The organism is Terriglobales bacterium, from assembly GCA_035764005.1.
Taxonomy (GTDB): Bacteria; Acidobacteriota; Terriglobia; order Terriglobales; family Acidobacteriaceae; genus Gp1-AA112.
On record DASTZZ010000069.1, the window covers coordinates 115,343 to 230,685 of the forward strand.

At 52.9% G+C, this 115,343-nt stretch carries 84 protein-coding genes, 1 tRNA gene and 1 pseudogene (1 of these 86 cut by a window edge); 42 read left to right on the forward strand and 44 right to left on the reverse strand.

Annotation, left to right across the window (positions count from 1 at the left end):
• Positions 1-383 precede the first annotated feature (383 nt).
• A tRNA-Gln gene (locus tag VFU50_11430) sits at positions 384-457 on the forward strand.
• Positions 458-641: 184 nt separating this feature from the next.
• On the opposite strand, the gene VFU50_11435 is transcribed toward VFU50_11430, so the two are convergent.
• Entirely contained in the window at positions 642-1,265 is a 624-nt protein-coding gene (locus tag VFU50_11435; protein ID HEU5233466.1) for a hypothetical protein, read from the reverse strand.
• On the reverse strand, positions 1,180-2,736 hold the full coding sequence (locus tag VFU50_11440; GenBank protein ID HEU5233467.1) for a DUF5916 domain-containing protein: 1,557 nt from the start codon (positions 2,734-2,736) through the stop codon (positions 1,180-1,182). The genes VFU50_11435 and VFU50_11440 overlap by 86 nt, the downstream gene beginning before the upstream one ends.
• 293 nt (positions 2,737-3,029) lie before the next feature.
• Here VFU50_11440 and VFU50_11445 point away from each other — a divergent pair, with 293 nt between their 5' ends.
• The 4 genes from VFU50_11445 (at position 3,030) to VFU50_11460 (ending at position 6,991) form a co-directional block, all read left to right on the forward strand.
• Positions 3,030-3,977 (forward strand): chromate resistance protein ChrB domain-containing protein, encoded by a 948-nt coding sequence (locus VFU50_11445; GenBank protein HEU5233468.1) that lies wholly within the window; start codon positions 3,030-3,032, stop codon positions 3,975-3,977.
• A gap of 62 nt (positions 3,978-4,039) precedes the next feature.
• Positions 4,040-4,936, forward strand: a complete 897-nt coding sequence (locus tag VFU50_11450; protein ID HEU5233469.1) for a DUF1259 domain-containing protein — start codon at positions 4,040-4,042, stop codon at positions 4,934-4,936.
• A 67-nt stretch (positions 4,937-5,003) separates the two neighbouring features.
• The gene (locus tag VFU50_11455; protein ID HEU5233470.1) at positions 5,004-6,002 is read left to right on the forward strand and encodes a YncE family protein; all 999 of its coding nucleotides are present in this window, start codon (positions 5,004-5,006) and stop codon (positions 6,000-6,002) included.
• A 134-nt stretch (positions 6,003-6,136) separates the two neighbouring features.
• Positions 6,137-6,991 carry a hypothetical protein gene (locus tag VFU50_11460; protein ID HEU5233471.1) on the forward strand — a complete coding sequence of 285 codons (855 nt, stop codon included), beginning with the start codon at positions 6,137-6,139 and terminating at the stop codon, positions 6,989-6,991.
• Positions 6,992-7,210: 219 nt separating this feature from the next.
• On the opposite strand, the gene VFU50_11465 is transcribed toward VFU50_11460, so the two are convergent.
• Complete coding sequence (locus VFU50_11465; protein HEU5233472.1) at positions 7,211-8,548, reverse strand: sensor histidine kinase; 1,338 nt, start codon at positions 8,546-8,548, stop codon at positions 7,211-7,213.
• A 551-nt stretch (positions 8,549-9,099) separates the two neighbouring features.
• The gene (locus VFU50_11470; GenBank protein ID HEU5233473.1) at positions 9,100-10,560 is read right to left on the reverse strand and encodes a M48 family metallopeptidase; all 1,461 of its coding nucleotides are present in this window, start codon (positions 10,558-10,560) and stop codon (positions 9,100-9,102) included.
• Positions 10,561-10,919: 359 nt separating this feature from the next.
• Here VFU50_11470 and aqpZ point away from each other — a divergent pair, with 359 nt between their 5' ends.
• The 3 genes from aqpZ to VFU50_11485 all read left to right on the forward strand — a co-directional run bounded on the left by aqpZ (position 10,920) and on the right by VFU50_11485 (position 14,384).
• Positions 10,920-11,651: an aquaporin Z gene (gene aqpZ / locus VFU50_11475; protein ID HEU5233474.1), complete on the forward strand. Its 732-nt coding sequence runs from the start codon at positions 10,920-10,922 to the stop codon at positions 11,649-11,651.
• Between the two features lie 193 nt (positions 11,652-11,844).
• Positions 11,845-13,701: a PAS domain S-box protein gene (locus VFU50_11480; GenBank protein HEU5233475.1), complete on the forward strand. Its 1,857-nt coding sequence runs from the start codon at positions 11,845-11,847 to the stop codon at positions 13,699-13,701.
• A 392-nt stretch (positions 13,702-14,093) separates the two neighbouring features.
• Complete coding sequence (locus tag VFU50_11485; protein ID HEU5233476.1) at positions 14,094-14,384, forward strand: hypothetical protein; 291 nt, start codon at positions 14,094-14,096, stop codon at positions 14,382-14,384.
• Between the two features lie 239 nt (positions 14,385-14,623).
• Here VFU50_11485 and VFU50_11490 read toward each other — a convergent pair whose 3' ends face one another.
• From VFU50_11490 to VFU50_11500, 3 genes and pseudogenes are all read right to left on the reverse strand, one after another.
• Entirely contained in the window at positions 14,624-16,825 is a 2,202-nt protein-coding gene (locus tag VFU50_11490; protein ID HEU5233477.1) for a 4Fe-4S dicluster domain-containing protein, read from the reverse strand.
• Positions 16,822-19,305, reverse strand: a pseudogene (gene fdnG / locus VFU50_11495) (formate dehydrogenase-N subunit alpha). The gene VFU50_11490 and the pseudogene fdnG overlap by 4 nt, the downstream one beginning before the upstream one ends.
• 12 nt (positions 19,306-19,317) lie before the next feature.
• The gene (locus VFU50_11500) at positions 19,318-19,995 is read right to left on the reverse strand and encodes a hypothetical protein (protein HEU5233478.1); all 678 of its coding nucleotides are present in this window, start codon (positions 19,993-19,995) and stop codon (positions 19,318-19,320) included.
• A gap of 198 nt (positions 19,996-20,193) precedes the next feature.
• Between VFU50_11500 and VFU50_11505 the strand changes: the two genes are divergently transcribed.
• Positions 20,194-20,487, forward strand: coding sequence for a cytochrome c (locus tag VFU50_11505; GenBank protein ID HEU5233479.1), 294 nt, complete (start codon positions 20,194-20,196; stop codon positions 20,485-20,487).
• Positions 20,488-20,949: 462 nt separating this feature from the next.
• Here the strand turns inward: VFU50_11505 and VFU50_11510 are convergent, their stop codons facing one another.
• Entirely contained in the window at positions 20,950-21,120 is a 171-nt protein-coding gene (locus tag VFU50_11510) for a hypothetical protein (GenBank protein HEU5233480.1), read from the reverse strand.
• A 363-nt stretch (positions 21,121-21,483) separates the two neighbouring features.
• Between VFU50_11510 and VFU50_11515 the strand changes: the two genes are divergently transcribed.
• The 4 genes from VFU50_11515 (at position 21,484) to VFU50_11530 (ending at position 26,282) form a co-directional block, all read left to right on the forward strand.
• On the forward strand, positions 21,484-23,736 hold the full coding sequence (locus VFU50_11515) for a hypothetical protein (GenBank protein ID HEU5233481.1): 2,253 nt from the start codon (positions 21,484-21,486) through the stop codon (positions 23,734-23,736).
• 112 nt (positions 23,737-23,848) lie between these two features.
• Positions 23,849-24,466 (forward strand): NapC/NirT family cytochrome c, encoded by a 618-nt coding sequence (locus VFU50_11520; protein ID HEU5233482.1) that lies wholly within the window; start codon positions 23,849-23,851, stop codon positions 24,464-24,466.
• 22 nt (positions 24,467-24,488) lie between these two features.
• Positions 24,489-24,719 carry a hypothetical protein gene (locus VFU50_11525; protein HEU5233483.1) on the forward strand — a complete coding sequence of 77 codons (231 nt, stop codon included), beginning with the start codon at positions 24,489-24,491 and terminating at the stop codon, positions 24,717-24,719.
• A gap of 1,047 nt (positions 24,720-25,766) precedes the next feature.
• Positions 25,767-26,282 (forward strand): DUF892 family protein, encoded by a 516-nt coding sequence (locus tag VFU50_11530; GenBank protein ID HEU5233484.1) that lies wholly within the window; start codon positions 25,767-25,769, stop codon positions 26,280-26,282.
• A 116-nt stretch (positions 26,283-26,398) separates the two neighbouring features.
• Here the strand turns inward: VFU50_11530 and VFU50_11535 are convergent, their stop codons facing one another.
• Entirely contained in the window at positions 26,399-27,334 is a 936-nt protein-coding gene (locus tag VFU50_11535; GenBank protein HEU5233485.1) for a BamA/TamA family outer membrane protein, read from the reverse strand.
• 507 nt (positions 27,335-27,841) lie between these two features.
• On the opposite strand from VFU50_11535, the gene VFU50_11540 reads away from it, so the two are divergent.
• Positions 27,842-28,210 carry a hypothetical protein gene (locus tag VFU50_11540; GenBank protein ID HEU5233486.1) on the forward strand — a complete coding sequence of 123 codons (369 nt, stop codon included), beginning with the start codon at positions 27,842-27,844 and terminating at the stop codon, positions 28,208-28,210.
• 130 nt (positions 28,211-28,340) lie between these two features.
• Here VFU50_11540 and VFU50_11545 read toward each other — a convergent pair whose 3' ends face one another.
• Both VFU50_11545 and VFU50_11550 read right to left on the reverse strand, forming a co-directional pair.
• Complete coding sequence (locus VFU50_11545; GenBank protein ID HEU5233487.1) at positions 28,341-28,931, reverse strand: response regulator; 591 nt, start codon at positions 28,929-28,931, stop codon at positions 28,341-28,343.
• A gap of 226 nt (positions 28,932-29,157) precedes the next feature.
• A complete protein-coding gene (locus VFU50_11550) occupies positions 29,158-30,597 on the reverse strand; it encodes a trypsin-like peptidase domain-containing protein (protein HEU5233488.1) in 1,440 nt (479 codons plus the stop codon).
• A gap of 929 nt (positions 30,598-31,526) precedes the next feature.
• Between VFU50_11550 and VFU50_11555 the strand changes: the two genes are divergently transcribed.
• Positions 31,527-33,440 (forward strand): PAS domain S-box protein, encoded by a 1,914-nt coding sequence (locus VFU50_11555; GenBank protein ID HEU5233489.1) that lies wholly within the window; start codon positions 31,527-31,529, stop codon positions 33,438-33,440.
• Between the two features lie 22 nt (positions 33,441-33,462).
• On the opposite strand, the gene VFU50_11560 is transcribed toward VFU50_11555, so the two are convergent.
• Complete coding sequence (locus VFU50_11560; GenBank protein HEU5233490.1) at positions 33,463-34,443, reverse strand: M48 family metallopeptidase; 981 nt, start codon at positions 34,441-34,443, stop codon at positions 33,463-33,465.
• A gap of 134 nt (positions 34,444-34,577) precedes the next feature.
• Positions 34,578-35,267 carry a hypothetical protein gene (locus VFU50_11565; GenBank protein ID HEU5233491.1) on the reverse strand — a complete coding sequence of 230 codons (690 nt, stop codon included), beginning with the start codon at positions 35,265-35,267 and terminating at the stop codon, positions 34,578-34,580.
• Between the two features lie 197 nt (positions 35,268-35,464).
• Between VFU50_11565 and VFU50_11570 the strand changes: the two genes are divergently transcribed.
• The gene (locus VFU50_11570) at positions 35,465-37,126 is read left to right on the forward strand and encodes a mechanosensitive ion channel family protein (GenBank protein ID HEU5233492.1); all 1,662 of its coding nucleotides are present in this window, start codon (positions 35,465-35,467) and stop codon (positions 37,124-37,126) included.
• A gap of 172 nt (positions 37,127-37,298) precedes the next feature.
• Positions 37,299-37,955: an outer membrane beta-barrel protein gene (locus VFU50_11575; protein HEU5233493.1), complete on the forward strand. Its 657-nt coding sequence runs from the start codon at positions 37,299-37,301 to the stop codon at positions 37,953-37,955.
• 544 nt (positions 37,956-38,499) lie between these two features.
• On the opposite strand, the gene VFU50_11580 is transcribed toward VFU50_11575, so the two are convergent.
• Positions 38,500-39,063 (reverse strand): DUF4136 domain-containing protein, encoded by a 564-nt coding sequence (locus VFU50_11580; GenBank protein HEU5233494.1) that lies wholly within the window; start codon positions 39,061-39,063, stop codon positions 38,500-38,502.
• A gap of 200 nt (positions 39,064-39,263) precedes the next feature.
• Positions 39,264-40,799, reverse strand: coding sequence for a mechanosensitive ion channel domain-containing protein (locus VFU50_11585; GenBank protein ID HEU5233495.1), 1,536 nt, complete (start codon positions 40,797-40,799; stop codon positions 39,264-39,266).
• A 528-nt stretch (positions 40,800-41,327) separates the two neighbouring features.
• On the opposite strand from VFU50_11585, the gene VFU50_11590 reads away from it, so the two are divergent.
• The 5 genes from VFU50_11590 to aspD all read left to right on the forward strand — a co-directional run bounded on the left by VFU50_11590 (position 41,328) and on the right by aspD (position 50,906).
• Positions 41,328-42,665, forward strand: coding sequence for a DcaP family trimeric outer membrane transporter (locus VFU50_11590; GenBank protein ID HEU5233496.1), 1,338 nt, complete (start codon positions 41,328-41,330; stop codon positions 42,663-42,665).
• A 54-nt stretch (positions 42,666-42,719) separates the two neighbouring features.
• Complete coding sequence (locus VFU50_11595; protein ID HEU5233497.1) at positions 42,720-45,503, forward strand: hypothetical protein; 2,784 nt, start codon at positions 42,720-42,722, stop codon at positions 45,501-45,503.
• A 50-nt stretch (positions 45,504-45,553) separates the two neighbouring features.
• Entirely contained in the window at positions 45,554-47,245 is a 1,692-nt protein-coding gene (locus VFU50_11600; GenBank protein ID HEU5233498.1) for a TrkA C-terminal domain-containing protein, read from the forward strand.
• A gap of 246 nt (positions 47,246-47,491) precedes the next feature.
• Positions 47,492-49,258 carry an aspartate-alanine antiporter gene (gene aspT, locus VFU50_11605; GenBank protein ID HEU5233499.1) on the forward strand — a complete coding sequence of 589 codons (1,767 nt, stop codon included), beginning with the start codon at positions 47,492-47,494 and terminating at the stop codon, positions 49,256-49,258.
• A gap of 16 nt (positions 49,259-49,274) precedes the next feature.
• The gene (gene aspD, locus VFU50_11610; protein HEU5233500.1) at positions 49,275-50,906 is read left to right on the forward strand and encodes an aspartate 4-decarboxylase; all 1,632 of its coding nucleotides are present in this window, start codon (positions 49,275-49,277) and stop codon (positions 50,904-50,906) included.
• An 84-nt stretch (positions 50,907-50,990) separates the two neighbouring features.
• Here the strand turns inward: aspD and VFU50_11615 are convergent, their stop codons facing one another.
• The 7 genes from VFU50_11615 to VFU50_11645 form a co-directional block, all read right to left on the reverse strand.
• Positions 50,991-51,926: a transporter gene (locus VFU50_11615; GenBank protein ID HEU5233501.1), complete on the reverse strand. Its 936-nt coding sequence runs from the start codon at positions 51,924-51,926 to the stop codon at positions 50,991-50,993.
• A gap of 9 nt (positions 51,927-51,935) precedes the next feature.
• Positions 51,936-52,442: a hypothetical protein gene (locus VFU50_11620; protein ID HEU5233502.1), complete on the reverse strand. Its 507-nt coding sequence runs from the start codon at positions 52,440-52,442 to the stop codon at positions 51,936-51,938.
• Positions 52,443-52,466: 24 nt separating this feature from the next.
• Positions 52,467-53,858, reverse strand: coding sequence for an efflux transporter outer membrane subunit (locus VFU50_11625; protein ID HEU5233503.1), 1,392 nt, complete (start codon positions 53,856-53,858; stop codon positions 52,467-52,469).
• A 17-nt stretch (positions 53,859-53,875) separates the two neighbouring features.
• Positions 53,876-57,052 (reverse strand): efflux RND transporter permease subunit, encoded by a 3,177-nt coding sequence (locus VFU50_11630; protein HEU5233504.1) that lies wholly within the window; start codon positions 57,050-57,052, stop codon positions 53,876-53,878.
• Between the two features lie 2 nt (positions 57,053-57,054).
• Positions 57,055-58,260, reverse strand: a complete 1,206-nt coding sequence (locus VFU50_11635) for an efflux RND transporter periplasmic adaptor subunit (GenBank protein HEU5233505.1) — start codon at positions 58,258-58,260, stop codon at positions 57,055-57,057.
• 281 nt (positions 58,261-58,541) lie between these two features.
• Entirely contained in the window at positions 58,542-59,315 is a 774-nt protein-coding gene (locus VFU50_11640; GenBank protein HEU5233506.1) for an LPXTG cell wall anchor domain-containing protein, read from the reverse strand.
• A gap of 10 nt (positions 59,316-59,325) precedes the next feature.
• Positions 59,326-60,003 (reverse strand): class D sortase, encoded by a 678-nt coding sequence (locus tag VFU50_11645; GenBank protein HEU5233507.1) that lies wholly within the window; start codon positions 60,001-60,003, stop codon positions 59,326-59,328.
• Between the two features lie 296 nt (positions 60,004-60,299).
• Here VFU50_11645 and VFU50_11650 point away from each other — a divergent pair, with 296 nt between their 5' ends.
• From VFU50_11650 to ppk2, 8 genes are all read left to right on the forward strand, one after another.
• A complete protein-coding gene (locus VFU50_11650) occupies positions 60,300-61,343 on the forward strand; it encodes a VWA domain-containing protein (protein HEU5233508.1) in 1,044 nt (347 codons plus the stop codon).
• 281 nt (positions 61,344-61,624) lie between these two features.
• The gene (locus VFU50_11655; GenBank protein HEU5233509.1) at positions 61,625-62,338 is read left to right on the forward strand and encodes a response regulator transcription factor; all 714 of its coding nucleotides are present in this window, start codon (positions 61,625-61,627) and stop codon (positions 62,336-62,338) included.
• A gap of 140 nt (positions 62,339-62,478) precedes the next feature.
• Complete coding sequence (locus tag VFU50_11660) at positions 62,479-63,252, forward strand: response regulator transcription factor (GenBank protein ID HEU5233510.1); 774 nt, start codon at positions 62,479-62,481, stop codon at positions 63,250-63,252.
• Between the two features lie 152 nt (positions 63,253-63,404).
• Entirely contained in the window at positions 63,405-64,301 is an 897-nt protein-coding gene (locus tag VFU50_11665) for a BON domain-containing protein (protein ID HEU5233511.1), read from the forward strand.
• Positions 64,302-64,352: 51 nt separating this feature from the next.
• Complete coding sequence (locus VFU50_11670; GenBank protein ID HEU5233512.1) at positions 64,353-65,666, forward strand: DUF3300 domain-containing protein; 1,314 nt, start codon at positions 64,353-64,355, stop codon at positions 65,664-65,666.
• 27 nt (positions 65,667-65,693) lie between these two features.
• Positions 65,694-66,671 carry a DUF2950 domain-containing protein gene (locus tag VFU50_11675; protein HEU5233513.1) on the forward strand — a complete coding sequence of 326 codons (978 nt, stop codon included), beginning with the start codon at positions 65,694-65,696 and terminating at the stop codon, positions 66,669-66,671.
• Between the two features lie 543 nt (positions 66,672-67,214).
• Positions 67,215-68,918, forward strand: a complete 1,704-nt coding sequence (locus VFU50_11680) for a hypothetical protein (protein HEU5233514.1) — start codon at positions 67,215-67,217, stop codon at positions 68,916-68,918.
• Between the two features lie 198 nt (positions 68,919-69,116).
• Entirely contained in the window at positions 69,117-69,971 is an 855-nt protein-coding gene (gene ppk2, locus VFU50_11685; protein HEU5233515.1) for a polyphosphate kinase 2, read from the forward strand.
• Positions 69,972-70,118: 147 nt separating this feature from the next.
• Here ppk2 and VFU50_11690 read toward each other — a convergent pair whose 3' ends face one another.
• From VFU50_11690 to VFU50_11700, 3 genes are all read right to left on the reverse strand, one after another.
• Entirely contained in the window at positions 70,119-72,863 is a 2,745-nt protein-coding gene (locus VFU50_11690; protein HEU5233516.1) for a glucosidase, read from the reverse strand.
• Between the two features lie 800 nt (positions 72,864-73,663).
• A complete protein-coding gene (locus tag VFU50_11695) occupies positions 73,664-74,665 on the reverse strand; it encodes a hypothetical protein (protein ID HEU5233517.1) in 1,002 nt (333 codons plus the stop codon).
• A gap of 140 nt (positions 74,666-74,805) precedes the next feature.
• Positions 74,806-75,288, reverse strand: coding sequence for a hypothetical protein (locus VFU50_11700; GenBank protein ID HEU5233518.1), 483 nt, complete (start codon positions 75,286-75,288; stop codon positions 74,806-74,808).
• A 911-nt stretch (positions 75,289-76,199) separates the two neighbouring features.
• On the opposite strand from VFU50_11700, the gene VFU50_11705 reads away from it, so the two are divergent.
• The gene (locus tag VFU50_11705) at positions 76,200-77,186 is read left to right on the forward strand and encodes a response regulator (GenBank protein ID HEU5233519.1); all 987 of its coding nucleotides are present in this window, start codon (positions 76,200-76,202) and stop codon (positions 77,184-77,186) included.
• 15 nt (positions 77,187-77,201) lie between these two features.
• Here the strand turns inward: VFU50_11705 and VFU50_11710 are convergent, their stop codons facing one another.
• A complete protein-coding gene (locus VFU50_11710; GenBank protein HEU5233520.1) occupies positions 77,202-77,609 on the reverse strand; it encodes a response regulator in 408 nt (135 codons plus the stop codon).
• A gap of 178 nt (positions 77,610-77,787) precedes the next feature.
• Positions 77,788-78,501: a Crp/Fnr family transcriptional regulator gene (locus tag VFU50_11715; GenBank protein HEU5233521.1), complete on the reverse strand. Its 714-nt coding sequence runs from the start codon at positions 78,499-78,501 to the stop codon at positions 77,788-77,790.
• Positions 78,502-78,647: 146 nt separating this feature from the next.
• On the opposite strand from VFU50_11715, the gene VFU50_11720 reads away from it, so the two are divergent.
• Positions 78,648-79,526, forward strand: coding sequence for an ATP-binding protein (locus VFU50_11720; protein HEU5233522.1), 879 nt, complete (start codon positions 78,648-78,650; stop codon positions 79,524-79,526).
• Positions 79,527-79,581: 55 nt separating this feature from the next.
• Here the strand turns inward: VFU50_11720 and VFU50_11725 are convergent, their stop codons facing one another.
• Positions 79,582-80,496: a hypothetical protein gene (locus VFU50_11725; protein HEU5233523.1), complete on the reverse strand. Its 915-nt coding sequence runs from the start codon at positions 80,494-80,496 to the stop codon at positions 79,582-79,584.
• Positions 80,497-80,718: 222 nt separating this feature from the next.
• Here VFU50_11725 and VFU50_11730 point away from each other — a divergent pair, with 222 nt between their 5' ends.
• Complete coding sequence (locus VFU50_11730; protein HEU5233524.1) at positions 80,719-81,012, forward strand: copper resistance CopC family protein; 294 nt, start codon at positions 80,719-80,721, stop codon at positions 81,010-81,012.
• A 289-nt stretch (positions 81,013-81,301) separates the two neighbouring features.
• Complete coding sequence (locus tag VFU50_11735; GenBank protein HEU5233525.1) at positions 81,302-82,657, forward strand: CopD family protein; 1,356 nt, start codon at positions 81,302-81,304, stop codon at positions 82,655-82,657.
• A gap of 37 nt (positions 82,658-82,694) precedes the next feature.
• On the opposite strand, the gene VFU50_11740 is transcribed toward VFU50_11735, so the two are convergent.
• Both VFU50_11740 and VFU50_11745 read right to left on the reverse strand, forming a co-directional pair.
• Positions 82,695-84,308, reverse strand: a complete 1,614-nt coding sequence (locus tag VFU50_11740) for an MASE1 domain-containing protein (protein ID HEU5233526.1) — start codon at positions 84,306-84,308, stop codon at positions 82,695-82,697.
• Between the two features lie 216 nt (positions 84,309-84,524).
• Positions 84,525-84,908: a response regulator transcription factor gene (locus VFU50_11745; GenBank protein HEU5233527.1), complete on the reverse strand. Its 384-nt coding sequence runs from the start codon at positions 84,906-84,908 to the stop codon at positions 84,525-84,527.
• Between the two features lie 406 nt (positions 84,909-85,314).
• On the opposite strand from VFU50_11745, the gene VFU50_11750 reads away from it, so the two are divergent.
• On the forward strand, positions 85,315-86,970 hold the full coding sequence (locus VFU50_11750) for a L,D-transpeptidase family protein (protein ID HEU5233528.1): 1,656 nt from the start codon (positions 85,315-85,317) through the stop codon (positions 86,968-86,970).
• A gap of 13 nt (positions 86,971-86,983) precedes the next feature.
• Here the strand turns inward: VFU50_11750 and VFU50_11755 are convergent, their stop codons facing one another.
• The 5 genes from VFU50_11755 to VFU50_11775 form a co-directional block, all read right to left on the reverse strand.
• A complete protein-coding gene (locus tag VFU50_11755) occupies positions 86,984-87,487 on the reverse strand; it encodes a DUF882 domain-containing protein (protein ID HEU5233529.1) in 504 nt (167 codons plus the stop codon).
• 212 nt (positions 87,488-87,699) lie between these two features.
• Positions 87,700-88,725: a DUF2950 domain-containing protein gene (locus VFU50_11760; GenBank protein HEU5233530.1), complete on the reverse strand. Its 1,026-nt coding sequence runs from the start codon at positions 88,723-88,725 to the stop codon at positions 87,700-87,702.
• A gap of 47 nt (positions 88,726-88,772) precedes the next feature.
• Complete coding sequence (locus tag VFU50_11765) at positions 88,773-90,149, reverse strand: DUF3300 domain-containing protein (GenBank protein ID HEU5233531.1); 1,377 nt, start codon at positions 90,147-90,149, stop codon at positions 88,773-88,775.
• Positions 90,150-90,329: 180 nt separating this feature from the next.
• Positions 90,330-90,812, reverse strand: a complete 483-nt coding sequence (locus VFU50_11770) for an RNA polymerase sigma factor (protein ID HEU5233532.1) — start codon at positions 90,810-90,812, stop codon at positions 90,330-90,332.
• Between the two features lie 81 nt (positions 90,813-90,893).
• The gene (locus VFU50_11775; protein HEU5233533.1) at positions 90,894-91,802 is read right to left on the reverse strand and encodes an OmpA family protein; all 909 of its coding nucleotides are present in this window, start codon (positions 91,800-91,802) and stop codon (positions 90,894-90,896) included.
• Positions 91,803-92,003: 201 nt separating this feature from the next.
• Here VFU50_11775 and VFU50_11780 point away from each other — a divergent pair, with 201 nt between their 5' ends.
• The gene (locus tag VFU50_11780) at positions 92,004-92,573 is read left to right on the forward strand and encodes a DUF4136 domain-containing protein (protein HEU5233534.1); all 570 of its coding nucleotides are present in this window, start codon (positions 92,004-92,006) and stop codon (positions 92,571-92,573) included.
• Between the two features lie 1,272 nt (positions 92,574-93,845).
• Here the strand turns inward: VFU50_11780 and VFU50_11785 are convergent.
• The 3 genes from VFU50_11785 to VFU50_11795 all read right to left on the reverse strand — a co-directional run bounded on the left by VFU50_11785 (position 93,846) and on the right by VFU50_11795 (position 100,132).
• Positions 93,846-95,354 carry a hypothetical protein gene (locus tag VFU50_11785; protein HEU5233535.1) on the reverse strand — a complete coding sequence of 503 codons (1,509 nt, stop codon included), beginning with the start codon at positions 95,352-95,354 and terminating at the stop codon, positions 93,846-93,848.
• Between the two features lie 396 nt (positions 95,355-95,750).
• A complete protein-coding gene (locus VFU50_11790) occupies positions 95,751-96,443 on the reverse strand; it encodes a hypothetical protein (protein HEU5233536.1) in 693 nt (230 codons plus the stop codon).
• A 248-nt stretch (positions 96,444-96,691) separates the two neighbouring features.
• Positions 96,692-100,132, reverse strand: coding sequence for a TonB-dependent receptor (locus tag VFU50_11795; protein ID HEU5233537.1), 3,441 nt, complete (start codon positions 100,130-100,132; stop codon positions 96,692-96,694).
• 416 nt (positions 100,133-100,548) lie between these two features.
• Here VFU50_11795 and VFU50_11800 point away from each other — a divergent pair, with 416 nt between their 5' ends.
• Positions 100,549-102,729, forward strand: a complete 2,181-nt coding sequence (locus tag VFU50_11800) for a PAS domain-containing protein (protein HEU5233538.1) — start codon at positions 100,549-100,551, stop codon at positions 102,727-102,729.
• 336 nt (positions 102,730-103,065) lie between these two features.
• Here VFU50_11800 and VFU50_11805 read toward each other — a convergent pair whose 3' ends face one another.
• From VFU50_11805 to VFU50_11820, 4 genes are all read right to left on the reverse strand, one after another.
• Complete coding sequence (locus tag VFU50_11805; protein HEU5233539.1) at positions 103,066-103,386, reverse strand: potassium channel family protein; 321 nt, start codon at positions 103,384-103,386, stop codon at positions 103,066-103,068.
• 66 nt (positions 103,387-103,452) lie between these two features.
• Positions 103,453-104,916: a DASS family sodium-coupled anion symporter gene (locus tag VFU50_11810; GenBank protein ID HEU5233540.1), complete on the reverse strand. Its 1,464-nt coding sequence runs from the start codon at positions 104,914-104,916 to the stop codon at positions 103,453-103,455.
• Entirely contained in the window at positions 104,913-105,308 is a 396-nt protein-coding gene (locus VFU50_11815; GenBank protein HEU5233541.1) for a hypothetical protein, read from the reverse strand. The genes VFU50_11810 and VFU50_11815 overlap by 4 nt, the downstream gene beginning before the upstream one ends.
• 324 nt (positions 105,309-105,632) lie before the next feature.
• Positions 105,633-108,344 carry a protein kinase gene (locus VFU50_11820; protein HEU5233542.1) on the reverse strand — a complete coding sequence of 904 codons (2,712 nt, stop codon included), beginning with the start codon at positions 108,342-108,344 and terminating at the stop codon, positions 105,633-105,635.
• Positions 108,345-108,643: 299 nt separating this feature from the next.
• On the opposite strand from VFU50_11820, the gene VFU50_11825 reads away from it, so the two are divergent.
• On the forward strand, positions 108,644-109,078 hold the full coding sequence (locus VFU50_11825; GenBank protein ID HEU5233543.1) for a hypothetical protein: 435 nt from the start codon (positions 108,644-108,646) through the stop codon (positions 109,076-109,078).
• Positions 109,079-109,174: 96 nt separating this feature from the next.
• Here VFU50_11825 and VFU50_11830 read toward each other — a convergent pair whose 3' ends face one another.
• Positions 109,175-109,870, reverse strand: coding sequence for a TRIC cation channel family protein (locus VFU50_11830; GenBank protein HEU5233544.1), 696 nt, complete (start codon positions 109,868-109,870; stop codon positions 109,175-109,177).
• Positions 109,871-110,514: 644 nt separating this feature from the next.
• Between VFU50_11830 and VFU50_11835 the strand changes: the two genes are divergently transcribed.
• Positions 110,515-111,261, forward strand: a complete 747-nt coding sequence (locus VFU50_11835; GenBank protein ID HEU5233545.1) for a carbonic anhydrase family protein — start codon at positions 110,515-110,517, stop codon at positions 111,259-111,261.
• Positions 111,262-111,575: 314 nt separating this feature from the next.
• Here the strand turns inward: VFU50_11835 and gvpJ are convergent, their stop codons facing one another.
• The gene (gene gvpJ / locus VFU50_11840) at positions 111,576-111,857 is read right to left on the reverse strand and encodes a gas vesicle protein GvpJ (protein HEU5233546.1); all 282 of its coding nucleotides are present in this window, start codon (positions 111,855-111,857) and stop codon (positions 111,576-111,578) included.
• Between the two features lie 517 nt (positions 111,858-112,374).
• Here gvpJ and VFU50_11845 point away from each other — a divergent pair.
• The 3 genes in view from VFU50_11845 to VFU50_11855 are tightly spaced (each overlapping or abutting the next) and all read left to right on the forward strand, a layout consistent with a single transcriptional unit that may run on beyond the window.
• On the forward strand, positions 112,375-113,934 hold the full coding sequence (locus tag VFU50_11845) for an ABC transporter ATP-binding protein (protein HEU5233547.1): 1,560 nt from the start codon (positions 112,375-112,377) through the stop codon (positions 113,932-113,934).
• On the forward strand, positions 113,931-114,899 hold the full coding sequence (locus VFU50_11850; protein ID HEU5233548.1) for an ABC transporter permease: 969 nt from the start codon (positions 113,931-113,933) through the stop codon (positions 114,897-114,899). The genes VFU50_11845 and VFU50_11850 overlap by 4 nt, the downstream gene beginning before the upstream one ends.
• Positions 114,896-115,343: the 5' portion of an ABC transporter permease gene (locus VFU50_11855; GenBank protein HEU5233549.1), read on the forward strand. The gene runs 563 nt beyond the window's last position; the window shows 448 of its 1,011 coding nt (coding positions 1-448); the start codon lies at positions 114,896-114,898; the stop codon falls past the right edge of the window. The genes VFU50_11850 and VFU50_11855 overlap by 4 nt, the downstream gene beginning before the upstream one ends.

A 115,343-nucleotide genomic window follows, 5' to 3' on the forward strand; every position in this document is an offset into this window, starting at 1 on the left:
GCAACAAACGACACGACTGGGAAGGTGTTATGGAGAAAAAAAGTGTTCCACACACGCGTACATTGGTGGCGCGGAGAAGAGGACAACCAGTGGTTATTTATCAGTGATTTGAAGCTTGCTGAACATTCCTTGCTCGTCAGAGATGAGAAAAATCGATGCTATTTGATCTCAGTGAGGACACGCCGAGTCGATAAACATCCTTGTGGTGACGGCTTCCCTCCCCAAACTCCACGAGACTGAGCGGGCGTTCCAAGCATGGTGTAGCAGGATTCACCGCTCCACACGCTTACCCATTACGATTTGACCCTCAAAACCGCGCATCATAGAATCAGTTGAGTAACTCCGGATTGCGCGCCGTCCGGCGCCAGTCACCAACGCAAAACTGCCCCCTCGTTCAACGGCAGGACAGCTGACTCTGGATCAGCATATCGGGGTTCGAATCCCTGGGGGGCAGCCAATTCAAAATCAACGACTTACCTCAAAATCAAGCCCGCACGGAAGCACTTGCATCAAGTAGCGAAAAGTCCCGTAAAAACGCATTTCGGCTCGTAGCGCACGGCACACTTACGGCACACCTGTGAAGTTGGTGATGAATATTCATCTTTATGGACATCGGATAATACCGCGTCGGGACCACCCAACTATTTTGCAAATGAATACGTGAACTTCACGGCGAAGCGGTGCTCCATAAGCTGCATTGGATTGGCTGCGGCCAACGAAGCGAAGCGCTGACCGGCGGTGTAGATGACGTAGAGATCACTGTCCGGACGGTAGTTCCACCGCAGACGGATGTTCGCGCTTGCCGCCTGCGCGTTGGCTGTGTTCATCTGCAGCACCGTCGAGAGAAATAGGAACCGAGTGAAAGCGTAATTCGTCTGGGTGCTGCCAAACACGACTGAGAAATTTCCCTGCGGCAAACGGAATCGGTTCCACTGCTCGCTGAAGTCAAGCGACAGGTGCTCACTCGCGCGGTATGACCATCGCACGCGCGCTTCATTCAGATGTCCGTTGTAGTAGGTGCCGAAACGCTCGAACAGCCGCCAAGTGAATTTGCGGTCTTGCCGTGAGCCATACGTCAGTTGATGGCGAGCCCATCGGTACATGCCGATTGGGATCACGACATTCTTGTAAATGTTGAATGGCGTGGTAATCCGCTGAGCAATTACGTCGTAGATGTCGTTATCCGTGTAGGCGCCGTTGTTGAAGTTGGCACGATGTCCCTTGCCATTCCTGCGTTTGAAGGACTCCGGAAAGATCGGGGTCATGGGCAATAAATCCCTCGAACTGCAATTCGCGAATGCCTTTTAGCTTTGGGCGAGGCTTCAGCGTCAGGTCAGCGAAGTCGCACATGCAGTTGTTGCGCTCGATAAAGCCCACTTCGGGATTAAAGTTTTGTCCGATGCGGCGGCGCTCGGCTGTGAAATCCAGGAAATCCGTGCGATAGCTCACCGAGGCACCAGCATCGTTTTGTCCGCCACTCAATTCTGGCGAGCGCGTCAGAACTCCGAAGCCGGTCAGCACAAGGTCTTTGTGAACGACGAAGCGCGCGTCCAAGCCACCTGTCTGGTTGTACGAATCAGTCGGACTGCCGGAACGCTTATCCACATACATTGCGCCGACATACGACTCGCCGAAGAGCGAGCGCTTGACGCGAGCGACACCGTAATTCGCTTCCGGATTTGGTCCTTCGGCCCGCGTACTGATGTCCATCAAACCAACATCGAATCCACCCAGTGTGCCGGCGATTTTTCCGCCTCCATTGACCGGGACCTCCTGCCCTGTGACCGGATCAATACCGATCTGACGACTAAAGAAGAGCAGGTCGCTTTCGCCACCCATTGGAAAGGCAAAGATTCCTGCGTTCTCTAAGAAGAACTGTCGCTTCTCCGGAAAAAAGAGTTTGTAGGGCGTGAGATTGAACTGAACGATGTCAACGTCTGCGTCAGCAAAATCGGTATTCGCGGTGAGGTTGGCAACCAGATTAGAGCGAATGCCGATCTTCGCATCGACACCTCCCGTGTGCTGTATTGAAGTCCCTGGCTCTAATCCGCTGCCAGCCGCCGCAATCGGGAGATGGCGAAATCCGCCAAGCAAATAGGGCTTAATAACAAGGAGACGGCCACTGCTGATATCAGTGATGCCCTGGAGCACTCCCGCCTGGCTGACTTTAGTGACGCCGAAGGCGCGCCGCCATCCCGACCAGAGGTCTTCCTCATTTTTCCAGCGAATGAAGCGCTTGAAATTGAGACCCCACACCACGTCTTGGGAAGAGATGAAGTTGAGTGTCGAAAACGGTATCTCGACTGTCGCTGTCCAGCCGGATTGTGTTCGTTGTGCTGCTGACACCCAAACGCCATCCCAGCCCGGATCAAAGTCGGTGTCCCCGCCTCCTTGCTCTTCCGTGATCAAACCGTCGCGTTGTGTGCCCAGAGGATTGATCTCGAAAACGTAAGCATTTCGACGGTCGTGACGTGAATCGACCACGATCTCAAAATAGTCATCAAAGTCCTGGCTGACGTCCCGACGAAGTTCGCTGGCGGTGACGTGCTGTCCCTCGGGTTCGAAGCACGTTATGCCGAAGTAGACGGATCGCTTCGTGTAAAGAACTCGGACTTCCGTACGTTCCGTTGCGGGTTCTCCCTCGTTTGGCTCTCGTTGTCGAAAATCCGTAATCGGTTTTGCCGTGAGCCACAGCGGATCATTAAGGGAGCCATCGAGCTTGGGAGGACTGTCCACCCGCGCTGCATAGGCGACCCGAGCGAGCGGGAGTTCTTGCGCGAGAGAGGGCGCGCACAACCAAAGCGCCACGAAGCTAATTATCAGTTGTATTGAGCGTGTCCACATCCGTATCGGAATGGAACATCTTAACTTCACGCGTTGGGCACATTGCACACCGTGCAGACGGTCATCTTTGCAAAGGGCCGGCCAGCTTGGGTGGATCTCCCAAAAACGAAATGCCCTGAATCGGCAGGGCTGAAACGGCTCACCCATTTTGCAGTCGTACTGTTACATCTATAGCATATTGGGGAATGCCAGTAGCACCGAAGGCAATGGCGCAGACGCCGCAACAAGCCACCACTGCCGATGCTCCATGGCTGCTTCTGATGTTCAGTCTGCCCGCAAATCAAGCCAGCCGGCGCGTTGAGGTTTGGCGAAAACTAAAGCAGTACGGCGTGTTGCCTCTTCCCAGCTCCGGGTATTTGTTGCCGAATACAGCGGCGAATCACGAACACTTCGAATGGCTTGCTACGACGATTCGCAAGTACAAGGGCCAGGCATCAGTCGTAAAAGTCAATGAGATCAACGATCAGCCATCGGCACAATTGCGCCAGATGTTCATCGAAGCGAGGTCTCGCGACTACGAGCAACTCATGCGAGAGCTGAGGAAGAAAAGCTCAAAACAAACCTCCGGCGAGCTGTCGCGGCTGCGTCGCCGCTTTCAGCAGATTGTCGCAATCGACTTCTTCAACAGCCCGATGCGTAGCCGCGTGGAGAGCTTACTTAACACCGCAGATGGACTTGCAACAGGCACTTCGGCCACTTCCGCCAAGAAGCGCAAGGAATTTCTCAACCGAACGTGGCTGACACGAACGCGACCCGGCATCGACCGTGTCTCATCAGCTTGGCTGATTCGCAAATTCATTGATGCGAACGCTCGATTCGCCTTCGCTGACGATCCACGCAAATTCCCCGATGCTGTTCCTTTCGACATGTTTCATGCCGGTGGCTTCGGCCATCGCGGTGACGATTGCACGTTTGAGACGTTGCGCAAGGAATTCGTTATCCGAGATCCCAAGGTGGCTGTGATTGCGCAGATCATCCACGACGCTGATTTGGAAGACGAGAAGTATGGTCGCTCAGAAGGGACCGGCTTGGACCGCGTGCTGATCGGATGGGCGCATGAAGGCACAGCGGACGAAGAACTGCTACGCCGAGGAATGGAAATGATTGAGGGTTTGTATCAGTCGCTCACGTGATTACCACAGCCGAACGACTAGGTTCCAACAACTTCGATGGAATTCACGAAAGGAGAATCGTTATGAAGTCGGTATTGTTTTTAATGACATTGCTGGTGGCGCTCATTCCTGCTTGTGCCCAGCAGCCGAACCCCACTTCGGCCGAGTGGAAGCCAGTGGAAGACGCGCTCGGGCGCAAAGGCTCGATGCAGCCCGGCGATGTTTTCAAATTCAGTATGCCGCGCTCTGATCTAAAGGTCGCGGTAGCGGGAACCCCGATCAAGGCCGGACTTGCCCTGGGCTCTTGGCTTGCATTCAAGAAAACAGGCAACGAAGCAATCGTGATGGGCGATCTTGTTCTGACCGAATCAGAAGTCGAGCCGGTGATGATGAAGCTGCAACAAGAAGGCATTGAGGAGACCGCGCTTCACAATCACCTGCTGCACGAAAACCCTCGTGTGATGTACATGCACGTCTCTGCACATGGCGATCCTGCCAAGCTTGCGTCCGAATTGAAAGAAGCTTTGGAATTGACCAAAACACCTGCCGCAGCTCCCGCGCCGGCCTCGGCGCAACATAGTCTTGGAATCGATACAGCACAGATTGAGAAAACACTCGGATTTCAAGGCAAGAACAGCAACGGTATCTATCAGTTCTCGATCCCGAGGGGTGAAGCCATTCATGACATGGATACTGAAATTCCGCCGTCGATGGGAACGGCAACTTCGATCAATTTCCAACCGACCGGCAACGGACGTGCAGCCATCACCGGCGATTTTGTGCTGATCGGAACTGAGGTGAATCCAGTGATTCGTGCATTGCGCGACAACGGAATCCAGGTGACTGCACTGCACAGCCACATGCTGACCGAAGATCCGCGCCTGTTCTTCATGCACTTCTGGGCGAACGACAACGCGGGGAAACTGGCGAAGGGACTTAGAGCCGCGCTCGACACAATGAACGTCAAGAAAAGCCAGTGAAACATGTCGGACGCATTGCGATTTGTTGCGGCGCTCATACTGCCGCTCCGGAAAGGGACGATGGCAAATGTTCCGTCGTTATTTGACTGCCATTCTGATGCTTGCTGTCGGATTATCTGCGCAGACGCTCAGGCAAGTTGCAAACATTGATCTGCCGGGACCGAAGGGACAACGTTTCGACTATCTCACGATGGATGATGAGGACCACTATTTGTTATCCGCGCACCTTGGGCCTGGCCTTCTGTACATCATCGATGTCCGCACAAACAAGCTTGTAAAAGCGATTCCCGGCCTGCCTGGCATCACCGGCCTGGAATTCGTTCCCGAGCTTCGCAAGGTCTACACGTCGGATTGGGGCGAGGAAAAAATCGCCGTCGTTAACCTGCGCACGATGACCGTGACGAAACGGCTGCCGACAGCGGCAAAGCCGAACGGAAGCACGTATGCCGCTCCGTTTCACAAAATGTACGTTTCCGACACGTTGGGAAAGGCAGTTGCGGTCGTCGACGTTCAGAAGGACGAAATCGTGAAGACGATCAAATTCGACAGCGAGACCGGAATGCCGCAGTACGATTCCATAGCTCGCAAAGTCTACGTGAATCTGCGCACCACAAACCAAGTGGCCGAAATTGATCCTGCCAGCGATTCCGTATTGGGAAAGTATCCAGTCGAGGGGTGCCGCTACAATCACGGAATGGCGGTTGATTCGGACCACCATCGTGGCTTTCTTCTTTGTGGCGGGACCAGATCAATGACTGTTTTCGCCCTCGACACGCACAAAGCGATTGCGCATATCCCGATTCCAGCCGGTGCTGACGTTGTGAAATTCGACCCAGGACTAGGCCGCATCTATGCTGCCTGTGCCAGCGGATTTATTTCGGTCATTCAGGAGCAAGACGCAGATCATTACAAGAAGCTCGAAGATTTTCCGGTTCAGAAGCTCGTGCACAGCCTCGCAGTTGATAACGCGACGCATCTCGTTTATGCGCCCGAGCAACAGGAAAATGGTCGGCCGGTGGCACGAATGATTGTCTACGAGGCGATTGAGGGAGCACCGAAGCAATGACGATTTCGAAAATTGTACTCCGGACACTAGCCATTGTTTTAATCTCTGCAGTTTTGGCGTTCGCCCAAACGGCACAACCATTGCAGTTGGAAAAGACGATTGAGCTGCCGGATGTGCAAGGGCGGATTGATCACATGTCGATTGACGTTAAAGGCGAGCGACTGTTCGTCTCAGCGCTTGGGAACAACACAGTCGAAGTCATCGATGTCAAAGCAGGCAAACGCATCAATACAATCCGTGGTTTGCAGGAGCCTCAGGGAGCTTTGTATGTGCCCGGAGTGGATCGGTTATACGTCGCCAATGATAAAGACGGCACGGTAAGAATTTTTGACGGAACATCATTGAAGCCTCTGAAGACGCTGGAATACGGAGACGACGCTGACAATCTCCGGTACGACTCGGCGAAGCAACACATTTATGTTGGCTTTGGCAGCGGTGGCCTGGGTGAATTCGATACCAATGGCCAAAAGGTCTCTGAAACCAAACTCGATGCGCATCCAGAATCATTTCAGCTTGAGAAGAACCGGTCTCGGATATATGTGAACCTGCCGAAATCTTTCAAAATCGTTGTCGTTGACCGCGATAAGCACACTATAGAAGCAACATGGCGAACAGGCGGACCGCAGGCCAATTACCCGATGGCACTAGACGAAGCAGCCCATCGGCTGTTTGTCGTCACACGTTTTCCCGCACGCCTGCTGGTGTTCAATACCGAAACGGGAAAAGTGATTCACAGCCTTCCCGCTGTTGGCGATTGCGATGATGTCTTTTATGACCAGGCGCGCAACCGGATTTACGCCAGCGGCGGCGAGGGCGCCATTTCGGTTTTCGAACAACAGAGTCCCGATCAGTACAAAGAACTCGCTCGCATTCCCACCGTGAAGGGAGCACGAACGAGCTTCTTCTCTCCGAAATTGGGGCGCCTGTATCTAGCAGTGAGGCGTCAGGGGTCGCAGCCTGCCGGCATTCAGGTCTTCGAGCCGCGGTAATTCACCGATCTCGCTCCGCCGAATGAGCCTTGATCTGCGGGTCTGGTGAGCGAGCTGGGATTCGAAGGCAGAATCCTGCTGATTCCGAGTCAACACGTCCGGGCTGACGACACTGGCAGGTGATTAAATTCAGGGACCGGTACGCTCCTGATGCTGCGTAACTCTGGATCAGCATATCGGGGTTCGAATCCCTGGGGGCAGCCACTTCAAATCAATCACTTACGCATTTGCTATGCGGACGCCGATCTCGCCTGTCCGCTCTAATTCAAGCGGCAAGCGCACATGAATTGTCGTTCCGCTCATCGGCTTTGATTTAATAGTGATGGTTCCATTTATCAACCGAATCCGTTCGCGCATGCTGGCGAGACCCAGGCCGTTGCCCTGCATTGCAGCCTGGACATCGAACCCTCTCCCAGAATCACTGATGATCAGGTGAATCTCTCTCGACTCTTCGCGAAGTTGTACTTCGACGTGCTTCACGTCGCTGTGCTTGACCACGTTATGGAGAGCCTCTTGCAACACTCTATATAGGGGAAGTCCGATATGGGACGGTAGAACCGTTTGAACATCGCTGCTGAAATCGATTTCCATTCCCTGCAACCCGGCAAATTCCCTGCACCATGCCTTCATGCCTCCAACGACACCGAGGTACTCCAGTTTCGACGAGTGCAATTCATGAGAGAGGGCCTGGATGTCATTCGAGATCTCCAGAACCTGTGAATGCATACCGTTGACGGCCGTCGGGATCTTAGAGGGATTGTCCAGGACTTGTTGTAGTTCGATTGCGAGGATTGCAAGTCTTTGGTTGATGTCATCGTGGAGCTCGCGGCCAATGCGGGAGCGCTCTTGCTCTTGCGCCTGTATCAATCCGCGACTCAGGTGTGCGAGCCTATCACCAACAACCTTTTGATCCTCCACGAGCGCGGTAAGCACCAGAAAGGGCGTCGCAGTAACGATGAGGAACCACTGCAGTGAGTTAATGCTGCTTCCCGTTCCCATTGCGTGGAACGGACCTTGTCCATGAACTTCACCCCAAACCGATATAAAACTAATAATGATGATGGAACTGGTGATTCCAACCGATCCGAAGCGCAAGGCGGACCACAGTAGAAACGGCACCAGAGCGTACAGAAGTGTTGGGAACGCGCTTGTAGCAGGCGTGCCGAATATCACCCAAGACAGAAATGCCGTGGCGGTGAGAAGCACACCAAATTCGAGATGAAAGACGGTCGACTTTTTCAGCCATGCAGGCCCTTCGCTGAACCAACTTAAGAAAGCCGGCGTCAGAGTGATGAAGGCCAGCGCTTTCCGATAAGAAGCTGACTCTCCAACTAATCCAGTAGGAACCGGGAATCCCCTGTGCGCTGATAAATGCCCCGGCTGAAGGAGCGAGAAAAACAGCAACAAAATAGTACTTCGCCAAAGCACCGATATTGTTGAGGCGAGGCACACCTTCAAAGCAGTACCGCAAACCGGCTGCAGCCACGAGAACTTGGATCGTATCGGCCGGGAGAAACCAGGCAATCGAGGAGACCGGTACGCCTGCCTGGATGTCATAGAGAGCAAAACCCAGAAAGGAGGCGGCTATCATCACCGCCCAAATCCTCGTGTGAACAAGCAGCATTGCCGCAACCAGAATCGCGCAACCTGGCCAAAGCGGCCACGTGGTTTGGGGGTTCAGCATTAAATCGCTTTCCAGTTTTGGGACTACGTAGGACAGGACAGAGACCACACCGATCAGTACGATTGTGGATTGGTGGGAATTCAGATGCACCGCCCCTGCCGATGATCGATCGGCAGTGCTGCCCACGGTCTGCAAACCGGAACGCGAGGAAATCGTCAGAGCAATGTCCAGTCTATCGAGGGGACGCCTCAAGAGTTCGCCAGAGCGCGACGTCGTAACCCGAAATTTGTTGGAAAATTAAGGATACTGTACCAGAGGCTGATTCAATCGGGTCTAGCGTTAACCTGCTATTGCCCGACGGAGATAACTCTAAGGTAAAAAACTGGCTTCAGGCTCTCACCCTTTCCCATTCCGGGTCTGACATGGAATCCCATCTTGCGCAAGGCGCTTGCCGTATGAGCTCGTTCCCTTCATGGAATCATTGCTAGAACTGAACGCTCTTCAGCATGGCCTCGTACGTAGGCTGGAAGCTGCTGAATTCCGCTTGTGGTGCAACAAACAGGAAAAAGAGCACTACGTTGTTCCGTTGAGGCACAGCAACCAGCCAGTCGCGCTCGAGTTGCGCACCGTTAGCAGATAGAAAAGGTGAGACCGACTGCATCATCAACGAACGTCCCTGCACTCCGTTTACGGCAATGGCCTGGGCTTCGCCCAAAGGCTTGAGGCGGTGCGTTTTTTCAAGATCCCGCACCAATTGTCTGGTGACCTGATCCAGGCTAATGCCAGGACTGTTGGTATTGGCCGCGTTGATCAGGACTCCATAGCCAACACCATTGGGCGTAATTCCCGCCTTGGGGGCAATGGTCACGAATTCGTCCTGCTGCTGCGGCATGATTACAGACCAGTTGTTCGGCCGCGCCATTTTCATTTGTCCAAGATCCGTAGCTACCATTTGCCGGCTGGGCAGCACCCCTTGCAGCGGCACCGGAGCAACAGCGACGCCTGGGCTTGATGCAGTGCGAGCGGATGAGTTGAATGCAGCCCCGTTTTTCTGATTCACTTGCGCCCATTGGCCGCTCTTGCCGCCTGCGGCGATCTCCTCCGCCGTGTAGGCCTTTACTCCAACCGCGTGTTGGCGGACTTTCTGAAAAGCCAGGCTGTTTTCTGCGTAATTCCTGACCTGCCAACCATTGATCTCTTTTTCGATGGCTTGCTTGCGATTTCCCGGATTGGGATGGTCGCTGAGCCACTGCGGCGGTGATCCACCCTGCGACTCCAGAGTCTTGAAGAAGTCCGCCAGGGACTGCGGATTGTAGCCCGCCTTGTATAAGATGATGGCGCCTACGGAGTCGGCCTGCGCCTCGTCAGTACGCGAATACTTAAGCATGAGGCCCTGCGCCCCAAACTGGATGCCGTATTGCGCGAGCTGTCCCAACGTTCCTCCAGTAGTCGATCCGAGGATGCCGCTCGCAAGCCCCGCCAGACCTGACGTCCACTGCGCTTTGCTCGCCTGCTTGGCGGAATGCTGCATGTAGACGTGTGACATTTCGTGGGCCATCACGCCTGCCAGCTCTGCCTCATTCGCAGCGGCCGTCACTGTGCCGACGTTCACGAACATAGGACCGCCGGGAAGGGCGAAGGCATTGATCTCCTTCTGCGCAACGACGTGAAATTCGAAGGGCCATGAGTATTCAGGCGGAATGGTTGCTACCAGCTTCTGTCCGAGTTGGCGAATGTACTGGGTCTCCGGGCTGCTATCCGGCAAAACCGGCATTTGCTTATACACCTCGGCCGCAGCTTGCAAACCGAGGGCCCGCTGCTGGTCCCGCGACATGCCAGGTTTTCCCGGATTGGGAAACGCCGGACCGGACGACTGCGCCGAGACGAACGCATTAAACAACAAAAGTATCGACGTAAGAAGAGATCGCAGCAATGCATGATTCATACGGAGATTCCTTTTGACTCCAACGCCGATGCTCGCAAGCGACTGCACCGTGGCGGAGCCGTGATGTGTCTTGGGCGAAGCGGCTACTATTGTTTGACCGGCTCACTGCGGCGGCACCTGTCATGAGCTACAGTCGCTCTCGCCGATGGCTTCTGTAATGCTCTCAATCAGCACATCCACGGTCAGGAGAGTAGCCGCTGCTAACTCCTGTCAAGACTTTGGGCATGGCGGAAATTCGGCCTCTAAGTTGTATTGGGGACGGTGGCCTGTCTGATTCCCCAATTGCATGCGGCCGGAGGTTTATCAGAATAGTGACGGAATCTAAATGTCCGGTCTTTGCCGAGCAGGGGGGATAGTTCATGATGCCTCTATCAAAGCGAGTGTTAGCCGAGTTTATGGGTACTTTTTGGTTGGTTTTTGGCGGGTGCGGCAGCGCCGTGCTAGCCGCCGCATTTCCTCAATTGGGAATCGGCCTGCTAGGAGTGGCCCTGGCGTTTGGCTTGACGGTTATGACGATGGCCTATGCCATCGGACACGTGTCCGGTTGTCATCTCAATCCTGCTGTTTCCGTCGGCTTGTGGATGGGCAAACGTTTTCCAGCTTCCGACCTTATCCCCTACATCATTGCCCAAGTGGTGGGTGCGATCGCGGGCTCGGGAGTCTTGTACGTTATCGCCTCCGGAAAGGAGGGGTTCTCAGTTGCGGGACGCTTCGCATCGAATGGCTACGGCGCTCACTCACCTGGCGGATATTCCTTGCTTGCTGGAATTGTTGCAGAACTGGTTCTGACGTTTTTCTTTCTGATGATCATCCTGGGATCTACCGATAAGCGCGCGCCTCAGGGACTTGCTCCTATCGCAATCGGACTCGGGCTAACGTTAATCCATCTGATCGGCATTCCGGTCACGGGCGTTTCGGTGAATCCCGCGCGGAGTACTGGACCGGCGCTATTTGTGGGCGGATGGGCGTTAGCACAGCTGTGGATGTTTTGGATTGTTCCCATTCTGGGCGCAGCAATTGCCGGTGTTGCTTATGGCGCATTCGCAGGCACTGCCCAGCCTGAAATGATCCGCGCAGCCGCCGCACGCTAATCGCGCTTTTCAAACCTACCAGGGTAGGCGCTCAGTCTCCGCATCGGGTTCGATCTCTATAAAAGTATGTGGGTCGCGCGAGGCGATGACAATGACTGTGAGAAGCGAAAACCATCTGCTCTGAATGTAAAGTTGTATAGCTTGGCAAAGATTCTTGCAGCTTTCGCGGAAAGTTGCTGTACAGTGTTGCCCCATGGACGAGGCATCTCAAGCCCAGGCCCCGGACACGCAGCTCTTCCGCGACGTTTTCGATTCGAGTCCGGTTGGCATTGCTGTAGAAGATTTGAACGGCCAGCCGCTTTTTGTGAATCCCGCCTTTTGCTCGATGCTTGGTTTCAGCGAGGAGGAGCTGCGGAACAAACACTGCGTTGACTTTTCTCCTGCTGAAGATGCCGAAAAGGACTGGGTCCTCTTCCAGCAATTGCGATCCGGTTCAATAAATCACTATCAACTCGATAAGCGTTATTTCCGGAAGGATGGTTCGCAGTTCTGGGGACGTCTGAGTCTCTCTCTGTTGAAAGCTAGTCCCTCTCCACTCGTGGTAGCGATTGTTGAAGACATTACTCACGAAAAGGCGGCAGAGGATAAGGTACGGGCAAGCGAAGAACGCTTGCGACTGGCACAGCAAACGACTCGGATTGGAACCTTTGAAAGCGATGTTCGGACCGGCGTTGTCACCTGGACGCCCGAGATGGAATTGATCTACGGCTTGCCGCAGGGCGCCTTTGCGAAAACCAGAACTGCATTTCAGAACCTCATTCACCCCGAAGATCGGCGAACCGTCAACGAACTGATTGAGTTGGCATCGAAATCAGGAGAACTCACAACCGGAGAGTGGCGTGTTGTCTGGCCTGATGGCAGCGTTCATTGGATAGCGGGACGCTGGCAGGTTTTGTTGGACCAGCTGGGCGAGCCTTCGCGTGTGCTTGGCGTCAATATAGATGTAACTGACCGCAAGCGGGCAGAACTAGAGTTGCTGCAAATGAACCGCGCTTTGAAAGAACAGGCAACAGTACTGCAATCCCGGGAAGAGCTGCTGAAAATCTTCGTCAAGAACGTCCCGGCGGGGGTGGCGATGCTTGACAGAGATATGCGCTATCTCCAAGTGAGCGACCGCTGGTGTCTGGATTATTCGCTCAATAGCTCGCAGGTTATCGGCCGATCGCATTATGAGATTTTTCCTGACGTTCCCGAACGCTGGAAAGAAATGCACCGTCGTGCTCTGCAAGGAGAAACCCTGCGAGCGAACGAAGACGCGTGGGAACGCGATGACGGCGCGACCACCTGGGTCCGCTGGGAGATTCGTCCTTGGAGAACGCCCACCGGAAGCGTAGGGGGAATTCTGATTTTCGCCGAGGATATTACGCACCGCAAGCGCATGGAAGAAGCTCTTTCGGAGATGTCCCGAAAATTGATTGAATCGCAAGAGCAAGAACGCGCGCGGATCGGGAGAGAGCTTCACGACGATATCAATCAACGGTTGGCAATGTTAGCGGTGGAACTCGAACAACTCGAAGAGAATCCACTTGAGATTCGAAGCCGCCTGAGAGAGCTACGAAAACAAACAATTGAGATCTCGAATGACGTACAAGCTTTGTCGCATGAATTGCATTCCTCAAAGCTGGAGTATCTGGGTGTAGTTGCGGGCATACGAAGCTGGTGCAGGGAGTTCGCCGAGCGCCAGAAAATACAAATTGACTTCAGAGACGATGTCTCCAATGTACTGCCATTCGATATCGGGCTTGCTCTTTTTCGAGTCCTACAAGAAGCCCTGCACAATGCCATCAAGCACAGCGGAGTCAAACGACTCGAAGTGCAGATGCTGGAGCGGTCAGAGGAAGTTCATCTCATCGTGAGTGATTCAGGCAAAGGGTTTGACCTCGAAGCAGCTAAACGACTTGGGGGGTTAGGTCTCACAAGCATGAGGGAACGTGTTCGGCTTGTGAATGGAGAGATGGAGATCCAATCAAAGCCGATAGGTGGAACTACAATATACGTTCGCATTCCCTTTGCGGTACAAGCCTTCTCTAAACAAGCCAGCGGACAATAGAAACTTTTCCGCATGTCGCATCGCAAAGTTTGCGGGCCTTGGATGCTTGAATTTTAATCGGATCTTGGAAACGGTTTCCTGCTATAGCTCCAGGCAGCGTCAAAGATCGATGTTCATGCTTCGTATACCGACGTGGCTAGTCGTTTGAATCCGTGGTCGATGGCAATAATGTCCAGATAAATTGAAGTCCATTCCGTCAGGAAAAAATCATCGCTGGTTCCGGCAAAGGTCTTGAGATAGCCACCGCAAGATTCGCAGTGATCAATCCGAAGGCCCTCCTCTCCTTCGATTGTCAAAATTCCTAGCTTTCGCTCCTCATTGTTTTCACAGAAGGGACATCCAGTACGCCGGTACAACCAGCGAGTACTGCAGCGACCGCAGCAAAGAAAACGTTGTCGGACGAGATCGCGGCCGGCGAGCTGAGCCAGAGTGGGGGCGGAGCCGCATGTTGGGCAATAGCTGCGAAGCCATTTCTCCTCCTCTCGCCACTTGGCGAACGCGTCGATCACGGGATGTATGTAACGAGCTACAGCATTCCAACCTATGTAACGCAACAATCCGGGAGAGCGGATTGGGAAGCCGACATCATGCAGCAACCAGGTCAGAATGCGATGATGGGTATCCGCATCACAGCCCAATTCGGCATTCAGGGCTTTGCTCTCGTCGGCCAGCTTTCCCGGTAAGGGCATTGAGGCCAGCCTCTCAACGGTTTCCCGAACCATACGCCCCACTGCTCCAAGATCCAGGGCCAAGCTGGTACTCAAGACCAGCGGTATGCCCAAACGAAAGTCTTCTACGTAGTTCTCCCAGATTGGGACGGAGGTGCAGACACAGCCAATTTCGGCTGCGGCACTGTTAACTTGTGCATGAACCTGCGCAAGGGGTTTCAGATAAGGATGTCTCGCCAGCCAAACATCTTGAGTCATACCGCGGCCCGCTGTGATTCTTGCTTGGGAAGGAGCGGCATAAATCGGGCTACAAGTGCAAACAGGAAAATGGCTGCAGCGATAAGACCGACTGAAATGCCCCATTCGAAAATGGTTGGGAAGTAGGATTCTGGCGCGTTCTGAGGCATTGAGCCTTTCAAGTTCATAGCAAAGAGAACGACGTTCACGCGATTGAAAATGACTCCCGCGGTAGTCAAAAGTGTCGCAACAAATAGCACTGGAGGGCGAATTCGGAAGGAAAGAGGGGCAAGTAAGATCAAAGGAACGATACCACCCAGCGCAATTTCGACTGTAAAGAGTGCGCCGATTTTCCCCGAAAACACCCCAGGTAACTGGCCGCGTATCGCCATGTCAGCGAGGCGAAAACCCAGGTAGACAAAGAGCGACCAAAAGGTGATCTTGCCCATTGCTTGCAGTTGCGCAATTCGGAGCCGCCGATTCCATGCCTTCGCGATCCACATTTCGATCAGGATCACGAGGGCAGTGCCAGCGGCCACTGATGAGAGGAAAAATGAAATGGGCATCGCCGGTGACCACCATTGCGGCGCAACCTTATCCGGCATCAGCAAGAACAATGAGCCGAGCGAGCTTTGGTGCATTGTGGAAAGGGTTACTGCTGCGATGGCCAGCATGATGGGCTCAGGCTTCTTCTCTTTGGCTCTGAATGCCCAGGCTAGTAAAGCGAAAATGACGGCTGTTACTGTGGCATAGATAAGACTGCGAGAAAGCAAATAGACGAACAGCGTGAGTGCGAAAGCGACATATGCTCCAGACCATCTACGCCACGCGTGCAGGGCTCTGTGCAGTCCCCATCGCTCAAAGGGAACGGGTAAAAACTCGAGAAGAAGTATCGTCACGTAGAGCCCAACACACCATGACACTTCGAACATCGCCGAATGATCGGGAGCTTGCAGAGCAAGTTGATAGGAATTCCAGGGCAGGCCAAGATCGGCGATCAAGGTGACCATTACAAATGAATAACTGAGTAGTCCCATGAGAACTGCGGAACGCGCCATGGAATAGAGATCTTTCCGCTGGAAGATATAAATAAATCCAGCAGTGGCGAATGCGCCTGCTGCAATCGCAATCCATACCAGGTCGAAAAGAATCCACAGTCCCCAGGGATAGGTATTTGAAAGGTTCGTGCTGCCGCCCAACCCGAGGGCGAACCTCGCAATCAACGAAATAACACCGAAGGCCATGAGCACTATGAGCGTCCAATTAAATGGTGTAAGCAATTTGTGCCGCAGGACGTCGAACTCTACGTGACCACCATGATCAGAGGAATCGGTCATGAGACCTTTATCGCCTGCGACGGCGGGTATTCGACGCTTCAAGAATGCATAGATGCTGCCGAGAATAGCGCCTAAACCCATAACCGCAGGAGGAACGGCGCCTAGAGCCAACTTGGAAAATGCTGGATACGGGCGGCTGTCTAACTCAGGAAAACCGAGCTTCGCGAACGGCACCGATGATAGATAGAGGACACTTGTGCCCCCAGCTTCTTTTTCTCCATAAATGTGATCGACGTATTTCTCTGGATGAGCAGAGATTCGATTATGAGCTTCCTTGAGCATCTCTTCCCGGTCGCCGAACCGCAAAGCGTCAGCTGGACACGCTTTGACGCAGGCCGGCACGACCACCTTTTCGAGAAACTGCTTGCTTTCCTGCTCGGTTATTGCATTCCCATTTCGGCTCGAAGCCGCAGGCTGATCCGCTCGATCCGCGCAGTGAGTACATTTCTGGATCTTTGGCGCAAGTGAGTCCCATTCCGCTTGTGGTACGCCCCATGGACATGCCCAAACACAGTACCGGCAGCCAATGCATTTGCTCGCATCATAAGTAACCGGACCGTCGGCTTGCCTCGTTAACGCAGTAGTCGGACAAGCCGAAGCACATGCCGGCTCCAGGCAATGCAGGCAGCGACGCATGCTGAAAACGTAATTCAGTCCTCCCGGGGCATTCTCGTTGGGAATTTCGTGGGAAGTGATGAGCGTAAGGGTATTTGCGCTGAGTGTGATTGGATTCTGAATACCCAAATTGGGCTGCAACTCGGTTTCTTCGCCTTCCCGATCGTTCCATTGTTTGCACGCAACTTGACAGGCGCGGCATCCAATGCACTTAGTGACGTCAACCAAAGTAGTCTTAACAGGTAGTGTTGCTGCGGACGCGCTCACGACTTTCTCCCTCTCGGTGCGAATGCCGCCGGTACCGGATCATGCAGCTTCACCACGTTTACCAGACACGCCTTCGTTTCTTGCGTCCCAGCGCCAGGGTCCACGGCATCAATCGTGAGGTGGTTGACGCTTGGTCCGCTGGACAAGCCTGCGTATCCCCAGTTGTACGGCATCCAAACGATCGTCACCTCACGCCCATCTACATGCAGCGTTTTCATTCTGGGTGTGACGACGGCTTTTACGGTAAGTTCGCCCCGCGCCGAAGATACTCTTACTAAGCTCCCCGTCTTCACCTCTAACTTTCGAGCAAGGCTCTCTGGCATTTCCAGCACGGGTTCCGGGATGAGCTCGTTCAGCCATGGAATATTGCGCGTCGAAGAACCTCCGCACCAGTGTTCCGCGACAGTTGAAGTCATCAGTACATAAGGAAACTCTTCTACTCTTCCTATTGGCTGATGTGACTCTACTCGCGGATATTTGAGCAGCGGGTTGTGCTTCACCTGTGGATGCAAGACGTTTTCCACGGGGCTCTCGACCGGCTCGTACATTTCCGGCAGTGGACCGTCTTTGGGAACGTAGGCCACATCCCGCGGAAGCTGCGGATTTTTCGGATCGGGATCCTGATAGACGGCAGCAAAGAGCCGGCCGACGCCTTCGGCATTCTGGTGGAACGCTCGACGGCCGTTCGGCGTGTTTGGTCCGTCGGTCACACTTGGGACGTCTGGGATATCGTGTCCTGTCCAGCGCTTTTCTTTCTCATCCCACCAAACAATAGGCTGGGAACCCGGATACGGCTTCCCGTTTCGGTCACATGACGCACGGTTGTACAGAATGCGCATGTTGTTCGGCCAGGTCCATCCGAAATTTGGGTAGAGGCCAAGACCTCCGGGATCCGTTTCAGAGTCCCGGCGTCTGGAGAGATTTACGCCGCCGGCAAACACTCCCGCGTAGATCCAGGCGCCGGAAGCTGTCGAGCCATCGGGTTGCAAGTCGGCGACTTTGGTAACGAGATCACCACTCTTAACATTTCCACTCGGAAGATCGTGCAGAGCGTGTCCGTTGATTTCGCGCAGCACATCTTCGGCCGTGGTGTAGCTCCAGGAAGCCTTTTGAATGATCTCGTCTTTCGGGTCTGGTGAGTCCTTAACCAATTCGCGTACTCGCCGGAAAATCAAATCGACGATCTCGCCATCTGGTTTTGCTTCGCCAGGAGGCTTCACAGCCGCGTGCCTCCACTGCACCATGCCTCCCGAATTGGTAATGGTTCCGTTTTTCTCCATGAAGAAGGCAGCCGGCAGCAACATCACTTCGGTCGCGATCGACTTCGGGTCCACACCCGGACGGCGCCAGAACGTAGCCGTTTCCGTTTCCCAGATCTCTTGGACCACAAGCATTTCGAGCTTCGACATTGCCGCGAACGTCAAATTCAAATTGGGCATGGTCACCGCGGGATTCTGTCCGACGATCCACAGCAGCTTCATATTCCCAGCGAGAGCACTCTCGAAGATCGACATCGTTCCATAGTCTTTTGCAGCGCTTCGCTTGGGAAGCCAGGCATAGGCGAAATCGTTCTCAGGAGTGGCGGCATCTCCATAGAAGGCTTTCAGTGTATTGACCAGGAACTTGCGGTCTCCTGTCCCGTTTCTCTTCGTGTACTCCGTAAGTGTAGGTTCGGTATGTGCCGGGTAATTCAGATAGCCTGGCATGTAGTTGTTCAGCACTCCCATGTCGCATGCGCCCTGTACGTTCGGCTCGCCGCGCAAAGCATTCACACCGCCTCCAGGCTTGCCGACATTGCCAAGCAGGAGCTGCAATATCGTGAATCCGCGGATTCCCTGTACCCCAGTTGTGTGCTGAGTCATTCCAAGTGCGTACAGGATCGACCCGGGCCGGTTCCTGGCCATCATTTCCGCGATCTGCTGGATCTGCTCCGCCGGAATCCCAGTGATGCGCTCTCCCATTTCGGGCGTGTATCGCGAGACAAACTTCTTCAGGTGTGTGAAGACGCAGCGCGGATCATCCAGCGTAGTGGCGACGCGCGGCTTGCCGCTTGAGTCCAGTTGATAGCCCCATGTCTCTGTCGCGTACTTATGCTTTTCATGGTCGAATCCGCTGAACAGTCCGTCTTTGAAGTCAAAGCCCGCGTGTCCGAGGAACAGAGCATTCGTGTGGGTTTTAACGTAATCCTCGTCGTACAGTTTCTGAACGAGAACGTGGTTGATCATGGTGTTAAGAAACGCGGCATCTGTACCTGGGCGGATATGTGCGTAAATATCGGCCGTTGCCGATGTACGGGTGAATCGAGGATCAACGTGGATAATCTTTGCCCCATTTTCCTGAGCCTTCCGAATCCACTTGAAGGCCATAGGATGGTTCTCCGCGACATTGCTTCCTTCCACCAGAATGGTTTTGCAATGCTGGAGATCAATCCAGTGGTTGGTCATTGCCCCTCGTCCGAACGCAGCTCCCAGACCGGGAACGGTAGGACTGTGTCAAAGTCGCGCCTGATGCTCAACGAATGCGGTCCCCAGAAGACGCGCCGCTTTCTGAAAGAGGTAGCACTCCTCGTTGGTGTTCTGAGCGCCTCCCATAAACGCAATCGCATCTGTCCGATTGACTGGAACTTCAGCGTCGCCCAGCTTCTCAGTGGCAATCCATGTGGCATCCCGAGTCGTGCGGATTTTCCGGGCGACCTTCTCCACGGCATCTTCCCAACTGATCTCCACCCAATGATCGCTTCCGGGCGCACGGTAGCGCGGCTTTGCCAGTCGCTTCGGCGAGCTGTGTGTCGCGAACATCGAAACACCCTTCACGCATAGTGACCCACGGTTCACGATGTGGTCGTAATCACCTTCCATGGCAATCAGCTTCCCATCGCGCACCGCGGCGATCATGCCGCAGCCACAGGAACAAAAGTTGCAGGATGTCGTGAATTCGTTTACGTTCGCGAGCTTTAGCTTCTTGGTGGCGGCCCTTACGGAAGGTACGTCGATAATGCTATCGAGCGCGAGGCCGACACTACTACCGATCGCTAACTTCAGCAGGTCCCTGCGGTTGAATCTTCTCGGACTCTGAGCGCACGATTGCTCCAGGTCTTTCGGATTGCTTTCCCTCGATACTTTATTCGGCGAATCCATGAGCGTTTGTATGCTTCCAGCGAGATTAGCCACAGCAAAAGTAGTGCACATTTTCCGCGAATAAGCCTGTCATTCATGCCAGTGTCAGGTCGCAATTTAGCTTCCTAAACTCTTCATCAATTTCCGCGCAAAGCTATTTATACGTTTGCGTGCAAAGAGTACACGCCATTGCGGTGGCGGCCAGAGTGAGGAGTGAGACGAACCATTACAAAGCGCAATTGGAGAATCCTAATGAAATTCAAAAGTGCGGTTGTCTGTGCATTGCTTCTAGGCGTATCTGCGGTCTCATGGGGAGCAAATGATGGAGCGACACTCTACAAGAAAAAATGTGCCTCGTGCCATGGTGCGAGTGGAGAAGGCAAATCTGGGCCCGCGCTGAAGGGAACGCAATTAGATCAGGACCAGATCGTGCAACAGATAACCAAGGGTAAGCCGGACAGCAAACCTCCTCACAAAAAGGGATTATCGGGAATCAGCGAGGAACACGCCAAAGCCATTGCCGAGTACATAAAGGCTTTGCAGTAGAGTCACAAGCGCCCGCGCGTTTACAGAAGAAGGATTGATGCGGTGAAGGTGAGTAGATGGGCCATAGGTTTGCCAGACTTACTTCTGGCCGTAATCTGTTTGCTTCTTGCCGGACCGGTTTCCGGAGCCAGTCCGCAAGAGCAGACCAGCGAGCCCACCGGAAAACAGGTTGCTGAGTATCGAGGCTCAGAAACCTGCAAGACGTGTCACGAAGATCTATACAAGCAAAACTTCGAAAATACTCCACATTTCAAAACGACTCTTGCCGGTGGACACGGTTGCGAATCTTGTCACGGTCCCGGATCCGAACACATCGATGCGGGCGGCGATGTCACGAAAATCGTCAACTTTAAGACGCTCTCGCGAAAAGAGGTAAATGCCCGCTGCTTAAGCTGTCATGCCGACAGCCACGAGCAACGACATTTCTCCGCTTCGGCGCATGCTAACAACGATGTCGGTTGCTTAGATTGTCATTCGCCTCACCACGCTAAACAGGCCGAAAATCTGTTGGTCGAAAAGCAGCCTCAACTTTGCTACGGATGCCATACCGCTGCCAAAGCCGATTTTCTCAAGCCCTTTCATCATCGTGTAAATGAAGGTCTGGTTCGCTGCGCCGATTGTCATAACGTCCATGGAACCACAACTCTTCGGCAAGTGAAGGTGATGGCCAACGGAGACGCAGCCTGCGTCAGATGCCACGCAGATAAACGAGGTCCGTTCGTCTACGAGCACGTGCCCGTAAAAACAGAAGGATGTAGCAGTTGCCACATGCCGCATGGATCTACGAATGCACGTTTGTTGCGAGTGAGCCAAGTCAACCTCCAGTGCCTGCAGTGTCATACATTTCCTGCGCTGGGACCGGGGGGACCTGCGCATAACCAGGCAGCTAAATATCAGGCATGCACGATGTGTCACTCGGCAATTCACGGATCGAATGCCAGCAGTGTGTTCTTCAGGTGAGAACTTGAGAACACCGGGCCGCAAGAGAGTTAGGACATGACCTCGAATTCAAATCGGCTGGCGTTATTTCTGGCGATCGGCCTGCTCTTTCAGGTCACAGCCTTTGGACAGTCTGCAGAAAAACAGGTTGATCAAGGCGAGACGCAGCAGCAGCCAAGTGAGGGAGGGACTTATCTGGTCCATCAGGCAATCGAGTTCGGCTACCGAGGCTCTGACGTGACCGGCAGCGAGGCGATGTACAAATCCCTCGTCAACCTGCCCAGCGGCCCACGACTGCTTGACCAGACACTCTCCATGCAATCGCGCGTGCACGATGGCGTGTTGTTCGACAATCTTTTTCTTAGCAGCCTCGGATGGGGCGGTGATCCAAACAACACACTGAGTGCCCGAGTTGATAAGGGCAACTGGTACGACTTTCGCGGGGTTTTCCGTCGCGACCACAACGACTTTGACTATAACCTGCTCGCGAACCCATTGAATCCGTTTACCTCGAGTCCAAGCATTCCCGTTGCTTCATCCCCTCATACATTCGGGACACGCCGACGTATGACCGATCTTGACCTCACGCTCTTACCACAGTCTGTCGTGAGTTTCCATGTGGGTTACTCGCACAATAACATGACGGGCTTTTCATTCAGCAGTGTTCACGAGGGCACTGACGCTCTGCTTGATCAACCGTGGAACACGACCGTGAACTCCTATCGCTTCGGAGCGGACCTAAAGGTTTTACCCCACACTGTGATCAGCTACGACCAGGTCTTTGATTATTACAAGGGTGACACGACGTGGAACCTTGCACAGTTCGCCTCCGCGTTCGTCCCTGCACCGCCTTCTGGAATTCCATCCACCGTGGAGCTTGGCCTTCCGATAGATACTCTCAACAAGAATCCGTGCGCTGTCGTGGGACCAGCAACGACACTCATCGATCCCACAGGTACTCTTACAAATACTCAGTGCAACGCATATTACGCGTACAATCGCTCGAATCGCACTCGCACGTCTACTCCCACTGAGCAGGTTAGCTTGCACGGCTCGTACTTCCATCGATTGGAGCTGAGCTCGTCATACTCCTACAGCTCAACCGACATGACTGCTCCCTTGAACGAATTCTTCAATGGGCTGATGCAGCGCTCGGATATTCGCCAGGAAACCGTCACCGGCCCGGCACAGGCGAATGCTATTTCTAACGTAGCCGACTTCAGCGCAACTCTGCAGCTATGGCAACATTTCCGACTAGTTGATACTTTTCGTTTCTGGGCCTACCGGATTCCGGAAGCCTTCACAGATACAACGTCTGATTGGACGTGCAACAACCTGAATACCTGCTCGTTGGTCACTCCTATGAGTGACACCACGCCTACGAGTACGATCACGACAAATCAACTTTCGTTTAACCAGAGCTTGAAGAGAAATCAAACTGACTTGGTCTGGGATGGATCCAAGCATTTCGGCAGCCGTATCGGCTTCCGTTATAGCGACAAAGTCTTTCATCACATCCTGGACTTCACAACCGGTGATCAGGACCGCATCATCGTTCATGAATACACGCCCTTGTTTGGATTTTGGTTCAAACCAATGACGACGCTCCGATTCAATTTTGATTGGGAGCATTCCAACTACGACGACGTCATCGTGAACATCGGTCCGCGCAAGGAAAATCGAGAGCGAATCCAAGCGAACTACACGATAAGGCCGTGGGCAATCGTCGGAGGCTCAATTAATCTGTGGAACGCCTCCAACGCCGACTCGCTGACGGATTATCGCGGGCACAGTCACAATTATGGATTCACTGCTTCACTGGCGCCGAAAGAAAGATTTGGGCTCGATCTCGTCTACAACTACAGCGATTATCTGCAGAGCTCCTTCGTATGTTTCAACGATGCTGACAAGTCGCTGCCCGTGGTTGCCAATGCCGGCAGCTGCACTGCCAACGGGTTCGACGATAGCAGTAATCCCCTTCTTACTACGGGCAAGTACACAAACAACAGTCACTACGGCATGGCGTTAGTGATGGTGAAACCAGTCCCCCGTGTAACGACGCAGTTCGGCTATGGCATTACGAGCATTGGTGGACAAGTTCCGCAGTTCAACAGTCTGCAACCATTTGGATCTTTGCAGTCTAACTATCATGAGCCTGTAATCAATGTTGCAGTCGATATCGGACATGACCTGACGGCCAAAGCAGGATGGAATTATTACCAATACGGCGAGAAATCTTTCGTGGGTCCTACGGATCCGCGCTATTTCCATGCAAATAACGCAACGCTGTCATTGCGCTGGGCGTTTTAGCGGAAGATCGAGGAAGTTCAGCATCATGTAATTCATACAGGCGATCAGGTAACTGGCCGATGCAAGTCGCGCAGGATAAATAAGCATGAAGTAGCTGCGATGGGAGGGTAGGGTGCCGGTTGGGTGGATCTATGCGCTACTGATTACCAGTGTTGTAGCCATTGCTCTCGTGGCGACGGCTCCTGCGATTACGCTGAGTCGTGGCGGAAAGGTTCTCGCTTTTCTTGCACTTTTCGTTCTGCCTCTGCTTTCTGCCGGACTTGGTTACAAGAACCATATGGATAGATCCAAGCAGACATCGTTCTGCCTTTCCTGCCATCTCATGGAGCCCTACGGGCGCAGTCTCCACGTCGATGACCCTACGTGGCTGCCTGCTTCCCACTACCAGAATAATCGTGTACCCCGCGATCTGGCCTGCTATACGTGCCATAGTGATTACGTGATGTACGGCTCTATCAAAGCAAAATGGCGGGGACTGCATCACATTTACGCTCAATATTTCGGCAATCCCCAGCCGCCGCTGCACCTCTACCATCCCTATAACAATCGCGAGTGCCTGCACTGCCATTTGGGGGCTCGCACCTTCGAAGAGGGAGTTACCCACAACGCCGACCCGCAGATCATGGCTGATATCAAGAGCAACAAATTGTCTTGCCTATCGTCTGGGTGCCATGATCAGGTACATAACACCGAGACTTTAGGCCAGGCAAAGTATTGGAAAGGAGAATGATGTGGGAAATAAGGAAATCAGTATGGCTCAGCGCTTGCGAATCGCTGGCACCCTCATCGCTCTTGGACTCATTGCGGAGTTGCTGACACTTGCCTGGAACAATCCAATCAGCTTTATCGTTTTTCTCGCGATTGGCGGCTTGCTGATGTTTGCAGGAATCGTTCTTTATCTTTGGTCGGTACTATCGGACGGCCAAAGAACGCCGCATGTTTCCCATAATCAACTGGGCGCAAGAGCGACTCACTCTAACTGAGACCTGGCCTTGGATTGCTGCATTGAGGCAAACCATTGCAGACAGCCATAGACTCGCGGATTCATGAACGAGTACTAATCACCCTACTTCGGCGATTCTTAAGATTTCGTCGGCGGTCGTGGGAATCAAAAGCCTGCGTGGGGCGAGTCCAAATGCCTTCATGAACCGAATCTATGTTTTTGTCGTGCGTTCCTCGTTGGCGCCGGCCTTCTTGATTTCGAAAGACCGCCTAACAAAGCCGAAATCTATAAAATCCGATCCCTGATTCTCGGCAGCATACTAAAATCGATTTTTCGTAATTCCAGAAGCAATGCCCCGGCCCTTCGAGCCGGAGGAACCGGCCTTGGGGTGGCTGAGGCAAAACTGAGCTGGAAGACTGGTACAATCTCTACTTTCAAAAGAGGAGCACATATGAATGTTCGCGAAATTGTGAATTCGCTTGTAGTCGAGCGAAACCGAATTACCGCCGCGATTTCTGCATTACAAACTCAAAACGGAAGTGCGAGCCGCTCTGGTAGACGAGGCCCCCGTCATCTATCGGCGGAAGCACGAGCACGGATAGCGGCCGCTCAACGCCGTAGATGGGCGGCCCGAAAACACGAGGCCAGTTCTGTTTCCGGCTCCTCTTCATCTCAGGCCGGCAAGCGCGGGCCTCGCCGACTGAGCGCTGAGGCCCGGCAGAAAATCGCGGCAGCCCAAAGAGCACGATGGGCCAAACGACGCGAACAAGGCAAAAAGAAATAGCCTCTGCAATACCATCATGTTGGCTGTTGGGCTGAGCTTCCAGCTTTTCGATGATTCCAACGCGGGGCAATTGCTAATTTTGTTTGGCACCGAGCAAGAGTTCCGCGTCTTCTCCTCCAAAACCGCTATTTGAGTCGGTTGCAAATTATCGCCAGACGAAAGCGCACGCCTCTTGGTGGCTTCACTAGTAGTTTTGACAACTTCCCACCTCTGAATCCTCTGCCTTAACCTTAAAGCCGTCTCAACGCAACGTACTCCGCTTCCGTCAGATCAACTCGAATCAAGAACAAAAGGAGAATGACGATGGCAATTAAGAATCCCAGAGAGTTGTTTGTGTATATGTTGAGTAATCTTCAACAAGGCACTGAACGGGCAACGAACCTCGTACAGGAATTCACGACGCATGTGCAGGATCCAGATGTACGCGAAGCGTTGGAAGCGCGACTCTTCATCTCGCGGAAAATTCTCGACACGCTTGATCAATGCTTCAAGGTCATCGAAGAAAAACCAGTAAAAACCAGCAGCCGGCTATATGACGCCTTCCTGGAAGATTTCCGCAGCGAAATAGCGGAAATCCAAAGCCCGACGGTTCGAAACCTGTTCGTGCTGGCAAAAGCGAACCAGGTGACGCACCTTCGCATTGCGGAGTACAGATCATTGATTGCCGCAGCCGACATCTCCGGTCATTACGCGGTGGGAGTCCTGCTTGAAAGCTGCCTTGCCGACAAGTTGGCGTTTGTGGAACGTAGCCGACGTCTGGTCCAGAGCCTGGCCGCGACGAAAGTCGCCGAGAAAATGGCAGCAAGATCGGCGGCATAAACCGTGGCAAGGTTCACGAACATTGAATTTAGTTCGAACCTTTAGGATGCGACGGATCGCGAGTCACGCGATCCGGCGCATCGTTTTGAGTTCCTGGTCGATTAGATGGCGGATGGTTAAAAAGCCTCGCTTATTCCCATGCTTACAGTATGTTCATTCTTTCCAGCAGCTATATCAGCCCGAAGGTTCACGTGATAGGACTTACTTAGGAGGAACCGTATCCCTCCTCCGCCAGCAGGAAGAAACGAGCTGCTGTAAAAAAACTTCCGCGCACCAGGTGCGACACCGCCGATACCGCCAAAGCCTACCACGCCAAAGCGCTTGGGCAGGGACACTCGATATTCCAACTGAGTTGCTACCATGAAGCGGTCGATGTATCGCCCAGCTTCGTAGCCGCGCAGTTCGTTATGGGTGCCATAGATGCAGTTTCCATAGAACGGCGGATCGCCGCCAGTCGCACAAAAATGTGCGTTGTATGCGAGAACCTGCTTATTTGTTAAGCCCCAGTATTTATTAAAAGTAGTGCGAAAGGACTGAAACGAGTACTTGCTCCCAAGCGCAGTGTCGAAGAAGTCTGAAGTGAACTCGAACATCGTACCGGCTCGTGGAAAGAAGCGATTATCGCGTGTATCGCGATTAATAACGAAGCCGAGTGACGTTAATTTCGTATCCAAACCAATATCCGGCGGAACGGAGGCGCCAAGGTCTCCATTTGATCGAGTTACAACTGATGAGTGTCCAGCAATTATCCGCGGGCCAACAAAGAACTGCCATTTGATCCGGCGCAGGATCTCTCCGAGGAATACAGACCCTTCTTGTGTCAGGGGCAGCTTTACTCCCGCATTCCCCGCTCCGACACCAATTCCGTACAGGTTGTAATTCAGATTGCCTTGAAGAAAAGCAGAGGTGACGCGGTAGGTATCTCGCTTCAAGTACAACTGTCCGGCAAGGGCAAAGGCGCGGCTGCCATTATCGGTAATCAAACCTGCCGCTCCGAGAACCGATGGAGGCGAGACTTGATCCTCCTTATCGACACGAAAAATGTATCCCACAACTGGAATGATTCCGGTGCCTAACGCAGGGCTCGATACGGGAATGGGAGCGATCACGAACTCGCCACGGCGTTTTTTGGTCGTGCCGGAGTTCTGTGACGAGGATGTGCCAACGGATGGCGATTGGGTGGAGGAGGGCTTATCTACTGTTTGTCCGATTGACAAGCCGCACAACAGACACATTCCCATCAGATGTGCGACAGCTATTCGCGTAAACCAGAAATCATGAAACCCACGTGCTGTAAAAGAAAAACACAAGGCTGCTCTTCTGCAATCAGAATTGTTCGAAAGCCCGATTTTCGAGCCCGCACCACTCGAGAATGAGTCTCTCGATCACTTTCAACCATGCACGAGTTCACGCCACCCGTCAGAATTAACAGCCCGAACAATCTTGCTAATAGTCCGTCGCGCTAACTATCAGTTCTGCCAGTCGCTCAGGAGTTGCTGCGCGACTATCGTAAAACGGAATTGGTGAATTGTCCTTAAGGGTAGATCCAGGAGGTGTTCGTGTACGTCCGCGGCATATCTGCACTGCTTTTATTCTGCTTCGTTGCCGTTGTTGTTTCGTCGGTCTTCGGTCAAGAACATCAATCCAAATGGCAGGTTGGGACCATCATGGCGGTAGCGAAACATCCTGGGGAGGATGACCAACATCCGCGCGATCGAAAATATGATGTTTCCGTCAAAGTGGGCCAAACAATGTATGTGGTTGTTTACACTCCGCCGGACGGCCTCGATACGGTCACTCATCGCGCCGGCTTGGACTTCCTGGTGTCGGTTGGGCCCAAGACAATTGCCTTTAACAATTTACTGGGACGCAAGATCGAAGTGCCCATCATTAGCCAGAAGCCGCTGATACTTACAGCTCAGCAATAGCCCGAATTGTAGATGAGCCATGCATCGCACTGGTCAAGCGTTCACTTCAAAGGAACCAACACTCTTAAATCATGCGCTGATTTGGATGGAAATCAGTTATTTGGATTCAGCAAATGATTTTCGAGAATGCTTACCGAACGTTAGCGAAATACCGCGGCCGCGATCTCGAGCGAAAAGAAGGAAGCTCACGGAATTTGTGAGCGTTGCAATCATCCTCCTGATTGGAATTGTTGCTGGGCTCGCAGTATGGTTCCTTGCGTAGAGCATCGTTCGAATCACCATTTTGACCATGCAGCGAACGGGCGAGACATGACTCGAATGGACGATGAGCTGAATAACTGTTTATGTACAAAGCTCCGTTGCTGACTGACTTCAGCGCCTGAAGCAGCTCGCGACCGACATCAGCCTTCCTGATATATGCCCAGGCACCGGAGCGGAATGTCTCGGCAATGATTTCAGGCGAGTCCTGTTGCGAGAGAAACAGAATGCGTGCATGAGGCGCAACATGCGCAATCCTTCGGGCAGCTTCAATTCCCCCGAGCAATGGAAGATCAATGTCGAGCAGAATAATGTCCGGCTGCAGCTCTCCGGCTTTCAGTACTCCAGCGATTCCATCGTGTGCCTCGGCGGCAATCTGAAATGAGCTGTGGGTCTTTAGGAACTGCCGAATGTAGTCGCGGAACAGGCCAAAATCTTCGATATGCAAAATCTTTGTGGTCAACGAGGGCAGCTCCTTTTGCGTTGCCTTCAAATCGAAAAGGGCCAAGCGTCGTTTGACCAGTGAAGATCATGTCATTCGAAGAAGGCAGCAACGCAAGAATCACTGCCGATATTAATGGGAGGTTGCTGGGGAGTCGTTGCCCAGGTGCAACGTTAACACCGACGGTGGTGTGAAATGCCGCAGATGCGCGGAAATGAAAGCCGTTGTTGGGTGAGTGTTGCTCGTTTCACTCAACTTCTGCTACGACGTACAGAAGTTGCTTCTTGCGCTCCACCTTCAATACGACAGGAGAACCAGAGGGTAGTTTCGCCAGCATCGCTCTGAGTTCAGCGACACTGTGTACCGCACTGCCATTCACGGCATGAATCAGGTCTCCCACATTGAGTGAAATTTGCATGTCGTCTCGTCTCGAGCATCTTCCTGTCACTAGAACGCCGGACCGCATGCGTATTCCTGGAACCGTAGCTGCCACGGTATTGTCCACGTCCAGGCCTATGATGTTTAACGCGCTTATTAAATCTTTGTCTACATCTACGGCTTGGCTGCCAGGATCCAATTCGGGAGATTTCTCAGCAACCTTTACCGTCACATTAAGCGATTTAGTTCTGCGCAGCAGCCGAAGTGACATGAAGTCACCTGGTCTTTTTCGATACATCAGAGTGATAAATTCCAGAGCGCTCTGGACTACTTGACCGTCCGCGGCCGTAATGATGTCGTCCGATTGAATTCCCACGCTTTCTGCAGGAAAACCGGGACGTACATCGGCGACAATGACGCCAGTTGCACGTGGCAGTCTGAGCCCCTCCGCCATGCTCGGAGTGATGGTTTGGACATTCATGCCCAGATCCCCCTCGACCACACGTCCGGACTGTCGAATTTGCTCATAAACAAACTTTACGGTGTCGCTGGGGATCGCAAGTCCGGCACGTTCCGCCTTCAACATAGCGGTGTTAATTCCTACAAGATTGCCGGTGGTATCCACTAGCGCTCCCCCACTGTTTCCTGGATTGATTGCTGCGTCGGTCTGAATAAATACCACTGGAGTGCCAGGATCGATCTGGCGCCCGACGGAACTGACAATTCCAATGGTCGCAGTGTTTCGCAAGCCAAGCGGGCTACCGAAGGCAATTACCATCTGACCCTGTCGCAGATTTTCGTAGTTCGCAAACTGTAGTGTCGGCAAACGAGAACCATGGATCCTCAAGACAGCCAAATCTGTTTCTTCGTGCACGCCAACGATCTCAGCTTCGAAAGTTTTTCCCGGCGATTCGGTGTAGGTCCGAGCCGACACATCGGATGACTGAAAATCATCAACAATAACCTGAACACGTTTCGCTCCATCCACCAAGTGCGCATTTGTAACAATGTAGCCATTCGAATCGAGAATGACTCCTGCACCCACGACATGCTGCTTAACGATAAGGCGGCCGTTGTCGTCGTCGCTGTCGTCTGAGTCGTCATCTGCGCCGTACCCAAATACCTTAATTTCGACAACTGCCGGCGACACCTTTTCCGCGAGATGCTTAAGAGAGTTGTTGAGCTGATCGAGTAAGTTGTCCTGCTGACGGGCGCTTTCAGCATGGGCCGATTGAAGTGATGCTGCAGCGATCAGAATAAGTGCTAAGGTCACCATGCCGCGGAGCCCCGGGATATTTGCTAGTTTCATGATCAACCTCCTTCACTGCTGCTTCACCGAACTACAGTCAAAGTAGTCGAAGCTACGACAGTACCGGATGTGGCTTGGATCGTAGTGGTTCCTGCTTTTCCGACTGCAGAAGCCAAGCCGGTCTTGCTTATTGTTGCGATCGATAGATCCGATGATGACCAGGAAACCCCATTCGTAATGTCCGTTACGGTGCCATCACTGAAGAGACCTGTGGCCGAGAACTGTTGGGATCCCTGGCTAACAGTAATTGAAGGATTGGCGGGATTAATTTCAATAGAAACCAGAGGAGAGCTTGTGATTGTGACTGTCGTCGATCCCGTGATACCTCTTTCACTTGCGGAAATCGTCGCGGAACCAGGAGCGATGGTGGTTGCAACCCCGCTATCGTTAATAAACAGCACGTTAACGTTCGAAGTTGTCCAGACCGGGGACTTCAGCACACCGGTGCTGCCGTCTACATATGTAGCAGACGCCGTAAATTGCTGTTTGAAGCCAGTGAGTAACGAAGGCGCGGGAGGGGTAACTGTTATTGACGCTATCGGAATGTCCCAAAAGCCCTCGCAAGACAAACACCAGAACGAGAGTGAGAGCAGGAGAGCCCAATGCAATACGCTTTTGGCAACCATAGCGACCGTCGAATTATTGGGGTGTACCACGCAAATGCTAGAAAGCTCAGTACGAGGCTGCTACTGTCAAAAGTGCAGAAGCACGAGAGAACGCGACGTGGGCGATGGACAATTTTTCCCGAAGGCACAACGAGGGTCAATGTGAGCAAATGCGTGTCTGTCAGAAATGCGAGGTCCTGGTCTGTAATAAGTGGCAGTAACGCTGCCATTTCAATCGAATTAGATATGTACTTAAGATGATTTAGCCTATCCCTATCTAATCACGGTTATCTTAAGATTCCGACGCGGGTTGCGATACGTAGCATGCCGTCTTTGTTCACAGGCACGAATAGTTGTTGCAGCGTTGTTCGCGCCGAGCAACTCGCGATGGAAGGTTCGGACTTTCTCCGATGTTTATATGAGCGCGCGCACTTCGGCATCGTTCAGATTGCATCCGACGGCAACGTGAGGTGGGCGAACATTGCGCTGTGTCGCATGTTGGGATACACCCAGGAGGAACTTTGCGGTAAGGCGCTCGAAGAAATCGTTCTTCCCCACACCTGCTCGCATCACATTTCGCTTTTAAGAAAGCTTCTGAGTGATGGATTTGGGCACTTCGAGATCGAAGAGCGTTTTCTTCACCACAAAGGCTTTGCGGTGAGCGCGATCGTCAAGTCATTAGTCGTCAATCGCAATGGGCCAGAATCCTACTGCACCAACATCGTCCGTGACATCAACGAAACGGGGGCTATGAATCACGAATGGATGCTCGCTTCCACCACAGATATGACCGAACGCAATCGTGCACTGCAGAGCCTGCAAGAGAGCGAAGAGCGGTTTCGTACCATTTTCAACGACGCTCCAACTGGTATGGCACTAACCTCCACATCCGGACGTTTTATCTTTGTTAACAAAGCATTGTGCGACTTCCTCGGGTACGGGAGGAACGAACTCTCTGCAAAAGACCTGCTTGCGATAACTCACAGCGAAGATAGAGAACCGACTCTAAGTGAACTGCAGCGAATGGAATCGGGCGATGATCGTAACAGCACTGTCGAGACTCGGTACGTTCACAAGAATGGACAGGTCCTCTGGGGTGATGTACGGAGATCTCTTATTCGCGATTCCGGAACCAAGAAACCGCGATATATCGTGTCACAGATCGTCGACATTACAGAACGCAAGCGCATGGAACAGAGCTTGCGCGAGACCGAGGTACGCTTCCAGATCATCGCAGATTCCGCTCCTGTGCTGATATGGATGGCCGATCCCGATAAGAAGCGCACGTATTTCAATCGGCGATGGTTAGAATTCACCGGCCGGAGTTTGGAAGAGGAGCGCGGAGACAGCTGGATGGAAGGCGTTCACCCGCAGGATCTCAGCAACGTGCGGGAGATCTATTCAAACAGCTTCGATCGGCGCGTCCCGTTCAACCTTTCTTATCGTATTAAGCGAGCTGATGGCGAATATCGATGGCTTCTTGATACGGGAGCGCCTAGGTTTGATCCTGACGGCTTATTTGCCGGTTACATTGGCTCCTGCATTGATGACACTGATCGGCGAATGGCGGAAGATGTGCTACGAAACATCAGCAGAAGGTTGATCGAAGCTCAAGAAAATGAACGGAAGCGAATTGCGCGCGAGCTTCATGATGATATCAATCAACGCTTGGCGATGTTGGCAATCGAGCTTCAACAACTCGATTCCGCGCCTGTGTTTCACACAAAACGCCACGAACGAATCGAGCGATTACTGAAGCGAACGATGGAGATAAGTTCTGATTTGCAGGCATTGTCGCACGAACTTCACTCGGTAACATTGGAGCATCTGGGCGTCGCTGCGGCGATGAGAGGATTTTGTAATGACCTTGCACGCCACCAGAAAGTGAAAATTGAATTCACTGAAAGGGGTCTGCCCGGCACAGTCCCACCAGACATTGCCCTGGCTTTGCTCCGTGTGCTGCAAGAAGGTGTACACAATGCTGTGAAACATAGCGGAGTCCGCAAATTACAAGCAGAGCTAATTGGAAGACCCGGCCAGATTCAACTGGCGATTCGCGATCTAGGTGTAGGATTCGATCCCGAGCAGGCTGCCAAGAGTGTGGGCCTTGGATTACTCAGCATTCGGGAGCGCATTCTTCCTTTCGGTGGCACGCTGGCGATTACTTCTAAGCCTAAACAAGGAACAGAGCTACTGGTGTGCGTTCCCGTTCAGTCCTCGCTGGAGGAGCGAGCTTAGAACCAGCACGCTCACCACGCGTTCAATTGGAAGTTGAACCAGGGAGTCTTCGTCTCAATCCGGGTTCATGCGATTTTCGTTCGGATTCTGCTTTGTGTGGGCCTGCAAGAGCAAGCAGGTAAGCTTTGATTTCATCAAATCGGGACGTGTTTACAACATATAAATCGCGCCCAGGAAAGATCCTTGCGATCTCTGCCTGGCTTTTCTTGATCCGTGTTCTGGTTAATGGATGTGTCGAAAACAGTCCATCCCATTTCCCCGTGCGCTTTTCTTCAGCACTAGATCGTTCGAGGAAGGCGACAAATGCCTGCGGATCGTAACCGGCTGCATATAGGTATTCCAATCCCAGATAATCAGCCTCTGATTCGAAGCCGCGGGAAAACTTGAGCATTTCCATTGGTTTTACAAAACCAACAGCTAGCTGTATCGCTTGTCCAATCATTCCGCCGCCGGCAACGTTTAATGGAAGCGATGCGAGGCTTAGAAGATTGGCCCTTGTCATCTGTCGCGTGGCATGCCGAGCAGCCACGTGTGCAACTTCGTGAGCCATGACTCCGGCGAGTTCCGCTTCGTTTTCAGAACGGATAATGACGCCGTAATTCACGTATAAAAACCCACCCGGCAAACTGAACGCATTAAGGTCATCGGAATCCACCACTCTAATCGTAAATGGAATTTTTGCATCGGAATGCCGGACCAGGGCTTGCCCAATGCCATTTACGTACTCTGTAACGGCACGATCCTCAAAGAGCTTTATATTACCTTCGACTATGCCGGAGCATTCTTTTCCCAGCGCGATTTCGCTTTCGATAGAGTACCAATTGCCGAAGCCCCGGTGGCCGACGTTACGATGTCCGATGCGCGTAATGTCATCCTTTGCAGACAGGTGCTTGGAGATTTGTGGAGCATTGGAGGCAGAACTCGAAATGGGCACCGATTGGGCTGAGGCGAGGCTTAGTAACATCGAACAAAACGTTAGCGGAACTAGAAATTTCGTTTTCATGGCCGAACAGGGGCGACGCCGCCATCGATGAAGTGTCCGCGACTACGGTCAATGCTCTCCCGACACACATATCCAATGAACTGATAAGGTTGCCAGAACGTTAGCTGCGTACATGACATGCCGACCCTAGCCGGCTAGCGACAGGAACCATCATCCGAATATTTTCCTGCCGCCAGCATTGCGCTGAGAAATCCTGAGCAGGCTGAAAGCTCCTGGTAGTCGGCATCCTTGTCCAGGCCGTCTCCACTTAGCGAATAATTCGCAGTGTTCATGGCTTTGCGGGCATCCACGACTTTGTGTTTCCAGTTATCAACCTGATTGAAGTGATTGGTTAATAAGCGCAATGCATCACGATCGGGCTGAGTTGAAGCCTCAACACTTGCAAGATGTAGGCCCTCAGCAGCGCGATCGTGAAACACCCCCAGACGACTCCCATCGCCTGGTATCGCGCGTTGAAGAGCATGCGCAATAGTCGTGTGCCATTCTTTAATCAGTCCTAAATCTTTCAACGCTGCTGCCATGAATTGTCTTGTCATTGCTTCGGGAACCTGTGTGGGCTCAGATGGAGTGGAAACCGCTGGTAGCGTAAGAATGAGCTGATTGTCTGTAATTTGCGTTGAGCCGTTTCCGATTCGTGCAAGCGCATCGATATCAACAAATGTTTGCCCACTAATTCGATAGACTATGATTGTTCCGCTGTGACCATTGACGATCAGCGTAACTTCACGAACATCTGACTGCGATAACGCAATCAGAGACACACTCATTATTAGGGCCACAACCATGACTATTTGTGAGCTGCGACGTGTGACGGCGCCCAACATTCTTAAGCTCCCGCACCAACTTCCTGCAACGCTCTGAACTGATAAACACAGGAATACATGGCATAGCGTTTCTTGCGTTACTGTCAAAACATACGGGACACTCCTTGATTCTTGGTGCTGCTGCTAGTCCTGCCAGTCTCGGTTCTTCTTAAGCGCAACCACAATTGCCAATGTTAAAGTTCTGCTGTGCGTATTCTATGGAACGTGCATTCCACCGCTGCTGGACTGTCACATGCCTCATTTTGATGTCGTGCCTGACGGCGCCCGGATGGGGGCAATTAGGAGTTCCATCTACTCCGGCGCCTACGCCGCCGGCACAAAAAGATCCTCTCGGACGCAGTACCCCCCGCGGTACAGTCCTCGGATTCTTAATTGCAGCCGGCAAAGGCGACAATCAAATCGCCGCGCAATATCTCAATGCGCGAGATGGAGCGAAGACGACCGCGAATCTTGCAGCGGAACTTTTTGTCGTTCTGAACAGACGCTTGCCGGCGCGTCTTAATGAAATCAGCGATCGCCCCGAAGGCACTGCGACCAGTCTGCTCAGGCCTGATTTGTATTTGGTCGGAACTGTAAACGGCACCAGCCTTGACGTAACGCTTGAACGCATCGATAAGAAGGATACAGGACCAATTTGGCTCTTTTCTCGTACGACGCTGGAAGCAATTCCAGAAATCTACGAGGAAACCCACCAAGTTTCTATTGAAGACGTTTTTCCTGCAGCACTTGTCAATAACTATTTATTGGGGGTTCCGGCATACGAATGGCTGTTTGTGTTTGTCGGTCTACCACTCGTTTATTTTGCCACTGGGCTGCTCAACCGCCTGCTGGTGCCGATAGTTGGCTGGGCTTTTCGACGCTTTCTTAGACAGGTTTCGCAAACTCCCAAACAGGTGCTGCCTCACCCCATCCGTCTATTGATTGTGGCGGGATGCATTAGATGGTTGCTCTCGGCCGTAGGTCTATCGCTCATAGCGCGGCAGTTCTGGTCGACGCTGGCAACCTTGATCAGCATTTGCGCTTCCGTTTGGCTTTTGATCTTCGTGAATCGCAGAAGCGAGCGGTATGTTCGTTTTCGGAGCCATAATAGAAATTCCTCGGGAGCAGCATCGGTGCAACGCCTGCTGCGCCGATCCATTGATTTGATACTCGTGTTTGCGGGATTCCTGGTCGTGCTCCGGCACTTTGGAATTAGTCCAACAGCCGCACTGGCTGGCCTCGGTGTTGGAGGTATTGCGATCGCCCTGGCAGCCCAGAAGACGCTTGAGAATGTGGTCGGAGGGATTTCGCTTATCTTGGACGAGGCGGTGCGTGTCGGAGATGTTCTGAAAGTTGGCGAAATCACTGGGACCGTAGACGATATCGGCTTGCGATCGATCAGGATTCGCACCTTGGATCGCACTATGCTCGTTATTCCCAACGGCCAACTCGCGAATATGAATCTCGAGATCATTTCGTGTCGTGATAAGTTTTGGTTCCATCCAATCATCGCTGTTCGATATGAGACGACGCCTGCACAGATAAGTTTAATGACGGAGAGTGTGCGGAATTTATTGATAACGAGTCCCTACATAGACCGGGATACTGTGAGAGTGCGATTCTTACAAATGGCCAGCTTCTCGCTGAATATCGAAGTATTTGCCTATGTGTTTGCGATCGATTGGAATCAATTTTTACGGATGCAAGAGGAGCTGTTGCACGGGATTATGGCTATCGCACAGCAAGCTGGAGTTCAGTTTGCTTTTCCCTCTCAAACAACCTACCTCGTTACCGATCCAGGCCATAAAAGCTCTTCTGACGCGATACTGTCGGACCAAGCTCTCAGTAGCACAGCGCGAATGGCCGCAACAGCTCGGTAACTGCTAACTCCACTCTGCTTATACATCTACTGTCAGCCTGTAACTCTTGCCAGTCGCTCCTTCTGGTCGGCGTCATCTACAGTGCTGATTGATATCAATGTCTTATTGATATCGATAAGTTGGAAGGTGACTCGGCTTGCCTTTCGGACTCACTGAGAAAACGGAGAACAAAATGACCTTGAAAAACCTGTTTGTTTTTGCAACGGTTCTGTTGCTTGGAGTGGCGGCAATGGCGCAGGAGTATCCAAAGGCAGAGCTCTCTCTAGACTACTCCTACATGCACTTTGCCCCAAGTCAGGCATTCACGCAAAACAAGAGCCTTAACGGCGGTGGCGGAGCATTCGTCTATAACTTCACTTCCCATCTTGGTGTGAAGATGGACCTTCAGGGATACGGCAGCTTCACCGATAGCTTTACTATTCCTGCCAGCCCATCTCTTCCCTCGGGGGCGCACGGAAGCGTGTCAGGCAACCTGTTTACCTATCTTTTTGGTCCGCAGCTCAAGTTCCGCGGCCAGCATATGGAACTGCTTACGCATGCTTTGGCCGGTGCTGCACACAGCAACGTCTACGGCAGTGCGTTCAAAACAATCTGCCAGCCTACCGCTACAGGCTGCCCTGGCGTGCAGAATTCACCGTCGAACAATGGCTGGGCAATGATGCTCGGTGGCGGACTTGATTTTCCAATCAACCATGTTGTCTCAATCAGGCCCGCTGAGTTTGACTACGTGCTCACACGTTTTGGCAATTTCTTTACCGAAGAAAATGCTAATCAGAACAGCTTTCGGTATTCGGCTGGCGTGGTCTTCAATTTTGGTCACGGTCAGTAAACTGAACGGAGACTCCGCTAAGCGAAGGCTCTGCCTGCTCCATAGCGCGTGTTACGATCCTGCGCGCTGGATGTCGACAGAGCCTTTGTTGTCGGCGGCAAAATGGTTCCCGAGCCCTCCGAACATCAATGCGCACGCCGGATAAAGCGATCGAATCCCAAGCTAATTGCGATTCCATTTCCCAGGATAAGTATTATCTAAGCGCTTTTCAGGCGACATTTCGCTTCGCTCCGATTTGAGTTCAGTGTTTTAGCAGCGGCCGATCTCTCCGCGATGCGTACGTCTTCTTGGCAGGAGGCGTTGCGGAAGGGTGCAAGAAGCACTTAGTGAGCGATTATCGGACTGCGTAAACGTGAAATGCTCCAAGAGTAGAATCCAAGTTCATCCAGCGTCTGGAGCGGCAGAGGAGCAGCGCCACCGCCGACGAAAGGATCAGGGCAAAAATCACGCGCAGTGTCGCTGCTTCCGGGAGTACGTCAATGAAAGGCTCGAATTGCAGGCTTTAGCACGAGGGAGCCAACTGTTAAGAAAGCACTAGGTCCCCCTATTTCTTGGCGCCTGGAGGATAATTCTTGAACAGCTTCGCAACAGCTTTGTTCAGATTTTTTTCCTGTTTATCGGGCTTGGCCTTCTGATCCAAGGTCTTACTGGCAACACCTCTCCACACTAGACTGTGGTTGGCAGAGTCGTACATGTCAACGGCTAGCTGGCCGGTATAGATAGTCGATGTCTGTCCGGTAGTCATCGAGGATCCACCGGCGCCCCCATACCATCCACCACGATACCAACCGCCTCCATATCCCCAATCGGTGCTATACGACGTAAATTGCTTATCTTGGCCGATCGCAGTCTGGTAGCCGACGAACAAATCCGCCTGATCCGAATCAACTTTGCTGAGCCCTTTTGCTGCTAATTGCGCGTCGATCGCCGCTCTCACCTGCCGTTCGACGAGTTCGTTAGGTGTTTGAGCTCCCTTGATTGGCACCCATTTGTAGGTCTTAAATTTGCTGAAGTCCGCGCTCTTGTCGAAGTTATAGCGAACATCCTGTGCAAATAAGGATGTTACCGCCAGCAAAAGCACGGCAGATAAGCAAGTGATTCTCGACATAGACTTCTCCAGTTCTAGATTTCAATAAAACTGCCAATTCCAGAGCCTGGGTCGATGGTGTTTCACACGAGTCACACAGGCATCTTGATTCAGGCTGTTCGTCAGGATGGTAGACGGCCAAAGCTGTCGAGGGCCACTGACAAAGGTTACAGCTTACAGAGGTAGAGATTCGGTGAGTACGGGCAAACGTACCACGATATTTAGCTTGCGACTCCTGCATTCATCGTGGTATCGGGAACAGCGGTCTCGCTGACGTTAGCCGGCGGATCGAACCAATGGGCCTTCGGTACGACTTGGGGTTCAATAGGATCTCGTCGATAATGCGGGGTCATGATCTGCACTCCATATTCATTAAATACATCCTGAATCCGCCGGTGCAGCAAAGCCAGCATTGGCACTTTCTCCTCGGCGCGGTCGAGATATGCGTTTAATTGATATTGAACCGCATAGTCGCCGAGGGCTGTCTGCAAGACAAATGGAGCTGGAGACCGTCGAATTCCTTCCGTGTGCTCTGCGGCGAGAAGCAACATCGCTTCCACTTGACGCCAAGGGGCACTGTAGCCAATCGTGACTTCTGTGTGAACAATCACGCCTGTGGTCTTCTGTAGCTTCGAATAATTCTTAGTCTGGGTTGTCACGACAAGCGAATTCGGAATATTTACTACTTCATTTTTTATAGTACGGATCTTGGTCGATAACGCGCCTACCTCGATGACGACACCCTCGGTCGCGTCGATGCTGACGTAGTCGCCGGCCTTAAAAGCGCGTGAATACATAAGCAATATCCCACAAAGCGCCTGTCCAAAAACACCTGAAGATCCAAGAGTCACGAGTAGTCCCAGTAGAACGGATATACCTTTAAAAGCGTCGGTTTGACTCCCAGGCAGGTTCGGATAAGCCAACACCAGGCCGAATATCCAGATGCCTGCCGCCACCAATCGACGCGTGGGTGCCGCGACCTCAGGATGAATGAGTTGCAGCGTAATCTCTCCGGACTTTATGGAATAGAAGAGCTTGTTGATCGCTCTTGTTGAGACATAACAGGCCGCCATGATGATCGCCACCATTGTTAAGCCGGGAAGCGCACGTGCAATGGCACTCCCAACCTGAAGCAGAAGCAATAGAGCCTTTCTGCTGAAGGTTTCTCCCCACGGACGGGTATATGGAAATCGCTGAAGGATAAATGTGAGCCACAGATTGGCAACGCCTAGTTCAAGTCCAATGACTGACAGCAGAATGAACGTGCGATACGCGCCGCGGCTGATTCGGGCCAGGGCTGTAAGACGTTCTCCGGCCTCCACCGCGAAGCGGCGATGATGGTCTACAAACCGTTGGAACGCGATCCGCATCTTGTGCATGATCAGCAAGAACACGAGAAAACCAACGGTTGCTCCGGAAGCAAAGATGATGCTTTCAACGAGACCGGTCATGCTGCGAGCTTCAAAAGATTCTTTTATTGCAACGTTCAGCCGTCGTTGCGCTTCTTCAGACACTTGCTGAATGGTTTGCCCCGACGTCGGGTCTAAATCTTCATAGACGATGGCGAATGCGAGGTTGCCTCCCATGTAGAAGGCTACGCCTTGGGAAATCGGCTTCATCGCCACCAAAGGCGGAGTCGCACTCCCTTTTAGGATTTCATTCACTCTCGCCCCAATGTCTTTTGCCCGCATGGCAGGGATAAATCCGCCCACGGTGGCACGCAGCATAACTATGTCACGGTTGTGAATTCGCAACATCGTTTCCAACTCCGGCGTGCCTTTAATTTCGATGCTCGAGTGTTCGGGCGAGAGTTTAGATACGTCTTGCGCAACCACGATTCGTATTAGCAGCAGGAGCAACGCTGCGCACCATCGCAGCTTTGACAGCTGACACAAGCGCGGCGTTTGATTCATGAGATCGATCCGACTTCCTGCATAATTCGTTCAGCTTAGACAGTGTGCTTCCACAGAGTAGGCTGCGCTGCTATGACCTTCTATTGGCACTTGTAACAGTAATGTACCTACATATGGATCGAGTATTGCTCTCGAGTGCCTGGCTAAGTACCGGCTGCAACTTTTGACAGTTTGTAACAAGTGCCGTCAACGAAATACTTAACCACACTTCTACCGTTACGGAGTGCACCTGTGATCTTTACTCGCAAATATCTTTCTCGCATCTCCATATGCCTTGCATTGTATGCAACCGTATCTTATGCGCAAAGCTCAGATCCCGGCCCCACTGGCGTCGAGGATTTGCAAAAACAACTTGAGAATCTGAGGAATCAAATGGCAGACGTGCAGAACCAGCTCAATCGACTTTCCGCACGACCTGCCGAATCGCAGAGTGCGGGCGCGGCCAATGCGCAGCAGTCGTCTGACCAGCAACAGAAAGAAGAAGTCATTGAAGAGCTGAGCAAGCAGACAAAGCACGCCACAGGAGAAGCGGTGGCCGGCTACGAAACATATTCTCAAGATTCTCAGGCTGCCCCGCGTCTGGACAATTCTCCTCTCGATCCGAATTTTCCAGGATATTTCCGACTTCCAGGTACAAAGACGCTTCTGAAAATCGGGGGCTACTTCAAAACCGACTTTATTCGCGACCTCAGGCCCGCGGGTGATACCGAACGCTTTATTCCATCGGGTATTCCGGTGCCGGCAAGTGGAGGCGGAACCAACTCGACAGTGTCTGTCCGGCCCACCCGGTTGAATATGGATTTCCTCATTCCCCTGGAAGACCTCGGGAGCGTCAGGTTCTTTGTTGAGGGCGATCTTTTCGGGTCCAGTTCGACTACACCGCGCATGCGCCATGCATATGCACAGATGAAGAACTTTTTGATTGGGCAAACGTTTTCAAATTTCCAGGATCCCGATTCAGGGCCGGATCAACTCGATTTTCAAGGACCCAACGCGCAGGTCTCGTTACGCAATCCACAGTTCCGTTACTCGATTCCCCTTGCCGAAAAGACCAGCTTCAGACTTTCTCTCGAAAAGGCGTCGTCGGACATCGCGTTCAAAACTCCAGAGTTCAATGCATTACCAAGTAACCAGGCGCCTGACGGAACGGCCACCTTTCGGCACGATATGGACAAAGGCCACGTTCAAGTCTCCGCATTACTTCGAAGTGTTGGAGCCTTCTTACCAAACGGAGTCAGTGACTCGGTATTTGCGTGGGGATTTAATTTCACTGGATCTCAGAAAACGTTCGACAAAGATACCTTTGTCTATCAGGGAGTTTACGGAAATGGCATTGAGCGGTATCTCAACGATACGTCTGGGCTGGGTATCGATGCCGCAGTGAAGAGCACCCAGGATCCACATCTCAAAGCAGTGCCCGTAGTGGCTGCATATGGAAGCTATCAACATTTCTGGGTTGACAAAGTCCGATCATCGGTCATGTACGGCTTCGTACAGGTCGATAACACTGATTTCCAGCCCGGCACGACGTTCCATCAAAGCAATTACACAGCAACAAACATTATTTGGAACGTTGTTGGATCTCTGAACGTAGGTACAGAGTTTCTGTATGGATGGGTAGTAAAGAAAGACGGCTCTACAGGCACGGCGCCTCGCCTAATGCTGAGTGCCAAATATAACTTCGTCAAAGCTGGGAGCTCTGGAAAGTAGCTTAGAGTCCGGCCGGAAAACAACAAACAGCCAGACACGTTACGGAGGAGTGTGATGAGTACTGCAGCAAGTGCATCGGGCGTTCGTGTTGATCAGTTCTTTACCGCAGCAGAGGCTCGATTCGATCGCTGGAGGAAGTTGCTCGATGCAGCTCGTGCCTGGGAAGGCGGGACAGAGAGAGATTCCAGTTCGGCGGCGACAGCCTTCCAAGAACTAAAGCAGTGGGAGGACTACTTCGCCTATCCCGGCCCAGTTTTGATGCGCGATCTGGGCGCAGCCATAGCATCGAATGACTCGAGGCGGACAAGTCGTTTAGCACAGCTGATCAACATGGCTCTGCTGACGAATTCTTATCGAAGCAACGCAGCTGACTGGGAAGGAGAAGAGCAGCCCGTCAGACTTGGAGACCGAATTCCTGGAGCAGATGAATCGGCTGTTCATCGCCCCTATTTTGAAGTCCTTGTTGTGACACCGGTGAGGCAAGAGGCCTGGCCTGAGATGGCACAGGAATACAAAAAGCTCCGCCGACCTCACGATAAGTTCATCTACGAGCTTGTTTTCGTTGGCAGTATTGAAGACGCTATCCTCGCGTCTATTTTGAACGGAAATCTGGAGGCGGTAATCGCCTCGGATGGCGTTGCATTCCCCTCGTCGCACAACGCGCCAGTCCTGCGAGAGTTCCTGGCAGGAAACTTGCCTGCAAACTCGTTCAGCGGACGTTCCGGTGCCCAGACTGTAGAACTAGCCAAAGCACTAAAGCAGATTCGTCCCGAACTCGACATATTTCTTCTCAGTGGAAGCGAAGTAGAAAAAGTTGCGGGAGATCTCGCGGCAGCCGCATGCATTCGGAGAATTTTTTATCAGGTCGAGGAGCCCGTCGAATTGCACTTGAGCATTCTTGATGCAATCGCTGATCGATATGACACGCCTTACTTCGACAATCTTCAAAAATATGCGCAAAGGCCAATCGGCACGTTTCATGCTCTGCCCGTAGCACGCGGAAAATCCATCTTCAAGTCGAACTGGATTCGCGATATGGGCAGGTTCTATGGGATGAATCTGTTTCTGGCCGAATCATCGGCGACTACCGGCGGCCTCGATAGCCTGCTGGAGCCCACCGGGAATATCAAGATCGCACAGGACAAAGCAGCTCGCGCATTTGGAGCAGATCATGTGTTCTTCGTGACCAATGGCACTTCTACTTCCAACAAAATGGTCGAGCAGGCTTTGCTGGCTCCGGGCGACATCATGCTGGTCGATCGAAACTGTCACAAGTCACATCACTATGGCGCGGTACTTTCCGGAGCGCTTCCCCTCTACCTTGAAGCTTATCCTTTGACAAAGTTTTCAATGTACGGTGCGGTACCGCTCAGCTCCATCAAGAAATCCCTTCTCGAACTCAAAGCAGAGGGAAAGCTCGATCGAGCTCGGCTTCTCGTCCTTACGAACTGCACGTTCGATGGTCATATCTACAATGTTGAGCGGGTGATGGAGGAGTGCCTTGCCATCAAGCCCGACCTGATCTTTTTGTGGGACGAGGCGTGGTTTGGATTCGCGAGATGGAGCCCATTCTATCGACGACGAACCGCCATGGGTGCTGCAGCTATTCTCGAGCGTAAGTTCGCAGAGCCCGCGTATCGCCTTGCCTACGAAGCACAAAAAAAGAAACTGGGAGACCTGGATCTATCCAACCCAGAGGTACTGAAGACTCGTCTTCTGGCCGACCCCGACAAGGTGCGCTTGCGGGTATACCAGACGAACTCTACCCACAAGTCGATGTCGTGCCTGCGCCAGGGATCGATGGTATTGGTGAAAGATCAGGACTACCACACTGTGGAAGAGCAGTTCCATGAGGCGGTATTTACTCACGCTTCTACTTCGCCCAACTTGCAGATCATCGCGTCGCTTGATGTAGCGCGCCGGCAAATGGAGCTTGAAGGATACGAGCTTGTAAATCGCGCGATTCAATTAGCTCTCGACGTGCGCCGCGAAGTCAATTCGCACCCGCTCGTTTCAAAGTATTTTCATGTGGCCGGAGCAGACGAAATGATCCCCGAGGAGTTTCGGCTTTCGGGCTTCGTCGATTACCGGGTACCGGGAACGAACTGGGCAACGGCGGTGAAATCTCTGCGAGAGGATGAAGTAGCGCTCGATGTCACGCGGCTTACACTCGTGTGTGGCAGCGCAGGATTCGATGGCACGCAATTCAAGAATTTGCTCGCCGCGGACTATGACATTCAATTGAACAAGACATCGCGCAACAGCGTTCTACTGCAAACCAACATCAATAACACTCGCAGCGACATCGCTCATCTCCTCAAAGTTCTGGTAGAGATTTCACAGAAAATTGAAGGCAAACTTCAGCGTGGTGGTAAAGAGGCTCAGCAAGCATTCGCCACACGAGTAAAGGCACTAATGGAAGATGTGCCGGATCTCCCGAACTTTACTTCTTTCCACAATAGTTTCCGAAAAAGCCCCGCCAGCGCGACCAGCGAGGGCGATGTACGCTCTGCGTTCTTCGGAGCATACCGAGAAGAGCAGTGTGAACATGTGAAGCTATCGAGCTCGGACATTGACAAGCGGCTCAAGGACGGTCCCGATCTGGTATCCGCGAATTTCGTGATTCCTTATCCTCCCGGATTTCCGATCATGGTTCCAGGGCAGGTGATCAATCGTGAAACGATCGATTTCATGCGCAAACTCGACGTAAAAGAAATTCACGGATTCACTGCGTCGCTTGGCTTGAAGTTGCTCAAGCCCGCATATCTCGAAGCTGCAGGTGGACATGGGCGGGCGGTTGAGGAACCAAAGCGAGCTACACGCACTACTGCTGCTTGACCCACGAAAGTTGACGTTGTCGAGCAAACTATTGATCTGAGTGCGATGGAATGGAATGGCTGGCAAAGTTGTTCACGAAATATCCCGAAATGGGCGTCTACTTTGCCATTGGCCTCGGGTACGTGATCGCGCGTCTTAAGTTTCGGGGCGTCGGACTGGGTACGGTCACGTCCTCCCTATTGGCGGGAATTTTCCTCGGCAACTTTTTCCACGTACCCGTATCCGATCAGGCAAAAGCCATTTTGTTTCTGCTGTTCCTTTTTGGGATCGGATACTCCGTCGGTCCGAGCTTTTTCCGAAATCTTAAAGGTGAGGGATGGCGGTGGGCCACGCTTGCTGTCTTTGTTCCGGTGATCGGCCTGGCAACCGCATATGTGGTTGCACGTTTCCTCAAGCTTGATCCTGGGTTCTCAGCAGGCTTATTGTCAGGCTCATTGACGGAATCGCCGGTGATCGGCACTGCGAGCGAAGCAATCCGCGGCTTATCTCTTGCGGAGGAACAAAAGCAAATATTAATCGGCCACATAGCGGTTGCAGACGCAATCTGCTACTTGTTCGGCACCATTGGTGTGATCTGGTGCTGCAGCAGTCTCGGACCCAAACTCTTGGGCATCGACTTACGAAGCGAGTCGAGAAAATTGGAAGCTAGCCTGGGGATTAAACGGTCGAAGTTTGGCGTCTCTTCAGGATGGCAGCCTATTGGAATTCGGGCATACACAATTGCCCAAGATGCACCTGTCATAGGACAAACAATAGCGGCCGCAGAGAGGTCTGTTCCCGGTGCGCGTCTCTTCGTGGAACGCATTCGACGTAATAATGAAATATTCACTCCAACCGGAACAGCGGTTTTCGAGGCTGGTGACACCGTAGCGGTGCTCGGTCGAACCGAAGTGCTGGTGAAGGTGCTTGGTCCGAAATCAAGCGAAGTTCCTGATCCAGAATTGTTGGAGATCCCCGTAGCTTCTTTTGATCTCTACGTTAGCAATAAAGCGGTCGCAGGCAAGACACTGCGAGAATTGGTTGAAACTTTCGACGAAACACGAGGTGTTCTTCTACGAGGAATCATGCGGGGCGGAAAATCGATGCCGGTGGGCACTAATGTTCGTCTAGAGCGCGGCGATGTTCTTCAAGTCACGGGCGTGGAGCAGGCGGTCGAGAAGCTGGCACCTATTGTCGGAATGAAACTGGAACCGGTAGAAGAAGCGGACTTTTCGATTTTGGGCATTGCAGTTTTCATAGGCATTTTGTTCGGAGCGTCCTTGACCATTCCTGTAGGGCACTTGAGGATTACTCTTGGCACTAGTGTCGGTACATTACTGGCCGGCTTGATTGTCGGATGGATGCATTCGGTGCGCCCCTGGTTCGGACGGATGCCGCATGAAGCAATCCTGTTCATGAAGTCTCTCGGGCTCGCCGCCTTCGTAGCCATGATCGGCCTTAAAGCTGGACCTATTTTCGTTCACACTCTCAAAGAATCGGGTTACTTGTTGTTCTTAGGCGGCATCATCGTTACTCTCACCCCTCTCATCACGGGCCTTTACTTTGGACGCTACATTCTGAAACTGAACCCAGTACTTCTGCTGGGAGGACTGGCAGGAGCTCAAACGATGATCGCGGGCGTTGCTGCAGTGCAGGACAAATCGGACAGCTCGGTATCGACACTGGGCTATTCATATACTGCAGCGATCGGACACATCCTGCTGACTACCTGGGGAACAGTAATCGTGTATTTAATGAGCTAGCTCCTGGAGCCGCGCCGCGAATCTCAGCCCTGCTTCATTTTCCAACCTGCGAAGTTTGCCAGTTGTTGAACCTGCCATTCATTCCGAAGATGGGGATCGCAAGCCGCTCCTGAGCTGATCGGCGCGCCGTACTTCTTGCGCGCTCAATTTCTCAAGGACAAGCCTGCTCAAAAGAGCTCCGTCATGAGGCTCTCGCTTCCCTGCTCTTGATATGCGCGGAGCGAGCCAGAACAGAGGTGACTAGCGATGTTTAGTTGGTTCGCAGCTACGCTCCGGCAATATCCGGAGATCGCCATTTTTCTGACACTTGCATTTGGCTACTATTTTGGGAAATTCACGTTCCGCGGCATTGGGCTCGGATCGGTTACCGCTACGCTCTTGTCCGGAGTCCTTATTGGCCAAATCGGGATCACCATTTCGCAACCTCTGAAAGCCACTGTTTTCCTGATGTTCTTGTTTGCAGTCGGTTACGGCGTCGGGCCGCAATTCGTTCGCGGAGTAGCCAAAGACGGAGTACCTCAAGCGATCTTTTCGGTTGTCCAATGCGTACTCTGCCTGGCAGTGCCCGTTGTAATCACGAAGTTGGCAGGCTATGACCTGGGATATGCAGCCGGACTCTACTCCGGCTCGCAAACTATTTCCGCAGCGATGGGTCTTTCAACTGACGCGATCAACCGATTGGGAATGGCTGCCGACCAGGCAAAAGCTCTGCTCGATTCCATGCCTATTGCCTATGCCGTGACTTACATGTTCGGAACGGTGGGTTCGGCAATTGTCATTGCGTTATTTGGGCCGGCGCTGCTTCGGTTTGACCTTGAAAAAGCCTGCAAAGATTACGAGGAGAAGCAGGGTGGAACTAAAGAGGTTGGAGGAGCAGGCACAGCCTGGCACCGATGGGAAGTGCGTGCTTTTCGTATATTGCCGAACAGTAGAGTAAATGGCCTGCGTGCCGCCGACGCGGAAGCCCTGATTCCTAACGCACGTGTCTTTGTTCTGCGAGTGCGACGAAACGGCGTGATTGAAGAGGCAACAGCAGACACGGTTCTACGCGAAGGCGATGTTGTGGCCATAGTCGGCGCCCGTGAAGTGCTAGTAAACCTCATCGGAGAGCGTGCAAAGCTGGCTGCCGTCTCAGGCGGGCGTGAGAGCGCTCTCACTGGCAGCGTTCAGCCGCCGGTCGAAGTTGATGATCCGGAACTACTGGGTGTTCCAGTTGAAGGTGTAGACGTTTGTGTCACTAAGAAAGAGGTGGATGGAAAAACGCTCGCCGAAATCGCTCAACAAGGCGGAGCGCGCGGCGTTTTCCTGCGCAAGATCACACGCGGCGCAGTTGCTACTTCGATTCCGGTGCTACCGAATACGAAGATCTTTCGCGGCGACATTCTGAGCATCGTGGGCCGCACTCAAGATACGAATGCGGCGATCAAAATGCTCGGCGTACCTGATCGGGCTACCGACGTGGCCGACGTAGCTTTTATTGGCGCCGGTGTTGCGATCGGTGCGCTGGTAGGTGCGGTGGTTTGGAAAGTAGCGGGAATTCCACTGACGCTTTCAACCGCCGGCGGCGCCCTTATATCGGGACTTGTCTGCGGCTGGCTGCGCTCCGTTCGGCCGACGTTTGGGCGCATTCCGTCTTCGACCGTCTGGTTCATGAACTCGGTCGGTCTGAACATTTTCATTGCTATCGTCGGGATCTCGGCTGGCCCGGGATTCGTGAATGGACTGCGGACACAAGGCATCAGCCTGTTCCTCTGGGGCGCGGTCGCGACTACTGTGCCGCTCGTTTTGGGCATGTACATCGGGAAATACATATTTCGTTTTCACGATGCGATCTTGCTGGGCATTGTCTCCGGAGCCCGCACTACGACAGCTTCGCTGGGCCTGGTTTGTGACCGAGGAAAGAGTCAGGTTCCTGCCTTGGGCTACACAGTCACTTATGCCGTAGGTAACACCTTCCTAACTATCTGGGGCATGGTTCTAATCGTGCTCTTAACCTTCGGAGCTTCGAAGTAATCATGAGGAGAAAATCATGGACGATATGGAGTTGCGCAAGTTCGAGAGCTTAAGTCCGTTCGAGATCAAGGACGAACTCATAAAACTGGCTAAGAAAACGTCACGCACTACACAATCTGCATTTCTGAACGCCGGCCGCGGCAACCCCAACTGGATCGCGACCACGCCACGAGAGGGTTATTTTCTACTCGGCCAGTTCGCTATCACCGAGAGCAAGCGGGTGATGGAGCATCCTGCAGGTCTTGGCGGAATGCCACAGGCACAAGGCATCGCAGGGCGTCTAGAAACCTGGGTTACAAAACATTCCGAAATGCCAGGCGCCAACTTCCTATCATCAATGGTGAGGTTTGCCGTTAAGAAGTTTGGCTTCGAGCCCGATGCATTTGTGCACGAGCTGGTGGACTCGATCATCGGCGATAACTATCCGGTTCCTGATCGAATGCTTGTCCACAACGAGCGCATCGTGCACGAGTACCTGATGTGGGCCGTCTGCGGCGATCCTGTACCGACGGGCAAGTTTGATCTCTTCTCGGTCGAGGGTGGGACGGCTGCGATGTGTTACATCTTCAAATCCTTGAAGAACAACCGCCTGCTTCGTTCGGGCGACACTATCGCGTTGGGTACGCCCATCTTCACGCCTTACCTGGAGTTGCCGCATCTTGAGGATTACGGGTTGCATTTCATAAATATCGCGGCCCCGCAGGAAAATCGTTTTCAATTTACAGATGCGGAGATCAAGAAGCTCGAGGATCCCAAGATCAAAGCTTTCTTCGTCGTCAATCCAGGAAATCCCACCGGCATGGCGCTGAGCAGGGAGGTAATTGGCAAGATCGCGAACTTAGTCAAGACGAAGCGACCTGATCTGCTCATATTGACAGACGATGTATACGGTACGTTTGTTGAGAACTTCCGCTCTCTGCTCGGCGAGCTCCCACACAACACCATCGGTGTGTACTCCTATTCGAAATACGTCGGCTGCACGGGATGGCGACTCGGGGTAATTGCGATACATGAAGACAACATCTTCGACAAGCGAATTGCAAGCCTTCCAGAAGCCGAGTTGAAGGCGCTCGATAAGCGCTACGGCGCGCTTACTCTCGAGCCGCGCAAAATTAAGTTCATTGATCGCATTGTGGCTGACAGCCGCGATGTTGCTTTGAACCACACTGCTGGACTCGCTTTACCTCAGCAAGTGATGATGACTATGTTCTCGCTCGCTGAGCTGATGGATGTTAATAAGCAATATCAGAAAGCTTGTATGGAGATCCTGCATCGGCGGGCTTGGGCGTTGATCGACGGCTTAGGACTTGAGGACATCACGCCCAATCCTCTATATGACGCCTATTACGGTCTGATCGATTTCGAGTTCTTTGCGCGCAAGAACCTGGGAGAGGAAGCGGTCGAGTACCTCAAAAAGAACGTGCACCCGCTCGATCTCGCTTTCCGCCTCGCTGCGGATCGCGGCATTGTCCTCCTGAACGGCGGAGGCTTCGAAGCTCCCGACTGGTCATTACGGGTGTCGCTGGCAAATCTCGATGATGAGGTTTACGAGGAGATCGGGCGCGGCGTTCGGTCGATCGCGCGAGGCTATCGAGATGCATTCGAGGCTGCCAAACGGGCCGAGAAAACTAAAAGAGCAGCCGCTTAACCGAAGAGCATTGGGACGCAGGGCTTCGATTTCTTCACTCTGCGCCCCGTTTTTATTCAGTTCATCCGTCCTTTACTCAGGCTTTTACTTAGGCTTTCCTATCCAAGAGTACTGCCAGCCAATAGAGACGTTCTGGAAATTTCCACCAAACCTGACGTAAGCACCCCTGCTGTAGCTGAATTTCAGTGATTGGTGAGTGGTGAGCGGTACTGAGGTCGTGGCTCCAAGTCGGGAGTTTGACTGCAGGCTCGCCGGATTTTCAATTCCATTGATACTCGCTTTTCCTCCGCGCCAGAAATTAGCGTCCAAGGATGCCCACAGACGGGGTCGAACATCGTAGCTGAGGTGTCCCTCAAAGGTACCGACAGGCGCTTGCGACTGAATGTTTGTGCCGGCAGAAAATTGGTTTTGAGAAAAGAAGTTGTGGTTGTCGGTGAAGAAGACGACTCCGGAATACGCATCCACAATCCAGTGCCCCCATCGGCGCGACAGGCCGAGTTCCGGTTTGAAAACCCAACGATTGCCTCCAGGATTGATCAACTTGGTTGGGTCATATTGTCCGGTGGGAGCAACGACCTTAAGACTCGCTCCAATAAGGGTTTTCTGTTTCCATGATCGGAATTTTGGAGCGGAAAGCGCGGGTCCACCCAGCAGGTTCACTGAGAATCGAAAAATGGTGTCCACAAGGCCGGAACGATATGCGTTGTGCTCCGCGCCAATTACTTTGCCGCGGAAGTTTCCTATGGCATACGGAAGAGAGGCAGTGGCATTCGCAGATCGTCCGAAAAAGCTTAGGGAGTGATAGAGACTCAGGGTCGAAACGGAGACTCTGCCTGTCGAGTCTGTAATCGGGACCGAGCCATCAAACAGAATGTCGCCGTCGAAAAAGGAGGTTGAAAGTACGATGGCGTTCGAGCTAGTGGGAGTTATTACGTAAGCTCTCGGTGTCAGGTCTTGCGCGAAGCAGGCGGTGGACAGAATCAGCGTTGCGAGAAATGAACGCGCACCTCGAATCTTCACCGTAGGGCCTCAAACCGATCCTGCAGCAGTTGCACGAGGGCGCCGCCCACGGAATATGCGATTGGCAAGCTCCCGGGCGAGGCTATAAGGGATTGCGATCAGGACTGGGCCAAGTATGAGCGCGGCGCCGGGATGGATGTTATGAAAAATGAGCGCTTGCGAAATGATGTCCAGCAGAATCGCTATTGCGACGAGATCGCGAACATCCGCGATCGCGGTAGCGAATGCATGCCGTCTATGTGAAGCATGGAAAGTAAGCATCGACAGAAAGGGGCGCAGATTCGCACGCGAATCTTTGATTCCGTGTCGAGCACCAAGAATGATTGCGACGGTCGGTTGAATAATGAATCTGAGCTTTCCGGGTCCGGTAAGGCGCGCCAGCATGTCGTGAAAAAAATGCTTTGTAAATAAGTAAGGATCGCCCGTCTGGACGATTCTCCGAATGCTGCCCGGCACGGCGCTCAACAGCACTATGGCCACAATCACAAAGAGAATCGAGGTGCGAGTGACTTTCATGACAGTTCACGATGAGCCGGCTTCCTACTGTTGCCATCCTCCGCCTAACGCTCCGTACAGCTGCACCAGCGACAACCGCTCATTAAGCTGCGTCTGGGCCAAGGTCAGCTGTGCAGCGAAGTAACGAGAGTCACTGTCGAGGACCTCGAGATAGCTGGTCACGCCTCCTGAGTAACGGGACTGGGAAAGAGCGGTCGCATCTTTCGCGGACAGAGTAAGTAATTCCTGCTGTGCCCGAAACTCCTGATCTTTTTTGTAGCCGACGAGTGCGTCAGATACTTCCCGGAATGCCTCTTGGATTGCCTGCTGATAAATAAGGAGGAGTTCTTCTTTTTGTGCTTCAGCCAGTCTCACTCCGGATCGGAGTCTGCCGCCTTCGAAGATCGGTTGCAGTAGCTGTCCCCCAAAACTCCATGTTCCTGCGGGACCGGAAAAAAGACTCGTCAGGGATGAACTTTGATATCCAGCCGTTGCCGTCAAAGTGATCTGCGGGAAGTACGCTGCCTTTGCTACTCCAATACGCGCATTGGCCGCGACCAACGATTGCTCTGCCGCCTGGATATCTGCTCGTCGTTCGAGCAGCGAGGAAGGAAGCCCGGCCGGAACGGTTGGGGGAAAAGTGTTTTCAAGTAGCGTCTTGCCACGGGGTATAGCCTGCGGGTTCTTGCCGATCAGGATGCTGATGAAATTCTCCTGCTGCTCGATTCGTCGCTCCAAATCAGGAATCGTGCCGGCAGCTTCATAAACCAGCTGCTCCGATTGCCGGACGTCGAGCATGGATGTGACTCCACCCGATGCGCGAATCTTTACCAGGCGAAGAGAATCCTGGCGGGACGCGAGCGCGTGCTGCGAGATCTCCATCTCGAGGTCCAGTTCACGCAATTGGAAATACGCAGAGGCCACGTTGCGCACGAGACTGGTGATGATTGCTCGCTTCCCCCAGTCCGTAGCCAGCAGTTGGGCCCGCGCCGCTTCGGTCGCCCTGCGGTACTTTCCCCAAAAATCCAACTCCCAAATCATCGAGAGATTCACGCTGTTAGCGTTGGTTTCGAACGGCGGAAAAGTTTTGGTTCTTGGGAATCGATCATTCGTAGCTGCGGCCCCACCCGTGATCGTTGGAAACTGGTCGGCGCGCGTTATGCCCAGTACAGCCTGCGCCTGAAGTACGCGGGCGGCAGCGATGCGAACGTCATAATTGTCATTGATCGCTGTGCGAATCAGATTTTGCAATTGCTCGTCCTGAAACAGCGTCCACCACTTCTCGTCGGCAAGGGATGCAGTGCTGGTCTTGTCCGCATCGGCCGCGAGACCCCGGTAGGCATCTGGAACCGCAACCTGCGGTCGCTTGTAATTGGGCCCTACCGCGCAGCCAACAAGGAAGACCGTAAGCAGGAGCCAACTCGTCCTGACCGTCATTGAGCACCTCCTCATTTCTAGGCCGCCGCTGCTTTCACTTCAGGTGAAGGTGTGGGCTCTTTCTTCTTGCGATGAGCGAGTCGCTCGACGAAGTCGAAGCTGACAGGAATCAGAAAAATTCCCAGTATTGATGCCGCGAGCATGCCCCCGATCACGCAAGTGCCCAGAACTTGTCGGGAAATTGCTCCTGCTCCAGCGGCTTTCCATAACGGCACGCAGCCAAGAATGAAAGCAAAAGATGTCATCAGAATTGGCCTCAGGCGCAGCTTCGCTCCGATGAGTGCTGCCTCTTCAGGCGACTTTCCTTTGTCGAATTCGATTTTGGCGAACTCCACAATGAGAATCGCATTCTTCGCCGCCAGCCCAATCAGCATGACCAGCCCGATCTGCGCGTACACGTTGTTTTCGAGCGTGCGTCCCCAGAGTGTGATAAAGGCTCCAAACACCGCGATAGGCGTTCCCAAAAGGACACTAAACGGCAAGGACCAGCTCTCGTACTGCGCGGCCATGATCAGAAACACAACGAAGAACGCCATTCCGAAAATCGCAGAAGCCGATACTCCCTCCGCGGCCTTCTTCTCCTGATAGGACATGCCCATGTAATCGAAGCCCATCTCGCTTGGCATCGACTTGTGGAATACATCTTCCAGCGCTGCCATAGCCTGCCCTGAGCTGTACCCTGACGCTGCTGCCGCGTTGATCTGTACGCAATTGAACAGGTTGTAGCGCATCATGAACTCAGGACCGCTGCGCTGGTAAGTGCTGGTCAACGTGCTTAATGGAACCATCCCACCTGTTGCATTTCTCACATAAAACTTGCCGACATTTTCGGCCCGGGAGCGGAAATCACCATCGGCCTGGACATAGACTTGCCACTGCAAGCCAAAACGGTTGAAGTAGTTGATAAGCGCGCCACCCATAAAAGTCTGAATGGTTTCGTAGAGACTGCTCAGTTGAACCTGCTCGGTCATAGCCTTCGCGTTGTCGACCTTTACTCCAACCTGAGGAACACCAAACAACGCTGTGGTCATGACTCCCGCCAACTCGGGACGCTTGCGCGCTTCCGCGACGAAGAGCTTCGCATTCCTGGCAAGGAAATCCGGACCACTGCCCGACCGGTCTTCCAGGATGAAAGTTGCCCCGCCCGAAGTTCCTACGCCGGGAATTGCAGGTGGCGGAAACGAGAAGGCAACTCCTGATGAAACTTTGGAGAGAGCCTGTTGCAAATGGGCTTTAATGCCGGTGTAACTCGTTTCCGGAGTCTTGCGTTCTTCCCAGGGCTTCAGAGAGACAAAGAAAAAGGAACTGTATGTAGCGTTCACTCCGCTCAGCATGCTGTATCCCATAACGGAACTTACATACTGCACGCCGCGCGTCTCCATCAGAGCTTTCTCGACTTCCTTCGCAGCCTCAGACGAGCGCTGGAGCGAAGACGCATCCGGCAGTTGTAGACCAGCGTAGATGTATCCCTGATCTTCATCAGGCAAGAAACCGTGCGGCAGACGCTTACCGAAGAAACCGGTAGCAACCGTGATTATGGCCAGGAGCAAGAAGGCGAATCCGGCCTTACGGATCAGGTGCCCGCACCAACTCACATATCCATCAGTAGTGCGTCCGAAGATGCGATTGAACCAGCGGAAGAATGCGCCTATGGGGCCCCACGCTTCCTTTCGTGGACGAAGCAGCATCGCAGACAAAGCAGGGCTGAGCGTTAGCGCATTGAACGCCGAGAAGCATACAGAAACCGCAATTGTTACTGCGAACTGCTTGTAGAGCTGGCCGGTGATGCCAGGGACAAAAGCTGTGGGAATAAAGACGGCGGAGAGAATCAAGGCGATGGCGATCACCGGTCCGGAGACTTCCTCCATCGCTTTCACGGTAGCGTCGCGTGGCGACATCCCATGCTCAATGTTGTGTTCAACGGCTTCCACAACAACAATCGCATCATCGACAACCAGTCCAATCGCCAGAACCAATCCGAATAGAGATAGAGTGTTGATCGAGAATCCCAGCAATGGAAAGACTGCGAAGGTTCCAATCAGGGAAACAGGAACCGCAAGCAGAGGAATGAGTGTGGCCCTGAGGCCTTGGAGGAAGATGTAAACAACGATAATGACGAGCACTAAGGCTTCTATTAAGGTCTTGTAGATCTCATGGATTCCCTCGCTCACCGCGAGTGTCGTATCGAGGGCGACGATGTAATCCAGTCCTTGTGGGAACCTGCTCTTCGATTCGTCCATCATCTTGAGGACGGCAGCTCGGGTCTGCAGCGCATTACTTCCTGGAGTCAGGTAAAGCGCTATGAGCGCCGCGGGCTGAGCCGGCTTACGCTCATCTGCAACTCCTAGCCGCGCTTGATAAGAGTAGTATTGGGATCCCAATTCGGTCCGTGCCACATCCTTCAACCGCAGGAGTGAGCCGTCAGGTTGCGCGCGCACGACAATCTCGCCAAACTCTTCCACCGTGGGAAGACGGCCGGGAGCCCGCACGTTGTAGGTGAATTGCTGACCGGAGGGAACGGGTTCTCCGCCTATCTGCCCCGCCGGATTGACTTTGTTTTGCGCCTTCACAGCATTGGTGATATCGGAAACGGTAACCCCAAGTCTTGCCAGCCGGTCGGGATTCACCCAAATGCGCATTGCGTAGGGCCCGGCGCCGAAAATCTGAACCTGCGAAACACCTGGAATGCGCGTTAGCGCATACTGCAGGTTGATCGTCGCGTAGTTTGCGAGAAAAATGTTGTCGTACACACCACCGGGCGAGTAGAGGTCGAGCAGCATGAAAGGCGCCGTGGTACCGGGCTGTACGATCACTCCCTGCTGGACGACCTCACTGGGAAGTTGAGAGTTGGCCTGGCCAGTCCGCATCTGCGCGAGAATTTGATCAGTGTTGACGTCGGTTCCCAGTTTGAAATCGATGTATAAGCTGCTCCCACCTCCCGAACTGGCACTAAGTGAATACATGTAGTTCATGCCACTTACGCCCGACATCTGTTGTTCAATGGGCGTCGCGACGGACTCCGCAATCGTTTGCGCGTCAGCGCCCGGGTAGGTCGCTTTCACCTGGATCATTGGATCGGCGATGTTAGGAAACTGTGCCGTCGGCAAGCCGAGCATTGCGATGAGGCCCATGAGGGTCATCAGGATGGCGATAACGATGGCAACGATAGGACGCCTGATGAAGAACTTAGCCATGGTCAGTTGCCTTGGGCCGAGGGGGCCGCATATTGCTTCGGATTGACAGGAACGCCATCCTTTACCTGCTCACGCGGCGCTTGCGCTGCGAGCGTCTGGATCTTCTGAATTCCTTCCACCACGACCCGTTCGCCGGCCTGCAATCCTTGCGTCACAATCCAGCTTGTCTCGACGCGGTCGCCCATTTTCACTGGCCGGATCGTCGCTTTATTGTCGGTGCCGACGACGATTACCTGATACTGCGATTGAACTTCGATGACAGCAGCTTGCGGAATTAACAGGGCGTCCCTGGCCGTGCTGGTTTGCACGCGAACCCTTCCAAACCCGCCCGGCCGGAGGATAGCGTCCTTATTTGGGAATGCCGCAGCCAACTGGATGGTGCCTGTTCCGCCTGTAATCTCGCGGTTTACGAAAATAACCTTTCCTTTGAACGGATAAGGAACATCGTTGGCCTGTAGAAATTCGACAGAAACCGGAGTTTGAACCTTTCCCTTGGTGAGAACTCTTGAGATTTGCGGCGCAAAATCGAGATACAGGCTTTCACTGATGTTGAAGTAAGCCCAGATCGGATCAATCTGGGAAACCGTGACCATCTTCGTCGACGTGCCTACCAGGTCGCCAACCTGCGAGTTCGCTATTCCGGCTATGCCGTCGACTGGCGAGTAAACCTTCGTCCATCCCAGATTTAACTCAGCCTGCTCTTGTAAGGCCTTAACCGCGGCGAGTTGTGCCTTGGCAGAATTCACATTCGCGATGTCGTCATCCAGCTGTTTTTGCGGAATCGCAGATTGTGCTGCAAGCGGCGTATCGCGCTGCACATCGTTATTCGCCCTCGACAGCGCAGATGCGGCTCTCTCTACGTCCGCCTTGGCCTGATCCAGAGCCGCCTGGAACGGGCGTGGATCAACCTGGAACAGCAACTGTCCTTTCCTGACTATGGAGCCGTTCACATAATCCTGGCTGAGAAGATAGCCTTGCACTTTCGGTGTGATGTCGGAATTTACAGGACCGTTCAGTTGGGCTACCCACTCGCCATAGACGGGTACATCCCGCTGTTCCACCGGCGCTACTTCAACATCTGGCGGGGGCGGCGGACCTGCGGCCTGCTTTTCACCGCAGCCTGCAAGCAAGGTCACCAGAACAACCAAGGCGACCCTGGGATTTACTCGAGACTGCGTGATGGACAAGAATCTCGGGACAAACGGCATCAGAGTCTCCTCTGTTTTTTCTTAGTTCAAGAAAAGATTCTCTAGAGCAAGCAGGTGGAAAGTAACTAGTAAATGTTTCAGTTTTCCCAAATCGACAGGTCGAAATGCGGTAACTCCCGCCAACGCCTGTTGAAGTCCGAGCGCCCTAGCTGAGCCACTCGACATTTATGACTGGAATCGAGGGAGGGCTGAGAAGTTTTGGGCTAGAAGAAAAAGGGGTTCGGCATGTGTATTCGAGGCAGATTGCCGAACCCAAGTTAGAGGAGAGGAGAGGTCAATCGTTAATGTCGTGTGAATCGCACGAGCAGCGATGCTCCCGAGAACAACAATCCGAGCAAGCCGATCAGGGATACTGGACTGCCGGTCTTGGGAAGTTCAGTGGGAGTTTCGGCCGGGCTCGGCGCTGCCGCCGGCGCCGGTACAGGCGTAGCGCGAGCAATCAGCACTGGCATATCAGATGGGAGCGGTGGCAGAGGCGGCGGCGAAGATCCCGTGATTTGCCGCTCGTGTTCCACAACAGTCTCCGGAGCTTCAACAACTTTCGTTGCTGAAACAGTCATTCCTTTTTTAAGATGCCAGACGTCTGTCTCTTGCCCGTCAATCTTGAACTTCTGACCATCTGGAACTGTGAAAGACTGATTTTGTCCGTTTTCAAGAGTCAGGATCACGGTCTTTGGCGGAGCCACGTGCCAAACCTTGCCGGTTACAGTTTGCACGGTAGTCACCGTCCGCGGTGTGGTAGTGGTGGTGATTGTGCGTTCGAGTTTCATTCCGGGCTTCAAGTCGTGCACACCGATTTCCTGGCCGTCGACCGTCGCTCTGGCGCTATCTGGAACATGAGCGTGGCGAACACTGCCGTCTTCCATCTTCACCCAGATATCATTGCCAGAGACGCGCTCGACGATCCCACGATCCACCTTGACTTCCTTGGTCGGTGTCGCGTCAGTGGTATTTGTTGTTGTTTTCACTTGTGCCGTCGCGGCGGTCGTCAGCGCCACAAAAGCAGCGGCTGCTACGGCCGGGCGGCTCAGCAATAATCTCCAAAGCAATTTCATTGTTTATCTCCTAATTGTTCTCATCCTTAGCGGTGGTGTGATCAGCTACAACCCGAGCAGTGGCGGCCGGCGCAGTTTGGGTGAGTGCTGCGTGCACGATGAATCGATTTGGCGCGCTCCCAACGAAATAAAATGGATAGCAAGTGACCAGGGTTATGGCGGGTTTGGCTCGCGGGCGAAGAACGGCTGCATCTTTAGGTTCAACGATTTCAATCTCATCGACTGAGTAGCTCGCGTAGCTTCCAGCACTTTCCAGTTCAAGGACATCACCCACCGAGATATCTTTGAGTCCTCGAAAGAATCCGTCGCGATGTCCCGCGATACCGATGTTTCCAGACTCAAGAGGCCGCGCCGTTCCGGGAATCCAACCAACTCCGCGGTTCAGGGTCACGTCATCTGTCCCCTCAAGCACTGGAACCTCCAATCCAATCTTGGGAATTCGCAAAACAGCTAATGGTCGTCGGGAATCCACGAGCAGGGCCTGTTGGTATTCCTCGATTCGCTTTGGCGACCACAGGCTGAAATCGACTCTGGCGTTTCCGGCTTTGCCTTCCTGCTTTTGTTGTTGAAAAGCTCGCAGTTCGGCTCGCGAGTGGATAAGGCTATCGACACGAATCCCTACGTAGGCCGCTATGAAGACGACGCCCACAATCAGCAGAACGCGGTCCAGCCAGAAGAGCGATTTCATCCCAAACGCAATGTAGAAAAATAGGAATGAGAGTTGAACTGTTAAAGGTGACAGCAACAGCGCGGTTTCTGAGTGTCCTCAGTTAAAAGCGGAACGAACCAGATGGCTCACCGCAATTTCCAGATTGGAATCAAGGCCGACAATGGCGCGTCGCAGGTGGGATATCCACCTGTCAATTTCGATCATCCAAACCTGAGCAGTCGAAATTGTCACGCTGCCAGAAGACGCGGTTTGTGTTGCTACTGAAACTCTGGTAACGTATAGACGCCGCTGAGATTATCGACGCTGGAGCGCCTATGATCGAAGCTGGCCCCTGCCTTTGGAGAATTCTCAAGACTTGGCTGTATGTTTTGTCAGCCTTCCTCACTGTGCTGATCCTCGGCTGTGTTGCTTACGGACAGATGGAAGACCCGGTCCACATCGTGCCAAGAGCCGATACCCATCCTCACGCCGCAGCCGACGCGACCGGACCACTGGACGTCGGCCTTCGCCCCGAACACCGATCAGGCCGCCTTCGTGTGGATGTTGATCTTGTCCTGGTTCCTGTAATTGTCACTGACACCTTCAACCGGCCAGTCACCGGTCTGAGCAAGGACAGCTTCGAGCTCCTTGACGATGGCCAAAAACAGAATATTCACTTCTTCTCATTGGAAGATGGTCCTGTGTCTGTCGCCCTGGTCTTGGACATCAGCAACAGCATGGTCAACAGGGTGGCCGTTGAGCGAGAAGCGCTGGCGAAATTCTTCCAAAACGCGAATCCCGACGATGAATATTTCGCTATTGGCGTCTCCACTAGTCCGGTACTGCTCGCCGACTCCACACAGTCGATTGGAGATATCCAAGCTCAGCTCACGCTACTGCAGCCTTCCGGGTATACGGCTTTGCTCGATTCCATTTATTTCGCTTTGAACAAACTGCACTCCGCTCGCTATCCGCGAAAGGTCATTTTGATCATCTCCGACGGCGGCGAAAACGACAGCCGCTTCAAATTTCGGGAAATCAAGAGTCTGGCCGAAGAATCTGACGTCACCGTCTATGCCATTCGGCCGGTGGACGCCATACCAATGTTCCGCACTATCGAAGAAAAATGGGGAAATCGACTCCTGTCAGGAATCACCGACGCCACGGGCGGACGCACTGTATCGCTGTCGTACAACGACAACATTCCCGGCGCTGCCGCGGCGATCAGCGCTGAGCTCCGGAATCAATACGTGCTCGGATACCATCCAACTGAAAAGTCCAACGCTGGTAGGCCTCATAAAATCAAGGTCCGAATGACGAAGGAGCACGATTCCTCGGCCCTTCATCTGCAATACAGAAAACAATATTCGACGCGTTGACTCTTCCGGCAGCTTCATATCACTGCTGTGAATGTCCCGATATGGAATCAGCCTGCTAAGGGAAAAGCCTTATCAGCAAAAGAGCGCGTCTTTAGTTTCGCCGTGTACCGAGCCAAACGATCCTTCTTTCTTTTCTTCTGTCATAAATGCCAGTGCAGGTTTTTGCAGCGCCACTGTTAGAATCGCCCTGCCTTAATTAACAGACAATTCTTCGCTGTGACAGGCTGTTTCGTGTTACGCTTCCCAGCCTCCGGCCCGAATGCCTCTCGGAGATACATACGATGAATAAGCCGACTGTATTGCTTGCTGACGACCACACGATGATCGCCGAAGCATTTCGACATCTGCTCGAGCCCCATTATCAAATTGTAGCTACCGTAACTGATGGTCGCGCACTACTTGACACCGCGTTCGAGCTTAGACCCGATGTAGTAGTAGTAGACATCGGTATGCCGCTGTTAAACGGCTTATCAGCCGGACAACAACTCAAACAAAGGATGCGGAAGACAAAACTCGTCTACGTAACCATGAATGAAGATCCTGATGTTGCCGCCGAAGCTCTTCGGACGGGCGCTTCGGCGTACCTCCTGAAGAGTTCAGCCGCTTCAGAACTTTTGAAGAGTATTCACGAGGTCTTAAGAGGCGGCAGCTACATTACTCCCAGAATTAAGACGTCCATCGAAGACTCCTTTATTCGTTCCAATAAGCCAAAAACTGCCGAGAAGAAGTTGACGCCACGCCAGATCGAAGTTTTGCAGCTTTTGGCTGAGGGTAAGACGATGAAAGAGGTGGGCGCCTTATTGTCTCTTACGGCGCGTACTGTCGCCTTCCACAAATATAGAATCATGGACGTTCTGAATTTCAAGAGCAATGCTCAGTTAGTACAGTTTGCTCTCAGAAATAACATTGTGGCGCAGGATCCATTTTCAGTGAGCAAGCTTGCTCCGCGATCTGCAACATCTGAGCGCAATGACCCGGAACGACGAAGCGCATAGAACTTTCCCGCTGTACCTTCACGCCTGGTCCGCGGCCACACGGCTGTAACGATTGCCAGTGTCGCTAACCTTGTACTCCGCATAGGTTCATCTAGGATTGTCACTCAGCCTATGTCACGCAGAGAACGCTGAGATTCGCAATGCTTAAACGCATTGCGCACCGCGCCAAAGTGAAGCCTCAACTTGCAAAAACGTCCGTCCCGGGGCAGTACGTGCTCCAGGCTGAACCATATGAGTTCGCTCCAACGGGCGGAGGAGCCAGACCCGCGCTGGCCCCGAAACGTCCTCGCGTGCTTTTGGCCGATGACCACACGTTAGTGGCCGAAGCCTGCAAAAACTTGCTGGAGGCCGAGTTCGAAGTGGTGGGAATTGTCGCGGACGGACGAGCCCTGCTCCGCGCAAATGCGGTATTGAAGCCGGACGTAATTGTGAGCGATATCGCGATGCAATCCCTCAACGGTCTCGATGCGGGAGAGCAGATCAAGCTCGGAAATCCTGATGTAAAGCTTGTGTATGTGACGATGATTCCCGATCCGGAGCTTGCGGCCGAAGCTTTTCGCCGCGGAGCCTCAGCATACTTGCTTAAGACCTCCGCAATTCCCGAATTGATTACCGCCGTGAAAGAAGCGCTCAATGGTCGAGTCTACATTTCACCTCAAGTCACGAAGGACGCCTTAGCGGAGTTTTTAAGAACTCATAAGCGCGACCACGGCGCTAGATCTCTAACTCCGCGCCAGCGAGAAGTGTTGCAGCTCCTCGCAGAAGGCCGATCGATGAAAGAGGCTGCTAGCGTGCTCAATCTCACAACGCGCACTGTGGCATTTCATAAATATCGAATCATGGCAGCTCTCGGACTCACTACGAATTCAGAGCTTGTACAGTATGCGATTCGAAATTTCATTATTCCTGGGTGAGTACTGCAGCAATGTTCTCGGTCGAGCCCGCCTTCTGACGAATCTGACAGTTTTGCCAGTTAGAACATGGCGAAAGATCATCTATCTGTAAGTCGTCCGTGATCAGGTATTAGCTGTTGCATTGCGACTCGGCTGATTCCAGGAGTACGTTCATGCTGGCGCGAAGAACATTGCTATGGTCAATGATTGCAAGTGCTGCACTTCTGGCTTGCTCTCACAAGCCAAATGACGCAAAAATTACGGAAGACATTCAGTCGAAAGCCGCTGCCGACCCGGTTGTCAGTGGTTCAGATGTACACGTCACTTCAGACAAGGGAAAAGTTACTCTAACTGGAACAACGGCAAGCCAGGCCGCACGCGATCAACTTGAAAGCATAGTCAGGCAAGAGCCTGGCATCGTCGACATGGAGGACGACACCTCTGTCGCGTCGGCGACTGATTTTGCATCGACGTCGGGACCGGCGATGGCATCCTATCGTGAAGCTACTCCACCTGCGGCTCTACGCGTTTCTCCAGCTCCTCCGCCTCCACCCAAACCAATTGTAGTTCCGGCAGGAACGACGCTGACGATTCGAACTAATCAGGCGCTCGGGAGTAAGGCCAGTCAAACCGGACACGTTTTCAACGGCACAATCTTGACTCCGGTCACAATCGACGGAGTGTTGGTTATCCCCACTGGATCAGAAGTTATGGGGATCGTCAAAGAAGCAAAGAAGGCTGGACGTTTCAAAGGAGGAGCGGTGTTGAGACTGTCGTTAGAGTCTGTAACCGTGAATGGTCACACCTATAACCTTCAGGCCGAGGAAGTCAGCCAAACCTCCACCGGGAAGGGCAAACGCACAGCAGGCGTGATAGCCGGAGGAACAGGCTTGGGCGCGGCAATCGGTGGAATAGCTGGAGGTGGGACTGGCGCGGCCATCGGAGCACTCACTGGAGCTGCGGCAGGCACGATCGGAGCGGGAACGACAGGAAAGCGAGACATCGATTTGCCTGCAGAGGCCGCTTTGAGCTTCAAACTGACTCAGCCTCTCAAACTGAAACCCGCCTAATGTATTCAAAAAGGCCGCCGAATTGTAAAGACGTGACACAGGAGACTAAAGATGAAGATAGCCCACGAACTCATTCGCAAAATGCTGACTTTGGTTTGCATCGCGTTGATAGTCCCTGGGGAAACAGTTATGACGTGGGCGCAGGATGCAGGACAACAACAGGCCAAAATCCCCCCAGATCAGCTTGACTCGCTGGTTGCTCCTATCGCTCTCTACTCAGACCCCTTACTCGCGCAAACGCTCGCCGCTTCTACATATCCGTTGGAAATTATCCAGCTTCAGCAATGGCTGGAAAAGAATAAGTCTCTTAAAGATAAACAATTGGCAGATGCCGTTAAAAAGCAGGATTGGGACGCTAGTGTTCAGGCCATGGCCGCTTTTCCCGATCTGGTCAAACAACTTTCTGACAATATCAAATGGACAACGGATTTAGGCAATGCATTTCTGGCACAGCAGAGCGATGTAATGGACGCGGTTCAGCGCATGCGTGTTAAAGCAAAAGACAATGGAAACTTGAAATCCAGTGATCAACAAAAAGTTGAGACCAAGGTTATCGAGAACAAGAGCGTCGTGGTGATTGAACCTTCCAGTCCGGAAGTCATTTATGTCCCCAGTTACAATCCAACCGTCGTTTATGGAGCCCCGGCTTATCCTTATCCACCGATTGCTTATCCGCCACCTGGTTATTACGCCGCCGGCATGGCGCTTTCGTTCGGAGTCGGCGTTGCGATGGGAGCAGCCTGGGGAGGGTGCTGTGGCTGGAATGCTGGATGGGGTGGAAATAACAACGTCTACATCAATAACAATAACAATTTCGTAAATAACTCAAATCGAAACTACAACCGACAAAACGTCAATAACAGGCAAACCGTGAATCGTGGCAATGGCAACACATGGCAACACAATCCACAACATCGCGGCGGAGCACCGTACTCCAATAGCCAGCTTGCAAATAAGTACGGCGGCACTGCGAGGGGTTCCTCGACAGCAGCGCGCCAGGCCAGCGCTCGCCAGAATATTCAGCGTTCAGGTGGTCGCCCGCAAACGGGCACGGCAGACCGAGGCGGGTTCGGAGCGCAGAACAGTTTCCGAGATGGCGGCGGAAGTGGGAGAGCATCTGCAGGCACCACGGGTCGAGCGAACGGGGGAGCAAATTTGAGCGGTGGCGATCGAGTCGGGAATAGAAGTGTCTCATCATCTGGAAGTTCGCGGGGCTCTGGAGCATTCGGCGGCTCCAGCGGTATGAGCGGCAACTCAGCGCGGGCAAGCAGTCAGCGCGGCGCTTCGAGCCTCAGCGGTGGCAGATCTGGAGGCAGCAGCTTTGGCGGCAGTCGAGGTAGCAGAGGCGGCGGTCGACGTCGGTAAACAAGCTCTATTATCGAGGTATTTGCAATGAAGATTACATTCTCAAAGCTTGTCCTGTGGATGGGCGTTTTGGTTGCATCCACCTGTTTAGCGTTAGCCCCCGCTGCTGGGCAGAGCCAGGCAGACACCGCAGTTCCACAAAAGGCATTTGCTACACCTCAGAGCGCTGTCGATGCCTTAGTTCGGGCCGCGGAATCCTACGATGTACCCGAGCTGTTATCGATCCTCGGACCTGATGGTAAAGACCTTGTCTCCTCCGCAGATCCAGTTCGTGACAAGAATGCAGCGAGTGCCTTTGCCGCTAAGGCAAAGAAAAAAAACGTGATCACTGTGGATAAGAAGAATCGAAATCGGGCAACTGTGTCCGTTGGCAGCGATAATTGGCCTCTACCGATACCGCTGGTGAAGAGGAATTCGCTATGGTACTTCGATTCCAAGGAAGGCCATGATGAAGTTCTTCGGAGACGTATCGGCGCAAACGAATTGGACGCGATTCAAGTTTGCCGAGGTTACGTTGAAGCCCAGCGTGACTACTCGGCTCAGGCCCACGACGGAATCAATCAGTATGCTCAAAAGATAATCAGCACTCCGGGTAAACAGGATGGATTGTATTGGCGAAATGAGGACGGAACTTCCGGTGGGCCGATCGGCGAAGCAGTAGCTCGCGCCATACAAGAAGGATACACGTCCAAAGGCCCATATCATGGCTACTATTTCAAAATTCTGAAAGGTCAGGGGCCGTCAGCGCCGCTCGGACGAATTGACTATGTAATTCAAAACGTAATGATCGGGGGCTTTGCGCTGGTAGCTGTACCCGCTGAGTATAGGGTTACAGGTGTGCAGACATTTATTGTCAATCAGGATGGGACCGTGTATCAAAAGGATCTCGGACCAGATTCTCTTAATATCGCGAAACAAATGGAGCTATACGATCCCGACAAGTCATGGCGATCGACCAATGATCAATGGCCGGAAGTTGCCCAGAACACAGCAGGCCCTCGTTAACACCCTCCAGCATAAACGTCCTGCGTCTCAGCCTGCCGCTTATTTCCTTTCATTGTCACTCCATAAAAGGCCAGCGGAGCGCCGTGGCGCCCCGCTGTGGCTGAACAACATGCCGCTGAGCACTATTGTTACAGCCCTTCGGGTACTCTAGAAAACACCTCAAGAGATAGCGACTAGAACAAATTACAGCGTAATGCCTGATCCAGTATTGGCTTCGGACAGTTCCCCCTCTGGTTTTGCGACACCGACTTTTGAGCTGCAGCTCTATATCTGTCAACACTAGCACGGTGTCATAATTACGAGTGACCTCTCAGGTAACCGCCATCGCGGCTCATAAATTATCGCATCTACCATTATTATCAGCAGTCTCTCCCGCCTGCGGTAACGTAATTTCAAAACGACAGTTAATCCCTGTCACTGTTGGCAGTACTCATATCACTGACTCTGCTTGAGACTCCTAGTTGCACAAACAAGCTGACGTCATTAATAGCCCCGATGCCAGCTCTAGGAGAGTGTTCCATGTTAAGAATCACTACATCTACTATGAAGAAGATCTCCCTTGCATTCGGTGTGATGCTTCTTAGCATCTGCGGAATAGCGCAGGAGTATCCAAAAGCAGAGCTTACCCTCGACTACTCCTATCTCCATTTCGCGCCGGCACAAGCCTATACAAATAATCACAGTGTGAATGGCGGCGGTGGAGCATTCGTCTACAACTTCGCTAATCATTTTGGCGTGAAGATGGACTTGCAGGGATACAACAGCTTCACGAATACATTCACGATCCCTGCCAATCCATCGCTTCCGTCAGGAGCAAATGGCAGCGTGTCAGGCAATATGTTCACCTACCTCTTTGGACCGCAGCTCAAATTCCGTGGCGAGCACGTTCAGCTGCTGCTGGACGCATTAGGGGGCGCCGCTCACAGCAATGTTTATGGAAATGCTTTCAAGACGCTTTGCCAACCAATCGCCGGGGGTTGCTCGGGAGTTTCGGCGTCTCCTTCCAATAACGGGGCGGCGATGATGTTCGGAGGCGGAATTGACTTCCCGATTAATCATCGCGTGTCTGTGCGAGCAGCTGAATTCGACTACCTTTTGACCCGATTCGGGAACTTCTTTACGCAATCAAACGCGAATCAAAATAGTTTTCGATATTTGGGAGGCCTCACTTTTAATTTTGGTCTTCCCTCACCTGGAATTCCAACGGCGGCTTGCGTCGGCCATGACCTCGAAGCGCTGCCTGATGATCCGCCGCTTCCGGTGTCAGTAGAGACGACGCAATTTAACCCCAAGCATCCGCTCAGCTATCAATGGGAGAGCACAGGCGGAAAGGTTATCGGCGATGGAGCTTCAGCAAAGATCGATGTTACGGGGGCGGAACCTGGAACGTATCAGGTGACGTCAAGGGTTACGGATCCGAAGCAGAAGCAGAATAACGTTGCTTCTTGCAATCTGGCATTCACAGTTAAGCAGCCTCAGCCCCCAGTAGTCAGCTGTTCCGCGTCACCAGCCAGCATCGTAGCCGGCACGGCAACACCCGTGACGATCAACGTTCAAGGCAGTACGCCCGATGGTCGTCCGATCCAGTCACGCAAGTTCTCTGCGACTGCTGGTTCTGTCCAGGAAGGCCAGACTAGTGCAGGAGCGGCCGCAGGTGAGTGGGCTTCAATCGCAACATTGGACACATCTGGAGTTCAACCCGGGAAACTGGATGTCAACGTTGGAGTAACCGACACGCGTGGCCTGAGTTCGAGCTGCCTGGCTTCGGTGGATGTGCAATCGCCTCCTCCGCCGCCAGCACCTCCTGTAGTCGCGGAAACGCAAGTGGGAAAATGCGATTTCACGAATGGGAAAAAGCCTTCGCGTGTAGACAATGCGTGCAAGGCCGCACTTGATGACTCTGCGCTGAAGCTGAAGAACGAGCCCGATGGCAAGTTGGTGATCGTCGGATTTGCCGATGCTACAGAAGAGGCGAAATCTCCTGAGCTTGCTGCGGTACGCGCTTTTAACGCGAAATCGTATCTTGTGGGCGGCGAAGGAGGGCAAGGGATCGATGCTTCTCGAGTCGAGATTCGCAAGGGTGCAGGTGAAGGCCAGAATGCAATTCTGTATTGGGTTCCGGCTGGTGGCAATTTCACCTCTGGGAACACAACCCAAATTGACGAATCCCAGATAAAGGCTGAGGCATCTGCGATCGCTAAGAAACCAAGGAAGCAATCAACAACGGCCGCGGTAAGTCCTCGCTAATCATGCAACCAGCAGTTTACTTGCGCCTGTCAACCAACAGCCTGCGCAAGCCCAAAGCCCCCGCTGTAACGTTGCAGCGGGGGCAACCGCGGGAAGAATCTCTGTACGTTATCCGACCATTCTGAATACCGATGTAACTGCCAAATAACTGCGAAAACTGCCAGTTCTTTATGGGCACAATAACACTTTAATAATCCCATGAATCTAGAGCTCTCAGACGCCTCTGTTCTCATACCGCTCTCAGATCGAAAGAACGGAAACAAAAGAAGCCAGCAAACGCCAACGATAAAACGCAAGCAGTACGAACGCGAGCTTTGTAAGCTCCAGGCTAAGTTGGTCGAATTGCAGGAATGGGTGAAGGCAACAGGGGCTAAAATCGTTGTCATCTTTGAAGGCCGTGATGCAGCCGGCAAGGGCGGGGTCATTCACCGGATCATGGAGCGGGTGAGCCCTCGTGTGTTTCGACACGTAGCGCTGCCCGCCCCAACCGAACGGGAGAAGTCACAGCTCTATGCCCAACGTTATATGAAGGAACTACCGGCTGCAGGAGAGGTTGTTTTGTTCGACCGCAGCTGGTATAACCGCGCCCTCGTGGAGCATGTGATGGGCTTTTGCACAGCCAAGCAATATGAGGACTTCCTCAAAATGTGCCCATCATTCGAGGCCCTTCTCAAGAACAATGGCATCATCCTCGTAAAGTACTGGTTTGAGGTTAGTGAGGAAGAGCAGCACAAAAGATTTTTGAAACGCATTGAGGATCCGATGAGGCGCTGGAAGCTCAGCCCAATGGATCTCGAGTCTCATCGCCGCTGGTACGACTATTCGCGCGCTCGCGATGCTATGTTCGCTGCCAGCGACACACCTGAATCACCCTGGTACGTTGTCCACGCCGACCATAAACGACGTGCTCGATTGAATTGCATTAACCACCTTCTTTCGGTCGTCCCCTGGAGACAAATCCCGGCAACTAAAGTCACTCTTCCAAAGCGGCAAAAAGCAAACGGGTACAAGTCACTCGAATGGACTTACCGTTTTATTCCGGAAAGATATTGATCGCACGAAGGACCGCGACAGGCGCGGCGCTCGGTATCGCAATAGTCCTCCTCATCGTAGCTCCGCGCTGCGCATTGTGCTATGGCCACTCTGGCTAGGAGGATACTAACTTCAATGTCATTACAAGCCAAGTCAAAGGCAAAGTGTTTAGCCGGCAACCTGTTCACGCGTTAGCCGCGCACTGAGCTCAGATCTGGAGGCGCCCAGCCAATCGGCCGATGTGAGTCGGGCAAACAAATCGAGCGTTCGAGCGATCGTTCCTGTCCACCCTGTCTGATGACTAGCACCGAGGCCAGCGCCGTCGTCTCCATGAAAGTATTCGTAGAAGAGAATGTAGTCTCTCCAGTGTGGGTCATCCTGGAACTTCTTTGTTCCTCCGTAAACTGGACGCTTTCCACTGGCATCACGCAGGAAAATACTTGAAAGTCTGCGTCCGATTTCCCTCGCTACTTCGTATAAGGTCATATATTGTCCAGACCCGGTCGGGCATTCGACCTTATAATGATCGCCATAAAACTGATACAGATTCAGCAGCGCTCGGATTAGCAAGGCATTCACTGGCATCCAGACCGGACCTCGCCAATTAGAGTTACCACCGAACATTCCCGTGTTTGATTCGGCAGGAAGATAGCCTACTTTGAACTCACTCCCATTCAAGTGGAACACGAAAGGATGTTTCTCGTGATATCGCGACAGCGAGCGAATGCCGAAGGGGCCCAGAAATTCCTTTTCATCCAGGAGATACGACAACACCTTCTCCATCTTCTCTTTGTTGCAAACTGCTAAGAGGCGGCGATCGGCATAGCCAGTGAACTTATCATCCGCAGGAGCAACATGCGTTAACAGTTCGGGATGTCGTTTCTTAAACAAGTCAATCAGCTCCAATAGCCGAGGGTGACGGGCCAAAACTCCGGTCGGCTCAAGTACCGTGCAGGCGCAGAGCGGGAGGAGCCCAACCATCGATCGTACTTTAAGCCGCATGGATTCCCCATTAGGTAAATGGAGCAGGTCGTAGAAGAAGCCATCTTCCGTATCCCACATTCCATCGTGGCTCGCACCAATTCGATCCATGGCATACGTAATCCAGAGAAAGTGCTCCAGGAACCGGAATGCGACGTCTTCATACATCGTGTCGTAATCCATAAGGATGAGCGCTATCTCAAGCATGGATTGACAATAGAAGGCCATCCAAGCAGTGCCATCGGCCTGATCAAGATACCCGCCTGTCGGCAACTGAGCGCTGCGATCGAAGACTCCGATGTTGTCTAAGCCCAGAAATCCGCCTGCAAAGACGTTTTTGCCGTCTGGGTCTTTGCGGTTAATCCACCAGTTGAAGTTCAGCATCAGTCCTTGGAAGGAACGCTCGAGGAAGCGGATATCCGATCTACCTAACTCCTTTTCGATATTGAAGAGGAAGAGAGTTGCCCAAGCGTGTACTGGAGGATTCACATCGCTGAAATTCCACTCATATGCTGGGAGTTGGCCGTTTGGATGCGCGTACAGCGTTCTCAACATCAGTAGAAGCTGCTCTTTAGCGAAATCAAAATCCACCATTGAGAGCGCGAGCGTGTGAAATGCAAGGTCCCAGGCCGCGTACCATGGGTACTCCCATTTGTCGGGCATGGAAATAATGTCGCTATTCAGCATATGAAACCATTCGCGGTTGCGAACCTGGCGATGGTTGGCCCCAACCAGGGGATGAGCCTCGTGCTCAGAGAGCCATCTATCCAGATCGAAATGGTAGTACTGCTTAGTCCACAGCATTCCGGCTAGCGCCTGTCGATGCACACGGCGTTCATCCTCATTCAAAGAGCGAGGAGTAATTCGGGCATAGAATTCGTCTGCGTCGGAAATCCGGGCAGCAAAGACTTGATCGAATCGGGAGAAAGCATCGAGCCCAACTTTGGCGGTCAGCCTCAGACGTATTACTTCGCTGCTCCCTTTGGGAATCCGTAGCGCGTACACGGCAGCGGCCTTTGTGCCAATCTTGGCCGGATTCACAGCTTCTCGTTTACCCGCGACAAGGTACTGATGAAAAGCGTCCTTCACATAGGGAGAAGTGTTTTTACCTCCCCATAACCGTTCAGCATTGGACTCGTTTTCCGTGAACAGTAATTCTGGCTCGCCTTCAAAGTGCAGAGTTCGATCGCCGAGCTTGGGATGCGACGCCAGAACTCTGCCTCCACCATTCAATTGTCGTAGCGTGGGCTTGCTCGAACCGGATTCCCAGGACCAGGTATTGCGAAACCAGAGCGTAGGCAGGATGTAGATTTGCGCGTCTTCTGGGCCTCGGTTGTGCACCGAAATGCGGATTGCCAGGTCTTCGGGATTTTCTTTCGCGTATTCGACAAAGACATCGAAGTAGCGGTCGTCATCAAAGATGCCGGTATCGAGCAGCTCGTACTCAAGTTCTTCACGAGATCGGCGACGATTGGTCTCCACCAGGTCGGTATAAGGAAACTCCTTTTGTGGATACTTGTAGAGATATTTCATGTAGGAGTGCGTTGGCGTGCTATCCAGATAAAAGTAATACTCCTTTGCATCCTCTCCGTGATTGCCTTCACTGTTTGTCAGGCCAAACAGGCGCTCTTTCAAAATCGGATCACGCCCGTTCCACAAAGCCACAGCGAAACACAAGAGCTGCTGATCATCGGAAACGCCTGCAATTCCATCCTCTCCCCAACGGTACGCGCGCGAACGGGCATGGTCGTGGGTGAAGTAGTCCCACGCATTTCCGTCGTTGCTGTAATCCTCACGAACCGTGCCCCACTGTCTTTCGCTTAAGTAGGGTCCCCATTTTTTCCATGGAACTCCAGATTCACGCGCCTGATTTAATCGCCTTTGCTCGGTGGTTTCGGAGTAGTCAATGGGCATCTTTTGTACTGGATTCATGAAATGGGTCCTTGAAGGAAAAATTGGCGAGCCCGTCGAAATCAAATCAGTTGACTCGCCGTCTCAACAATCTGACCGCGGGTCCGCCAAACTCCGTAAAATATAGGCATTACACGGAGTTATCTCGAGTATTTGAACTGTCAGTTCTTACAGCAAGATCAGGCAAGAAGCGAAGCGGACATACTCGAGCGTTTGAAGCCACTAGTCGCAGCTGCAAGCGCTTTCTGTGTTTCCTTCCGAGTGACCGCAGAACAGGAGCTCTATCGAACGACACAAAGGACATGCCGCAGTGCTCGAACAGAAGTGTGAATTGATCCAGATTATTGAATCGCATAGAGAACACTTCCAAAGCGTGTAGGAATCCCGAACGGTGGGTTCGCAGGTTCGCGGTATTTCAGCGCCAATCATGGTGAGGCCTCCAGTGACGCTCATGCTTCTTCAGCATAAGAATCACACACACAGTCCTGTCGCAGTGCTGTCAAGAGTTCCAGCCTGTGCATTCTCACAGTCAGGGAATTGGCTGATCCGAGCGCAAAAGTGAGCGTCTGGCATGATTAACAGTTCTGGGAAGAGCCAATATGCGGCAACAATTACCTAAGCTGAGCGGGAGGTGGGTCGCAGCAACCGAAAGTCGCGGTCGTCTAGGGGAAACTCCGCGACAATGCAACCGGATGAGCGCCCGCTCAGCATCCTCCAATTCGCAAGTCCAAGAGAGTCATCTTCTTGAGTTCCCGCTGATTTTTCAAAAAAGAGACGAGCGCCATTTCGGCGAGCGTGTCGAAATTCAAAGAAGCCAGTTTTCAGTGAATGGATTGGGATCGCTCGATGATGAGACGAGCTCGGTCAGCTATCGGACCTGTGGGTCGTACTTCGAGGCATGCATAAAGTTCGGAAGTGCCATCCCCGATCTTGTTAATACTGATTAATGCGATGCCCTTGAGAAAGTGGACCAAGGGCGTTCTGGGCGGGGCAAGCTCGCCGGCCCGCTTCAAATCCGCCAGAGCTGTAGAAAACTCTCGCTTTGCTATTTCGGCGCGAGCACGCTCTGTAAAAGCCTGCCAGGCATCAGGACGAAATTTCAGTGCCGGCTCCAGAGCAGACATGGCGTCGTCGTATTCTCCTTTTGAATTGTGTGCTGCGGCCAGGACTATGTGCGCCATGCCATTCGTCTCATCGAATTGAACGGCTTCTTTTGCTGCCACCAACGCAGCATCGCGCTTATTTTCGCTGAGGGCCAATAACGCGGAGAGAATCAACGCATCCGAGTAGTGCGGCCAAATCGTGAGAGCAGCCGCAACCTCGGCACGCGCTTGCGCCGGGCGTTGTTTGCGAATTGCCTCCAGGGCTCTTTGAAGCGCTTTATGAGCCTTTGAAGGCACAGCCAATTCGCTGACGGTGATGGACGCAGCGTGGGCAGCCCTCTCTTGCTGCATTGGAACCGCGAATCCCATCATCGTCGCGAAACTGCTGGGGTTATCTTGTTCGATCACAGCGTTTAAATCAGCCAGAACCGCCGTTTCGTCGATGCCGATCAGTAGCTCTGAAAAATCGTCATTTAGCCTGAATCCTCGTGCAGCTTGAGAAGTGAGGAGTTGATAGTCTGACGCCGTTGATAGAGTCGATTCGACAGGTTCGAAATGAGGCGGATTGATCTCAACCCGGGGGCTCCAAATATCTTGTGCTTCCGACCAAGCGGTCATAAGCACACAGAACACAAACAGGTTAGTCGCCACGGTTGCCGCGGTTCGCATTGTCATAAGCCAGAACGAATCCGAACGATCGGTATTGATGATGGGAAACACCTCGTGACCTGGGAGCACACCACTGCGAACAGTATGAGTTCTTCGGTGCAGCTCTCTGAACTGGCAATAACTCCAGTGAGGCTGATTTCATTTTTGCAGTATCGGTTGTTTTCGCGTGGCGACGGGCGATCGTTTTCGCGTTAAGGAATGAGCGGTATTTCGGAAGTCAGTTGAACCGTAATCAGCAGATTTAGACGATTGTCTACCTGGTAAAACTTTGCGGCGCGCTTGGGCCCGATCGCCTTTTCAAAGCGAGGATAATATTTCTTCTTTAAAGCCAGGGATCCATCATCGATGGCGAACATTCGCTGGCTGAGATCGCGGGCTTTGCTGTCGTCCATTTTCTCGAGACTCTGAGCGTAATCAATGATGATGTCCAGACGTTTGGCCGCGATGGCTTGCTGCTCGGATGCGTACTCCTTGTAGATCGGCCAAAAGGCGGCCGCTTCCGTCGAGGTAAACGTCATTGTGTCGGTAATGATCTGGTTTTTCTGCGACTGAAGATCCTGGCGCAGCAGTCGAATGTCAGCATCAGTGATTGGATTGGCTCGAACCTCTACAGTTTGTGCAAAAGCGGAAGCGGAAATTGCTATCGAAAAAACAAGTGGAATCCATCGCATCATGAATTGATCCCCTAAGGTATGGTGATAGAGCTACCTGCTATCCGCGACAGACACTACTGATAATTTTGCTAGGATGGAGACACCCGCCTGGGATTACGGTGCATAACTTGATTACCGCCGCAGGCCCCTGCAACCAGGCCCTCCGACTTGCTGACGCTTGAAGACGATTCCAGATTTTGCCATTCCTGCGCTATTTCCACCGCTTTCAACATGTCAGAGTGCGCCACTGTCAAACTTGCCAGTGGGACATAGGCCACACATGATTAAAACAGAGTAGCAACGTTCGGTGAGGGATCCAGTGGCAGAACTAACCCATTGCTCAGAAACAGGAGATTCGCTCAGCGACTTTCTAGTGTGCAGCGCATTGCGCTATCTGGACTCGTCCACCAGTTATCGCGAATATCTGGGGCGCATGCATGACGGCAAACTCCAAGCGAGTGGATTTGTGGTATTGGATGATCAACGTTCAAATTGGAGTCAGACTTTAATTACTGTTGCTGTTGGCATCCTGGTTAGCGCGATTTGTCTGGTGTGGCTGCGAGGGTAATGAATGTGATGTCTTCTGGGTCGGTAGTGTGTATGTGCCTGTCCCAGCGGCAGCCTGGGCATAACCAGTGGGTCTGCTTCCGAACACAACGGTTACAGGATTTTGGATTATTGATGCGATAGTGATTTGCTTTGTCATTTGGGAATCGCAGTTCTTCGCCTCCTCACATCTGCTGAGTCTCAAATTGAGCATTTCCAACTGGCCGAGAGCATCGCCACTTTCGTCGCACAGTTGGTCAGGCATCGGAGTGCTGTCCCATTCGTATGCTCCCCTGATCTTTTGTCCTTTTGCAACTTATCGCAGTACTGCGTGTTGTGAACAAAAGGTGGATTCATTGGAAGCATCGAAGATTCGTATTCTCATAGTGGATGATTTTGAATCCTGGCGCCAATTTATTGTCTCGGCGCTCTCGAAACAGCCGCACCTGCGGATTGCTGCCGAAGTATCAGACGGAATCGCCGCGGTCGAAAAAGCGAAGGAATTACAACCGGAGCTTATCCTACTCGACATCGGGCTGCCCTCAATCAACGGAATCGAAGCCTGTCGACGAATCCGGCAGCTGTCGCCAGGTTCCAAGATTCTTTTTATCAGCGAACACCGCTCGAGCGAGATCGTGACCGAAGCTATCCGTTCCGGCGGATGCGGTTATGTTGTGAAGTCTTGCGCCAGAAATGATTTGCCGCGAGCTGTCGCTGATGTGCTCGATGGCCGGCCGTTTGTCAGCCCGAGCCTGGGGCAGGATTTCTCCAGCGCGGTGAATCGCGGCTTGGTAGGGACGCAAAATCATGAATCCCCTCCGCCAAAGATCGAAACCCATCATCAACACAGGGTCGAGTTCTATCGTGATCATGAGTTCTTCATAAATGGTTTTTATTCATTTACCCGGCAGGCGCTGGAGAATGGAAATCCTGCGTTCGTGATTGCTACTCCACCACATCGTGCAGCTATACTTCGCCGACTTAGGCATGAGGGAACGAAGGTCGATGACGCCATTCAGCAGGGTCTTTTGATCGAGATGGATGCTAACGCAGTATTGTCTAACCTCATGAGGGGAAATCTGCCGATCGGACCTCGCGTTGAGGAAATTGCTGACCATTTGATCTCAAAAGGAGCAAAGTTGAATGCGGAGCCTTCAAAGATCGCAATCTGCGGTGAACTCGCGCCGACATTGCTTGACCAGGGGAATGTCGAGGGCGCAATACTTCTGGAGCACCAGGTCGACTCCATTGCGCGAGTCCGCAATCTCGACGTTCTGTGTGGATACATTTTGCCGATTATAACGACTGCGCGGGTTAAGAAAGTTATCCAGCGAATCTGTACTGAGCACTCAGCAGTAAGATTGCCCGCGTAGATAGACAAGTGTTGATTACATCTGTATTGCTGGACTGATGAACCTCTTTCCGGAGAAGACCTCCTTCAAGGCGGGCAGAAGCTCGGCGACCACTTCCGATTTAAGAAGGTATCCTAGAGCTCCTGTCGCCATAGCAGCTTTCACGAAATCCGGTGAAGCGTCTGCTGTGAGAATCACGATTGCTGGAGGCTGTGCCAGGAGCCGCAGTCGATTAGCGACCTCAATGCCAGTAAGGTCGGGCAAATCGAGATCAAGAAGCACAAGGTCGGCGTGGAGATCTTCCGCCTTTGCCAATGCCTCGATCCCGTTCTCGGCCTCACCACACACCTGCCATTCAGGCGTCACACTCAATAATGTTCGGAGAAATTGCCGCCAAGGGATGAAGTCGTCAACCAACAAAATTTTCTTTGATTGTGTTCCCACGCACACTCCGGAGATCGTGCACACCCAGCTACACAGGCGGTCATTGACTGTTGTTGTTCAAGACGACGCAGCCAATGTGACCCAAGTGCGATACATGCCATTCGAGTAGAAAAATCCGCACTCTGAAGAAAAGGTAAAAGGGCCGCGCGTTGGCGTCGTTGCCCGAAAGCACTGTTTGCTAGAGAGAGTTTGTGACGGAGGAGCTCTTGGGATTTTGCTGAAGACCGAACCTGAAGAGGTGGTCTGGGGAGATCAGGATGAGCTTGCCTCGGCCCTTCGTCAGGAAGCCTTTGCGCTGCCACTCGCTGAGTAAGCGGCTGGTACTGAATCTCGTGATGTGGGCTGCATCGGCGAGCTCTTCATTCGTAATATCCAGGGCAATACCGTCTTCTTCTCGACGACCACTATCCTTCGCAAGATGGACCAGCACCCGTGCGAGTCGCTGCTGAGCAGAGTGAGAAATCAACGCAAGATGGGCAGTGACATACCACCTGAAATAATCGGCTGCAATAGCCAGGACGTTTTCGAGCAAGCGAGGGTAGCGTATGACGAGTCGTCGCAAATCCGTTCGATTCCAGACCAGAAGTTCGCTATCTCTCACCGATTCGGTACTGACCAGGTATTGATCGGGATCATGCAAGATAGCCATAGCGCCAAAAACATCGCCAGGCAGTATCCAACGAAGAATGACTCTTTGCCCGTCTTCAGTCAAAGTGAAGTAGCGAGCACGTCCACTAAGCAGCATGAACAAATGATTTGCTGTCTCGCCTTCCGTGGATAGTAGAACGCGCCGCTCGCACTTTCGTCGTGACGCGAAAGAACGAACAAAGGTGATTTCTGGCTGCGTGAGGCCTCTGAATAATACTGGGGCAAGTTCGTTACGGCCCAGCATAGCTGTAGCCGGCGTTGGCTCCAAGCGGCTTGCAAGCTCGGGATGTGCCCATTTGACCACGCCGAAATCTTAGCGGCACCATTACAGAAATCGGGCTGCTAAAACTGCCAGTGTTTACACAGCTTGCGATTCGGGACGCTGTGAACATGCACCTGTATCCGTCAGAAATCCAAACTAAGACTGCGCTGGCAATTGGCCCAGATCCCGAACTTTCGCAACTGCTGGCGCGAGCTTTGCCGGGATGGGAAATACACCGAATGCCAGACAACGTTTCGGCTCTTGCAGCAACTAGAAGTCGACCTTTCGATCTTGTGGTTACAGGTGCAAACACATCAGGCCGCGCAGATTTAGAGCTCCTTCGAAAGATTCGAGCATTGCGGCCGCACACGCGCCTCATCATCTTGACTGATGACAAGACGCCGTCGGACGTGATCGCCTGCATGCGTGAATACGCCTTCAGTTATTTTTCCAAACCGTTTTCATCCATTTCGCTGGAAACGATCCTGCATCGGGCAGCTGAAGAGGCATGCTGGGATGATGGAATCGAAGTACTAGCTGCAACCCCCGAGTGGATCCGAATCGCGGCACGCTGTGATTTAGGCACTGCCGATCGCATACTTCAGTTCCTGCATGAAATTACTGATCTCCCCGAAACTGAACGCCAGCAACTTGGGATAGCCTTTCGCGAAATGCTCCTCAACGCGATGGAGTATGGTGGCAGCTTCGATCCAACACAGTACGTGGAAATCTCGTACGTCCGGGCGCGACATATGGTCTTGTGCCGCGTTAAGGATCCAGGAGAGGGATTTTCGTTGGAGGAGATCCAACACTCCGCTATCACAAATCCACCGGATGATCCGCTTCGACACTTGTCCATTCGCGAAGCTCGCGGGCTTCGGGGTGGAGGTTTTGGCTTGATGATGGCGAAGAGCCTGGTGGATGATCTGATTTACAGTGAGAAGGGCAATGAAGTCCTCCTTGTAAAATACCTGGAATCATCTAGTGCGTTTGAAGAAAGTGCCTAATATCGCCGCCGCAGCGACAGGCGACTCCCCATCTGACCACCTCAGCAAAGACTATTCACCATCTCTTCAGCCAATACAGCACTCCAGTAACACCGAGACCTGCGAGTAGGATGAGCACCGGTAACTGAAACCACGCTGGCGATTTTCTCGCAGGCGTCTTGTTTTCGTCAGCGCTGTTTACGGCTGCCGCTGTACGAGCGCTTTCGTCACGCGTATACCCGACCTCCGGCAGTTTTTGACTGGTTGCTTGCGGGATCTTGTCGTTTGCTGCTGAGTCCACCTGCTGAACGGACCTTTGCGCGGCTATCGATTCGTCCACATCACTCTGCGGTAACCTTGAATCATGATTCTGCGCGATTAACAACCCTCGATCGCCTGACGGCGGAGAAAAACGCGCCAGGCTAACTGGCGGAAGCTCTGAACCTCCGTTGCGAAGTGTTCGTGCATTCATTTCAGCAATAGTGTCGTTATTGAAGCTCCGCGCCGCCTTTTCATGTTGTCGACGATAGACCGCAGCGATCTCAGCCACGCTGCGCGCACGATTCGTGGGTTCCGACAAACCAGATTCAAAACGCTGAAGCCCATTTTCAAATATGACTCCGGATGACGAAGCGCCTTCATCGCTGTTCGGTGCGACTGGAATTGCCGAAGGACTAGACACAGTTGAATAGTTGGTGATTGGAAGAAGTGCCGGGCCATTCGGGTTGTGAACCGATGGTCCCAAAGAAGTCCTACTGTCGTTTGCTGCCGCAGTTGAGAGCGGGGCACCTACTGCATTTCCGCTACCCGGCAATGCAATGTCTGGAGTTGCGATCAGAGGGCTTTGGGCAAAGCCGACTGGCGTTCCATGGATAGCTGTAGTCGCAGTACCGCCGACTACAACAACTTGCCCGAGAGACCTCGGTGATTCTAATACTCCGGCTGACAATACGGCAAACAATATTGTTCTACGCATCCAGTAGGCGGGCATCGATGTCCTCCTGGTTTGTACAAACCCGCAGGCTTGTAGAAGTGCTTAAATTAATCACAGTAACTTACGTTGACTAAAACTGTTAATTCTGTCAGTCGTTATAGAAGTGCCGATCGCAAATAATTTGATTAACACGCAGTTATTATGATCATCAGATATCACAAGCGCCGACAGACACTACTTACTATTGTGTTCGTTTCCGTTGCATGCGTTAGTCAACTAATGGCACACGCCGTTCTCTTTGAATCCACCCCGGCTCGGAATGCCATCATTGGCGGTCATCTGGGGATCGTGAAGCTTCGCTTCAATGTGCGAGTTGACGCCAGTCGCTCTCGCCTGGCTCTTGTCTTCCCCGGCGGCTCATTTGAAGCTCTGAAGCTCAGGTCGCAAGAACCGGCAGACGTCGTTGCCGCCGATGTCTCCGATTTGCCGCCCGGCCATTACGATTTGAAATGGCAGGTGCTGGCTTCTGATGGACACATCACACAAGGCGACATACCGTTTGCTGTGAAGTGATTCGATGTGGAGCGTCGATCGGCTGGCCGCCGTCTTTGCCTATCTGGCAGTCGTTCTGCGTGCCGCCATTCTCATATTCCAGTCCTTGTTTTTTGGCGGCGTAATCTTTCTTTGCCTGGCCCTTAGAAGGTCAACTGATTCTTTCTCATTGGCGGAATCCGATACGGCCAGGACCAAATGCTTGCGTCTATTGCGCGCATCCGCCATTTTTCTCGCAGCAGCCCACGCTTGCTGCTTGCTTATCAACTGCCGCGCACTGATTCGGGATGGTTTATCTATCGCGGATCTCATGGGAGCGAACTTCACATTAGCAGCATTCATCGGCATCTCTGCAGCGTTGCTAGCAGTTCCATGCTCACTCGCTTTGCGGCGCAGACTCTGGCCGCTGCTGTTGCTTTCCTTCGTCGCCCTTGGCTCGACCGTGATGACCAATCACGCTTTCGCACGCATGGACGGCCGAATCGCATTGATCCTGTTTATTACGCTGCATCTGGCAGCTGCAGGAGCTTGGATCGGCGGCCTTCCGTACCTGCACGTGGCTGTATCTGCCGCACCGCCTGAGGTCGGCTGGATCTATGCAAAAAGATTTTCATCGATTGCGTTCACCAGCGTATTGGTAATCGGAATCAGTGGGCTTGCGGCTTCCTTTAAGTATGTCGATAGGCTAAATGCAATCTATGGAACTTCCTATGGAGTTATGCTTGCGGCAAAAGCATTGTTCTTTCTCGCACTCATAACGCTCGGAGCAGTTAACAAAGAGTCAATCTCGAGACTCTGTCCTGCCCAACTTCCTGCTCGGCTGAAACGGTGTGTTGAGGCGGAATTCGTCATTGGGATTACAGTATTTTTAACGGCAGCATCGTTGACCTCACAACCGCCGGCGATTGACTTGCGAAACGATCGCGTCAGCCTGAGCGCAGTGTGGGCCCGAATGCGACCTACTTGGCCGCGCTTGAAGACACCGGAATTGAGAGATATCTCTCCAGCGACAAGACACCTGGCGCAACTCTCAGGCAGAACTGAGGCTGCGATCAACGCAAACATGCAGCCTGCAAACGTGATTTCCCCGAATACTCCTGCCGATATAGCATGGTCGGAGTACAACCACAACTGGATCGGGCTCATGCTCGTCGTAATGGGTCTGTTAGCGCTGCTCTCGCGCACAAAGAGATTGAGCGTGACCTGTCACTGGCCGCTCATATTCCTGGCGATTGCGATATTCATTTTTATGAGAGCTGATCCTGAAAACTGGCCACTTGGCCCGAATGGATTCTGGGAAAGTTTTGATCAGGTTGAAGTTCTGCAGCATCGTGCCGCCGCAGTAATGGTGGTTGCATTCGCTGTATTCGAGTGGCGGGTGCAACGAAATAAAACGCGATTTGCTTTTGCGCCTCTTGTATTTCCAGCCGTATGCGTAATTGGCGGAGCCCTTCTACTTACGCATACGCACGCACTGCAAAACTCACAAGAGCAAGTGCTCGCTGAGCTAAGTCATACGCCTTTGGCGATTTTGGCAGTTGTTGCAGGTTGCACGAGATGGCTCGAATTGCGACTTCCCCGCGGAGAGACCAGGCTACCAGCCCACATTTGGCCGATTTGTTTCATGCTAATCGGGGCACTATTGCTGAACTACAAGGAAGGATAACTTGTGTAGCGGCTTACATCTCGCTGAAGCAATTCACCTATATCGGGAGTGTGGCCGTGATCGTGGTACCGTGTTCAAAGTTTATGTCTAAATGACCTCCCAGCACTGTGACGGCCTCGCGAACATGCTGAAGTCCACCTGTGGGGGTGAAGCTTCCCTCACTCGTGATACCCACTCCATCATCCAGGATCCGCAGGACCGCATTTCTTTCTTCGATCTTCAACTCTACAGTCGCTGTTCGCGCTCGACTGTGCTTTTCCACGTTCTGAAGAGCCTCTTCTGCTACTCGATACAAACAGAGTGAGACATCCATTCCAAGCCTCTCGCTTCCGTGTGCTGTAGTACCAGCAAAACGAACGTCCACGCGACTGTCTCTCGCCATGCGACGGCACAGGCTTCGAAGCGATGCCTCAAGACCTGCGTACTCCAGAATGAAAGGATGAACCTCATTTGACAAATCACGAGCCGCCTGAGAGACCTGTTTTACTTCCTCGCAAAGCGTCTGCACATCGGTGTCCCGAGGAACATGGGCTCCAGATACCCAACGATCCGCTTCCACTGCGATTAATGCCAGCCGCTGGACGATGCCGTTATGGAGTTCGCGGCTTACTCGGTAACGCTCTCGTTCTTCCCAGCCGATCAACCGAGACCTGGTTGCTGTTGTCGACGCTAAAGCGCGACACTGCTCCAATCGAAAGCCTTTTAACAAAACCAAGGGGATACAGGCAGCCAGATAGAAAAAATGGAGAAGAAGAACGTTCTCGGCGATCGATGCTCGATGGAGGGGACCATTACCGTTAATGGCGGTCTTGAGCGAGAACAAAGCGACCACCAATAACGTGCTACTCAGCATGCTCAGGTCGAACCTGAGCGCAGCCCACAGGAAGAACGGTAGCGGCAGGCATATCAAAGCCGGAATGCTGCTCACCGGATTCTGCGCCCCAAAAACCAGCCACATGGCAAGCACAATTCCCGACACCAGCAAAGCTGCCTCTATCCATCGAGCGATCGTGAAAGTTCTGATGGACGAAAGTTTTCGTTGCCCAATGAGCACGATCATCGGGACAAATATGAGTTCCGAGACCATGTTAGAGGACAGGCGAGTGGTCCAGGGCAACCAATAGTTGTTCGCCTGGCGAGTTAACACCACAACTGCTGCATCCAGGAACGAGGTCACGAGCGGCGCCAGAACCACACCGAACAACAGAAAGGCAACGAGACCGCGCAGGCTCTCGAATACTCGCTTTCGCTTTGCAAAGGCTCTTATGCAAACGGCTCCGAGCAGGGCTTCTCCTACATTCCCGAAGAGCCATCCAATTGCCGCACTCGGCGGCGCACCGTTGCCGAACTGCGCAATGAAATGAGCGGGAACTACGCCGAGCAGCAGCGCCGGCCAAATTCGAACCGGAACGAGTAACAACCACGCCAGCAGAATTGCGTTTGGGGGCCATAGCGTGCCGATCGGGGTATTGCTCGGCGTGAACAGATAGCCGATCTCGGTTCCCAAATAATAGGAGATGGCGCTACCCAGCGCGAAAAGAGGAAGACGCAGGTATGGTGAAGCAGCGAAATCGACTCGCTGCCGAACCTCGCCTCTTGAGGTTGAAAAAATCTCTTCAGGCGAGAAGAAAGAGTGGGGGGCGCTGGCCATCTCTCCTCAAGACTCAATTTTCATTCTCTTGAATGTGCACTGCCTCAAGAATGTGACAGCATACTCCCAAAAAGGGATTTTCGTTGAGAAATTTTGTAAAAACGGCCTTGTTAAATCGTTTTAGCAGCAATGTAGGTTGCCGGCTTGCGTCATCGTCAGCAAGGAGGTGACCGAAAATCAGGTTTGAACCCGGAGAAATGTCTGATTTCAGTGGTTTTATTCAGCAGAGTTGAAGTGTCCGCCGCCGGCTGCTGATTTCACAGCAGCGATGAGATCCCTGGCGATTCGAGGCTTGAAAACGTAAGCTGCCGCGCCCGCCTTGCAGGCGGCCTCAATCGTTTCCTGATCGTTCTCGATCGAACAGATAACGATGCGCGTGGAATAACCGTTCGCCGACAACTGCTTCGTCAATTCAATTCCATTGATTTGCGGCATCACTATATCCAGGACAGCTACATCAGGCTTGTAGCGCTGGATGCATTCCCTCGCAGCAGCACCGTCTGCGGCGGTGGCGACAACGTCGAACTCTGTCTGCAACAGCGATACGAGCTGCTGCAACATTTGCGGATTGTCGTCCGCCACTATGATGCGTAATCTCATGGAAGAGAGATTCTGGTGGCCCATCATTATTGTTGGCCGAAATACCGAAAACTCCTGCCTTACTGATGTAACCGCCGATGATTACCAAGGATAGGGAACAAGCAGAAAGGGACGCGGGAGGAGGAAGGATTCGAGCACGTCCAGCAACCTGTCTCGTATCAGACAAATGCCCCTTGTCTCACGCTTGATACCGGAAACATGCTCCGTTTCTGACTGCAAAATCTGCCAGTATCCCTGCTTGGTGCAGCGCAATAACTTCCGGATAAACCCGTGCAAGCTGATCAGCTGAGTGGCGATCCTCGATGATTGACTTATTGAATTGGCGCAAATCGCAAGTTCTAATATTCCTAACTGTCAGGTTGTCAATAGTACGCCTGACGGATCTGCTTAGGCAAAGATCCGGACGATGAAACTGCTGGACCATTCCGGCAGATTGCGCGATTACTCCAGGCAAATCTTTCTCATCGCCGCCTTGAGCATCTTGGCGTGCGCACAAACACCCGTACGAATTCAGACCATAGTCAGTGCCGGTATCCTCAACAGCATGCGATGGTCTCGCTTTAGCGACTATCGCGTCTGGCTTCAGAACATCTACGAACCTGCTGGGTACGCGCCTCTATGGCTTCATGGAAATGTCCCTACGCCTCAAGCCACCTTGATGATTAAGCGCTTTCAGGATGCTGGTCAAAAAGGCTTAGAGCCTGAGGATTACGACGCTTCGCGATGGGAGAGTCGAACCCGAGCACTGAGCAACTCCGATGCTGACCTTGCCGCTTTCGACGTTGCCCTTACGGTCTGTACGATGCGCTACGTCTCCGACCTTCACATCGGGCGTATCAATCCTCAGCACTTCAACTTCGGCCTGGAAGTCGAGCACAAGAAGTATGATCTGGCGCATTTTGTCCGTGAACGTTTGTTGCCTGCGACAGACGTTGCTACGTTGCTAGATGGCGTCGAGCCACCATTCCCTGGATACCGCCGCACAGAGCAGGCATTGTCAAGATATCTAGAATTTGCGCGTCAGGATGATGGCGAGAAGCTTCCAGTTCCCATTAGACCAGTTGAGCGAGGCCAACACTATGAAGGTTTGGGGCGACTCGTGCGCCTTCTACGTCTCATTGGAGATCTGCCACCTGGCACCGGGCCCACCGATCATCTTCTTTACGACGGTGAGTTGGCAGAAGGAGTGAAGCGCTTTCAACGCCGTCATGGTCTTGATGCTGACGGCCGACTTGGATCGGCCACAATCAAGCAACTTAACGTCCCCCTGTCAGACCGCATACGCCAATTGCAACTGACACTCGAACGCTGGCGTTGGTTGCCGAGCGATTTCTCAGGCCCTCCTATCATCGTCAACGTTCCCGATTTTCGTCTGCGCGTTCTGGATCGGCGTTATAAGGTCAGCTTCGACATGCGCGTTGTGGTGGGAAAAGCGTTGCGGACCCAGACGCCCGTTTTCAGCCGCGACATGACCTTCGTGGTTCTGCGCCCGTATTGGAACGTTCCGCCAAGTATCCTTCGCAGCGAAATCATTCCAGCAATCAAGCGCGATCGAGACTACGTTGCAAAGAAGAACTATGAAGTGACCACGAGTGGCGGAAAAGTTGTCACCTCCGGAACCATTTCCGATGATGTTCTCGCGCAACTCCAGGCAGGCAAATTGACAGTGAGGCAAAAGCCGGGCACAACGAATGCTCTCGGACTGGTGAAGTTGATGTTTCCAAATGAATACAACGTCTACTTGCACAGCACACCCGCGCCGGACCTATTTGGGCGCACACGCCGGGATTTCAGTCACGGCTGCATCCGCGTGGAAAAACCGGCTGAGCTCGCGGCATGGGTTCTGCGTAACAATCCGGGCTGGACGCTCGAGCGCGTACAAGAAGGAATGATGAACGGCCCCGATAACGTTACTGTGACCCTTTCGCAGCGGGTGCCGGTATTCATCGTGTACGGAACCGCGCTCGCATACGACAACAACGAGGTTCACTTTTACGAGGACATTTATGGACACGATGCCAAGCTCGCCCAGGCTCTGGCTAAAGGCTATCCCTATCCATAAAGGACAACGAACGCTACCAGCGTCTCACGCGACCCACATCCACATGGACAAACTGCGAAGTTGGATAGTAACCGACGCCTCCGCGATGCAAAACCAGCGCGGTATCGCGGAGTTTGGAAGTGCGAACGCCAGGCACGCGGATGTCGATCGCCATCGCCCTCATGTGCAAACTATGCAGGGCGACGGCATGCCCGTGCTTTCGTAGATACTCGTTGCTCCACGGCGTGCGATATCCACACAGAACGTCAATTTCTGTATCTGGACGTCCCAATGCGGCAGTCAAATCGTGCAGCAGATCAAAGACTCTTGGATCGTAGTCATGTTCCGTACCTGTTCGGTGATCGCGCAAATAGTGATTGAGTTGCGCGACGGCATCTGGATCATAGGTATTGCCATGGCGGTACACAATATCCAGCCTTTCGCCCGTGTGAGCGTGAAACAGGCGCAAACGGTAGTCGATGGCCTGTGTCGAGGTGGTCTCTGCCGCCCGCGATAACGGCGTGGCAGGAACGATCATGAACGTCAAGCAGAACAAAAGAGAATTTCGGAATGGAAACCGCAACCAATGACTCCACAACCTGGAATGCAACTCGTTAGAGCTTACTTACTTGCTACATTAGCAAAGAGCGGCGATTTGAACCGTGCTGCAGAGCAAGCAGCGACGCGTCTTCCTGTGACAGTTGGGCCGTTGCCAGCCAAAATGGAGTCTGTCACACACGTAGGAAGCAGTTAGTTTTGAGAGATGGATGCCGATTCAGATGGAGTTTGCTTTTCTCCTTCCTGGACTGGCGTCCAGGATTTATCCGGATTGAAGAGTTCCATTTTCGTGAATTGATCGACGGTATTGGGGCCAAGGTTCTTTTCGTACACAACTCCGTCGTGGCTAACAATGAAGGTTTTTACTCCAGTCACATCATAATGCGCGGGCGCAGCTACGAGAGCAAATCCTCCAATCATGATTCCCTTAACGACAAAGTTCATTTCCCCGAGCGGCGCCGCGGGCCCCTGTCCCTTCAGAATCTTGAAGTAATATCCGTGGTACTCCGAGCCAGGCGTGTAACCCTGTTCAATAGCTCGCGCAATTTTTTCTCCTACCGGACCGCCCCATGTACCGTCGGCATTCTGCCAGGCTAATCCATCCTGTTTTCCGGGAGTACTTACGATGCGCTGCGCGTATTGGTTCACGGCATAACCCTCGCGCGGCTCGAGAGCATAAGCTTGCTGCGCCTCGACGTAGCCGTGACAGAGTTGAATCGCATCAAGCTCGTTTGCGCCGATTCGACGAAAAAGAAGCTCCTGTCGGCCAGCCTCGGCGTCGAAGAACCACTTCCCTTCTTTCCTGACGAGGGGTACAGGAAAGGGCCAGTCTTCGTTGCCAACCAGGAGGAATGCCCGGTTTCCTTTTCTGGGATCTACTGAGATATTTTCTTTTTCCCGTGCCTCAGCTGCGAAATCGGCAGCATGTTGTCGATCCTGTGCCGTTTCGCCCGTGAGTACAATGTCTTTGCCGTCGGCACCGAAAATCGTCGTGATGGTGTCCACATCGAACTTCTCGGCCGCCGTGATTAATGCATCTACAGCTTGCTGCGGAGTGTCGAACTTTTCTGCCAAGGCGCCGCTGGAGCTTGCTGCAACGATTGCTTTGGACGCTGCCCCCTGCGCAGAAGCGGACGTAATCAGGAGAGACAAGCTGGCACAGGTGATAACAATGCAAGCTACCTCAAAGAGACTGATGTTTCGAAACGTCGAAGTCATTTCTATGCTCCAGCAATTGCCGTTCTAGTTTCAAAGGAGGACGTCAGTTACCTGCGCCGCCCACCACCGCCTCTGAAGCCGCCGCCACCCCGACTGAATCCTCCACTACTGCGCGATCCAAAACTGGATGAACCGCGACTGCTGCTGTTGCGCGCATTCGATCCGTCATAGCCGCGAGTACCGCCTCCAAACGCGTCGCGATTCCCTCCACCGCTGCGCGACAGATCGCGGCTTCCAATGCGGTCCGGACCGCCTCCTAAGGATCCTCCGCCCAAACCACCACGGTTATTGAGTCCGCTGCCACCGGCGCCGCCAAAACCGCTACCTCCCGACCGGAAGCTGGAAATGTTGCCGCCCTGGCGACCAAGCTGCTGACGGGCATTGGTCTGGCGACGAGCCAGTGAGTCTCCGCGGGAAAGACCACCGAATCGATCAGCAGTAGCTCTGTCTCGATAAGGAGTCCCACCGCGATGAGCGGGGTTATGTTGCCAATTGCTTCTCGCACTCTGGCCGCCGGCTGGAAGGGTAGACGGACGATTCCCACGATTGCCGAGGTTTCCACGGTCGCCGCCAGGCAACTGCGCTGGGCGATTGCCGCCTATGTTGTTGCGGTTCCCGCCGCCGATATTCGTGTTGCGATTGAAGTTATTGTTGTGGTTTATGTAAACGTTGTTTCCACCCCATCCGCAACCCCATCCCCAACCTCCGCTCCAAAAAGCGCCCATCATTACTCCAACTCCGAAAGAGAGGGCTAAGCCTGCAGCGTAGTATCCGGTCGGATAATAAATCGGTGGATAAGGGTAGTAATACGGAGGGCCCCACACAACAACAGGATCGTAAGAAGGTACGTAGACAATCTGTGGATTGGCCTGCTCGATGACGATTACTTCTTTCTTTTCGACGACTCTGGTCTCAACAGTTTGCTGCTCGGTAGATTTCAGTGTGCCTTTGTCCTGTGCCTTCTTTCGCATGCGTTGAACGGCGTCCATTACGTCGGCCTGTTGCGCTAGAAAGGCGTTGCCCAAATCCGTGGTCCATTGGATATCGTTCGCCAGACGGTTGGCGACTTCGGGCAGAGCGGCGAGAGCTTGCACACTGGCATCCCACTGCTCCTTTGCAACCGCATCCGCAAGAGCCTTGTCTTTGAGATTCTTGTTCTTACCTAACCACTGCTGCAGCTGGATGATCTCTAGAGGATAGGTTGAAGCTGCCAGTACTTGTGCCAGCAATGGGTCAGGATAGAGCGCAATTGGAGCCACAAGTGAATCTAACTGCTCTGCGGGAATCTTGTTCCCTGGCGCTTCCTCGGCTGCCATTGTCGCGGACGGAAACGAATATGCGAAGGTGTCCGTCGATACGAGCGCAACACTGCAGACGATCGCCACCAAACCACGAAAGATTGAATGCTCGATCTTGAATTTCATTGCTCTCTATCGAGCGGTTATAGGTCAGAACAGTAACTGACGGCATCTGGCAAAATTGCGGGAGCTGACACGTTTTAGAATCGCGACCCTCGCTGAAAAGGCCAAGTTCCGTTTGGAAGCCAACGGAGCCCTGACCCTGAGAACGCCACAATGGTCCCTGAGCAAGAGGAAGAGTGCAGACTAATTCAGCAATTTATTTTTCAGGCGCGCTTTCACACGCGTCATCCGATTCTTTACCGTAGATAGTTTCTCTCCCTGTATCTTCGCGATCTGGTGAAATCGCAAGCCATCGTAGTAACGGAGCTTGATCATCTCCTGATCGGCTTCTGATAACAACGCAATCGCTCTGCGCACCTGCTCCCTCATCGACAAGGCTTGGAGTTCGTCCAGAATCGAGGGCTGAGGATCCTGAATTACATCAGCAAACTCCAGACCTGCATTTTTCAGCCGGCGATGCTTGCGTTGGTAATAGTCGACACACAAGTTCTTCGCAATCTTGTACAGCCATGTTGTGAACGTTGCCTCTCCTCGCCATTCAAATCTTTGCGCTCGCAGCAAGGCATCGTGAGCAATGTCCTCCGCAACATCCGCATTCGACACATAGCCATGTACGAAGCGGACTAGGAGAGTGCGATCGGACGCTTTGAACTCAGTAGAAATCATCGCAATGTACATGCTCGCGAACTATCAAATGAAATCCCAGCGGATCTCGTCGAAGCGAGAACATCTCCGAGCTGTCCTAAATTACTGCTTTGCTGCCAAAATCCCCTTGTTAACCATGACTTTCACTTCCACACGGCGGTTCTGCGATCTTCCGTGTGTAGTTTCATTTGAGGCGGCTGGATTGGAAATGCCCATTGCTCCGGGAGAGACAATGTGTCGAGGCGGCACGTTCGCGTCCTGCATGAGATAGTTGACTACAGCGTAAGCTCGATCTTTACTCAAACTCTGATTGGCAGCCGCATTTCCGGTGGAATCGGCGAATCCCTGAACTTCAATGATGTATCCAGAAAGTTTCGTGGCTTCGGCTGCAAGTTGAGCCAGCGCATTCTTATCGTCGGTACCAAGCGCAGATTTTCCCGACTCGAAGTAAATCGTCGCCTGGTTCTTCACTTGATAGTCGGCTAGTTCTTCGAACCTGCGGCTCACTTCTTCCTGGTTACTTGCGATCTGAGCTTTATTCTTTGCGATATTCGCAGAATTCAGGGATATGTTCTCCGCGTTTGCCGCGATCCCTTCCTTGTTCGCGGAGATATTTTCCGCGTTGGTTGCCACTTTTTCTTCAGTCGGCGTAAGACCTGCCTGAATCATGCTGGCAGTTTGCAAGTCGTCTTTGTTGAATTTGATTTCTGTGGCGACAAAATTTCCCGATGTGTCAGAAACACCTTTGACGCTCACCTTTAGCCCAGGAATCAGACTGGTCCATGACATTTCCTCCTTGCGGAGGCCTAAACCTTTCGGGGATTGCACCTTCGTATCATCGGTGAGAGTGATCGCTTGGCTGGTGCCGTCCGAGGCACGGATTGTGATTGCATCGGCAGTACGCTTGGTAATCAGTCCTTTAATGCTCCTGACGTCATCAGCGAAAGTAAAACTTGTCGTTAAGGCAAAGACGAGCGTTATGGCAAATCCGCACAGAGTAATTTTCTTCATCGAAATCTAGCTCCTTCGAGTTTTCCGAGTCAGCGTACATTTGCTCATTTCGGGTGGAGTACTAGCAAAACTGCTAGGACGACCAAGCTTCTACTACTGACAGGTGTTTAGATTGCTGATTTTGCATAACGTGTCTGTGGAGAAGGCCGCTCTGCTCGCACTGGGCAAAAACGATTCTTCTCGGTGGGGGGGGATCTCACGATGAGCTTTCACCAGAGGCGAGAACTGTGGATAGGCTTATATGCGATTACTCTGTTTATTCCCGTGGCGTTTGGCCAGAAGGTGCAAGTCGGATTCGACAAAAGCGTGGATTTCTCGCGCTACAAGAGCTATACGGTCGCGGACCCTGGAATTCAACCAAGTCGTCCGTTGCTGTACGCCTCCATCGTTGGATCAATTGACCACGAACTTAACTCAAAAGGCTTTTCCAGGATTCACAGCGATGGAGACTTAATTCTGATTCCCGAAGGCGGAGCCGAGTATGGACTCAACCGACCAGCGGGAACACCGATTACCCCGACACTTAGTGGTCCGCCCCCGGCATTCGATGCGACGATGTGGACCGGCGCTACTGGTTATTTAATTTCTGGAGCGATTTACATTCCAGAGGGAACGCTTCGGCTTGACTTCATTGATCGTGCAGCTAACAAAATAGTCTGGAGTGGCACTGTGAAAGTTAAATTGGACGTCGAGCAAAAGTCGAAGTCGCTGCAGTTGATCGATAAGGCGGTAGTGAAGCTGCTGAAAGACTTTCCCCCTCAGAAGAACTAGTTGCTCCGATCGTCACCTATCGACGTTAATGGTGTTCAAGGGCAACGACTGACCTTGCGAGAATAGCTAAGCTCTGTTTGCAGTGAGGAGACGGCCTCTTTGTTGATGCGAGTTGAAACCCCCTATAAAGCCCATTTGTGCCCACAGTGTGGTGTTTGGTTCTTCACACTGAGAGAGCTGAGCGCAAACGTTCCATGGGTCTGTGTTGATTGCGCCATGCTAAGGTGGACTGGTGCTATGGCGAATGAATCCTAGTTTTCGCAACGTACTTCCAGACTGCCATTCGCTGGCATTTTTGTCAGTTGCTCGTTCCCATTGCGGGAAATATTGTGAGTCACCAGGAAGCGACTCCTGAGGGGACCTGCGGTCGGCGAAGTAGATGCCACTTCGTCGAGGCAGTCTCCCTTCAGGCCCTTTGTGCCCTCCCCCGAAACCACGCTGCCATTCTGTAGGTTCCGCAACCCTCTTGAGGTTTCGTCAGAATCGAAAGATTATGCCTGAGCTTATTTGACCCTGTTGGGCATAGACAGGATCTGACACGGAAAAGCACTGGTCGAAGCCGTTACAGAACCACTCCTCATTGGAATGGAGATATGTCGGGGTCCACTTTGCCTCGAGCCTCAGTCCGAAATGAGGCGCGAAGTAGTGTTTGATTCCTGCACCCAATTCGAAAGAAAATTCGCTTCTGCTCGAGAACGCAGCTCGAGGACTAAGTGTCGTAGCGCCCAGTCCAACCACCGCAAAAGGCTGCGTATGGGCACCATCATCCGCCGGATGAAAAATAAAGTTTACGTGGTATTGATCAACGTATGCTCCAAACAGCCTGACTGACGTGTTGACTGCCCGCAATCGGCCATTCAAGTGTGTATCCTGCCTGCTCCATTCAAACTCCACCTGAATGTTGTCATGGACTCCATGGTTGAGTGCCACGCCATAAGCTGGATTGCTCTCAATTTCGAGTTTGCGAACTGTAGGGTTAAGAGCTTGATTATTTAATTCGATGTTTCCGCCAAATCGGTAACCAATTGTAGGTGTCAGCTCAAAGCCACCCTGGCCCCACATAGAGCATGCGGTTGTGAGAATTGTGAATAGGATGAAACTGCCCAGAGATCTCTTCATCCAGTTATATTGCTTCGATGGCGTGGGGCTGGCACCCTGTCACATGTTACAGGAAAACCATTTATCAACGCAGACTGCTCTATCGAGAGACTTATCTGAGAACAGAAAGCATTGCTGCGGCCGCTGCACGGTCTTGTGAAGTAGGTCCGATGCTCAAAAGCGAATCGCATAGCCGCTGGAAATCTGGAGATTTCCTTGATTGACATAATATTGCGGCGACTGCAAGCTCCCAAGCGGAGAGAGACGAGGGTTCGGATAATCTTGCAGATAACGAATTAGCGTTGTGCCGAGATCGAATCTTAGAGTAGATCGACGTGAAGGATACACTTCCACTATTCCACCCGAATCCAATGCGAAGCGGCTAAGGCTGTCGAATTTTGGGAGCCATCCGCCAGTCCACGTTTCATCGTAGTAGAGAAAGCCGGGACGAACCTTACCGAATACTCCCCATTTCTTTCCCTGGTGCCCGATTTTGGCGCCAAATAGTCCTTCCAACCTCGGCCGGCCTTTGCTTTCATGACGTGGAAAGTAGTTGATCTCGCTGTCAAAGAACAGAGAGTTAGCGATTCTAAATCCATAGCCTATGCCGACTCCTCGGCTCGGCTCGCGACACCCACTGCAGTCATTTCGGAACCCGGGTAAGCTGATGTTTACGTAGTGAACGCCGATGCTTCGCCGACGGGTCTTCCACGTTTCGTCGCCTTCTTCTACACGACCATTTTGCTTCTTCTCAGGTGCTGCGAGGTGCAACCCTTCATTCGGTACTTGCCACGGAAGTTTACCCATGAATAATCCTGCAAAACTGCGGCTCGGTTCAAGAGCAGTTCGCAAGATCATGTTGCCAAAGATTCGATGTTTTGTTCCGATTCTTGCAGCGACGTACTTATCCAACACATCTTCAAGTACGACCCATCCGGTGCCAACAATTGGCGTGACAATCCAGTCCGATAGTCCAGTGTTATTGGTAGGGCCACCCGGATACCTTGGATTATTCAGACATGTGCGAGAATATCCGCAGCCTGGAACATACAACCACCCTCCGGCGTTTCCGATGCTAGTTTCACTCAAAGGACCGACTTTCCATTGCACCTCAAACGCCGCTGCCCAAGCCATTCCCTTTAGCCTGGTTATCCAGTACCTGCGATTCTGTCCGATGGCGACAGTATCCGCTGGAGGGCTATTCTGTAAATAGATCCGACTTGCCACCGCTCCCTGCAGAGGATGCCCAACGTCGTTCACAAGGAAATCGTCTCCGTCGCTCCACCTTTTCAGGTTGTACCCTTTGTAAGAAGCAAACCAATTGTGGACAAAAGGTGAATGCGCCAGCGAATACCGCAATGAAGGATCGTCGGCAACTCGAAATGCATGCTGTATCATCAAGTATTCGAACGATTGCAGCAACGCCTTTCTCAGATAGAAACGAGGCGGCTTCGGCGGCTGAGATTTGATCAGCGGATCCACCGCGCTCGCACTGGCCGTCTCGGCCTTATCTTCATCGTCTGCGGAGCCAGAATCCGCGTGTTTGCAGGATCGAGATGACCACTGATGATTGACTTCCCGGGAGGTCGCCGTATCGAAGCCATTATTGGCTGCGGCAGCATTGTCTGAAGAAACCTCTCCGGTCTCTCTAACACAAATTGGCGTCCATGGTTGGGCCACCATGAACATTCTGGAGAGCAACACTGATGTGAGAACGATCAGCTTTGATTTGCGCAGGGCTGTTTGAGCGTAAACGACAAACTCACTCCGCCATCCGCGGATTCCAATCCCGGGTGAAGAACTCCAGGATCGTAAGCGAAGAGGCAATTGATTCGGACCTCGGCAACGCTCTTACCTTCGTGCGTCAGGTTAGCGTAGAGAAAACGCGGGTGGGATAGAACTAACAAAATTGCCAGATTGCCAGATAACTGGACTGTTCGACTTAAAGATCAAAGAGTTGATTGTCGCTCTTACTTTTCAAAGCTGTCAGGTTCAATGATTTATTTCTCGCGAAACCAGCCGCAGCTCGCCTGGCTCGTGAACCGGCAGAGCTACGAAATTTAGCTAGACTCCTTACTCTCAACGGTTTTCCGTCGAACTTAATCGCGCAAGAAGCTGATTCGAGGGTTGTGCGAGGCTGCCGGTAGGCTCTTCTTTAATGGCTTCTTTTAACTCACGTCTTGCCTCGCTGAGTTCATGCTGATTGATAAGAATGATGCCGCGTAAATAGTGGACGGTCGCGCGACTCCCAGCCCCGGCGTTTGCATCACGAGATATACCCCTGATTGCTTCATTAATCTCCTGCAGAGCTCGTTCGTTTCGATGCAGACAAAAGAGCGCACGAGCCGTCTCGTAGTGCACGGGCCAGGCCTCAGGCAGAAATTGAAGAGCTTTATTGGCGTTGACTAGAGCATTTGCAGGCTGCTGGGAGTCGTTGTAGATGGATGCGAGCACCGCATAGGCAACGCCATAGGTAGGATCAGCGCGAATCGCATGCTCGAGATCCGTGGTTGCGGTGACAGGATCCCTCGTCATATTCAGTATTGCACGGAGGGTTAATGCTGTGGCGTAGTCGGGATAAATGGCGAGAGCACGTTCCAGCTCCTTTGCTGCATCTTGTGAGTCGTGATGGAGAACCGCTTTTAAAGCCTTGTCGACAGCGTGCTGAGCCTTTCCCGGCGCGCGTAAGGCGTTCGGCGTGACAAGCTGCGATGCAAACTCACTGTGACTTCTACCCTGGGGTTCATCTTGTGGAGCTTGGACTTGTCCCATGACGTCGTTGCAGAGAAGGAGAGCGAGTAGACATGGGAGACAGACTATCCATCGGTGAAATGCAATTCTCTCCGTTCGAGGTACTTCCCAAATACATGATGCGAGCATAAGAACACCAACTTTTTGTCGTGTATTTGGTGTACTGCTGGTCCCAATTCTGCACTACTGGAAGAATGTCCAGAGTTCTACTGAGATTCAGTGCAAAATCTAAGGTAGGGTGCTTAGGATTGCCGGGACCATGATCTGAATTAAAATGAGAAAGTCAACGCCAGCTGCCCAACACGAGGATTTACAGCCGTAGCTGAGACTACCCCAAATGTGGATGAAGAGAAGTTTGTATCGGGGTTAGCAAACTGAGGATGATTAAGCGCATTGAAGAACTCGGCACGAAATTGCAGGCTGCCGTTTTCGAGAGGCCATGCCATCGCGATCTTCTTAGACACTGCAAGATCCAGGTTCGCCTGCCCGGGGCCATCGACTATTCCCGTGCCGCTGTTTCCAAAAGCGGTTCCAATACCGTCTGCGCCAATGACCGGCGGCTTGGCAAAACAGGCCGAATTCAAATAGCCGTTCAGCTTAGTTTCAATACTGCCGCGGACAACTAGTTGTTGTTTAGAACATGTGCCGCTTAACTGCGCCCTGTCCTGGTTGATACCAAATACATTGGTGGCGTTCGTATTGGAAATAGTGAGCGCATCACCTGACTGAATGGTTGCAATTGCGGCAAGAGACCAATTTCCCAGCATCGCCCGTGAAACCGGGCCACGAGGGCTCGGAACTAGCCACGTTGTACTGAAAACGAACCGATGAGTGCGATCAAAACTGACTCGTCCCCATCGTTGCCCCGGAACATTCTGATCTCCCAGCGTGATTCCGTTTCCTGAGGAGTTTCCGTTTACATCTGCGCCGTCCGTGTCCAAAGTCTTGGAGAACGTATAGGAGGCCAGAAACTGCAGCCCGAAACTGAGATGCTTGGTCAGACTTGTTTCAAGGCCGTTGTACCAGGAGTTTCCTTCTGATTCGAGTTCACGAAGCGAATCGGGACGAATTCCGCGAATGGGCACTCGTAACGGGATGTTGGCTACGGTGTTCGAAATCGTCGTTATCACTGGGTCTTGCGGAGACGCATTGAGCGCTTGATTCAGCGAACGCAGCCGCTGGAGATGCGTTCCTCGAGCGCCGACATATCCGATTTCGAGAAGCCAGCCCTGGTGCAGCTCTGACTGGATATTCAGCGCAACCTGCTGCACCATTGCAGGGCGGAAATCTGGCGCCAGCGAACTAATCGACAGGCTACTTGTCGGCGAATAAGGGACAAAAAGCGGAAACGAAGCTGGAGTGGGAAATGGCTGCGCAAATGGCGCCTGAAACGTTGCTCCTCCGTTCGAAACCCCTGTGCTGTTCCGGAGTGTGGCAAATGGGGCGGCAATCACAGATTCAGTGAAGACTTGGCCAGTCGGGCGAGAGTAATAAATACCATATCCTCCTCGTAATACCAATCGAGTTGTCGTTGGCAGGACTTGCCACGCAAATCCCACTCTGGGAGCAACCGTGTTTTGAGCCTCGCCGTACGTCGCAAATGTGTTGTCTGCGCGGCTAACCCCCGAAGGAACAGTGGTCGAAAAGTTTGACGCCACCATGTACCCGGCGAGACTTCCAGTCGCGGGTGGGTTCGGATTGGCTTTTGTGAAATCGAAAGTCGAACTACGTCCGAGAGCGTCGCCAAATTGGCCGGGGCGTTCATAACGGAGCCCAAGATTCAAAGTCAACGATTTGGTGATGCGGTAATCGTCCTGCGCAAATGCCGAGACTTCCCATGCCCTGAAGTCACGATTCAGCAAGCCATAGCCATCCATGGAAGCAAAAACGTTGCTGACGGTTCCCGTACCATTGTCGCTGCGATTGAGGCCCAGTAGAAAATCTGGCCAGCTTAAGAATTGGAGAAACGAACCAAACCCGGCGAAGTCGAGGTTGTCCTGCAGTCGAGTCAGCGAGCCTCCAAATTTCAGAGTGTGCGGACCATCGAGCAAGCTGAAGACATCGCTTAAGACAATGCTCTTTTGAGTGTAGGTTCGGGGAAATCCGGGAGCCATGCTCACCGAACCAAGAATTCGTAGACTCGGTAGCTCGTTGTTCCGATTCATCTCGCCTTCGGTCACACCGACATCAGACCACGCGAAAGGCGACTGCGCTTCGGTACCGGTGCTGGTCCGCACGAATCCGATTCGTGCTTCGTTCAAGCTGAAGCTACTCAGCCGGTAAGTATCGGCCAGAGAGAAAACGATGAACTCGGATTCACCCGGGCTGATAAAGCCTGGAATGTTTCCTGCGTTATTTAGACCATTCCCGGGAAAAGTGACTTCTTGACTATTGCCTTGCAAAAAGAATCGTGCAGCCAGTTGATTTTTCCGCGATGACGCATAATCGAGGTTGAGCAAATACTGATCTTCATTGAACCGGCACGGCTGTGTGAATGCGGAGAAGCCCTGGCTTGCAATCGGTTTACTTAGATCAATAGTTTGAGGACTGGGAATAAGAAAGCCGCCGTCAGGAAGTTTGAGATTCAGCAGAGCGAGCGCTGCAGGATTGATATTAGAACCGTCAGGATTGACGGCAACTCCGCCTGAAACACCTTTTTGCCCGCCGAAGAGTTTGCCGAGGGCTGCCGCCGATCGGTCGTTCGTCAGAGGCGGCTCGCTCAAAGTGGCGCTGCAGGCTATCCGTGCTTGGCCGGTCGCCAAGCCATTAATCTGACGCGTTCCCTGATAGGATCCAAAGAAAAACAGTTTGTCTTTGCGGATTGGTCCTCCGACCGCAGTTCCGAACTGGTTCTGCTTAAGGTCCGGACGTCGCTGACCGGTTTGGTTGAAGAAGAAATCGTTGGCATTCAGGAAGTTGTTGCGCAGGAACTCGAAAACACTGGCATGGTAACTGTTGCTGCCGGTTTTTGTGATGACACTGACATTCGCTCCAGCTGAGCGTCCGAAGGCGGCGTCGTACAATCCGGTTTGTACTTTGAATTCCTCAATAGTGTCAGGGTTCGGAATCGGAATGCCTCCGCTGGTCGAACCGGTGCCCAACACGTCGTTAACGCTAACGCCATCCAATTGCCAGTTGTTGTCATACGAGCGCGATCCGTGCACGTAGATCCCGTCGTTTGATTTCCCAATTTGCGACTGGGCAGTTCCCCCGATTCCAAGCTCTCCTGCGTGGTAGACCCCGACGCTCACGCCGGGCGCAAGGCTCGCTATTTGGGTGAAGTTTCTTGTAACCAACGGCAAGCCAGTGATTCCGTTTCTATTTAGTACTTGACCCAAGGCAGAACTGTCACTCTGAACCATTACAGAATCGGAAGCTACTTCGACGTTTTCGAAATGGGTAGCAACATGCAGATGGAGTTCGAGCCGGTTTGCTTCCGTTACATAGACATGCAGGATCGAAAGATTTATGGGCTCAAAATTTATTTTCTCAGCGCGGAGGTGATATTCACCCGGATCCAACAGAAGGAATCCGAACCTTCCTTGCTCGTCCGTATTAGTGGACCGTGGTTCGCTTCCATCAGCTTTTGTGAGCTGAATCGATACATCCGGCACGGCTGCACCTGTAGGATCCACGGTGATGCCCGTAATCGCTCCGGTCGATATGGTTTGAGAGTAGGAGCTCGATGGAAATGCCGTGAACAAAGTCATGGCTATGATAGACGAATAACAGGATAAAAGAGCCCAGCGTCGACGGCTCAACGGATCGCTCATCTGATGCCCACCTGGTTGTCGGTCGGCTGTGAATGAAAATGTTTTTGTCTCGTGAATGAACAGCCAGACGATTTAAAGGATGAAAGATTAGCGAGTCCTGACGCTTACGTGGCTCTGTCAATTTTGACAGGGTTAACAGTGGCAGGACATAGAAATGCTAGCATTAGCGCCAGTGCGATTGCAGGGAATGGAGCGGTGTGAACTCCACATCAGAAAACATGGCGGCCGACGGTAAGGCCAGTGAACCTTTCGGCTGGCTTGGTTCATCAAAGCTGAGTTCAAGCAATTACATTGCATGCAGCTTCACATCGCGCATTCAGCACAGGCCTGTTGAATCTACTGGCAGGCAGTTCATGTATTTCTTATTTGCGCTCTCGTTGCTCTTCCATAGCTCTGCGTTGGCTCAAACCAAACCGATCCGTCGGGTTCTTATTCTGAATGAGGCAGGCACTGCCTATCCAGGCATAAACCTCGTCGACCAGGGCCTCCGTGTCGCACTTGATAATGCGCCATATAAGATCGAGTACTACCGCGAGTACATGGAGACGGTGTTATTTCCTGAGCAAGTTGAACAACAGCGATTCCGTGAATTCGTTCTTTCCAGATATCGGAACCGCAGGCCAGACGTGATTGTTACTGTCGGTCCCTCTCCACTCAAATTCATGATTGAGGTACACAAGAAATTCTTTCCTGACATCCCAGTTGTTTTCTGTCTGCCGAACGGTATATTGCCGGGCCATCCCGAAGTTGATACTGACTTTACCGGAGTCGAGACTTCGTGGGAACCCAGCGATACGTTACACGCAGCTGTGCGCCTGAAGCCTGATACAAGACGCGTTCTGGTGGTAGGGGGCGGCACCTCGCAGATGGGCAAACAGACTCTAGCAGTGGTGAGACAACGACTACGAAGCTATACGGGAAGCATCGAGATTTCCTACTTAACTAATTGCACCATGCCGGATCTCCTCGAACAGATCAGGCATTTGCCGCCACATACTGTCATCCTCTTCATTGGTCTCGCCCAGGATGCGGCGGGAACCCGTTTTACTGGTGTTGAATCTTCCTCGATGGTTACTGCGGCTGCTAATGCTCCAGTCTTTGGATTAACTGACATTTATTTGAGGCATGGTGAGGTAGGCGGCAAGCTCTACAGCCTTACGAGCGACGGGAGAGTCGCCGGTGCCTTGGTTCTGAGATTGCTTAATGGAGAAAAGCCTCAGAACGTCGGCATTGTAGAGGGTAGAAGTACTTACATGTTCGACTGGCGCGCGCTCAGGCGCTGGGGACTCAAAGAGAAGGATCTTCCACCCGGCAGCATCCTGCTGAATCGCGAACCGACCATTTGGGAAACGTACAGGTGGTACATCATCGCCGGATTCTCGCTGATGATACTGCAGGCGGGATTGATTATCACTCTATTGTGGCACCGTGCCAGACGCAGAAAGGCAGAACTCGAGGTTGCGGCTGCCTTGAGAGTGGCACAGGAGAGCGAGCAACGATTTCGACTCGTCGCCAATAGTGCTCCGGTGATGATCTGGATGTCAGGGACCGACAAGCTTTGTAACTATGTCAATCAGCCGTGGCTTGATCTCACCGGCCGCGATCTTGTGGAAGAACTGGGGAACGGCTGGTTGGACACTGTTCATCCCGATGATGTGAAGGGATGCATGGACACTTACGCGGGCTCTTTCGAGCGTCGCGAACCGTTCACCATGCAGTACAGAGTGAGACACCAGCAAGGCGACTACCGATGGGTCCTGGATCGAGGGGTCCCCCGGTTCAGCGCCGACGGCGCTTTTGCCGGCTATATTGGGTCTTGCGTAGATATCACCGAAAACAAGTTGGCCGAAGAAGCTCTTTCTGGAGTGAGTCGAAGATTGATCGAGGCGCAGGAGCAGGAGCGCACGCGAATTTCGAGAGAGCTTCACGACGATATCAATCAGCGTATCGCGATGTTAGGAATCGAGCTGGACGTGCTGCAGCAGAGTCTCCCTCCATCAGGAGACGAAGTCCAGGCGCGGCTTGATCATCTGCGACAGCTCGCTTCCGATATTGGCACTGAAGTTCAAGGCATTTCTCATCGTCTGCACTCTTCTAAGCTGGAATACCTTGGTTTAGTGGCAGCGTGCAAGAGCTTCTGCAGAGAAACTGCCGAGTGGCACAAACTGAAAGTTAGTTTTACTGCAGACAACATTCCTTCAGAGATGCCACAGGATGTTTCTCTTTGTCTTTTCAGGGTTCTGCAGGAATCTCTAAACAATGCGATCAAGCACAGTGGTGCCCAATCTTTCGAAGTGGAGTTGCGCGGTTTTTCAGGCGAGATCCAGCTTATCGTTCGCGACGATGGAGTAGGTTTCGATGCCGCCTCAGCACTGATAAGCCGAGGTCTGGGGATCGTCAGCATGAGAGAACGAGTGAGCCTCGTGAGCGGAATTATGCTGATCACCTCCAGGCCCATGGCGGGAACTGAGATTCGGGTGGGCGTACCGATCGTCGCGAGAAGCATGACTCAGAGCGCGTCGGGGGCGGCGTAAGTCTATCCACCTACCGGCGACCCCTACTAACCTCGGCTGCCAATCTTGACAGTACTAAATCTGGCTTTAAAGACCTAAGACTTTACACGTCTTCGCACAGATGACTTGGCCCTGCAGAGAAGGCTGGTGGCTCAGTCCTGCGAAGCGTGGGGACCTAACGATGCTCAGCGGTGCGGATTTCATTTCAGGAGTGTGGTGTGGCGGGATCTTTGGAGCGGCGGCAATGCTCCTGATCGTTTCTTTGGCCCTGGAGCATTCGCAACGCAAGCACGACCGGGACTTGCAACGCGTCAGGAAGATGTGGCAGTGATCCTGCGCAACGGTGTTGGCAATTGACTAGCGGTCGATCTTATCTAGGGATAGATTCGCGGCGTGAACAGCAACAGCAATGAGTATGCCGGTCAACAGCAATCCCAGGAACGCAATTAAAACCGCAAAGATTCGCGACCTTCGTTTCAGAGGACGAATATCTCCATATCCGACCGTTGTCGCTGTAATGAATGACCAATAGAGGCTCTCAAAGTGCGACCAGCCTTCCCGCGAGCCCACTATCTGCCCGACTATGGCAATGGCCGTCGCGAAGCTTAGCAATAGCGGGAGAGTCAGCCAGATGCCATTACTGAACTGCTTGATGAATTGAAGCGTGAGGCCAATCAAGCCAGGGCATTCCTTTTCTGAGAGTGTGTAAGAAGATGTCGACTCGCATGTGATTCCGCATTGCAATCACCGACCGACCAGCAGCAGCCAGGGGGTGCCAACAACCAGGAAAACGGCTAAGAAGAAGACTGTGGTTAACAGTCCAAGGCGATAAAGTTCGCGTTGACTAAGATAGCCACTTCCAACAAAGATCACGTTCTGACTTCCGCCTTGCGGGGTGATCACCGAGAAGTAGCTGCTGGCGAAGAATAGCGAAAACGCCATGAGCGCTATCGGGACGCCGCCGCGAATACCAACATCCAGGAATACTCCCAGAAGAGCTAACACTTGAGACGATTGACTTACAAACATGTAGTGGATGGCTACATAGATCAGGAGGAGTGCTAGATAAATAATTGGCCATGGTAATCCGCTCATGTGTGAAGCTAAACGTTGACCTGCATAACCCATGAATCCAAGCTCATTGAGTTGACCGCTCAAGGCAAACAACACTGCAAGCCAGAGAAACGTCGCCAGCGTGTCGCCCTGGGTTGCAATGTCGCTCGCCGTCAAGACGTCGCTCATCAGCAACAGCCCTAAGCCGGCGAATGCGATGCTCGTCACGTTAAAGTGAAGGCGATCGGCAAAAATCCAGCCTGCCACCATCAAGATGAACGCGACAGCCGTGATCCATTCGTCACGCGACAGGGGTCCCAGTTCTGTAAGCGCTTTGCGCGCAGCAGCGGGGGCTTCTGGAGTTTCGGCGACACCTGGTGGAAACAGCCGTGCCAAAAACCACGGCAGAGCCGCAATCGCCACGAGGGCGGGAATGGAGGCAGCAATCAGCCATTTGCCGAATCCCACTTCGAAACCGTATTCCTTCGCGACCTGAATAGCGATCGGATTCGCTGAAGTCGCGGTCATCCACAGGGCCGAAGATATTGCCAGGCTGGCCATGCCGCAGAACATGAGGTATCCGCCCAAACGTCTACTTTGGGGATCTTCCGGGAATGAACCCGATCCACGTGCGACCGAGAGCACGATGGGAAACAGTACCCCGCCTCGCGCTGTGTTACTTGGGAAGGCAGGAGCAATAGCCGAATCGGTAAGCACGATACTGTAGGCGAGTCCCAAAGAGGAACGACCGAAGCGGCTTACCATGAAAAGGCTAATGCGTCGGCCCAGCCCCGATTTCACGACTGCCTGCGCTACGAGGAATGCGACAACAACCAGGAGAACGCTCGAATTGGCAAAGCCGGAGAAAGCTTTGGCCGGCGAAATCGTGCCTGTAAGGACTACGGCTGCAACAGCCAGAGTGGTGGAAGTTAACAGTGGAAACGCGCCGATCAGCACTGACGTGATGGCCGAAACAAATACAGCAAAGAGGTGCCAAGCCTGTGCAGTGAGCCCGGCCGGGACCGGTGAGAGTCCGATCGTGAGCGCGAGGGCAAAAGGCACGATGCGTTTGACCAGCAGACTGGCGTTCGTGCGCTTCTTCGCTGAAAACTCGCTTGGAATCAGAATCCGCGGTGTTGTTGCTGGGCTTGTCACGATCGCGGATCTCCAGGATTAGATCTTTGTTCTGATGAATCCACCCGCACACGACCGTTGAGTCCTACGGACTCGCCCTGCATCTTCCCGTCATCGGATTGCAAAACGAAGCGCCACGAAAATTCGTAACTGCCCGTTGCTCGCGCATATCTGCCCGTGCCACCGGTGAAGGTTCCGGCGATTTTTTTATCGCCCTGAGCACCTTGCAACACGCTAAAGACCTTATCGCCGTTCTCGTCAATCCAAACTGCGCGGCCGGTCATGCCGGTCGAACTATCGTTGAAGATGATTGCTTCGGCGCGAAATCCAACGTTTGGACGCGATTCTCCGGCAAGCAAGAGCGATCCATTGAAATCAGCAATTGAGGCGTGGCGGTCTCCTTCAAGGAGCATCTCATTGCGACTGCCAGTCGCTGTCCATGTCCCTTGAAATTCGTGCCAGCCACTATGTTGTGAAATGGGTTGCGTCCGCTGTGGCGCGCGACCACAAGCGCTCACGAGAAGTAGCGTGAGCACTACGCCAGAGGAAAACGTTCGTTTGTGAGTGCACACAATTTTTCGCCGCCGCAGTTGCGGAGCTTAGTCCAGACGAGATGGTTTCATTTCAAAACTGGACGATCCTAAACGGTGCAAACCACGTCCGGAACTGGTAGGAGTCACAGCCGGCGACAGTTCATCGCAGATAATCCGCTGAAATGCGAGAGCCCACCGAACTTCTCAAGGCAAATTCTCGACCAAATAGAGCTCGCTTGTTAAGGAATCCACCTGGCTGTAGTAAACCCAGGTGCCGTCTAGCGACAGATCGATTCCTAAATACGAAATTGCCTTTGGAGTGTGAAAACCAAGATCCTCGATCTTCTTGGTGGCAAAGCGGTAGAACTTCGCATCGGCAATTCGCGAGGCGCTCCCAATCTGCGAATTCGACTGAGAATCCAGCATGTAGATTCCATCTCTAACAACTTTCCAGTTTCTGGACTTCATTTCCCTGACAACCGCTTCTTCATGATTGGCAGCTAATTCTAGACGCCAAATCTCCCCGCCATTGCGAGTTTTTAGATAGTAGAGATACCGTCCATCTGTTGAGAATTGGCATGTGAATCCACCGCCATGCGTGACTTGCACTGGCGAACCACCCGTTAGCGGAATGCGGAATAGTTGCAGCGATCCGGTTCGGCTCGAGCTGAAGTAAATCCATTGACTCGTCCGATCAAAGCAAGGGGTTATGTTCTCGCCGGGTCCTGAGATCAGGATTTTCGGCTCACCACCCGTCGAAGGTGAAATCCAGAGGTCGGCCGCAGCATTCTTTGTTCGCGCATCGAACGCGATCCATTTTCCATCAGGCGACCACGCCGGAGATCCTGCCGTGCCACCTTCTTTACTGAATAATGGACGCCCATCTGTCATCGCTGCGTTCCAAAGCCAAATCTCCCAACGTCCTTTCCTGTAGGAACTAAGAAGCAACGAGTTGCCGTCGGGCGAAAACACAGGAGAGTAATCTTCGCTGGGTCTTTCAAGAACTTTCTGCGGAGTCACTTCAGCGCGGTTTTGGGGAAATGCTTCCGCGCGGTAGAGATTCACGTCAAAAGAGTTGCGGACGCTCACCATCTGTTTCCCATCCGGCGACAGCATTCCCGGCACGAGACTTTTGGGAAGCCGCTTTGGTTCGGTTCCATCCGCATTTGCTATAAATAAGACCAATGCATTACTACCGTGCTCACGCGCTTCGATCAGCATGCGTGTGCGTAGTGGAGCAAGGCGTACCGCGTCCACGCGATCGATGTCTGGTCCCAGGTCATCGAAATCCACTTTCTCCAGGTTGCCACCTTCGACTCGAACTCGATGCACGCTGAGATGGTCCCGATCTGGTCCGAACGGAAGGAAGACCCATTTCCCGTCTGAGCTGAACTGTGGATTCATCCTGCCGTAGTAATCTCCCAATCGACGCTCCGAGCCAGTCGATAAATCCAGAAGAAAGTCGCCTATTTCTGTACTCTCAGAGCCGCTCGGACGAACCACCAGAGCTTTCCGGCCATCTGGAGATATGTCTGCGATCACACCATCGGCAATTCGGGTTTCCTCCCCTCCCAAAGTGGGAATCCAATAAGCGGCAAACCCGGTATCTGACTGCCTGTTAAAGTAAAGGCGCCGTCCGTCCGGACTGAAGGCGGCCGGCCACTCGCTCGCAGGATGATTGGTTAGACGCAAGGGCTTGCCACCCTCCAATTGCATCAAATACACATCCGAGTTTTGACCTTCAATGCCGGCATCCCAGGCGAATGCAATTGCGTTTCCATCCCTCGAAAAAAGCGGAAATTGTTTGTAACCTGGAAGGCTTGCAAGTGGATGCATTGTCAGTGGAACCGCGGCAGCTTCGGTGTGCTTCGCCTGCCAAGTGAAGAACCACCGTCCAGCGGCAAAGAAAGTCGCGCTGAGAAGCAGCCATGGAAGCCACCACCGTATTGCATGCGGCTTAGACGAACTCACTGAAATGAGAGTTCCGGCGCGGCTTGAATCCGATTCACGCCGCGCAATCGTGTGCAAAGCGTTCCACGTACTGCTGGGTTGCGCCTCCTCCGAGGCCGGCCTCGAAATATCGCGCCTGATGCGCTGCAGTTCGATGCGCATTTCCGACGCGTGCTGGTAACGCAAGTTTCGGTCCTTCTCCAATGCCTTGCGCAGGATCTCTTCGAGTGCCGGCGGAATCTCCAAATTGAGACGCACAGGAGCCACTGGGGTGCGATTCAGGATCGCCTCTGCGACCACCCCCGAGCTCTCTCCCCGAAAGGGCATCACGCCGGTCGCCATTTCATAGAGCACCACGCCGAAGGAGAAGAGGTCTGATCTGGCGTCGAGATCGCCAGCTCTCACTTGCTCAGGAGACATGTAATTCATGGTGCCAATGACAGCACCCGAGGTCGTTAGCGGGTCGACTCTTGCGTCGAATGTAGCGTCATCCGCAACTCCAACCATTGCCGCTCTGCGGCTACGCGTCGGCACAACTTTCGCCAGCCCAAAGTCCAGGATCTTCGGGTGTCCTCGCCTGGTAATAAAGATGTTGGTCGGCTTGATGTCGCGATGGACAATTCCTTCGGCGTGCGCGGCCTCGAGAGCGTCGGCAATTTCGATTCCAAGCACCAAAAGAGTATCGAACTCAAGTTGACCTTCGGCGATCAAATGCTTCAGCGTCGCGCCCTCGAGCAATTCCATGACGATGTAAGCTCGGCCATCCTCTTCGCCGACATCGTGGATGGTGCAGATGTTGGGGTGGTTCAGCGAGGAAGCGGCCTGCGCTTCACGTCGAAAACGCTCCAGCATCTGGCTGTCTTGCGCCAGGTCGTCAGGCAGAAGCTTGAGTGCAACAAAGCGACGGAGATTGAGATCCTCAGCCTTATAGACAACACCCATTCCGCCGCCACCAATTTTGTCCATGATGCGGTAATGCGAAATGGTTTTTCCGATTAAAGGGCTTTCGACCACATTTCCATGCTAAGAAGCCTCCCAATCAAGTGCCTACTGAAAGGAGTGCCAGTTGTCCTTTGATTGCGTACGGGCCAGGATTTCTCCGGGAAGCTCATCGTTCGGGGATCTCGCAGACAGTGGCATAGACGCCTAGAGACAACACCAAGTTTGCGGCTAGGCAGACCGCTACGCAGCACGGATTGCTGCGGAAGTTTGTGAGCTGCCGACCATTGGGCGAACCTTTGGCCCTAGCAAAAGGAAAATTAAAAATGGCAGATTATCTTCAGGCGGTCGTTGAGAAGCATAACGTTTTTTATGAAGTAGTTCCGTACTACGTCGTGCAGCAAGAACAGCGGTATGGAACCGCGCGATCCACGCAAAAGATTCAGGCAGGCTTCGATATTGACGTATACGGCACGAAAGAGAGCAATGAGCAAAGACCTGCACGAGATTATTTGCTCTTCTGCGCAGCTTTAGTGGGCCTCATTAACAATCTTGAACCTGACGACCGGTCGTGCTCGATCCAGCTTGTTCCCTTCCCATCTAGAGTCGTAATTGATACCAAGAGGCAGTTCCAGGAGCTCGGAATGCTGAGAATCAGGATTGCGCATAGGACTCTCAATGAGCCGGCCGGTCCGCCGGAAGAACACGCATTGAAGGAGATCAAGGAACGGCTCGACGATCTTGGCATAAGTCACAGATAGGGAAATCGATGTAGCCGAGTCAGCCTACGCGAGTCCTGTTCACTGCCGTCAAACTCTATCCTGGGCGTAGTCTGAATTTCTGAAAAGTTAGGACATTCATGGAAAACTGCGCAGCTTCCTTGTTCCGGCTGACTGTTCATTCGTCAATTGTCGAAGTATCGGACGGCTCTGCCAATTGAAACGCACAGTCAATAACCGAATGATGAAAAACGTTCCGACAACACTCCATGCAGCTCGCGTTGGACTGATGTCGCAGTGGACTAGCACTTCAAAGAGGCAACACGTTGCGACCAGTGTAAGAGCGCTGAATTGACCTGGTCGCAGCAGTGCCGGCACATCACGCACGACTACATCGCGGAGCAATCCGCCGGCGACTCCATTCACAATTCCAACGAAAATCATGCCGAAAATTGGAACGTGCTTGTCTTCCGCCAACTGCATTCCAATCACTGCAAAAGCAGGTGTACCAAGTGCGTCGATCACATCAACCAATTTGCCAAACCCTTCATTGTTGACAACGTGCGTCAATGGTCCGGTGAAAACAGCCATCATCAGTGTCGCGGCTACTACTAACGGAAGATAAATCGGGTTCACCAAAAAGGAGGGGATTCGCTGCAGAAAGCAGGCGTCACGGATTAAGCCGCCGCCGATCGAAGACAGGAGCGCAACAACAAAGATTCCAACAATGTCAAAGCGCTTTCGGATCGCCACCACGGCTCCGCTGGCTGCCCAGGAAAATGTTGCAGCGTAATCAAAAATCAACGGCACACGAAAACCGCTCTCGGCTAGCATTGCATTCTCGCTTCCTAGCTATGTCTTCGGTCTCACCCTGCAGAACCCTCTACGAATATGCTTTGGTCTCCTGACTGGATCATCCCGGCTGCACGCTGTGCTGGTCAGGACCAGTTCGTTTCCCAGCAGTTTGTGAAGTCGACGAGCCGTTTGCTGCCGCCGGTGATATGCGCAGCCACAATGCAGTTAGACTAATCGCCGTCCGCTCTGCAGCTTTCTTTGTAAAGCCGTCACAAAAAGTTACATAAGGCTTTCCGTTATGTAAGAACTGGACGCAATATCCGATTGGGGATTGATTAACTCTGAATTCGTCAGCCAACGATCACCTCAGTCGCAGACCTTTTTAAACGTCGGAAGAACTTGCGACACCCGGACTTTAAATCCAGCTCTTGGGCAGCACCAACTGGCAAACGTAGCAGCAGCGCGCAACAGTTCGTATGCATCGCTGGGCTATCGAAATACACTCTTGTGTAGCCGGAATAACGGCGAACGGTCGTGACAAATCAAAATCCGGATGGACTAGTTAAGTCCTGCGGTAATTCAGACGAGCGGATCTAGCAGATTTGCCAGCGGGAAGGCGCGAGCATCGTTCGTATCATCGGCCCATAGGTAGGCATGAACCTGACGGCGCGAGCAGTCTGAGTATGAAGATCGTTCTAGTGATTACTGCAATACTTATAGCGGGCATGGCGCAGGCTCAGGACGGACAAAGTCCGAAACATGAGTGGTCTTACAACGGAGACGAAGGGCCGCAGCGATGGGGTGATCTCAACCCGGAGTATGCAACCTGCAAACTCGGCCAACTGCAATCGCCAATTGATATTCGCGGGGCCAAAAAAACGCCTCTATCTCCAATTCGATTTGAGTACCGTGCTTCGGCTTTAAAGATCATCAACACCGGTCACTCTATTCAGGCGAATTATGACCCCGGCAGCTTCATCTCAGTTGGCGATAAACGTTATCAACTCCGACAGTTTCACTTCCATCATCCCAGCGAGGAACAGATTGAAGGCAAAGCATACGAGATGGTCGTTCACTTGGTGCACGCCGATGCGGACGGCCACCTGGCCGTGATTGCAGTTCTGCTGAAGAGTGGAACTTACAATCCCATCATCCAAAAGCTCTGGGATTACCTTCCGACTGTTGAGGGTAAGGAGCGGATCGTCTCGGGAATAAGGGTGAACGCAGCCAATCTCCTGCCTCAATCGTTCGGCTATTACACCTTCGAGGGATCACTCACTACTCCGCCATGCAGCGAGGGAGTCACTTGGTTCGTATTGAAAGCTCCTCGTGAGATCGCGCCGGATCAGGTTGCTACCTTCGCCAAACTCTACCCGCACAATGCGCGTCCTACGCAGCCTCTAAATGGGCGCATCGTCAGTGAAAAATGAATCCGACACTGCGAACGTTGCGCGAACTCGTTAGCCTAAGCGCAGAACCACTCGGCTGGAGCTGCACATTAACCGCGAGCATCTCAATTCTCCGCGCGGCAATTCACACTCGACTCTTCGTACTAGAACTTCACGCTCTTGAGCATCGCCTCGTAAGTTGGCTGAAAACGCTGGAATTGCGCCTCCGGCGCAACGAATACGAAGAGGAAGCCTCGCCCTTTGGTGTCACTCGTTGAGGGACACGGCGACGCCGTTTCAGCGGGCTCTCCCCGCCGACTTTCATGCGTTGCAGGCAACAATCGTGAGAATGAACGTTACAGCATGGCTTTCGTTGTTCTCCGCCTGCGTGGTGGAACCAGGTCGCCGTCGCCTTGGCCGTTCACCGCAGGCGCTGCAACCAGACGGCTAAGCGCAAGTGTGCTTGCATGCGTGAGATAAGTTTCAAGTGATGCCAGCACTATGCGTGCCTCGACCGTCACAAGATCAACTCCTACCAGGGACACTCGAACCCAGGCGTCAATCACAATGCCCTTGTCAAGGATTCTGTCAAGGATATCGATGAGAGTAGCCCGGTGGTTCTCATGAGTTACGGTCATGCTTCTCCTGATGGATTCTGGCCAGTGGTGAAAAAACGTTTGCGGCGCGAGAAGCGACTAACGGGACGGGAGGAGACTGCAGTGCCCTTTCCACTCCCGCGGACTCTGGATCGTGTCGAGCGCCCGTCCTGATTTGTGACCGATGCTACAGAAGGATTTGTGCTCTGGTCAATGTTGCTGGATGCATTTCGCGCCTTAGACGGCGATGTTAAAGCGTAGTTCTCGTGAACCCTGTATAAACAAGAGAATACAAGGAAAGGAATTGCCGGCGTGTGTCACAAATCATGTCATTCGCCGGGGAAATCAACACTTCTTTCAGGAAATCCACAGTTTTTTCCAAAATGTAGACAACGAGAGTAGCTGTTGCGCGCATCCATAGCGCCCACGGGACTCGCGCATTCGATGGGTCCATTGTGTGCATTTGCGTTTGGCGTTTTCCTATCTTCTGAGAGAGCATCACTCGACCAATGGCCAGACCAAGCCAGCGGAGGCTCGGACTGGCGATCCTGTTCTTTGCGTGCGCAACTTGAGTGTTAGATATCGCCACAGTGCCAAGCACCATGTTCCGGCAGTCTGCGACGTCAGTTTTCGCATTGATCGAGGTGAAATCGTCGGTCTTTCGGGGCCTTCCGGTTCAGGAAAGACGTCTTTGGGCCTCGCTTTGCTGAACATTGTCCCTCGCACGGCCATCGTCCGCGCCGATGCCGTCAACTTCGGAGGCAAGGATCTGCTGTCCTTAAGCGAACGGCAGATGCGGGCGATTCGTGGCAAGCGCATTGCCATGATGCATCAGGAAGCAGCGTTGTCGTTGAATCCAGTCATACGAGTGGGCGATCAGATTTCGGAAGTGATTCGCGCGCATGAGAAATGCACGCGACGCGAGCGGCGCGCGAAAGTAGTTGAACTATTACAAAGCGTCGGCCTCAGTGAGAGGCAATACGAATCGTATCCGCACGAGTTAAGTGGAGGTGAACGTCATCGCGTGGTAATCGCCCAGGCGTTGGCTTGTCGTCCTGCTCTTGTCATTGCCGACGAGCCAACGGCCGGTCTCGATAAAGAACTCAAAGACGAACTCCTGAAATTGATTCTGCGTTTCAGGACCGAAATGGGCACTTCCTTCCTCGTCATCAGCCATGATAGACAGGTGCTGGCGCAGATTGCAGATCGTACACTGGAAATGACCTCAGGCCGTGTGCGGGAATCTCGTCCGTTCCGCCATGCAGCAGAAGCTTTTGTGGCGAACGCGCAGAGTTCCGTAATGGGAACCACAGAGGACTCGCCTGAGAAGTTGGTTTCCATTCATGCGCTCTCCAAGTCCTATGTCCTGAATCAGCGATTGTTTCGACGGCACGCGAGTTCGGTGCAGGCGCTGCGCGCAGTCACTCTTTCCATCCTCCGTGGTTCGAGCTTTGGATTAACCGGCCCTTCCGGATCAGGAAAAAGCACGCTCGCGGAGTGCATTGCAGGCTGGGAGAGAGCCGATTCGGGAGAAATACTGTTTCGCGGAGAAGATCTGACCAAACTCTCCGGGAGGGCGCTGCTGCGAGTACGCGCACGCATTCAACTGGTGCTGCAGGATTCGGCAGCCGCTTTCAATCCAAATCTCACCGCTGAAGAAATTGTCGAAGAACCACTGCTGATCCAGGGCAAGGGTAAAAAAGAGCGTCGCGCATTGGCGAGACGACTCTTTCTGGAGACTGGCCTCGATGGCGACATGCTGACGCGCACTCCGCTGACATTTAGCGGAGGCCAACGGCAGCGACTGGCAATTGCGCGGGCACTGATTCTCAATCCGGAACTCGTGATCTTCGACGAATCGATGACTGGTCTGGACACCGAGACACGGGAGCAGATCCTGCAGCTCCTCGGAAGACTCAAGGCGGCGCGAAATCTGACCTATGTGCTGATATCTCACGACGCGGACTTGCTCAGCGCTGCAGCCGACATAATCGCCACTATGCGGAGCGGCGAACTGGTGGACGTGGTGCGCTGCGGCAAGTGCATAGAACCCAGCGATGCCGCACAGTTCGGACCGCGCTTGGAAGCTAAGGCGCTCGCAACCGGAGAGCCTGCATGAGAACCGCGCGTTATGTATGCCATCGGATAGCTGCAGGTGCGATATTGATGATCGGCATATCTGTGCTCTCGTTCACGTTGTCATCATTCGTGCCCGGAGATTACTTCGATGAGATGCGCTTGAATCCGCAGGTCTCGCTCCAGACGCTGGCACAATTGCGATCGCAATACGGAATCGACGAAAGCATCTCGCATCGCTACGTTCATTGGCTGAAGAATGCCCTGATAGGTAACTTTGGTTTCTCGTTCGCGTACAACATGCCGGTCTCCTCGCTGCTTGGGCAGCGGTTGATCAATACACTGCTGCTTGCCGGGCTGGCGACGGCGCTGGTGTGGATTGTTGCTGTCCCTATCGGGATTGTTTCCGCACGTTTTGGATGGGCGGATCGCATTAGTTCCATCGGCAGTGCTGCGCTATTAAGTGTGCCGGAATTGGCTGTGATCCTGCTGCTTCTGGCTCTATTTGTTCGAATGGGGACTATGCCCCTGGGCGGAGCCGCTGAATGGAACGGAAGCGCCAAAGGATGGTCTCGAATCGGAGCGTCCGGTTTGCACTTGCTAATTCCCGTTTTGGCATTAGTGATCGTTGGTCTGCCGATCGTGATCCAGCACACGAGCACTGCGATGAAAGAGGTTCTGGACTCGCCCTTCATCCAGGCCGCGAAAGGACATGGCATATCTTCGCCGCGGCTGCTGCTTCGCCACGCTCTTCCTGCAGCCGCCAATCCGCTGATTTCACTGTTCGGACTTTCGCTCGCAGGTCTTGTCGGCACCTCGCTCCTCGCGGAAGTTGTTACTGGATGGCCAGGTCTGGGCCCGCTGTTTGTGCAATCGATCTTTGCCCGCGATTTCTACGTCGTGATTGCGATCGTAATGGTCTCATCGTCGTTCCTGATCATAGGTAATCTCGTGGGGGACCTGCTGCTTTTCGCAGCTGATCCCAGAATTCGCCGGACGAACTCATGAAGCGTTCCCAAATTGCGCTCGTTATTTTTTGCCTGTTGCACGGCACCATCCTCTGTGCCGGCTTCTTCGCTCCTTACGCTCCGGATCAGCAGAATCGCGCATTTCCGTTCGCGCCGCCGACAAAGGTTCATTGGAGAGATCAGGCCGGCCGTATTCATCTGCGGCCATTCGTTTATGGAATAAGCACGAACTCGGATGATGCAAGCTACTCGGAAGATCGCAGTCGGGAATATCCGATCAATTTTCTTGCGTCTGGCAGCGCAGAAAAGCTAAGCACATCTGGGCTACGCCTGTTCAGTGTTCAACAGCCTGGACATATATTCGTTTTTGGAACTGACGAGTTTGGTCGAGACCTTTTTTCCAGAATTCTGTATGGCGGAAGAATCTCCATCGGGGCCGGACTGCTCGCAATGTGCATCGCCTTGGGACTGGGCACGCTGCTCG

Bases quoted from the DNA above. Each gene is read 5' to 3' on its own strand.
- VFU50_11435 (HEU5233466.1), bottom strand. From the start codon at position 1,265: ATGACCCCGATCTTTCCGGAGTCCTTCAAACGCAGGAATGGCAAGGGA.
- VFU50_11445 (HEU5233468.1), top strand. From the start codon at position 3,030: ATGCCAGTAGCACCGAAGGCAATGGCGCAGACGCCGCAACAAGCCACC.
- VFU50_11450 (HEU5233469.1), top strand. From the start codon at position 4,040: ATGAAGTCGGTATTGTTTTTAATGACATTGCTGGTGGCGCTCATTCCT.
- VFU50_11455 (HEU5233470.1), top strand. From the start codon at position 5,004: ATGTTCCGTCGTTATTTGACTGCCATTCTGATGCTTGCTGTCGGATTA.
- VFU50_11460 (HEU5233471.1), top strand. From the start codon at position 6,137: ATGTCGATTGACGTTAAAGGCGAGCGACTGTTCGTCTCAGCGCTTGGG.
- VFU50_11465 (HEU5233472.1), bottom strand. From the start codon at position 8,548: ATGACATCCAGGCAGGCGTACCGGTCTCCTCGATTGCCTGGTTTCTCC.
- VFU50_11470 (HEU5233473.1), bottom strand. From the start codon at position 10,560: ATGAATCATGCATTGCTGCGATCTCTTCTTACGTCGATACTTTTGTTG.
- aqpZ (HEU5233474.1), top strand. From the start codon at position 10,920: ATGATGCCTCTATCAAAGCGAGTGTTAGCCGAGTTTATGGGTACTTTT.
- VFU50_11480 (HEU5233475.1), top strand. From the start codon at position 11,845: ATGGACGAGGCATCTCAAGCCCAGGCCCCGGACACGCAGCTCTTCCGC.
- VFU50_11505 (HEU5233479.1), top strand. From the start codon at position 20,194: ATGAAATTCAAAAGTGCGGTTGTCTGTGCATTGCTTCTAGGCGTATCT.
- VFU50_11510 (HEU5233480.1), bottom strand. From the start codon at position 21,120: ATGGACGTTATGACAATCGGCGCAGCGAACCAGACCTTCATTTACACG.
- VFU50_11515 (HEU5233481.1), top strand. From the start codon at position 21,484: ATGACCTCGAATTCAAATCGGCTGGCGTTATTTCTGGCGATCGGCCTG.
- VFU50_11525 (HEU5233483.1), top strand. From the start codon at position 24,489: ATGGCTCAGCGCTTGCGAATCGCTGGCACCCTCATCGCTCTTGGACTC.
- VFU50_11530 (HEU5233484.1), top strand. From the start codon at position 25,767: ATGGCAATTAAGAATCCCAGAGAGTTGTTTGTGTATATGTTGAGTAAT.
- VFU50_11550 (HEU5233488.1), bottom strand. From the start codon at position 30,597: ATGAAACTAGCAAATATCCCGGGGCTCCGCGGCATGGTGACCTTAGCA.
- VFU50_11555 (HEU5233489.1), top strand. From the start codon at position 31,527: ATGCCGTCTTTGTTCACAGGCACGAATAGTTGTTGCAGCGTTGTTCGC.
- VFU50_11560 (HEU5233490.1), bottom strand. From the start codon at position 34,443: ATGAAAACGAAATTTCTAGTTCCGCTAACGTTTTGTTCGATGTTACTA.
- VFU50_11565 (HEU5233491.1), bottom strand. From the start codon at position 35,267: ATGTTGGGCGCCGTCACACGTCGCAGCTCACAAATAGTCATGGTTGTG.
- VFU50_11570 (HEU5233492.1), top strand. From the start codon at position 35,465: ATGGAACGTGCATTCCACCGCTGCTGGACTGTCACATGCCTCATTTTG.
- VFU50_11575 (HEU5233493.1), top strand. From the start codon at position 37,299: ATGACCTTGAAAAACCTGTTTGTTTTTGCAACGGTTCTGTTGCTTGGA.
- VFU50_11580 (HEU5233494.1), bottom strand. From the start codon at position 39,063: ATGTCGAGAATCACTTGCTTATCTGCCGTGCTTTTGCTGGCGGTAACA.
- VFU50_11585 (HEU5233495.1), bottom strand. From the start codon at position 40,799: ATGTTGCGAATTCACAACCGTGACATAGTTATGCTGCGTGCCACCGTG.
- VFU50_11590 (HEU5233496.1), top strand. From the start codon at position 41,328: ATGGCAGACGTGCAGAACCAGCTCAATCGACTTTCCGCACGACCTGCC.
- VFU50_11595 (HEU5233497.1), top strand. From the start codon at position 42,720: ATGAGTACTGCAGCAAGTGCATCGGGCGTTCGTGTTGATCAGTTCTTT.
- VFU50_11600 (HEU5233498.1), top strand. From the start codon at position 45,554: ATGGAATGGCTGGCAAAGTTGTTCACGAAATATCCCGAAATGGGCGTC.
- aspT (HEU5233499.1), top strand. From the start codon at position 47,492: ATGTTTAGTTGGTTCGCAGCTACGCTCCGGCAATATCCGGAGATCGCC.
- aspD (HEU5233500.1), top strand. From the start codon at position 49,275: ATGGACGATATGGAGTTGCGCAAGTTCGAGAGCTTAAGTCCGTTCGAG.
- VFU50_11620 (HEU5233502.1), bottom strand. From the start codon at position 52,442: ATGAAAGTCACTCGCACCTCGATTCTCTTTGTGATTGTGGCCATAGTG.
- VFU50_11625 (HEU5233503.1), bottom strand. From the start codon at position 53,858: ATGACGGTCAGGACGAGTTGGCTCCTGCTTACGGTCTTCCTTGTTGGC.
- VFU50_11630 (HEU5233504.1), bottom strand. From the start codon at position 57,052: ATGGCTAAGTTCTTCATCAGGCGTCCTATCGTTGCCATCGTTATCGCC.
- VFU50_11635 (HEU5233505.1), bottom strand. From the start codon at position 58,260: ATGCCGTTTGTCCCGAGATTCTTGTCCATCACGCAGTCTCGAGTAAAT.
- VFU50_11640 (HEU5233506.1), bottom strand. From the start codon at position 59,315: ATGAAATTGCTTTGGAGATTATTGCTGAGCCGCCCGGCCGTAGCAGCC.
- VFU50_11645 (HEU5233507.1), bottom strand. From the start codon at position 60,003: ATGAAATCGCTCTTCTGGCTGGACCGCGTTCTGCTGATTGTGGGCGTC.
- VFU50_11650 (HEU5233508.1), top strand. From the start codon at position 60,300: ATGATCGAAGCTGGCCCCTGCCTTTGGAGAATTCTCAAGACTTGGCTG.
- VFU50_11655 (HEU5233509.1), top strand. From the start codon at position 61,625: ATGAATAAGCCGACTGTATTGCTTGCTGACGACCACACGATGATCGCC.
- VFU50_11660 (HEU5233510.1), top strand. From the start codon at position 62,479: ATGCTTAAACGCATTGCGCACCGCGCCAAAGTGAAGCCTCAACTTGCA.
- VFU50_11665 (HEU5233511.1), top strand. From the start codon at position 63,405: ATGCTGGCGCGAAGAACATTGCTATGGTCAATGATTGCAAGTGCTGCA.
- VFU50_11670 (HEU5233512.1), top strand. From the start codon at position 64,353: ATGAAGATAGCCCACGAACTCATTCGCAAAATGCTGACTTTGGTTTGC.
- VFU50_11675 (HEU5233513.1), top strand. From the start codon at position 65,694: ATGAAGATTACATTCTCAAAGCTTGTCCTGTGGATGGGCGTTTTGGTT.
- VFU50_11680 (HEU5233514.1), top strand. From the start codon at position 67,215: ATGAAGAAGATCTCCCTTGCATTCGGTGTGATGCTTCTTAGCATCTGC.
- ppk2 (HEU5233515.1), top strand. From the start codon at position 69,117: ATGAATCTAGAGCTCTCAGACGCCTCTGTTCTCATACCGCTCTCAGAT.
- VFU50_11690 (HEU5233516.1), bottom strand. From the start codon at position 72,863: ATGAATCCAGTACAAAAGATGCCCATTGACTACTCCGAAACCACCGAG.
- VFU50_11700 (HEU5233518.1), bottom strand. From the start codon at position 75,288: ATGATGCGATGGATTCCACTTGTTTTTTCGATAGCAATTTCCGCTTCC.
- VFU50_11715 (HEU5233521.1), bottom strand. From the start codon at position 78,501: ATGCTGGGCCGTAACGAACTTGCCCCAGTATTATTCAGAGGCCTCACG.
- VFU50_11720 (HEU5233522.1), top strand. From the start codon at position 78,648: ATGCACCTGTATCCGTCAGAAATCCAAACTAAGACTGCGCTGGCAATT.
- VFU50_11725 (HEU5233523.1), bottom strand. From the start codon at position 80,496: ATGCCCGCCTACTGGATGCGTAGAACAATATTGTTTGCCGTATTGTCA.
- VFU50_11730 (HEU5233524.1), top strand. From the start codon at position 80,719: ATGGCACACGCCGTTCTCTTTGAATCCACCCCGGCTCGGAATGCCATC.
- VFU50_11735 (HEU5233525.1), top strand. From the start codon at position 81,302: ATGGGAGCGAACTTCACATTAGCAGCATTCATCGGCATCTCTGCAGCG.
- VFU50_11740 (HEU5233526.1), bottom strand. From the start codon at position 84,308: ATGGCCAGCGCCCCCCACTCTTTCTTCTCGCCTGAAGAGATTTTTTCA.
- VFU50_11745 (HEU5233527.1), bottom strand. From the start codon at position 84,908: ATGAGATTACGCATCATAGTGGCGGACGACAATCCGCAAATGTTGCAG.
- VFU50_11750 (HEU5233528.1), top strand. From the start codon at position 85,315: ATGAAACTGCTGGACCATTCCGGCAGATTGCGCGATTACTCCAGGCAA.
- VFU50_11755 (HEU5233529.1), bottom strand. From the start codon at position 87,487: ATGATCGTTCCTGCCACGCCGTTATCGCGGGCGGCAGAGACCACCTCG.
- VFU50_11760 (HEU5233530.1), bottom strand. From the start codon at position 88,725: ATGACTTCGACGTTTCGAAACATCAGTCTCTTTGAGGTAGCTTGCATT.
- VFU50_11765 (HEU5233531.1), bottom strand. From the start codon at position 90,149: ATGAAATTCAAGATCGAGCATTCAATCTTTCGTGGTTTGGTGGCGATC.
- VFU50_11770 (HEU5233532.1), bottom strand. From the start codon at position 90,812: ATGATTTCTACTGAGTTCAAAGCGTCCGATCGCACTCTCCTAGTCCGC.
- VFU50_11775 (HEU5233533.1), bottom strand. From the start codon at position 91,802: ATGAAGAAAATTACTCTGTGCGGATTTGCCATAACGCTCGTCTTTGCC.
- VFU50_11780 (HEU5233534.1), top strand. From the start codon at position 92,004: ATGAGCTTTCACCAGAGGCGAGAACTGTGGATAGGCTTATATGCGATT.
- VFU50_11785 (HEU5233535.1), bottom strand. From the start codon at position 95,354: ATGGTGGCCCAACCATGGACGCCAATTTGTGTTAGAGAGACCGGAGAG.
- VFU50_11790 (HEU5233536.1), bottom strand. From the start codon at position 96,443: ATGGGACAAGTCCAAGCTCCACAAGATGAACCCCAGGGTAGAAGTCAC.
- VFU50_11795 (HEU5233537.1), bottom strand. From the start codon at position 100,132: ATGACTTTGTTCACGGCATTTCCATCGAGCTCCTACTCTCAAACCATA.
- VFU50_11800 (HEU5233538.1), top strand. From the start codon at position 100,549: ATGTATTTCTTATTTGCGCTCTCGTTGCTCTTCCATAGCTCTGCGTTG.
- VFU50_11815 (HEU5233541.1), bottom strand. From the start codon at position 105,308: ATGCTCCTTGAAGGAGACCGCCACGCCTCAATTGCTGATTTCAATGGA.
- VFU50_11820 (HEU5233542.1), bottom strand. From the start codon at position 108,344: ATGGACAAAATTGGTGGCGGCGGAATGGGTGTTGTCTATAAGGCTGAG.
- VFU50_11825 (HEU5233543.1), top strand. From the start codon at position 108,644: ATGGCAGATTATCTTCAGGCGGTCGTTGAGAAGCATAACGTTTTTTAT.
- VFU50_11830 (HEU5233544.1), bottom strand. From the start codon at position 109,870: ATGCTAGCCGAGAGCGGTTTTCGTGTGCCGTTGATTTTTGATTACGCT.
- VFU50_11835 (HEU5233545.1), top strand. From the start codon at position 110,515: ATGAAGATCGTTCTAGTGATTACTGCAATACTTATAGCGGGCATGGCG.
- gvpJ (HEU5233546.1), bottom strand. From the start codon at position 111,857: ATGACCGTAACTCATGAGAACCACCGGGCTACTCTCATCGATATCCTT.
- VFU50_11850 (HEU5233548.1), top strand. From the start codon at position 113,931: ATGAGAACCGCGCGTTATGTATGCCATCGGATAGCTGCAGGTGCGATA.